Annotated in this window: 112 protein-coding genes, 3 pseudogenes and 1 riboswitch (1 of these 116 cut by a window edge); of the genes and pseudogenes, 46 read left to right on the top strand and 69 right to left on the bottom strand. The window is 51.9% G+C overall.

From position 1 onward, the window contains the following. Nucleotides 1-86 precede the first annotated feature (86 nt). Complete coding sequence (locus ACO0LF_RS19110; protein ID WP_423016840.1) at nt 87-1310, top strand: DUF2325 domain-containing protein; 1224 nt, start codon at nt 87-89, stop codon at nt 1308-1310. A gap of 143 nt (nt 1311-1453) precedes the next feature. Here ACO0LF_RS19110 and ACO0LF_RS19105 read toward each other — a convergent pair whose 3' ends face one another. Both ACO0LF_RS19105 and ACO0LF_RS19100 read right to left on the bottom strand, forming a co-directional pair. Next, the gene (locus ACO0LF_RS19105; RefSeq protein ID WP_423016838.1) at nt 1454-2479 is read right to left on the bottom strand and encodes a DUF5694 domain-containing protein; all 1026 of its coding nucleotides are present in this window, start codon (nt 2477-2479) and stop codon (nt 1454-1456) included. Nucleotides 2480-2692: 213 nt separating this feature from the next. Then, a complete protein-coding gene (locus ACO0LF_RS19100; RefSeq protein ID WP_423016969.1) occupies nt 2693-3616 on the bottom strand; it encodes a LysR substrate-binding domain-containing protein in 924 nt (307 codons plus the stop codon). Nucleotides 3617-3839: 223 nt separating this feature from the next. Between ACO0LF_RS19100 and metE the strand changes: the two genes are divergently transcribed. Next, nucleotides 3840-6140, top strand: a complete 2301-nt coding sequence (gene metE, locus ACO0LF_RS19095) for a 5-methyltetrahydropteroyltriglutamate--homocysteine S-methyltransferase (protein WP_423016836.1) — start codon at nt 3840-3842, stop codon at nt 6138-6140. A gap of 464 nt (nt 6141-6604) precedes the next feature. On the opposite strand, the gene ACO0LF_RS19090 is transcribed toward metE, so the two are convergent. From ACO0LF_RS19090 to ACO0LF_RS19075, 4 genes are all read right to left on the bottom strand, one after another. Further along, nucleotides 6605-8224 carry a hypothetical protein gene (locus tag ACO0LF_RS19090; protein WP_423016834.1) on the bottom strand — a complete coding sequence of 540 codons (1620 nt, stop codon included), beginning with the start codon at nt 8222-8224 and terminating at the stop codon, nt 6605-6607. A gap of 542 nt (nt 8225-8766) precedes the next feature. Next, nucleotides 8767-9249, bottom strand: coding sequence for a hypothetical protein (locus tag ACO0LF_RS19085; RefSeq protein WP_423016832.1), 483 nt, complete (start codon nt 9247-9249; stop codon nt 8767-8769). Nucleotides 9250-9371: 122 nt separating this feature from the next. Continuing rightward, complete coding sequence (locus ACO0LF_RS19080; protein ID WP_423016830.1) at nt 9372-10709, bottom strand: type II toxin-antitoxin system HipA family toxin; 1338 nt, start codon at nt 10707-10709, stop codon at nt 9372-9374. Nucleotides 10710-10711: 2 nt separating this feature from the next. After that, complete coding sequence (locus ACO0LF_RS19075) at nt 10712-10981, bottom strand: helix-turn-helix domain-containing protein (RefSeq protein WP_423016828.1); 270 nt, start codon at nt 10979-10981, stop codon at nt 10712-10714. A gap of 247 nt (nt 10982-11228) precedes the next feature. Then, a riboswitch (cobalamin riboswitch) is annotated at nt 11229-11466 on the top strand. Between the two features lie 282 nt (nt 11467-11748). Here ACO0LF_RS19075 and ACO0LF_RS19070 point away from each other — a divergent pair. From ACO0LF_RS19070 to ACO0LF_RS19040, 7 genes and pseudogenes are all read left to right on the top strand, one after another. After that, nucleotides 11749-13260, top strand: coding sequence for a CoA-acylating methylmalonate-semialdehyde dehydrogenase (locus ACO0LF_RS19070; RefSeq protein ID WP_423016826.1), 1512 nt, complete (start codon nt 11749-11751; stop codon nt 13258-13260). A gap of 10 nt (nt 13261-13270) precedes the next feature. After that, the gene (locus ACO0LF_RS19065; protein ID WP_423016824.1) at nt 13271-14431 is read left to right on the top strand and encodes an acyl-CoA dehydrogenase family protein; all 1161 of its coding nucleotides are present in this window, start codon (nt 13271-13273) and stop codon (nt 14429-14431) included. Then, nucleotides 14428-15219, top strand: a complete 792-nt coding sequence (locus tag ACO0LF_RS19060) for an enoyl-CoA hydratase (RefSeq protein ID WP_423002498.1) — start codon at nt 14428-14430, stop codon at nt 15217-15219. Before ACO0LF_RS19065 ends, ACO0LF_RS19060 begins: the two co-directional genes overlap by 4 nt. After that, entirely contained in the window at nt 15216-16403 is a 1188-nt protein-coding gene (locus tag ACO0LF_RS19055; protein WP_423016822.1) for an enoyl-CoA hydratase/isomerase family protein, read from the top strand. The genes ACO0LF_RS19060 and ACO0LF_RS19055 overlap by 4 nt, the downstream gene beginning before the upstream one ends. A 174-nt stretch (nt 16404-16577) precedes the next feature. Further along, a pseudogene (gene mmsB / locus ACO0LF_RS19050) lies at nt 16578-17495 on the top strand (3-hydroxyisobutyrate dehydrogenase); the annotation flags it as partial. Between the two features lie 374 nt (nt 17496-17869). Then, a complete protein-coding gene (locus ACO0LF_RS19045; RefSeq protein ID WP_423016820.1) occupies nt 17870-18721 on the top strand; it encodes a hypothetical protein in 852 nt (283 codons plus the stop codon). A gap of 177 nt (nt 18722-18898) precedes the next feature. After that, complete coding sequence (locus ACO0LF_RS19040) at nt 18899-19267, top strand: CPBP family intramembrane glutamic endopeptidase (protein ID WP_423016818.1); 369 nt, start codon at nt 18899-18901, stop codon at nt 19265-19267. A gap of 90 nt (nt 19268-19357) precedes the next feature. Here the strand turns inward: ACO0LF_RS19040 and ACO0LF_RS19035 are convergent, their stop codons facing one another. Next, nucleotides 19358-22099, bottom strand: coding sequence for a diguanylate cyclase domain-containing protein (locus tag ACO0LF_RS19035; protein WP_423016816.1), 2742 nt, complete (start codon nt 22097-22099; stop codon nt 19358-19360). A gap of 17 nt (nt 22100-22116) precedes the next feature. On the opposite strand from ACO0LF_RS19035, the gene ACO0LF_RS19030 reads away from it, so the two are divergent. Then, nucleotides 22117-22266, top strand: a complete 150-nt coding sequence (locus ACO0LF_RS19030; RefSeq protein WP_423016814.1) for a hypothetical protein — start codon at nt 22117-22119, stop codon at nt 22264-22266. Here the strand turns inward: ACO0LF_RS19030 and ACO0LF_RS19025 are convergent. Genes ACO0LF_RS19025 through ACO0LF_RS19015 form a run of 3 tightly spaced genes read right to left on the bottom strand, consistent with a single transcriptional unit; the run spans nt 22257 to nt 24662 of the window. Continuing rightward, nucleotides 22257-23102 (bottom strand): hypothetical protein, encoded by an 846-nt coding sequence (locus ACO0LF_RS19025; RefSeq protein ID WP_423016812.1) that lies wholly within the window; start codon nt 23100-23102, stop codon nt 22257-22259. The two genes, ACO0LF_RS19030 and ACO0LF_RS19025, sit on opposite strands and share 10 nt — an antisense overlap. Further along, on the bottom strand, nt 23095-24036 hold the full coding sequence (locus ACO0LF_RS19020; protein WP_423016810.1) for a hypothetical protein: 942 nt from the start codon (nt 24034-24036) through the stop codon (nt 23095-23097). Before ACO0LF_RS19020 ends, ACO0LF_RS19025 begins: the two co-directional genes overlap by 8 nt. 41 nt (nt 24037-24077) lie before the next feature. Next, nucleotides 24078-24662 (bottom strand): hypothetical protein, encoded by a 585-nt coding sequence (locus tag ACO0LF_RS19015; RefSeq protein WP_423016808.1) that lies wholly within the window; start codon nt 24660-24662, stop codon nt 24078-24080. A 249-nt stretch (nt 24663-24911) separates the two neighbouring features. Here ACO0LF_RS19015 and ACO0LF_RS19010 point away from each other — a divergent pair, with 249 nt between their 5' ends. Then, complete coding sequence (locus ACO0LF_RS19010; protein WP_423016806.1) at nt 24912-25691, top strand: metallophosphoesterase; 780 nt, start codon at nt 24912-24914, stop codon at nt 25689-25691. 34 nt (nt 25692-25725) lie between these two features. Then, complete coding sequence (locus ACO0LF_RS19005) at nt 25726-25944, top strand: DUF6434 domain-containing protein (RefSeq protein ID WP_423016804.1); 219 nt, start codon at nt 25726-25728, stop codon at nt 25942-25944. Nucleotides 25945-26044: 100 nt separating this feature from the next. On the opposite strand, the gene ACO0LF_RS19000 is transcribed toward ACO0LF_RS19005, so the two are convergent. Beyond that, nucleotides 26045-27535, bottom strand: a complete 1491-nt coding sequence (locus ACO0LF_RS19000) for a DUF4214 domain-containing protein (RefSeq protein ID WP_423016802.1) — start codon at nt 27533-27535, stop codon at nt 26045-26047. A 248-nt stretch (nt 27536-27783) separates the two neighbouring features. On the opposite strand from ACO0LF_RS19000, the pseudogene ACO0LF_RS18995 reads away from it, so the two are divergent. Further along, nucleotides 27784-27894: pseudogene (locus tag ACO0LF_RS18995) on the top strand (DUF6434 domain-containing protein); the annotation flags it as partial. Between the two features lie 89 nt (nt 27895-27983). Here the strand turns inward: ACO0LF_RS18995 and ACO0LF_RS18990 are convergent. Then, nucleotides 27984-29420: a DUF4214 domain-containing protein gene (locus ACO0LF_RS18990; RefSeq protein WP_423016800.1), complete on the bottom strand. Its 1437-nt coding sequence runs from the start codon at nt 29418-29420 to the stop codon at nt 27984-27986. Nucleotides 29421-29813: 393 nt separating this feature from the next. Between ACO0LF_RS18990 and ACO0LF_RS18985 the strand changes: the two genes are divergently transcribed. Beyond that, complete coding sequence (locus ACO0LF_RS18985; protein ID WP_423016798.1) at nt 29814-30122, top strand: hypothetical protein; 309 nt, start codon at nt 29814-29816, stop codon at nt 30120-30122. 73 nt (nt 30123-30195) lie between these two features. Here the strand turns inward: ACO0LF_RS18985 and ACO0LF_RS18980 are convergent, their stop codons facing one another. The 3 genes from ACO0LF_RS18980 to ACO0LF_RS18970 all read right to left on the bottom strand — a co-directional run bounded on the left by ACO0LF_RS18980 (nt 30196) and on the right by ACO0LF_RS18970 (nt 32582). Continuing rightward, entirely contained in the window at nt 30196-31413 is a 1218-nt protein-coding gene (locus ACO0LF_RS18980) for a chromate transporter (protein WP_423016796.1), read from the bottom strand. Nucleotides 31414-31631: 218 nt separating this feature from the next. Further along, nucleotides 31632-32276, bottom strand: a complete 645-nt coding sequence (locus ACO0LF_RS18975; RefSeq protein WP_423016794.1) for a hypothetical protein — start codon at nt 32274-32276, stop codon at nt 31632-31634. A gap of 63 nt (nt 32277-32339) precedes the next feature. Next, entirely contained in the window at nt 32340-32582 is a 243-nt protein-coding gene (locus ACO0LF_RS18970) for a hypothetical protein (protein WP_423016792.1), read from the bottom strand. A gap of 305 nt (nt 32583-32887) precedes the next feature. Here ACO0LF_RS18970 and ACO0LF_RS18965 point away from each other — a divergent pair, with 305 nt between their 5' ends. Next, on the top strand, nt 32888-33388 hold the full coding sequence (locus ACO0LF_RS18965; RefSeq protein ID WP_423016790.1) for an HAD family hydrolase: 501 nt from the start codon (nt 32888-32890) through the stop codon (nt 33386-33388). 89 nt (nt 33389-33477) lie between these two features. Here ACO0LF_RS18965 and ACO0LF_RS18960 read toward each other — a convergent pair whose 3' ends face one another. Next, nucleotides 33478-34353 (bottom strand): LysR substrate-binding domain-containing protein, encoded by an 876-nt coding sequence (locus ACO0LF_RS18960; RefSeq protein ID WP_423016788.1) that lies wholly within the window; start codon nt 34351-34353, stop codon nt 33478-33480. A gap of 164 nt (nt 34354-34517) precedes the next feature. Here ACO0LF_RS18960 and ACO0LF_RS18955 point away from each other — a divergent pair, with 164 nt between their 5' ends. Both ACO0LF_RS18955 and ACO0LF_RS18950 read left to right on the top strand, forming a co-directional pair. Further along, complete coding sequence (locus ACO0LF_RS18955) at nt 34518-34913, top strand: RidA family protein (RefSeq protein WP_423016786.1); 396 nt, start codon at nt 34518-34520, stop codon at nt 34911-34913. Between the two features lies 1 nt (nt 34914). Next, the gene (locus ACO0LF_RS18950; protein ID WP_423016784.1) at nt 34915-36048 is read left to right on the top strand and encodes an NADH:flavin oxidoreductase; all 1134 of its coding nucleotides are present in this window, start codon (nt 34915-34917) and stop codon (nt 36046-36048) included. Nucleotides 36049-36121: 73 nt separating this feature from the next. Here the strand turns inward: ACO0LF_RS18950 and ACO0LF_RS18945 are convergent, their stop codons facing one another. Continuing rightward, nucleotides 36122-36406 carry a hypothetical protein gene (locus ACO0LF_RS18945; RefSeq protein WP_423016782.1) on the bottom strand — a complete coding sequence of 95 codons (285 nt, stop codon included), beginning with the start codon at nt 36404-36406 and terminating at the stop codon, nt 36122-36124. A 956-nt stretch (nt 36407-37362) separates the two neighbouring features. On the opposite strand from ACO0LF_RS18945, the gene ACO0LF_RS18940 reads away from it, so the two are divergent. Then, nucleotides 37363-37746 (top strand): lysozyme inhibitor LprI family protein, encoded by a 384-nt coding sequence (locus ACO0LF_RS18940; protein ID WP_423016780.1) that lies wholly within the window; start codon nt 37363-37365, stop codon nt 37744-37746. Nucleotides 37747-37752: 6 nt separating this feature from the next. Here ACO0LF_RS18940 and ACO0LF_RS18935 read toward each other — a convergent pair whose 3' ends face one another. From ACO0LF_RS18935 to ACO0LF_RS18925, 3 genes are all read right to left on the bottom strand, one after another. Continuing rightward, entirely contained in the window at nt 37753-40215 is a 2463-nt protein-coding gene (locus ACO0LF_RS18935; RefSeq protein ID WP_423016778.1) for an ATP-binding protein, read from the bottom strand. Nucleotides 40216-40227: 12 nt separating this feature from the next. Further along, nucleotides 40228-41223 (bottom strand): substrate-binding domain-containing protein, encoded by a 996-nt coding sequence (locus tag ACO0LF_RS18930; protein WP_423016776.1) that lies wholly within the window; start codon nt 41221-41223, stop codon nt 40228-40230. A gap of 375 nt (nt 41224-41598) precedes the next feature. Beyond that, nucleotides 41599-43584: a methyl-accepting chemotaxis protein gene (locus ACO0LF_RS18925; protein ID WP_423016774.1), complete on the bottom strand. Its 1986-nt coding sequence runs from the start codon at nt 43582-43584 to the stop codon at nt 41599-41601. A gap of 695 nt (nt 43585-44279) precedes the next feature. Here ACO0LF_RS18925 and ACO0LF_RS18920 point away from each other — a divergent pair. Continuing rightward, entirely contained in the window at nt 44280-44870 is a 591-nt protein-coding gene (locus ACO0LF_RS18920; protein WP_423016772.1) for an RDD family protein, read from the top strand. A gap of 125 nt (nt 44871-44995) precedes the next feature. On the opposite strand, the gene ACO0LF_RS18915 is transcribed toward ACO0LF_RS18920, so the two are convergent. Continuing rightward, nucleotides 44996-46738: a DUF4214 domain-containing protein gene (locus ACO0LF_RS18915; RefSeq protein ID WP_423016770.1), complete on the bottom strand. Its 1743-nt coding sequence runs from the start codon at nt 46736-46738 to the stop codon at nt 44996-44998. Between the two features lie 358 nt (nt 46739-47096). On the opposite strand from ACO0LF_RS18915, the gene ACO0LF_RS18910 reads away from it, so the two are divergent. The 7 genes and pseudogenes from ACO0LF_RS18910 to ACO0LF_RS18880 all read left to right on the top strand — a co-directional run. Then, a complete protein-coding gene (locus ACO0LF_RS18910) occupies nt 47097-47690 on the top strand; it encodes a hypothetical protein (RefSeq protein ID WP_423016768.1) in 594 nt (197 codons plus the stop codon). Between the two features lie 7 nt (nt 47691-47697). Beyond that, the gene (locus ACO0LF_RS18905; RefSeq protein WP_423016766.1) at nt 47698-48342 is read left to right on the top strand and encodes a Vat family streptogramin A O-acetyltransferase; all 645 of its coding nucleotides are present in this window, start codon (nt 47698-47700) and stop codon (nt 48340-48342) included. A gap of 30 nt (nt 48343-48372) precedes the next feature. Then, on the top strand, nt 48373-48702 hold the full coding sequence (locus ACO0LF_RS18900) for a DHCW motif cupin fold protein (RefSeq protein ID WP_423016764.1): 330 nt from the start codon (nt 48373-48375) through the stop codon (nt 48700-48702). 163 nt (nt 48703-48865) lie between these two features. Further along, entirely contained in the window at nt 48866-50170 is a 1305-nt protein-coding gene (locus tag ACO0LF_RS18895) for an amidohydrolase family protein (RefSeq protein ID WP_423016762.1), read from the top strand. 114 nt (nt 50171-50284) lie between these two features. Then, the gene (locus ACO0LF_RS18890) at nt 50285-50662 is read left to right on the top strand and encodes a hypothetical protein (RefSeq protein WP_423016760.1); all 378 of its coding nucleotides are present in this window, start codon (nt 50285-50287) and stop codon (nt 50660-50662) included. A 125-nt stretch (nt 50663-50787) separates the two neighbouring features. After that, on the top strand, nt 50788-51240 hold the full coding sequence (locus tag ACO0LF_RS18885; protein WP_423016758.1) for a hypothetical protein: 453 nt from the start codon (nt 50788-50790) through the stop codon (nt 51238-51240). A 349-nt stretch (nt 51241-51589) separates the two neighbouring features. Beyond that, nucleotides 51590-51856, top strand: a pseudogene (locus tag ACO0LF_RS18880) (transposase domain-containing protein); the annotation flags it as partial. A 40-nt stretch (nt 51857-51896) separates the two neighbouring features. Here the strand turns inward: ACO0LF_RS18880 and ACO0LF_RS18875 are convergent. The 15 genes from ACO0LF_RS18875 to ACO0LF_RS18805 all read right to left on the bottom strand — a co-directional run bounded on the left by ACO0LF_RS18875 (nt 51897) and on the right by ACO0LF_RS18805 (nt 65901). Further along, a complete protein-coding gene (locus ACO0LF_RS18875) occupies nt 51897-52247 on the bottom strand; it encodes a hypothetical protein (RefSeq protein ID WP_423016756.1) in 351 nt (116 codons plus the stop codon). Nucleotides 52248-52866: 619 nt separating this feature from the next. Continuing rightward, the gene (locus ACO0LF_RS18870; RefSeq protein ID WP_423016754.1) at nt 52867-53313 is read right to left on the bottom strand and encodes an ester cyclase; all 447 of its coding nucleotides are present in this window, start codon (nt 53311-53313) and stop codon (nt 52867-52869) included. Further along, a complete protein-coding gene (locus ACO0LF_RS18865; RefSeq protein WP_423016752.1) occupies nt 53285-53461 on the bottom strand; it encodes a hypothetical protein in 177 nt (58 codons plus the stop codon). The genes ACO0LF_RS18870 and ACO0LF_RS18865 overlap by 29 nt, the downstream gene beginning before the upstream one ends. A 453-nt stretch (nt 53462-53914) precedes the next feature. Continuing rightward, nucleotides 53915-57022, bottom strand: a complete 3108-nt coding sequence (locus ACO0LF_RS18860) for a sensor histidine kinase (RefSeq protein WP_423016750.1) — start codon at nt 57020-57022, stop codon at nt 53915-53917. Nucleotides 57023-57172: 150 nt separating this feature from the next. Beyond that, nucleotides 57173-57832 (bottom strand): YoaK family protein, encoded by a 660-nt coding sequence (locus ACO0LF_RS18855; RefSeq protein ID WP_423016748.1) that lies wholly within the window; start codon nt 57830-57832, stop codon nt 57173-57175. Continuing rightward, entirely contained in the window at nt 57829-58245 is a 417-nt protein-coding gene (locus ACO0LF_RS18850; RefSeq protein WP_423016746.1) for a DoxX family protein, read from the bottom strand. Before ACO0LF_RS18850 ends, ACO0LF_RS18855 begins: the two co-directional genes overlap by 4 nt. A gap of 10 nt (nt 58246-58255) precedes the next feature. Beyond that, nucleotides 58256-58408, bottom strand: a complete 153-nt coding sequence (locus ACO0LF_RS18845) for a DUF1427 family protein (protein ID WP_162060251.1) — start codon at nt 58406-58408, stop codon at nt 58256-58258. Between the two features lies 1 nt (nt 58409). Next, the gene (locus ACO0LF_RS18840; protein ID WP_423016744.1) at nt 58410-58637 is read right to left on the bottom strand and encodes a DUF1427 family protein; all 228 of its coding nucleotides are present in this window, start codon (nt 58635-58637) and stop codon (nt 58410-58412) included. A gap of 25 nt (nt 58638-58662) precedes the next feature. Then, a complete protein-coding gene (locus tag ACO0LF_RS18835) occupies nt 58663-60513 on the bottom strand; it encodes an amidohydrolase (RefSeq protein WP_423016742.1) in 1851 nt (616 codons plus the stop codon). A gap of 79 nt (nt 60514-60592) precedes the next feature. Then, a complete protein-coding gene (locus ACO0LF_RS18830) occupies nt 60593-61246 on the bottom strand; it encodes a hydrolase (protein WP_423016740.1) in 654 nt (217 codons plus the stop codon). A gap of 48 nt (nt 61247-61294) precedes the next feature. Then, entirely contained in the window at nt 61295-61768 is a 474-nt protein-coding gene (locus tag ACO0LF_RS18825) for a hypothetical protein (RefSeq protein WP_423016738.1), read from the bottom strand. Between the two features lie 55 nt (nt 61769-61823). Beyond that, complete coding sequence (locus ACO0LF_RS18820; RefSeq protein ID WP_423016736.1) at nt 61824-63260, bottom strand: catalase; 1437 nt, start codon at nt 63258-63260, stop codon at nt 61824-61826. A 68-nt stretch (nt 63261-63328) separates the two neighbouring features. Beyond that, nucleotides 63329-63712 carry a hypothetical protein gene (locus tag ACO0LF_RS18815; RefSeq protein WP_423016734.1) on the bottom strand — a complete coding sequence of 128 codons (384 nt, stop codon included), beginning with the start codon at nt 63710-63712 and terminating at the stop codon, nt 63329-63331. 24 nt (nt 63713-63736) lie between these two features. After that, a complete protein-coding gene (locus ACO0LF_RS18810; RefSeq protein WP_423016967.1) occupies nt 63737-64561 on the bottom strand; it encodes an alpha/beta fold hydrolase in 825 nt (274 codons plus the stop codon). A gap of 392 nt (nt 64562-64953) precedes the next feature. Next, nucleotides 64954-65901, bottom strand: a complete 948-nt coding sequence (locus tag ACO0LF_RS18805) for a sensor histidine kinase (RefSeq protein WP_423016732.1) — start codon at nt 65899-65901, stop codon at nt 64954-64956. 144 nt (nt 65902-66045) lie between these two features. Here ACO0LF_RS18805 and ACO0LF_RS18800 point away from each other — a divergent pair, with 144 nt between their 5' ends. After that, entirely contained in the window at nt 66046-66711 is a 666-nt protein-coding gene (locus ACO0LF_RS18800; protein ID WP_423016730.1) for a response regulator, read from the top strand. Nucleotides 66712-66875: 164 nt separating this feature from the next. Here ACO0LF_RS18800 and ACO0LF_RS18795 read toward each other — a convergent pair whose 3' ends face one another. From ACO0LF_RS18795 to ACO0LF_RS18775, 5 genes are all read right to left on the bottom strand, one after another. Then, the gene (locus ACO0LF_RS18795; protein ID WP_423016728.1) at nt 66876-67616 is read right to left on the bottom strand and encodes an alpha/beta hydrolase; all 741 of its coding nucleotides are present in this window, start codon (nt 67614-67616) and stop codon (nt 66876-66878) included. Between the two features lie 161 nt (nt 67617-67777). Beyond that, on the bottom strand, nt 67778-69325 hold the full coding sequence (lnt, locus tag ACO0LF_RS18790) for an apolipoprotein N-acyltransferase (protein WP_423016726.1): 1548 nt from the start codon (nt 69323-69325) through the stop codon (nt 67778-67780). A 16-nt stretch (nt 69326-69341) separates the two neighbouring features. Further along, nucleotides 69342-70220, bottom strand: a complete 879-nt coding sequence (locus ACO0LF_RS18785) for an HlyC/CorC family transporter (RefSeq protein ID WP_423016724.1) — start codon at nt 70218-70220, stop codon at nt 69342-69344. A 274-nt stretch (nt 70221-70494) separates the two neighbouring features. Beyond that, the gene (locus ACO0LF_RS18780) at nt 70495-70977 is read right to left on the bottom strand and encodes a cache domain-containing protein (protein WP_423016722.1); all 483 of its coding nucleotides are present in this window, start codon (nt 70975-70977) and stop codon (nt 70495-70497) included. Between the two features lie 220 nt (nt 70978-71197). After that, entirely contained in the window at nt 71198-72040 is an 843-nt protein-coding gene (locus ACO0LF_RS18775) for a helix-turn-helix domain-containing protein (protein WP_423016720.1), read from the bottom strand. A gap of 208 nt (nt 72041-72248) precedes the next feature. Here ACO0LF_RS18775 and ACO0LF_RS18770 point away from each other — a divergent pair, with 208 nt between their 5' ends. The 5 genes from ACO0LF_RS18770 (at nt 72249) to ACO0LF_RS18750 (ending at nt 78108) form a co-directional block, all read left to right on the top strand. Then, on the top strand, nt 72249-73301 hold the full coding sequence (locus ACO0LF_RS18770) for a PAS domain-containing protein (protein WP_423016718.1): 1053 nt from the start codon (nt 72249-72251) through the stop codon (nt 73299-73301). Beyond that, on the top strand, nt 73298-73939 hold the full coding sequence (locus ACO0LF_RS18765) for a response regulator (protein WP_423016716.1): 642 nt from the start codon (nt 73298-73300) through the stop codon (nt 73937-73939). The genes ACO0LF_RS18770 and ACO0LF_RS18765 overlap by 4 nt, the downstream gene beginning before the upstream one ends. 161 nt (nt 73940-74100) lie before the next feature. Then, nucleotides 74101-75867, top strand: coding sequence for an ATP-binding protein (locus ACO0LF_RS18760; protein ID WP_423016714.1), 1767 nt, complete (start codon nt 74101-74103; stop codon nt 75865-75867). A gap of 47 nt (nt 75868-75914) precedes the next feature. After that, nucleotides 75915-77486: an MFS transporter gene (locus tag ACO0LF_RS18755; RefSeq protein ID WP_423016712.1), complete on the top strand. Its 1572-nt coding sequence runs from the start codon at nt 75915-75917 to the stop codon at nt 77484-77486. Nucleotides 77487-77751: 265 nt separating this feature from the next. Continuing rightward, a complete protein-coding gene (locus tag ACO0LF_RS18750) occupies nt 77752-78108 on the top strand; it encodes a DUF1304 domain-containing protein (RefSeq protein WP_423016710.1) in 357 nt (118 codons plus the stop codon). Nucleotides 78109-78114: 6 nt separating this feature from the next. On the opposite strand, the gene ACO0LF_RS18745 is transcribed toward ACO0LF_RS18750, so the two are convergent. From ACO0LF_RS18745 to ACO0LF_RS18725, 5 genes are all read right to left on the bottom strand, one after another. Continuing rightward, entirely contained in the window at nt 78115-79005 is an 891-nt protein-coding gene (locus ACO0LF_RS18745; RefSeq protein ID WP_423016708.1) for an ion channel, read from the bottom strand. 410 nt (nt 79006-79415) lie between these two features. After that, nucleotides 79416-79886 (bottom strand): rRNA maturation RNase YbeY, encoded by a 471-nt coding sequence (ybeY, locus tag ACO0LF_RS18740; RefSeq protein WP_423016706.1) that lies wholly within the window; start codon nt 79884-79886, stop codon nt 79416-79418. Next, nucleotides 79870-80985: a PhoH family protein gene (locus tag ACO0LF_RS18735; protein WP_423016965.1), complete on the bottom strand. Its 1116-nt coding sequence runs from the start codon at nt 80983-80985 to the stop codon at nt 79870-79872. The genes ybeY and ACO0LF_RS18735 overlap by 17 nt, the downstream gene beginning before the upstream one ends. Continuing rightward, nucleotides 80982-82322 carry a tRNA (N6-isopentenyl adenosine(37)-C2)-methylthiotransferase MiaB gene (miaB, locus tag ACO0LF_RS18730; RefSeq protein ID WP_423016704.1) on the bottom strand — a complete coding sequence of 447 codons (1341 nt, stop codon included), beginning with the start codon at nt 82320-82322 and terminating at the stop codon, nt 80982-80984. Before miaB ends, ACO0LF_RS18735 begins: the two co-directional genes overlap by 4 nt. A 98-nt stretch (nt 82323-82420) precedes the next feature. After that, nucleotides 82421-82804: a hypothetical protein gene (locus tag ACO0LF_RS18725; protein ID WP_423016702.1), complete on the bottom strand. Its 384-nt coding sequence runs from the start codon at nt 82802-82804 to the stop codon at nt 82421-82423. A gap of 215 nt (nt 82805-83019) precedes the next feature. Here ACO0LF_RS18725 and ACO0LF_RS18720 point away from each other — a divergent pair, with 215 nt between their 5' ends. The 5 genes from ACO0LF_RS18720 (at nt 83020) to ACO0LF_RS18700 (ending at nt 85950) form a co-directional block, all read left to right on the top strand. Further along, entirely contained in the window at nt 83020-83535 is a 516-nt protein-coding gene (locus tag ACO0LF_RS18720) for a flavin reductase family protein (RefSeq protein WP_423016700.1), read from the top strand. 29 nt (nt 83536-83564) lie between these two features. Beyond that, a complete protein-coding gene (locus ACO0LF_RS18715; protein WP_423016698.1) occupies nt 83565-83828 on the top strand; it encodes a SemiSWEET transporter in 264 nt (87 codons plus the stop codon). Nucleotides 83829-83883: 55 nt separating this feature from the next. Beyond that, nucleotides 83884-84960: a hypothetical protein gene (locus tag ACO0LF_RS18710; RefSeq protein ID WP_423016696.1), complete on the top strand. Its 1077-nt coding sequence runs from the start codon at nt 83884-83886 to the stop codon at nt 84958-84960. Nucleotides 84961-85042: 82 nt separating this feature from the next. After that, nucleotides 85043-85426, top strand: a complete 384-nt coding sequence (locus ACO0LF_RS18705; protein WP_423016694.1) for a nuclear transport factor 2 family protein — start codon at nt 85043-85045, stop codon at nt 85424-85426. A gap of 119 nt (nt 85427-85545) precedes the next feature. Then, entirely contained in the window at nt 85546-85950 is a 405-nt protein-coding gene (locus tag ACO0LF_RS18700) for a DUF4124 domain-containing protein (RefSeq protein ID WP_423016692.1), read from the top strand. Between the two features lie 42 nt (nt 85951-85992). Here ACO0LF_RS18700 and ACO0LF_RS18695 read toward each other — a convergent pair whose 3' ends face one another. Together ACO0LF_RS18695 and ACO0LF_RS18690 are read right to left on the bottom strand one after the other, a co-directional pair. Beyond that, nucleotides 85993-86238, bottom strand: coding sequence for a hypothetical protein (locus ACO0LF_RS18695; protein WP_423016690.1), 246 nt, complete (start codon nt 86236-86238; stop codon nt 85993-85995). Next, nucleotides 86228-86893, bottom strand: a complete 666-nt coding sequence (locus ACO0LF_RS18690) for a hypothetical protein (protein ID WP_423016688.1) — start codon at nt 86891-86893, stop codon at nt 86228-86230. The genes ACO0LF_RS18695 and ACO0LF_RS18690 overlap by 11 nt, the downstream gene beginning before the upstream one ends. 355 nt (nt 86894-87248) lie before the next feature. Here ACO0LF_RS18690 and ACO0LF_RS18685 point away from each other — a divergent pair, with 355 nt between their 5' ends. From ACO0LF_RS18685 to ACO0LF_RS18675, 3 genes are all read left to right on the top strand, one after another. Further along, entirely contained in the window at nt 87249-88058 is an 810-nt protein-coding gene (locus ACO0LF_RS18685; RefSeq protein WP_423016686.1) for an AraC family ligand binding domain-containing protein, read from the top strand. Nucleotides 88059-88443: 385 nt separating this feature from the next. Next, nucleotides 88444-89553 carry a threonine aldolase family protein gene (locus ACO0LF_RS18680; protein ID WP_423016684.1) on the top strand — a complete coding sequence of 370 codons (1110 nt, stop codon included), beginning with the start codon at nt 88444-88446 and terminating at the stop codon, nt 89551-89553. Beyond that, on the top strand, nt 89550-90194 hold the full coding sequence (locus ACO0LF_RS18675; RefSeq protein ID WP_423016682.1) for an alanyl-tRNA editing protein: 645 nt from the start codon (nt 89550-89552) through the stop codon (nt 90192-90194). Before ACO0LF_RS18680 ends, ACO0LF_RS18675 begins: the two co-directional genes overlap by 4 nt. Before the next feature lie 88 nt (nt 90195-90282). Here the strand turns inward: ACO0LF_RS18675 and ACO0LF_RS18670 are convergent, their stop codons facing one another. After that, nucleotides 90283-91734 (bottom strand): PLP-dependent aminotransferase family protein, encoded by a 1452-nt coding sequence (locus ACO0LF_RS18670; protein ID WP_423016680.1) that lies wholly within the window; start codon nt 91732-91734, stop codon nt 90283-90285. Nucleotides 91735-91847: 113 nt separating this feature from the next. Between ACO0LF_RS18670 and ACO0LF_RS18665 the strand changes: the two genes are divergently transcribed. Beyond that, nucleotides 91848-92495: a pyridoxamine 5'-phosphate oxidase family protein gene (locus ACO0LF_RS18665; RefSeq protein WP_423016678.1), complete on the top strand. Its 648-nt coding sequence runs from the start codon at nt 91848-91850 to the stop codon at nt 92493-92495. Nucleotides 92496-92532: 37 nt separating this feature from the next. On the opposite strand, the gene ACO0LF_RS18660 is transcribed toward ACO0LF_RS18665, so the two are convergent. The 5 genes from ACO0LF_RS18660 to ACO0LF_RS18640 form a co-directional block, all read right to left on the bottom strand. Continuing rightward, nucleotides 92533-93015 carry a hypothetical protein gene (locus ACO0LF_RS18660; RefSeq protein WP_423016676.1) on the bottom strand — a complete coding sequence of 161 codons (483 nt, stop codon included), beginning with the start codon at nt 93013-93015 and terminating at the stop codon, nt 92533-92535. Nucleotides 93016-93439: 424 nt separating this feature from the next. Continuing rightward, a complete protein-coding gene (locus ACO0LF_RS18655) occupies nt 93440-93928 on the bottom strand; it encodes a hypothetical protein (RefSeq protein ID WP_423016674.1) in 489 nt (162 codons plus the stop codon). A gap of 54 nt (nt 93929-93982) precedes the next feature. Next, nucleotides 93983-94327, bottom strand: coding sequence for a hypothetical protein (locus ACO0LF_RS18650; RefSeq protein ID WP_423016672.1), 345 nt, complete (start codon nt 94325-94327; stop codon nt 93983-93985). Between the two features lie 18 nt (nt 94328-94345). Then, nucleotides 94346-94468 carry a hypothetical protein gene (locus ACO0LF_RS18645; RefSeq protein WP_423016670.1) on the bottom strand — a complete coding sequence of 41 codons (123 nt, stop codon included), beginning with the start codon at nt 94466-94468 and terminating at the stop codon, nt 94346-94348. Between the two features lie 81 nt (nt 94469-94549). Continuing rightward, nucleotides 94550-95461 (bottom strand): LysR family transcriptional regulator, encoded by a 912-nt coding sequence (locus ACO0LF_RS18640; RefSeq protein ID WP_423016668.1) that lies wholly within the window; start codon nt 95459-95461, stop codon nt 94550-94552. 125 nt (nt 95462-95586) lie between these two features. Here ACO0LF_RS18640 and ACO0LF_RS18635 point away from each other — a divergent pair, with 125 nt between their 5' ends. Next, on the top strand, nt 95587-97053 hold the full coding sequence (locus ACO0LF_RS18635; RefSeq protein ID WP_423016666.1) for an MFS transporter: 1467 nt from the start codon (nt 95587-95589) through the stop codon (nt 97051-97053). A gap of 187 nt (nt 97054-97240) precedes the next feature. On the opposite strand, the gene ACO0LF_RS18630 is transcribed toward ACO0LF_RS18635, so the two are convergent. The 3 genes from ACO0LF_RS18630 to ACO0LF_RS18620 form a co-directional block, all read right to left on the bottom strand. Further along, nucleotides 97241-97810: a hypothetical protein gene (locus ACO0LF_RS18630; protein ID WP_423016664.1), complete on the bottom strand. Its 570-nt coding sequence runs from the start codon at nt 97808-97810 to the stop codon at nt 97241-97243. Continuing rightward, nucleotides 97811-98065 carry a hypothetical protein gene (locus ACO0LF_RS18625; protein WP_423016662.1) on the bottom strand — a complete coding sequence of 85 codons (255 nt, stop codon included), beginning with the start codon at nt 98063-98065 and terminating at the stop codon, nt 97811-97813. A gap of 148 nt (nt 98066-98213) precedes the next feature. Next, nucleotides 98214-98879, bottom strand: coding sequence for a hypothetical protein (locus ACO0LF_RS18620; RefSeq protein ID WP_423016660.1), 666 nt, complete (start codon nt 98877-98879; stop codon nt 98214-98216). 275 nt (nt 98880-99154) lie between these two features. On the opposite strand from ACO0LF_RS18620, the gene ACO0LF_RS18615 reads away from it, so the two are divergent. Together ACO0LF_RS18615 and ACO0LF_RS18610 are read left to right on the top strand one after the other, a co-directional pair. After that, the gene (locus tag ACO0LF_RS18615; RefSeq protein WP_423016658.1) at nt 99155-99574 is read left to right on the top strand and encodes a hypothetical protein; all 420 of its coding nucleotides are present in this window, start codon (nt 99155-99157) and stop codon (nt 99572-99574) included. 635 nt (nt 99575-100209) lie between these two features. After that, entirely contained in the window at nt 100210-100980 is a 771-nt protein-coding gene (locus ACO0LF_RS18610) for a rhodanese-like domain-containing protein (protein ID WP_423016656.1), read from the top strand. Nucleotides 100981-101085: 105 nt separating this feature from the next. On the opposite strand, the gene ACO0LF_RS18605 is transcribed toward ACO0LF_RS18610, so the two are convergent. Continuing rightward, complete coding sequence (locus ACO0LF_RS18605) at nt 101086-101940, bottom strand: C13 family peptidase (RefSeq protein ID WP_423016654.1); 855 nt, start codon at nt 101938-101940, stop codon at nt 101086-101088. A gap of 101 nt (nt 101941-102041) precedes the next feature. Between ACO0LF_RS18605 and ACO0LF_RS18600 the strand changes: the two genes are divergently transcribed. After that, nucleotides 102042-102170 (top strand): hypothetical protein, encoded by a 129-nt coding sequence (locus ACO0LF_RS18600; protein ID WP_423016652.1) that lies wholly within the window; start codon nt 102042-102044, stop codon nt 102168-102170. Between the two features lie 176 nt (nt 102171-102346). Here ACO0LF_RS18600 and ACO0LF_RS18595 read toward each other — a convergent pair whose 3' ends face one another. Next, nucleotides 102347-103132 (bottom strand): LytR/AlgR family response regulator transcription factor, encoded by a 786-nt coding sequence (locus ACO0LF_RS18595; RefSeq protein ID WP_423016650.1) that lies wholly within the window; start codon nt 103130-103132, stop codon nt 102347-102349. 11 nt (nt 103133-103143) lie between these two features. Beyond that, on the bottom strand, nt 103144-104247 hold the full coding sequence (locus ACO0LF_RS18590; protein ID WP_423016648.1) for a sensor histidine kinase: 1104 nt from the start codon (nt 104245-104247) through the stop codon (nt 103144-103146). Nucleotides 104248-104615: 368 nt separating this feature from the next. Here ACO0LF_RS18590 and ACO0LF_RS18585 point away from each other — a divergent pair, with 368 nt between their 5' ends. Then, complete coding sequence (locus tag ACO0LF_RS18585; protein WP_423016646.1) at nt 104616-105311, top strand: hypothetical protein; 696 nt, start codon at nt 104616-104618, stop codon at nt 105309-105311. Nucleotides 105312-105398: 87 nt separating this feature from the next. Here the strand turns inward: ACO0LF_RS18585 and ACO0LF_RS18580 are convergent, their stop codons facing one another. The 9 genes from ACO0LF_RS18580 to fba all read right to left on the bottom strand — a co-directional run. Then, nucleotides 105399-106193: a class I SAM-dependent methyltransferase gene (locus tag ACO0LF_RS18580; protein WP_423016644.1), complete on the bottom strand. Its 795-nt coding sequence runs from the start codon at nt 106191-106193 to the stop codon at nt 105399-105401. A 388-nt stretch (nt 106194-106581) separates the two neighbouring features. After that, on the bottom strand, nt 106582-107055 hold the full coding sequence (locus ACO0LF_RS18575; RefSeq protein WP_423016642.1) for a DUF6714 family protein: 474 nt from the start codon (nt 107053-107055) through the stop codon (nt 106582-106584). Nucleotides 107056-107255: 200 nt separating this feature from the next. Then, the gene (locus ACO0LF_RS18570) at nt 107256-107624 is read right to left on the bottom strand and encodes a DUF4259 domain-containing protein (protein ID WP_423016640.1); all 369 of its coding nucleotides are present in this window, start codon (nt 107622-107624) and stop codon (nt 107256-107258) included. Between the two features lie 291 nt (nt 107625-107915). Beyond that, nucleotides 107916-108431: a hypothetical protein gene (locus tag ACO0LF_RS18565; protein WP_423016638.1), complete on the bottom strand. Its 516-nt coding sequence runs from the start codon at nt 108429-108431 to the stop codon at nt 107916-107918. Between the two features lie 143 nt (nt 108432-108574). Then, nucleotides 108575-109642 carry an L-threonylcarbamoyladenylate synthase gene (locus tag ACO0LF_RS18560; RefSeq protein WP_423016636.1) on the bottom strand — a complete coding sequence of 356 codons (1068 nt, stop codon included), beginning with the start codon at nt 109640-109642 and terminating at the stop codon, nt 108575-108577. Then, nucleotides 109639-110859 carry a 5-(carboxyamino)imidazole ribonucleotide synthase gene (locus ACO0LF_RS18555; protein ID WP_423016634.1) on the bottom strand — a complete coding sequence of 407 codons (1221 nt, stop codon included), beginning with the start codon at nt 110857-110859 and terminating at the stop codon, nt 109639-109641. The genes ACO0LF_RS18560 and ACO0LF_RS18555 overlap by 4 nt, the downstream gene beginning before the upstream one ends. A 317-nt stretch (nt 110860-111176) precedes the next feature. Further along, nucleotides 111177-111674 (bottom strand): 5-(carboxyamino)imidazole ribonucleotide mutase, encoded by a 498-nt coding sequence (gene purE / locus ACO0LF_RS18550; RefSeq protein ID WP_423016632.1) that lies wholly within the window; start codon nt 111672-111674, stop codon nt 111177-111179. Continuing rightward, a complete protein-coding gene (locus tag ACO0LF_RS18545) occupies nt 111674-112570 on the bottom strand; it encodes a phosphoribosylaminoimidazolesuccinocarboxamide synthase (RefSeq protein WP_423002651.1) in 897 nt (298 codons plus the stop codon). The genes purE and ACO0LF_RS18545 overlap by 1 nt, the downstream gene beginning before the upstream one ends. 290 nt (nt 112571-112860) lie before the next feature. Beyond that, a protein-coding gene (gene fba / locus ACO0LF_RS18540; RefSeq protein WP_423013034.1) for a class II fructose-bisphosphate aldolase crosses the window boundary here: on the bottom strand, nt 112861-113622 show its 3' portion. It continues 303 nt past the right edge of the window; only the last 762 of its 1065 coding nucleotides appear in the window; its start codon lies off the right edge, out of view; the stop codon is at nt 112861-112863.

The raw sequence follows: 113622 nt of genomic DNA, 5'->3' as shown, positions 1-113622 counted from the left end.
GCGTTCATCAGCGCACGGTTCGCGACGAAATGTCTGCAATATCATTTGGGCTGTTTTGCATAAGTCCTCACTAACAGGAGTACCGTATGTGTGAACATGACAAACATAGTATTGCATTAACACCAGAAGCCACACCGGCAGGTTCACGCCGTCGCCGCATCTGGGATTTGACGCATGAATGCCATTGCCCCGTCGTCGGCGTTTGCATACCACTGACGACTTTGCGACGCATCGTCAACAAAGCCATGAATGGCCAGGCCATAGCCGAAGACTATGAAATCCATGTCGGCGCGATTGCTGAGTGTGGCCGTCGCAACCGTCTGTCAGAAGCCATACAGCAAGAGCTGGAACAACGCTATGCCCGCACCATACAGGAATTCCGCGCAGCAAAAACAGTAGAAGCCGTCACCCGCCTGTGGCTGGCAGCCATCGACAAAGGCGATGTGGCAGGTGCTTTCTGGGCCGCACTGACACACCCGCGTTGCGACGCCGATTTGCAAGATGGCTTATGCCGCGACATGCACATGCTGCAGCACCAGGCCGGTGCCAGCGTGCGCATCGATATCGCACGCTTCAATGCCCTGGTTGAACAAAACAAATTACTGACTCGCGAACTAGGCCGCGTGCAGGAAAGACATAACCGCGCCCTGGCTGAAAAAACCCGCGAAATAGAAAAACAAAATACCCAGCTAATACAACTGCGCGCAGAAAGTATAGGCAAGGACAGCAGCATCCATTTCCTCAGTTGCGACATCGCCGCGTTAAAAGCAGAAATCCCCGAGCTGGAAACCCGCCAGCGCCTGCTCAAGAAAATCGAGCAAATGGCTGAACGCCAGACCGAAACAGAAAACCAGGTGCGCGAACTAAAACAAAAACTCGCAGAAGCCAGCAAAGCTGCCGCCGACATACAGGAACAGGTAGCCGAGCAAAGCAGGCAACAGCCAGAAGAAAAAGTCTATCCCATCACCCTGCACCTGAAGCAAAAAACTGTGTTGTGCGTAGGTGGCCGCAGCGGCAATGTCCCCACCTACCGCGACCTCATAGAACGTATAGGCGGCCGCTTCGCCCATCATGATGGTGGCCTTGAAGACAACCAGAGCCTGCTCGACGCCAGCCTGGCCGCCGCCGACCTCGTCATCTGCCAGACCGGCTGCATCAGCCACACCGCCTACTGGCGCGTCAAAGATTTCTGCAAACGCACAGGCAAACGCTGCGTCTTCGTCGAAAACCCAAGCGTCTCCTCACTGGCACGCGGGCTGGAAAAATTCTCGGAAGATGAGGCAGTAAATACAGAAATGGCCAGTCGATAAAACCAGCGCAATCACCCCGTAGGAGCGGCTTCAGCCGCGAATAGCAAATGCAGCAATGCCCGCATCATGCGCGGTCTATGCAGCAAAGCATTCGCGGCTAAAGCCGCTCCTACAAAAAGCCAGCACTTGCTACTATGAGCACCTCACTTCAGGACATCCGCCACATTCACGATATCCACCCCCTGCATTTGGCCCAGCCAGCTATCAAACCAGGGTTTGTGGGATAGTCCAACCACAGTCAGCACACGTGCGCCCGGGCGCTCGCGGAAGGTTTCTCGAATATTAGCGACCATGCGCATATTGCGTATCTCCCAGCCAGCCACCCAGATCTGCGGATAGCCTTCTGGCGATTTGGCACGCATGGCAGCGGCGACATTGGCCTCAGCATAAATCCGCAGGCTTTCTGGTTCGCTGATATAGCGGTACAAAGGCAAAAGGTCGGTGGCCAGCATCAATTCCTCTTCCCGCTTCTTACGCAGTTTCTGGTCTTGATTACCTGCCGCCCAGGCAGATTCAATGGAGCGTACAAAAGCTTTGATATCCGCCACATCAATACGGTCACCAGTATGGTTATCGACGGCATGAACGCGCTGCAAACCCAGGCGTGCTGCCAGTTGCGCAGCGATCAGGTAGTTTTCATTGTTGCGTTTTCCAGCCTGCATGAGCTTTTCTACCAGCACATCATTCAAACCATCGCCCGCATGGCGCTCCATTTCTGGCAGCTGCAGCCATTGCACATAGGCCGATGCCGTGTCATACGAAGCCAAGAACAAGGCTGCGAGACGACGGCGCTGCGCTGGCTTTACCTGCATTGTCTGCTTTGGCCAGGCTTTCAACAACTTGTCCGCTTCAGCCATGGCGGCAGGTGCATCCAGGCCCGTCGCCAGCCTGGCAGCTTCGACCGATGCGCAGTAATCAGCGCCATATCTGGCAACATGGCGGGCGGCCATATCACATTCTTCACCAGACTCGGTTTCTATCGTAATGATCTCTGGTTTGAATTTCGCCAGCTTATCGAGCACACCATCCAGCGATGCAGGCTTGAAGCTGGCTGGCATGCTGTTCAAGTGCACCGTCCCCAGCACCAGCACCTGAGCACGAGGCCCGGCCATATCACGATCCAGCTTCGTCAGATCAAGCTGCGCCTGTGCCAGGACTGGCACTGCCATACCTGCAAATACAATCCGTTTTACCCATAGCCCCATGTCATACCTCCGGTCGAATAAATCCTGAGAATGTAGGGGATGGCAGATGCTTGAACAAGAAGAAATGGACAAAATGCAGTTATCGCTGCATGGAATGCAAAAACGGCAGAATAAAATGGCGCACGAAATACATTCATACCATACGAACATGAGAACTATTACTCAATCGCAGTACACTCAAATCAACTCTATACTCTGCAAATTCAAATAACTACTCTCCCGTATCGTCGTCACAAAATCACTGAGATAAGCCTTACTAGACAAATCCGGCAGGCAAGCCGCATACAGCCTGCCAGTCAAGCCATCCGCTGTAATGCGCTTGGGCAGCACATAGTCACGATTCACATAATTTTGCGCAGCCCACACCGGCAAGGTGGCGATGCCGCGCTTGCTGGCCACCAGTTGCAGCATGGCGACTGTCAACTCGGTGGTGCGTCTGACAGTATCCACACCGGCTGGCTTCAAGACCTGGCGCACCACGTCCAGCATTTCATCCGGCACGGGATAGGTAATCAGGGTATCAGTCGCAAAGTCTTGCGCCACCAGATAATCACGCGACGCCAGTGCATGGTCTTTGGCGATCAAGGCAATGATCTCGAAACGGAACAGGGGGTGATAAGCCACGCTTTCATCCGCATCCATTTCCGACACGATGGCGACATCCGCCTTGTGGCTATACAGCAGCCCTACAGGGTCAGCCTGGAAGCCGGACACGATATCCAGCTCCACCTCTGGCCAGCGCTGGCGGAATACATCCATGGCTGGCATGAGCCAGTCAAAGCAGGTATGGCATTCGACCGCGATACGCAATTGCCCCGCCACGCCCTGGGCCAGGCGCGCCAAGTCGCGCTCGCAATTGGCGACTTGCGGCAAGATGCTGTCGGCCAGTTGCAGCAGACGCTCACCCGCAGGCGTAAAGCGTATGGGCGTGGTCTTGCGCTCAAATAGCGGCATGCCGTGATGCTCTTCCAGCAACTTGATCTGGTGCGACAGGGCGGACTGGGTGAGATTCAGCAAGACCGCAGCCCGCAATAAATTGCCGGATTCACGCAGGGCATGCAGGGTTTTCAGGTGGCGTAGCTCTAGTATGGATTGCATGATCTCTGAGCCTTGTCGGCTCCATTATGAATAAAATTCAAGATGATTCTTAAAATATGTCGTTTGAATCATAGTCAATTCTAACCCATCATGCTACTACCCATAGGACTTTTGCAAAATTGTCCCAGCAAGGCGTCAGCGACGAAGACAGTACTTTAGTACGGCTAGGAGCTGCAACGTAGCTGGGGCGGTTTTGCATAAGTCCTCCCACGATAGGAGAAATGAAATGACAACAGCACACACCCTGGGCTTCCCTCGCATAGGCGCCCAAAGAGAATTAAAATTCGCGCAAGAATCCTTCTGGCGCGGCAACATCACAGAAGCCACCCTGCGTGAAACCGGCAGCGACTTGCGCGCCCGCCACTGGGGTTTGCAAAAGCAGGCTGGCCTCGACTTTGTCAGCGTCGGCGACTTTGCCTGGTATGACCAGGTCTTGAACACCCTGGCCCTGCTGGGTGCCCTGCCCACACGTTTTGGCTTTGATGCCAGGCAACTGAGCCTGGCAGATTACTACGTCGCCGCCCGTGGCAACCCTCAGCATTTTGCAATGGAAATGACCAAATGGTTTGATACCAACTACCATTACCTCGTCCCAGAATGGACAGCAGATACCAGCTTTGATGGCGGCACAGACTGGCTGTTTGAAGAACTGGCACAAGCCCAGTCCCTGGGCCACAAAGCCAAAGCTACCCTGGTTGGCCCTTTGACTTTGCTCTACCTCGGTAAAATCAAGAGCGGTCTGACGATCAAGCTGGATCTGCTGCCCAAGATCATCCCCGCTTACCAGCGCCTGCTGGCACGCCTGCAAGAGCAAGGTGTGGACTGGGTACAGATAGATGAGCCCATCCTGGCACTGGACCTCGACAATGCCTGGCTGGATGCCTTTGTGCTGGCCTACAATGCCCTGGCACAAAACACGCCAAAAATCTTGCTGTCGACTTATTTTGAATCCGTACAGGAACGTGCCGCCCTGCTGCATGCCCTGCCTGTCGCTGGCGTCCACCTGGACCTGGTACGCGCACCACAGCAATTGCCTGCCCTGCTGGCCAACTGGCCACAAGGCCGCGTAATGTCCGCCGGTGTCATCGATGGCCGCAATATCTGGCGCGCCGACCTGACAACCTTGCTGGCCGACTTGCAAGCTGCCCATGCACAATTGGGCGACAACTTATGGCTGGCAGCAAGCTGCTCCTTACTGCATGTGCCGGTAGACCTGGCAGCAGAAACCGCACTCGATGCAGAAACCCTGAGCTGGCTGGCCTTTGCCACCCAAAAACTCGATGAAATCGTCGCCCTGAAACAAGTCCTGAATGGCAATGGGAACAGCGTCGCCGAGCAATTCAAAGCCGCCGACCAGGCCGTCGCCAGCCGCCGCACATCCGTACGCATCCATAACCCCATCGTACAAAAACGCCTGGCTGCGGTTACAGAACAGGATGTCACTCGCCACCAGGCTTTTGCAGGCCGCATCAGCGAACAGCAAAAGCGTTTTTCCCTGCCGCTGTTCCCGACCACCAGCATAGGTTCCTTCCCGCAAACCAAAACCATACGCCAGGCGCGCGCCGCCTATAAGCGTGGCGACTTGTCGCATCTCGAATACCTCGAAGCCATGCGCGCAGAAATCCGCCTGGTCGTTGAGCAACAAGAAAAGCTCGACATCGACGTACTGGTGCATGGCGAACCAGAACGCAATGACATGGTCGAATATTTCGGTGAACAACTCTGGGGCTATGGCTTCACCCTGAATGGCTGGGTACAAAGCTATGGCTCACGCTGTGTCAAACCACCCTTCATCTATGGCGATGTCTACAGACCAGAAGCCATGACAGTCAGCTGGAGCGAATACGCCCAAAGCCTGACTGCCAAAACCATGAAAGGCATGCTGACCGGCCCCGTCACCATGCTGCAATGGTCCTTCGTGCGCGATGACCAGCCACGCTCCACCACCGCCCTGCAAATCGCCCTGGCCCTGCGTGATGAAGTTGCCGATCTTGAAAAAGCCGGCATAGGTATGATACAGATAGACGAACCCGCCTTCCGTGAAGGCCTGCCGCTGAAGCAGCAAGACTGGTCTGCCTACCTCGACTGGGCAGTGCGCGCCTTCAAACTGAGTTCTGCCATCGTCAGGGACGATACGCAAATTCATACCCACATGTGCTATTCAGAATTCAACGACATCCTGCCCTGGATCGCCGCCATGGATGCCGACGTCATCACCATAGAAACCTCACGCTCGGACATGGAATTGCTGGACGGCTTTGGCGAATTCGCCTACCCGAATGACATAGGCCCAGGCGTCTACGACATCCATTCACCACGCGTACCCAAGGTCACGGAAATGCAAAGGCTACTGCAAAAAGCCCGCAGCGTCCTCCCAGACGCCCGCCTCTGGGTCAACCCTGACTGCGGCCTTAAAACCCGCGACTGGCCAGAGACCATAGCAGCGCTGGAAAACATGGTGCAGGCAGCCAAGTTGTTAAGAGCGACTGTGGCAGCGGATGATGAAGAGCATCAGGATTGTTGCTAATAGCTTTTGATTAAGCCGATTTGAATTGGTGCAAAAGGCACATGCTCATTGTATTGTGGGCATGTGCCTTTTGTCTTTGCGCTTTATCCTTGCTTCTTGCAATATGAGCCTATGGATCTTGAATGCTGGTTTCTAGCAGAAAAGCTGGAAACAAGCCTTCTGAAAAATTCTCCAAGTACAATTGCAATACCATATTTGATTTTTTAGTACACGCACCTAGCTAAGCAAGCTCAAATCAAAATTACACTTCATTCACGTCATTCCAGCATGTTTTTAGCTAGAATCCACCGGGCTGGCGCTCCAGCGACGTTCGTAGTGTACCGTGGCATAAATAAATTAGGAAAAGTGCTTTTATAAACTAGATTTTTAAATGCATACATGAGTCAATGGTAGTCTGAGATAACCCAGCTAAGCCGCATAGCTGGCCAGCTGCAAAAATGCCTGATTGCAGGCCAATCAAAAAGTCAGATTTTTGCAAGCCTCACTACCTGTCCATTAGTGTGCGTCGCCTTTAATTCATACACTTGTCCTTTTTCATTCCTCAGAAACTCAAAACTGAATTCAAGACGACGGCAAAAGAACTTATCTTCTGCCTCGGCATACAGGGTATCTTTTACATCACCTTCAGGCTGTGCTCCAAGATTTTTTCCTGATACAGAAACTTCCATCAATCCCCCAGGTTCTCCTGAACCAGACAGAAAGCGATATTTCCCGGCATATTCTTCCAGCATCGCCTGCGGCAAGTCTTTGTTCACGATGCTTCTTGGAAAAAGCAGATCGCGGCTGATGCGCGGCATAGTCAATGAACGACCAGAGCAATTGACTACCAAAGAGACGACCTCTCCCTTATCGTTCTTATCGAACCTGACATCATTACAGCCGGGGTGTTTTTCATCGTTTACAAAAAATTTATCGCCAGACAAGGCAATCACTGGCAACCAGTTTTGATCCCCATCTGCCTCGACTAAAGTCTCGCCGTCCACTTTAATGAAAGCCTTGAAAAAACTGCCCCCCTGATAAGTACCTGTATATTTGTTGAGTTCAGCAACAGGGAGAGTTATCTTTTGCCCCACCATTGGCGCTTCTTTTTTTTCAGCAAAACCAGGGCTGACGAACTGTACTTTTTTAAGCCAGTCCAGGGTGGTGCGCCCTAACGCTATGCGACTGTTTGAAAAATCATGATCCGTCTCCAGCGTCTTTTCTGTCAGTCTTGATTGTTTCCCATAAAGCTCTTGCAAGGACACGCGCTCTTTGACATGTGCCAGGCGGCCATTACCCTGCTTTGCCCAAACCAGCGTGACATCCTTGCCCGCCAGGCCAGCCGCATAGTTTGCAGGATTCCAGCTATCGTTAAATTGTGTCTGTACCTCATTGACAATTTTTTTGCCATTGGCAGCGGGTATGGGCAGAGTAGTAAAACCACTCTCCCAATTTGCTTTTTGTTCTGGTGAAAAAGCTGGGAAAATCCTGAGATCCAATCCATCCAACTGCAATACACCACGAATATGTTTGTCGGTAGCAGCCAGACGCAAGACGATAGGGCCGCCAAGACTATAGCCAAGCAAAACAATATTATTGGGGTCGACATGCATATTCTGTGACACAGAATAAGAGCGCAAGAAGGCAAGGGCTGCCTGTAAATCCTGGTAAGAATTTTCCAAAGAAAATTCGCCTTTCATTCCCCAGGCACCGCGATAATTGAAAATCATCGCATTGTATCCAGCCCGCTGTGCCAGCAAGGCGATATCTGCACTGGAGGTCATGTCAGGATACCCGCGCGCAATCAATATTGTAGGGTGAGCCCCCTTACCTTGCGCAGAAAAAATTTTCCCATAAAGTTCAACGCCCTGGCTATCAAAAGTGACTTCGTTGACAAGCGGTGGAAATTTACTGTCGATGATCACGGGGTCCTGTGTAAAAGGATCATATTGCGCTACGCCATTCGCTGCAAACGCTGTGGCTGCGACGGTGGAGACAGCTGCAGCAAGCAGGAATTGAGTGAATAAGCCTGCCATTTTCTTTGATATGGATACCAGCCTGGTATCTGTAAAACTGAGCTTGCCCGTTTCTATCGTTTTCAACATGAATGCCTTCATTTTTGTGAAATTTTTTCGATGGAATGCTCTCAATACATGGCATATAACAAAACACTCACTACGCCAGGATAGTTGACAGCCATAAAATGCAGTCAATTACCTATCAGCCTGACCTGGGCATCAATCAGGGAAAATAGCATAATTGCATTATTATATAAGCATTATTTGCATCAGGGCAAGCGCCTCCAACGCCAAAAGCACACTGGAATGACGTAACTCCTATTACTGCTACTTGGCAACTATTAAGCTAGGAAACGCTAATTAAAGCCAATATCTACACGGCAATTAGCAAGCTATTCAATCAGATATTTCTTGCTACCTTCCTGTAGGAGCGGCTTCAGCCGCGAACATCCACAATTTCTTATAATGAGCATCATCGGGTACCGCTGAATCTTCGAAATTAATTTCAATTCCGACTGTGTTACTCCAAACGGCATGCGTATCTTTGAATTCGTCATACCAGTGAACATATTTTGATCCATGCAAACAGAAAAACTGTAAATGGCAGTTTTGAACTTTCGAATTATTGACTACTTCTGCACAGCCTTGTCTTCAAGCGAATAATATTTATCTTTGTTGTCGTAGATGCGAACAACATCTTTCAAGGTAGCTGACCACATACCAAAATGTCCCATATCATTCTGGTCGAAGATTGCTTCTATCGTCGCCACCTTGCCGTTGAATTTATAAAGCACCTTCATTTTCTTATCGATTCGTTTTCTGTCATCATCTGTTTCATACGGCCCCGAATCGACATTAAGCCAAAGGCAATCCTTGCTGGAATGTCTGACTTTCGTCAAGCACATGGACATATTTTCCCGACCAACAGTCACATAACCTGTAACTAAAACAAGTTTGCCATCGTAGCGTTCAGGTGTAGCAATCAAATTAATTAAAGACAAGTGTTGAAACCGATTTCCTAAATCAGCTTCAGCCCCATTGGCAAAAAGACTGATTCCAGAAAACAGACAGGCAACCAGGAGGTATTGGAATTGATTGTGAGATTTTTTCATTTTATATATTCTGATAAATGGTCTTACAAAGATATCCATTTTTTCCTATCTTCAAACTTGACTGCCAAATTGATTCGTCATCAATACCTATCCAGTATCCTATTTCATCTACCTCAGATCACTCATGCTGACTTATCTGTCATTTCAGACAAAAAACGCAACTGCTGCCTGAGCATCCCGTCTCTGATGCTACTCCATATCTGCTCAGGAAAATGTGCTGGCAATTCGTGCTCAACCTGCGCCAAAGCATCTGGCACATTTTGAACCAGCCCTTGCATTTGCACAAAACAATCAACAACACCGGTCTGTGCTGCCAACCCCTGCCAATGCCGCGCATGCATCTCACTCATTTTGAAATGCGCATTCTTGGACCTCAGAGCCATGGCCATCTTGATTTTCTTTTCCTGCAATTGATACGCGCCACGTCCGATCACAGGCCAGGCTGACAGAATATCGTACATGGGTGTCAGGTGATAATCACCACCGGCACGCAAAGAAATTGAGAAGTTTTTGGCATGACCATCAGTCGCTGCCAGTAACCAGAATGCCAGGTTCATTAGCACAAAATTCAGCTTGTCTTTGGCAGCAAAGACACTGCCTTCCAGTATGTGCAGGCACTGCGCCATGCCTGGTCCGCCGTCGGCTTCATATTTATTGTCCGGTGCAATGCCGCTGGCCTGGCAAAAATCTTCTTGCGGTAGTCTGGCTATCCAGTCCTGCCCCATCCACTTCCTGTCAAAGCGTTCTACCACCAGAACTTTTTGCGAACCAAATTTTGCGATATCAGCCCTGGCTACTTCAAATCCCAATGCTGCCATGATGCGCATGCACAGCCATTCGTTTTCTATGGAGCCAGACATATCGGCGCGCATGCCGCCAATCAAGCCCAAAGGCAGTTTCAGGATATGTGTGGTCGGTGTCGCGCCATGGGGCACATGCCATTGTCCCTGATACCAGAGCAATGCTGTTTTTTCCTGAGCCCCTGCCAGCGAAATGCGGAAGTCGTCGGTAATATTGCCATCAACCTCATCACCGGTCACATTCAGCAATAATTTTTCGACTTCATTATCTGTCAGTCTGGTCGCGTTAATCTTATCAAAGCCCTCAGGCAGTATATCCAGAGGCAGAATTTGTATGGCACCTATGCAATCACGGCCCAATGCTTCCAGCAGATCTGGCACATTTGTGGACGCAATTTGATAACGGTGGCTTATGCGCTGCCTGATTTTTTTATTGTCAGGCAAGAGATTGTCGAAATAGTTTTTTACTGCTGGGCCACGCAAGATGCTCTGCCCAGCTGTAATTGGTAAAGAGAGTGACAGGGGGCGAGCCACCGCCGACTTGATCCAGCTTTCTGCATACTCGAATTGATGTGTATCAGTACGATCCCAGCTCCACACACCAACCAGCAAGCCGTTCATCCAGACATTGAGTGAGCGATGAATACGAGACTTGTTCATGATTACCAATCCAGTCTGCTGTCGTTATCGGTTTTTCCTATGACAGTTTTATCATCCTGGCGCTGGTAGATAGACAAGCCACAGCCAAGCAAATGCAAGATGCTCAGCATCTGGTCCACGCTTACTGCGCCAGGATTATTTTCTATATTGGCGATCCTGACCTGCCCCACACCCAGCAGTTTACCCAGATCGGCCTGAGACAGTCCCTGTTCACGGCGCAAGGATTTGAGATGGCTGCTAAGCTGTGTTGCCAGGCTGATTCGGTAATCCATGATGTTCTCACCCTCCATAGCCTGAACATGTCATTGCCAGATAAGAGGCGACGATCACCTTGAGGCAATAATTTCAATTTATCACTCAAAAGCGATAAAATCAATATATCATCTTAAAGTGATATTTAAACATTATCACTAATAAGATATAAATGGTGTTTGATGGCAGCTTCCTTGCTTCCGCCATGATGCAAACCATCTTGAATTTTTTTCACCAATTAACGTTTACGTTAACGTCAATTCTTGTGCTATTCTAAAAATAACAGGTGCATAGCCCAATCTCTTGGGCTGTGTTAAACGGGAAAGTGGTCGTCCTGATCGCTGTCATTAACTAATGACGGTTAGTATCAAGACCCAAGCCCCTGCTGCCTCCGCAACGGTAAGCAAGTGCGGTTACATCATCCACGCCACTGGTCATGCATGACTGGGAAGGCGATGTAACAAGACTTGCAAGCCCGGATACCGGCCTGTTGATCGCTGAGAAAAACATTGCGGAAGGCGGTGTTTGGGATATGGCATGGCGCGCTTGATGGCGAGCGGGTGCTGGTCTTCAATACTGGTCTTTCACTGTTTTCCCAAGGTCTGGTCACGTACGGAAGGTGCGTGGCGGGTGTGCGCCCACACGGTGTATGCCCATGGTCAGGATCGTTGCTGCGGCAAGTTTTTGTATGCAGTGGCCATTCTGTTTTCAGGCATCAGTGCGGCCGTTGTTGCGGGCAAAGCCCGCCGTCTGTCCGTGCGCAATCAGGAAGGTACAGGAAATCACCATGGCAACTCTTACCCAGGTTCCCAACGTCAAACTGCTCATCAACGGCGAACTGATAGACTCCAAATCCACGCAGTGGCGCAATGTGATCAACCCGGCCACGCAACAAGTGCTGGCCCATGTGCCCTTTGCCACGTCAGAAGAGATGCAGGCCGCAGTCGATGCTGCCAAGGCCGCTTTCAAGACCTGGCGCAAGACAGCGATAGGCACTCGCGCCCGCATCTTTTTGAAATACCAGCAACTGATACGTGAAAACATGGCCGAGCTGGCTGCACTGTTGACAGCCGAACAGGGCAAGACCCTGGCCGATGCTGAAGGCGATATCTTCCGTGGTTTGGAAGTGGTAGAACATGCCGCCAATATCGGCAACCTGCAAATGGGCGAAATCGCCAATAACGTTGCCAGCGGCGTTGATACCTATACCCTGAACCAGCCGCTGGGCGTGTGCGCTGGCATTACCCCTTTCAACTTCCCGGCCATGATACCGCTGTGGATGTTCCCTATGGCGATTGCCTGCGGCAATACCTTCATCCTGAAACCATCCGAGCAAGACCCCATGGTCACCATGCGCCTGGCTGAACTGGCGATGCAAGCTGGTGTGCCACCTGGCGTGCTGAACGTGGTGCATGGTGGTGAAGACATCGTCAATGCGATTTGCGACCACCCTGATATCAAGGCCGTGTCCTTCGTAGGCTCCACCCGCGTAGGCACACATGTGTATAACCGCGCGACACTGGCGGGCAAACGTGCGCAGTGCATGATGGGTGCCAAGAATCACGCCATCGTCCTGCCAGATGCAAATAAAGAACAAACCCTGAATAACCTCGCCGGTGCTGCCTTTGGTGCGGCTGGCCAGCGTTGCATGGCATTGTCTGTGGTCATTCTGGTTGGTGAAGCCAATCAATGGGTGCCAGACTTGCTGGACCGCGCCCGCAGCCTCAAGATCAATGCCGGTGCAGAAGCCAATACCGACATAGGCCCGGTCATTTCATGCACCGCCAAAGAACGCGTAGAAAGCCTGATCGCCCAGGGTATTGCTGAAGGAGCGACGCTGGTGCTGGATGGCCGCGCACCCAAAGTGCCGGGCTATGAGCACGGCAACTTCGTTGGCCCTACAGTCTTCACTGGCGTCAAGCCTGGCATGCGCGTGTATGAAGAAGAAATCTTTGGCCCTGTGCTGTGCATCATGCAGGCAGATACCCTGGCTGAAGCCATCGCCATCATCAATGCCAACCCTAACGGCAATGGCACGGCACTGTTCACCAAGTCTGGCGCTGCGGCTCGCACCTTTGAAGAAGATATCGATGTAGGCCAGATTGGCATCAACGTACCTATTCCTGTGCCTGTGCCGCTGTTCTCATTTACCGGTTCGCGCGCATCCAAGCTCGGTGACCTGGGGCCTTATGGCAAGCAGGTCATACAGTTCTACACCCAGACCAAGACCATCACGGCACGCTGGTTTGATGACAGCGTCAGCGCTGGCAAGGTGAATACGACCATCTCTTTAAAATAGGGGGATGGCCATGGACTTCGATCTTAGTGAAGACCAGCGCGCCTACCAGCAATCTGCCCGCAGCTTCGCCGCCCATGAAATGACGGCGCAAGCCGCGCATTGGGATGCCACTTCCCACTTCCCGCTGGACGTCATCGCCCATGCCGGGGAGCTGGGATTTTGCGGGCTGTATGTGCCAGAAGAGCTGGGCGGGCTGGGTCTGACGCGGCTGGATGCAGCCATCGTGTTTGAAGAACTGGCGCGTGCCTGCCCTTCGACCACGGCTTATATCACGATACACAATATGGCGAGCTGGATGATCGCCAATTGGGGTACGCCAGAAGTACAGCAGGAATGGGTGCCCAGACTGGCCGCAGGCAAGAAACTGGCGTCATATTGCCTGACCGAAGCTGGCTCAGGCTCTGACGCGGCATCACTGCGCACCAGCGCCCGCCTCGATGGTGACAGCTATATCCTCAATGGCAGCAAAGCCTTTATCTCAGGCGCAGGTGCCACCAATATGCTGGTCGTCATGGCGCGCACGGGTGGTGATGGTGCTGGCGGTATCTCGGCCTTTGCAGTTCCGGCAGATTTGCCCGGCATTAGCTATGGCAAGAAAGAAGACAAGATGGGCTGGAACAGCCAGCCCACCCGCACCGTCAATTTTGACCAGGTACGCATACCGCGCAGCCACTTGCTGGGTGATGAAGGCGAAGGCTTCCGAATCGCCATGCGTGGTCTGGATGGTGGCCGCATCAACATCGCCACCTGCTCCATCGGTGCGGCGCAATCAGCACTCAATAGCGCGCAAGCGTATATGAATGAGCGCATGCAGTTCCAGAAAAAGCTCTCTGATTTCCAGGTGCTGCAATTCAAGCTGGCCGACATGCAAACTGAGCTGGTCGCAGCCCGCCAGATGGTGCGTCTCGCCGCCAGCAAGCTAGACAGCAAGGCCGATAATGCCTCAGTGTATTGCGCCATGGCCAAGCGCCTGGCGACCGACACCGGCTTTGCCGTCTGCAATGAAGCCTTGCAAATCCACGGCGGTTACGGCTATATACGCGAATACCCGCTGGAGCGTTTTCTGCGCGATGTCAGGGTCCACCAGATACTCGAAGGCACGAATGAAATCATGCGCGTCATCGTTGCCCGTCACATGCTAAACCAACCCGCAAGCGAGGAATTTTTATGAGCAAGTACAGTAATTACACCAATCTGCAATGCGAAATCATAGGTCACACTGCACTGGTCACCCTCGCCAATCCGCCCGCCAATACCTGGACGGCTGCGGGTTTGCAGGCATTGACGCAACTGGTCAATGACCTCAATGCCGATGCAGATATCTATAGCCTCGTCATCACAGGCTCAGGCCAGAAATTCTTTTCAGCCGGCGCAGATTTGAAGCTGTTTGCCGATGGCGACAAGGCCGTAGCACTCGACATGGCACGTCGCTTTGGTGAAGCATTTGAAACCCTGAGCCGCTTCCGTGGTGTTTCCATCGCTGCCATCAATGGCTACGCCATGGGTGGTGGCCTGGAATGCGCGCTGGCTTGCGATTTGCGTATTGCCGAAACCCAGGCGCAAATGGCCTTGCCAGAAGCAGCAGTCGGCTTGCTGCCCTGTGCTGGCGGCACGCAAAATCTGGCCTGGCTGGTAGGTGAAGGCTGGGCCAAGCGTCTGATCTTGTGCGGTGAACGTGTCGATGCTGCCACAGCCCTGCGTATAGGCCTGGTCGAAGAAGTCGTCGCCACCGGAGGCGCACTGGACCACGCACTGGCCTTGGCCAAACAGGTAGGCAAGCAAAGCCCGAGCAGCGTCAAGGCATGCAAACAACTCATACAAGGCGCACGCCAGCAACCAATGAACACCGTGCTGCCACAAGAACGCGAGGCCTTCCTGGCCCTGTTTGATACTGCCGATCAAAAAGAAGGCGTCACCGCCTTTTTGGAAAAACGCCCACCCGTGTGGAGGAATGCATGAGCGACGCCACTGTCCTGTTCCACACCCTGCCTGCCGCCAATGGCATGCAACTAGGCGTGGCCACCCTCAATTCAGAAAAAACCCTGAATGCCCTGTCCAAAGAGATGGTGCATTTACTGGGCAGGCAATTGCAAGCCTGGGATGAAGATGACAGCATTGCCATGGTGGTCTTGCAGGCTGCTGGTGAAAAAGCATTTTGCGCAGGTGGTGATTTGCAAAACCTGTACGCCAGCATGCGCGAGCATCATGCCTCAGACAAAAAAGACGACCTGCTGGGCAATGCCTACGCCCTGGATTTTTTTGAGCAGGAATACCGTCTCGACTATCAAATCCACACTTACCGCAAACCCATATTATGCTGGGGCCACGGCATCGTCATGGGTGGCGGCATAGGTTTGATGGCCGGTGCCAGCCACCGCGTCGTCACAGAAAAATCCCGCCTTGCCATGCCTGAGATTGCGATTGGCCTGTTCCCCGACGTAGGCGGCACCTGGTTTCTGAACCGCATGCCGGGCAAGCTGGGTTTGTTCCTGGCATTGACGGGTGCCAACATCAACGCCAGCGACGCCGTATTTGTGAAACTGGCCGACCTGCAATTGCCGCACGAGAGCAAGGCAGAACTACTGGCCCGCCTGCAAGCCTGCGAATGGAGCAAACAAGCAGAAAACAATCATCTGCGCCTGAGTCATATCCTGCATGAACAACAACGCAGTGCTGGCAGCTTGAGCAGCACAGGTCCATTGCGCCAGCATTTTGACCTCATCAATCAACTGTGCAGCGCCGCTGACCTGAGCACGATCATCAGCAATATCTGCCAGCTGGATGCAAGCGTATTGAACGATGATGTGTGGCTGCAAAAAGCCGTGACCAGCCTGCAAAAAGGCAGCCCGACATCTGCCTGGCTGGCGCATGCCTTGCAGGAAAAAGGCAAGCATTTGTCGCTGGCAGAGATCTTCCGCATGGAACTGGTGGCAGCACTGGCCTGCGCGCAAGGCCATGATTTTTCAGAAGGCATACGAGCCTTGATTGTGGAGAAGGATCAGAAACCGCAGTGGTTACCCGGTAGTTTGGATGCATTGCAGCCGCAGGATGGTGAGCGATATTTTGCGCGCCTTTGGGACGCAGAGCAGCATCCATTGCGGGATTTGGGTGCGGTTGGAAATATTCAAAAGAGAGCTGCGTAAGTATGTAATGAAGCTGCAATTCGTAGGTTGGGCTACGGTTTACCAGCCCAACACTGGGCCTTAAATAAACGAATACGTTGTTGAAACGCCGAGTGTTGGGCTGATAAAACGTAGCCCAACCTACGATCGGCTCAACCTACGAGAAACGACCGTCAATCTGAACAAAGAACACGAAAACCAGGAGATAACCACATGTCAAACCAATCCAAAATCGCCTTCATCGGCCTCGGCAACATGGGCGCGCCCATGGCCCTTAACCTGCTCAAGGCAGGCTACTCACTCACCGTCTTTGACCTCTCCGCTGCTGCCCTAAAAACACTGGCAGACGCCGGTGCCCTGGCCGCAGGCAACGCCAGACAAGCCATAGAAGGCGCAGACATCGTCATCAGCATGCTGCCCGCCAGCCGCCATGTAGAAAGCCTCTACCTCGGCGACGAAGGCATACTCGCCCACATCGCCAGTGGCGCACTGATCATAGACTGCAGCACCATCGCCCCACAATCTGCCAAGAAAGTCGCACAAGCCGCAGCCGCACGTGGGCTGGCAATGGTGGATGCGCCAGTCTCAGGCGGCACAGCAGGCGCAGCCGCAGGCACGCTGACCTTCATCGTCGGCGGCAACACAGACGACCTCGAACGTGCCCGCCCTGTGCTGAACGCCATGGGCAAAAACATCTTTCACGCTGGCGAACACGGTGCCGGACAAACCGCCAAAATCTGCAACAACATGCTGCTCGGCATACTCATGGCAGGCACAGCAGAAGCCCTGGCGCTGGGCGTGGCGAACGGGCTTGATCCCAAAGTCCTGTCCGACATCATGAGCAAAAGCTCAGGCCGCAACTGGGCGCTGGAACTCTACAACCCCTACCCCGGCGTCATGGAAAACACCCCTGCATCACGCGGCTACACCGGTGGCTTTGGGGTAGACCTGATGCTCAAAGACCTGGGCCTGGCAACCGAGGCAGCACTGGGTAGCAATTCCAGCATCCCACTGGGTGAAGCCGTGCGTAACCTGTACGGCATCCACAGCAAGGCCGGTGCTAGCGGTAAGGATTTTTCCAGCATCCTAGAGTTGCTCAAGGCCAGAGACTGAACGCAAAAAAACCTCAGGCCCCTCTATTCAAAATCAACTTTCCTGTCCCTTATCACCAGTCATATTACTGGCGCGTGATAAGGGCCCAGTCTGTCTTTACAACTCGGGCAATGGCGACCACACCTTTACTGGTGCGGACTATGACAACAACTGCTATGCCAAAATCCTGGTAAGGCCACAATCACCTACCCATTCAAACGACTCTAGCAAGAGAATATTGAATAGCGATTAAAAAATATCAAAAATATTTTTACTTTTTCAACATTTATCGAAATTATCCTTTATGCTTTCAACAAGTATTCAAGATAAGACAGCTCTGCGCCAAAACCAACTCAAGGTGGACTAGACCAGGAATGGAGAAGTGAAGCCATGCCATGAGATATGGTGTGCTATCTACAAATGTATTGAGCGCTATTTGCGCATATCAAACCTATTTGATTTCTATGTTCTTAAAAATATATACGCAGGTGTTGATCACTTTTTTACTGGCAGTATTATCAAATAGTGCAATGTCTGGCGAATCGGACTCTGGGCAAAATAGAGTCCCTGCAAAATTCTATTTTTTAGATAACACTGCTCTTTATTTTGGTGACATTGATGAAACGGTCAATCACTTTATTTCTGCAACTGCAGATAAGGAAATCAATCGCTTGATCATTAATTCCAGAGGGGGAGATGTTCACTTTGGAATCGTATTTGGATATTGGATACATGAAAATCAAATCGATGTCGAAGTCACTAGTCTGTGCATGTCCTCATGTGCAAATTATATTTTTACAGCAGCAAGAAAAAAAGTAATTCGACCTTCCGCACTGGTGATTTGGCATGGAAGTGCTGAACAAAAAAATTTGCGAGAAAAGAATGAAAAGTATGAGGAATATCTGGCACTTTCTCTCAGCGGAAAAACATCCAGGGAGCAAGAAGAGTATTTGGCTAGTGATAAATTACGATATGAAAATTTCAGTCGATTATTGTCTGAGCAGAGACAATTTTTTAAAAATATCAATGTCAATGAGTATGTAACCCGGCTTGGTCAGGAGCCCATAAATTACAAGCGCTCATGGGTCGCAACAGTTGAAGTAATGAATAAGATGAATATCCAGAGTATCTCCGCACCGGCAGGATATGGAAGTCCTGATTACATGCAAACATATCACCCTGCTCAAATTGACCGATTGGTCTCATTTGGCTTGAACATTCAGGAAGAAATTAAAAAATTGGATTAGGTTGAAATTGAATTTTCTACAAACCATAATTATAAAAATATGAAAACGTTTGAACTAACAGAAGTGAAATTCATTTCATTTTTCGAAAACCGTAAGGTCAAAGGCAAGATTCGATATTGCATTTATTTCGCAACTATGCATTTCTTCATTTCAATGATGATATTAATGCTCATACCCATGGACGAAAATTCCGCTTCAGAAAAACGTACACATATATTTTATTATGTAGTGATTCTTGGTCCCATTATTGAAACACTGTTATTTCAAGCACTTCCGTTCAGTATTGCCCGCCTCTTAAAACTCAATATCTGGTTCACTTTATTATTGATGACAAGTCCATTTGCATTACTTCATTATCCGAATGGCTTGATCGGAATAGTTAACGCATTCTTAGGTGGTTTAATTTATAGCACATCATTTATAGTTTGGGAAAAGAATAGCTACAAAGTTGCACTTTGCATCGTAATGGCAATTCATGGTTTGCATAATTTAGAAGTAACAGGACTGGGCTATGGTCTCATGTATGTACTTGAGCGGCTAAATTGACATCGCAATATTCAGCAAAAACTGCAATTCTTGGCGACTCATACTAAGATCACTCCAAGAGTCGGCACTGCCATAGAAAAATTCAAAAAGTTATTCCAGCTGCAAAACCTTAAAATTATTCCGCCCCGCTTTCTTGGCCAGGTAGAGGGCTTCATCGGCTTTTTTGAGCATGTCGCCAGCGTTGGCGTTTTGTTCGGATGAGATGGCCACGCCTATGCTGGTGGTGACCATCAGTGGCTTGCCTTCTATATCGAAGGGGATGGTCATGGCCTGTACTATTTTGCTGGCTACCATGTCGGCTTCGCCATGCATGTTCAAGCCTTCCAGCACGATGACGAATTCATCGCCTGCCAGGCGGCCTGCCAGGTCGGTCTGGCGTATGCAATTCTTGAGCCGGTTGGCAAACTCTTGCAAGACCAGGTCACCGGCATGATGGCCCAGGCTGTCGTTAATGCTTTTAAATTTATCGACATCCAGGAACATGACAGACATCAAACGGCCCGTGCGTTGTGAGCGGGCGCTGGCTTGCTCCATTCTTTCATTGATCTGGTTACGATTGGGCAGGCCGGTCAGGGTATCGAAACGGGTCAGTGCCAGCAATTGTCTTTCCACCGCCTTGGCGTCACTGATATCGTTAATCAGGCTATTGACGCCCACCACCTTGCCGCGCGCATCGTATTGCGGCACATAGGTGGCATGATAATGGCCGGTTTTGTCACCTATCTGGATCTCGGTTTCAAATTCTGTTTTTTCACCCGCCATGGCAAGCTTGTAGTGCACATGATGTTCCTGTTGCATCGCGCCGGTTAACAACGATAGTACAGGCTGGCAGCGTATCTCTTCCAGTGGCAGATTGAACCAGGTTTCATAAGGGCGATTGACAAACTGGTAGCGGTTTTCGCTATCGATAAGGCTGACAAAGGCGGGGATATTATCGGCGATGGTACGCAGCAAACCTTCGCTGGCAGCCAGTTTCAATTCAGCTTCCTTGCGGGCGGTGATATCGATCACCATGGAGTAATATCCCAGGGTAGCACCCTCGGCATTGATGTCCGGCACATATTCATATTGCAAATAACGCTTGATATCCCGCTCGGGTGCATAGCGTTCGAAAGAGACTCTTTCACCGTGCAGGGCTTGCTGGATTTGTTCCCGCATGTCCAGGTAAGTCTGTTCACCAAATACTTCAGTGATGGTCTTTCCCAGCAAATCATGAGGATGCAAGCCAGGTATCAAGCCATAGTTGCGGTTGCAGAATTGATAGCGCTCACTGGCATCGACATAGGCGATCATGGCGGGTACATTATCGGTGATGGTGCGCACCCGTTTTTCGCTGCGCGTCAGATCATCCTGCACGCGCTTGAATTCAGTGATGTCTTCCACCAGCACAAAAAAACCATCGACCTTGCCGGATTTATTAAAATCAGGCACATAGGTAACCCTGTCCCATTCCCAATGGCTGTAGCGTTCCACACGCCGCTCAAAGCAAGTCCATTCGCCATTCAGGACCTGGTTCACATAAGGTTTGGTTTTCTGGTAAAAATCGGCAGTAGAAACTTGCTTGACGGTCTTGCCTATGGCTTGCTGGGCGGTGATGCCAAACAGATGTTCGGTGCGTTTATTGACGAAGGTGTATTTTTCCTGATAATCGACGTAGGCAATAAAGGCTGACATATTATCGGCAATCAGGCGCAGTTTTTTTTCACTGGCACTTAAGGCCAGTTCGGCCTCACGGCGCTTGTTCATGGCATCGTCAAACGCCTTGGTCAAATCACCTATTTCATCTTTGGAGTAGTTTTTATCAGTCTGTTTTTCCAGTTGGGCGACCAGCATATCGCTTTCTGCATTATTCACCTTGTCACGCAATTTTTGCAGTGGTGCCAGTTGCCAGTACATGAACCACCAGACCAAGAGCAGCAAGGTCAGCAATAATGCGAGGCTGAACAGGATGGCATCTTTTCTGACTTCTGAGATGATGCTGAAGGCTTCGCTGGTAGGGTAGATGCCGGCAACTATCCATCCCACCGATTTCAGGCGACGATAAGAGAGTATTGCTTCATCCCTGGTGTTGTCATTGGTGGTCAGGTTACCTTCCTGGCTGGCAAAGGCGCTTTCCGGCAACTGGTTTTTGTCAGGCAATTCACGGCTATTCTTCAATATCCGTCTATGATCTGGGTGATTGACGAACACCCCCTCAGTCGTCAGCACATAGAAATAACCGCGCTCTCCTATCCTGGCGGTCGCCAGTTCAGCCAGAAAGCTATCCTGCGTCAATTCTATGGTGCCACCCAGCATCAACAGCATGTCACCATCAGGTGCAAAAACAGGGACGCAGATCACCACCAGCGGGCGTCCTGAAATACCGCTTTTTAAAGGGGCAGAAATGACGATCTTTTTTTGCTTGACGGCTCTTTGAAAATAATCCCGCTTGCTGATATTGAGCTTGCCCCTGGTCTCAGGATTATCCAGGTTAGCCAGCAGATCACCCTGCAAGTCAAATACCGCCAGATTATCAAACAGGCCATCAAGACTATGATGATGATCGAGAAAATGCTGAATATACTCATTTTCAGTACTCCCGGCACCAAGATCACTGGCCAGGCGTATCAGAGCGTTTTTCCGGAGTTCTATCTTCTGGTCTATCTCATTTGCGGCGTTGGCGATCAGGCTGGTCTGCCTGGAGACAATCAGCCTCTCCAGCGCACGTTCAAATACCGATGCGGCCAGGATAGAGAGTAAGCTCAGCGACAAGACAAAGAAAATCGCCACCGCCAGGCTCAGGCGGGTCTTCAGGCTGATGTCGCGAAAACGAAAGTATCGGGAAACCGACATATCAAGCAGAAATGAGGTTGGATGCCAATGATGATATTAGCATTCGTGACCTTGATGACAATCAAAATCTCCGCTTGATGGCCTCTATTCAAGCACAGCGTGGTAAATTCACCCGTATTTCTGCTGATCTGGGCATTTTTTTCAATATCCTCAGGGTTTATGAATAAGCCCCCAGGCTGTCATCGGTACGACAGGCCAGGTTTTCAGCAATCTCCTGTGAGCCTGGTGGGCACGCTTCGGTGGCTGGCATCGTCTCCGTCTTGTGCTTGCTTACTTCAGTACCTGAGCTTACAGGCGTATTGCTGTAATCCTGCCCTATCTGTCCTATGTCATGACTGAAATACAGCCAGGGATAAGCGTTATTGTCATAGCTGGTGTGATAGTTGTTATCGTATTCCGGGCTGGCATTCTCAATTTGTGGCCCGCCGCCCCTCCTGGAAATCTGGCGCGCCCGCTCCGCCAACTGGCGGATATAGACTTGCAGTTCCATGGGCAGGGGCTGGCCACTGGCCTGGTATTTTTCCAGGGTTTGTATGCCAGCCCGGGTTTCGTAGTACAACTTTTCCAGCTTTTGTTTTGCTTCACTGGCCAGGGTGATTTGTTCATCCAGGCTGCGCAAATCTCCACCCTTGCGGGTATCCAGGAAAAAAGCCAGGCGTATTCTCAAGGTGGTCAATGCCGTAGCCGCACCTGGCCTGGTAAACAAACCCAGTATCTTGCGATTGTCGCTAAAAATGCCGCGCACCATGTCGTCGACAAAACCAGGGCAAGCCTGCGTCAGCGTATCCAGCGTAGCGCCAGAAAAGTCAGGCAGCAGGCGCGCCACCTGGTTTTCCAGCACCTGACGCCTGTGTGCTTGCAATTGCTCCAGTGAGCTGGTCTGGCTGGCGATCTCTTCCTGCATGGCCTGCACTGCATTTTGCAAACCCTGTAAAGCCAGTTGCATGTCCGGCAGGGCAGTATCGACGACGGCTATCGCTTTATCCTGGTTTGATTCACGCATGGAGCACCTTTTCATGAGTTTCGCCATCTTCACGGCGGGAAGCAAAATAATCGATAAAATACTGACGCAAACCGGGCTTGCCCATGCCAGCATGCCATTCCAGCGGCTGGCCTGCAGGCATGCTCAAATCTGTCCAGGGGTTGAATCCCAGATCAGTGATTTCATGCATGCGCAAAAAATAGCGCCTGTGTGCCACTTCACCATGCCACAGGTGACGGATTTCACCATTCACCACTCCCAGCTGCCCCTGCACCTGCAGATAAAACCGTTGGCCCCAGGCTTGCAGGTGGGCGATCTGGGCCTGGTCATGCTTCAAGGCATTTTGTATGCAAAAATTATAGTCGCCATAAATCGCATGCGCCATGAAATGATCTGCACTGCCCGATATAGCAGCTTCATACAGACCCACGCTATCGAACAGGCTACGCCGCATGGCCCAGCCGTAGCCAGTATGCCCATGCGTATCATAACGCCCCGCATGCAAAGTCGCTGGCTGGGCTTGCATGACAGTCGCAAATGAGGTAACACGGTCGGCGACAGCCCCCACGCCGCCGCCCTGTTCCAGCCGCAAGCAAGTTTGCCAGACTTGCGCCACCGGGTATTGCTGCAATACCGCCACCAGCTCTTTGGCCCAGTGCCTGTTCTCAAACATGATGTCACAATCCAGCCAGGCGACATAACGACAACTGGCAGGCAACCATGATGCGGCCAGATTCAATAATCGTTCCTTCTGCCACAGCAAAGTGGCTGAGCGCAATTGCAAGACATCGACAGCCGCAGGCAACTCAAACGGCGCATCACCAAATGCACATTCCACGGTAATGCAAGTTACCCCCGCAGCCCGCATGCCCTGCATGAAGATGTCATAGTTTTGCCTGCGCGACGCATAGCGGCAGGGATTAAAATAAGTGGTCAGGATGACGAGTTCAGACATGGATGCGCGTATACACGGTTCTTCTCAGTTAAGGGTTTTGATCAATATCCTGGATCGTTCAGCAAGGCACCTGTCTTCCAGGTATCGATCATGCACTGGAAAATAAATTTGCCGCGTTCGCTCAAATACAGGCCCTCCCCCTTCTGACCAAAGTCCTCACGGTAGATTTCCAGATAGCGGGCCGCGCAGGCGCGCTGTTCTTGATTCATTGCCTGATAGAGCGGCATCCTGCCTTGCTGAAAACTAGTCCATGCACCGTCAGTCAATTCATGACCGATCTCATTAAAGTCTGCCACCTCAGGAGCCAAAGGCAATAATAAAGCATCAGCAACTTCTGCAGGATAATCATGACGATCGCCGCCATAATAGAGCGCCAGTGCAGCCAACTTCAAAAAAGCTGGCAGGTAATACACTAATGCAGGTAAAGGAAACAATTTCAAATTGTGCGAGAGGCAGCAATCCAGACGACGCAGGCTAAGCCCTGTTATTTCGCGCCAATTGTAGTCAGCAAAAACCTCTTTTGCCTCAGAGCCTATCCTGTCCTGTGGCCAGACTATTGCTGGGCGCGCCAGAGGGAATGCTGCATTGAGCTGGTTTTCAAAATTAAAATAGTCAACGATATTCATCTAATATTCCTTCGTCCATCTACAAAATCGCCTGAGATTTTAACCGTCTTAAAGCACGCGCACAAACCTCAGTGACGCTCAGTGACATCTAACATCACTTCGGCTAACCTCTTCCAGAAAACCGATATCTGAGCGAATATCCAAACATCATGAAATTCCAGTAAACTAAAGCCGCGCGTCGAATTCACTGCAAAAGAATCGCTGCAAAATTGGATGCCCTTACTATAGCCCATTATCAGACTTTACCCCATGCGCCTGCAAATCCTGTCCGACCTGCACCTGGAAGCCTGGGGTGACACTGCCCCCTTAGGCAACCCAGCCATCAGCCAGCCTGATGTTGTGGTACTGGCCGGTGACATCCATGCGGGCAGCAAGGCGGTGAGCTGGGCTGCACAGCACTTTGCTGGTATCCCGGTGCTCTATGTGCATGGCAATCACGAAGCCTATGGCAAAAACCTGGAAGACATGCAGGCTGATATCGCAAGTGCCTGCGAAGCCACTGACAATGTGCACTTTCTCAATGCCAGTGAATACCAGCTAGGTGATGTCCGTTTTCTGGGGGCGACACTATGGACAGATTTTTGTCTGTTTGGTCAAACAGAACTGCCCTACACCCTGAAGGAGGCAGAAGACCTGATGCCTGACTATCAGCGCATCACCCTGGCAGAGCAAGGCTATCGCAAGCTCCTGCCAACAGATACCAAGAAAATTCATCTTCAACAAACATCCTGGCTCAAGCAACGACTCAATACCAGCTTCAGTGGCCGCACCGTCGTCGTCACTCATATGGCACCATCCATGCAATCAGTGGCAGCGCGCTATGCCGACGACCTGCTATCCGCCGCCTTCGCCTCACGACTCGATGAACTGGCGCAAAAGGCTGACTTGTGGATACACGGTCACATGCATGAAAGCTTTGACTACCACCTGGGAAAATGCCGTGTGATCTGCAATCCCTGTGGTTATCCACTGCATAATGGCAGGATCGAGAATGAGAACTTTGATCCAGATTTGGTGGTCATACTGTGATGCAGGCCCCTATCAACAAGCACAGGATATCTTCATGAATACAGATTGGCACAGCATAGAAATCTCACGCGCAACGCCTGTTGACGCAAGCTACAAAAACACGCAGAACGTCAGGCGATTTTTAACAGTGGAATGTGGGGATGGTTTCAAGTTTGATCGCGACTTCATGGCCTGGATAGGCAATGGCGAACACAAGACCATGGGGGATGTGGCCGATGAATGGCGCCGGCGGCGTGCTGGCAAAGCCAGCTGAGACAAGCATCCAGCTCAGTCTGTATTACCAGCAGCAAACGCAGTAATGCAGGCGGTAATACAGACTGAGATCAGGAATTCAGACGACTACAGCGTCAAACTCAACCCAGCCAGAGTTTGAATTCTATGCCGTTTTGTATCGTGCCTATGACTTGCGCCTGGTTCTCAGCACTCTCACAGAAGCTGGCGAGTACACCAGCAGCAGTGATGACACCCTTGCTTAACTGATTGTTCCAGTAATCAAAGCCTGCCTGGTCTGGTGCGCGGTGCAAGACATTCTGGTAAAAATTGGTAATCAGTGTGTTATTGGATGGATTGACACCATACAGCTTCTGGAATTCAGGCGACTGGAAAAAACCAGCAGCCACCGTCGTCAGGCTGGAACCCTTGTCCATGTCCTTGATCCAGTAACCCAGGCCTTCAAGGTCAGGCTTGCGGCCAAAGGCGGCCTGGTACAGGCGATATGCCTGACCTGCCGTGCCACTGATATCCAGAGCCAGGCTCTTGTCAAAAAACTGTATGCGCTCGACATTGCTCAGATTATCGACATCACCACTGGCATTCACGCGCAATTGATAAGCCGCGCCCACTTGCGTCACGGTATAAGCACTGGCTTGTGCCGCCATGATGACGGTATCAAGGCCTGTGCCACCGTCAATATTATGATTGCCCGTGCCGACATTGATGGCGTCATTGCCGCTACCTGCATTGACGTGCAAATGGCCACCACCGCCGTTGATGGTGATCAAGTCTGCACCCGCGCCAGAAGCGATGAGGTAATCAGAATACATGGTGGCAGGCAAATCCACATTGATGACGTCCGCACCGCTGAACAGGGATTCATTTGCCAGCATTTTTTCATCAATGATCTGACCGGCAGAAATCGGGGCAGAAAAGCCCGTCAAACGTGTATAACTGCCATCACGATATTCTGTGTCTGACGCCGTCATTGTGCCAGTCACCACAGACTTGCTCAAACCATTGCCGACAGAAATGGAGTTACCCGTGTAATTGAAGCTGCCGTCTATGGTGGCCGATGCCAGGAATTTATCAGCGGACGACATTATACGGGTAACAGTGCCAGAATTATTTCCATTGAGATCGGCCTTGATGGAACCGAATGCAGACAGGGATACATTGCCAAACAATGGATCATAGGCAGGATTGTTGGTAGCTACCAGCGTGTTGACTGACAAACTAGTTGACTGTGCCCCGGTACTATTAATAGTTAACGCACCTGCGCTATTAAGAGAATAGTTAAAAAAATACTGCCCAGTTTGTGTCAAAGACACCGAGCCACTTTTAAATAACTGCGAACTGGACGCTGTCGCCGACCCTTGTGTCGCATTTGGGTCACTGAGCACAACACCACTAAATGTGGATGTCGCACCATCAGGAAAGCCGAATTGCAAACTATAACCATTGAAGTTAGCGGAAGAATACAGTGAATGATCCTTGGACCACATTGCACCTAATTTTGAAAACGTATCAAACACACTGCCAAGCGAGCCATTGGTGGGCGGGTTTTTGATCAACTGCTGGTACATGGTAGTAACAACATTTTGCGACAGTTTGATAGAGACGTTTGCCATGGAGTTGCAATCAGGAAAATGAAGAGATAGTTAGAAAAGCGAATAGGCAATTAGTTCAGCCTGCTCACATTACATCGCGGCTTGCGGCTGCAATAATACCCGGCGAATGCTACAGAATTCTTTTTTAGATCGCAATGAAAACTGCCATTTAATTAAAATCTTAGCAAGATGAAAAGTACTTTTTAATTTCCCAGTCGTATAAACTCACGCGCAACTCCTGTTGACGCAAGCTATAAAACACCCGGAACTTCAGGCGTTTTTTAACTATGGAATGTGGCGATGGTTTCAAGTTTGATTGCGACTTCATGGCCTGGATAGGCAATGGAGAACATAAGATCACGGGGGATGAAGCCAGCTGAGATCAAGCTGACTGTTCAGCCTGTATTACCAGCGATAAACGCGGCAATACAGGCTGCAATCAGAAATTCAAACGACTACAGCGTCAAACTCAACCCAGCCAGACTTTGTAGTCTATGCCGTTTTGTATGGAGCCTATGACTTGCGCCTGGTTCTCTGCACTCTCACAAAAACTGGCGAGTACACCAGCAGCAGTGATGACACCCTTGCTTAACTGGTTATTCCAATAATCAAAACCTGGCTGGTCTGGTGCGCGGTGCAAGACGTTTTGGTAGAAATTGGTGATCAGGGTGGTGTTGGATGGATTGACACCGTAGAGCTTTTGAAACTCAGGCGACTGGAAGAAGCCGGCTGCAACCGTAGTCAGGCTGGACCCCTTGTCCATGTCCTTGATCCAGTAACCCAGACCTTCCAGATCAGGCTTGCGGCCAAAGGCAGCCTGGTAGAGACGATACGCCTGGCCTGCCGTACCACTGATATCAAGCGCCATGGCCTTGTCAGCAAACTGTATGCGCTCTACATTGCTCAGATTATCTGTGTCACCGCTGGCATTGACGCGCAGTTGATAAGCTGCACCCACTTGCTTGACAGTATAGGCACTGGATTGTCCGGCCAGGACGACCGTATCAAGCCCTGTGCCACCATCAATATTATGGTTGCCTGTACCTACATTGATGATGTCATTACCGCTGCCAGCATTGACGTGCAAACGGCCACCACCGCCATTGATGGTGATCAAGTCATTGCCTGCACCAGAAGCGATCAGATAGTCCGAATACATAGTGGCTGGCAAATCAACATTGATGGTGTCAGCGCCGCCGAACAGGGATTCATTTGCCAGCAGTTTTTCATCCACGACCTGGCTGGCAGCAAGCGGCGCAGAAACGCCCGTCAAACGCCAATAACTACCATCACGATATGCAGTGTCTGTTGCCGTCATCGTCCCTGTCACCACAGACTTGCTCAAACCATTGCCGACAGAGATAGAGTTGCCAGTGTAGTTGAAGCTGCCATCTACGATAGTTGATGCCAGGAATTTATCAGCGGTGGACATTATGCGGGTAACAGTACCAGAATTATTTGCATTGAGATCGGACTTGATGGAACCGAATGCAGACAGGGTTACATTCCCAAGCAAAGGATCATAGGAAGGGCTGTTGCTAGGTATCAGCGTCTCGACTGACAAACTAGTTGACTGTGCCCCTGTACTGTTAATAGTTAGCACGCCTGCGCTATTAAGAGAATAGTTAAAAAAATACTGCCCAGTTTGTGTCAAAGACACCGAGCCACTTTTAAATAACTGCGAACTGGACGCTGTCGCCGACCCTTGTGTCGCATTTGGGTCACTGAGGATAACGCCGCTATATGTGGATGTCGCACCATCAGGAAAGCCGAATTGCAAACTATAACCATTGAAGTTAGCAGAAGAATACAGTGAATGATCTTTCGACCACATTGCACCTAATTTTGAGAATGCATCAAACACACTGCCAACCGAACCATTGGTGGGCGGATTTTTGAGCAACATTTGGTACGTGGTAGTAACAACATTTTGCGAAAGCTTGATTGAGATGTTTGCCATGAGGTTGCAATCAGGAAAATAAGGAAATAGTTAGAAAAGCAATTAAGCAATTAGTTCTGCCCTGCTTAAACAATTTGCAGTTTGGGCCGCAAGAATACCCGGCGAATGCTACAGAATGATTTGTGGTCCCGCAATGAAAACCGTTAAAAAACTACAGTATTAACAAGCTTGAAATCACTGTTTAATTTCTCTTTCACATTTCACGCACTCAAAGAAAACTTACATTATTTAACAAATATCATTGCTAATTAAATATTACTGGTTTATATTTTCACCATGTTTTTCTGCGTTAAATTCGCGGCAGAGAGAAACCACTATATAAATTAACCAGGAGTACGCATGAAGCAGGGTCGCCTCTTAATTGTCATCACACTTCTCTTGACCCTATCTGCCTGCGAAGGTGGATGGTCCAGTGCCCGCTATCAACTGGTCACCTCTTCGGATGGCAAAGTCTACCGACTGGATGCGCAAAGTGGCACGGTCCATTACGTCACCGCAGAAAAAATGCTGGCCTTGAACGATGAACTGCCTACCCTGCATGTAGGGGAGTATTACCAGATGGCGGATGCCAAGGGCAATATCAAATATCTCAGATATGTAGGCAATGCCCAGTTTGAAAAAAGCCCGGCATCAACGCAGGTGAAGTAAACATGCTTGAGCAGTAATAGCGGCCCGTATAAAACTCCACCGCTCATCACTTTGACTCTCATCTTTGACTCAGTCATGAATGCAGCAAGGGATAAATGAGCAAGCCCAAAACTGCTGCAGCCACAATGATAACAGGCTCCTGTAATTTCTTGAATTTCCACAACAAGACGATGCTGAGCACCGCAATTATTGCGGTTGGCACATCCACTATGGAGCGCTTGGCGATGAGCAGTACAGAACCAGCAATCGCCCCTATGGCAGCTGCTGTAATACCATCGACAAAAGCGATCACGCCAGGTAACTTGCCGTATTTTTTAAAATAAGGTGCCGGGATAACAGTGAACAAATAACAGGGCAGAAAAGTCGCCAACGCGGCCACAGCAGCACCCGGCAAACCTGCCACCAGATAACCAATAAAACCAACGGTAATCACCACCGGCCCTGGCGTGATCATGGCAACTGCAACGGCATCGACAAACTGCTTGTCGCTCAACCAGTGATGCTCAGTCACCACGCCGCCATACAGAAAAGGCACAATCGCCAGGCCAGAACCAAATACAAAAGCACCAGCCTTGGCAAAGAAGATGGCGATCTGCGTTAACAGCGATGCATCCTGGGTGCTCAGCAAGCTGCCTATGACGGGAAATTGCAACAGTGTCAGGCCATGCAGCTTGCCACCACCCCGCCATTTCAGCCATGCTGGTGGCGCACGCAGTAGCCAGACCAGTACACCGGAGGCAATAAACAGCCAGGCAATTTCTGTCTCTGTGATAAAGGTCAGGGTTGCCAGCAAGAGATAAATCGCCCACAGCAATTTATCCTTGCCTATGCTTTTTTGCGTGAGCTTCCTGGTACTCATGATGATGATGCCCACCACCGCAGCCCCCACACCATAAAAGACCGCCTGCATCCAGGCCAGGCCTCCATAACTGACATAAGCCCAGCCCAGTACCACCACCATCAAAAAAGAAGGCAGCACAAAGGCAATGCCCGCCAGCGTCGCGCCTCTGATACGGTAATGCACATACCCCATATAAATACCTAGCTGCGCCGCCAGCGGCCCCGGTGCCAGTTGCGCCAGCGCCAGACCTTCCTTGTAATCAGCAGGCGAAATCCAGCCCCGCTGCTCTACCAGGTCACGCTGCATATAAGCAACCAGAGCCACAGGACCACCAAAACCCAGCGCCCCCAAACGCAGCATATACAGCACCATTTGCCACAGTGTATAAGCGGGCGTGTTTTGCGACGTGTCGACGCCCTCCTGCTCTGCATCCATCTGGCTGTGGCTCATGGCTGATATCCTTTCAGTGCTGGTGTGTGACTGATTACAGTTTTTTCTGCACTGGCAAACCGGGCAGCAGCTAGTGTTGCCAGCGATACCCAGTCGCCTGACAATGTCATGGCGATCAATCCCGCCTACTGCTCATCAAGACAAGCAGGATAGCTTGCTCAACGGTATCTACAAGTCATGCAATTTATTTAGTTTAACAGCTCAAATTTTTCTGCGTATTAACAATCTGCCGTATCTTCAACTAACTCGAAAAAATCTTTGCCATCTTGATAGTGTCGAATCAATCGCATCCGGGGCTCATCCATGTTTAACAGAGTTACGGTTTGCGCAGATAGCAAAAGTAAATGGCTTTGATTTACAAAATTTTCTTTTGGAACGGCCATTAACTGCTCAGCCAACACGATGGCTGCACCCCGTATTTGACACTGTCGCTGAGGACCAAAGAAATTCACCGAAATATTTTCACTGGCAAGAACAAGACGTACATTTATCGAAGGAGCATATGTTTTCAACATGCTTAAGGCTGCGGCAAGTGCCAACTCAGTTTGAATAGACGATGATGTCGATACAGGATTTTTCCAGTATGCAAGAACTTGACCACCTATTTGACAGGCAAGAACCCCATGACATTGTTCAATTAATTTTACAAGCCTGTTAGTTTCTTTTGAAAGAAACTGAACAAGCTCATATGGCTGCATGCTGTCAGCAAGCACATCGATATTCTGCAGGCTTATCGACAAAACCGTAGCGTGTCCGCTGTATGGCGCATTCACTACGTCAATAGGTGTATAGCTGGGATAGGCATTTTTGCGTTTTGTCAGTCGACCATATAAGTCAGAAAATAATCTATGCATCACTTTCATAAGGATTTACTTTCTCATCAAAAGCGGATGCTGGCTTGACAATCACAGATCGTAAACATGTTCTTAAGCACCTAGATCGAGTTTATAAGCAATCCAGGCAATCAATAGATAAATAAGAAGGTAGGTAATAATCAAAAACCATACAGGTGGGGGGCAGCCTATCCGCTCAATCAAGTTTGAACAAGAATCAAACGGCATCAACCACTCCAGAAATGTAGTGAATGCTCCAGCAACAATACCAGCGCCTATCCAAAAACTTCCTGGTTGATTCCTAAAAGTTCTTTTTTCTCGTTTAGATGTATTCATGTAATTGACCTAATGGTCGACTTAAAGCCATATTTATATAATTCAATTCAACATTCACATAGATTCAAACATATCGCCATGAAGGGTGAAATCAATTAAATGCGGTGATCATTTCCAATATTAAGAACTCTGCAAGAGTCGTTAATATGAAGCTAGCGATGACACGTTGAAATTATATAGTGGCGAAACATAGACCTATCAAAATAACAAAAGCGTAAACCTGGAATCGTAACAATAGCTTAAAATTATTACAAGACAGTCTCTACTGCCAAGCCCACTCATCTTCCATGTAAATCAGCAAAAATATGCTCCAACGACAGCAAGGCCAACTCATTGTTTTTGATCTGGATGAAACGCTGGTTCATGCCAGCTTGATGGAATTGGGGCATCCTGCCGCATTCACATTTCCGCCTTACTTTGTTTATCAACGGCCATTTCTTGATGAAATGCTGGTAGCGCTCGCGCCAGATTTTGATCTGGCAGTATGGTCATCTTCATCACAAGCATATGTGGATGTTGTTGTAGCCCAAGTATTTGGTACTCGTTACCCTATACGGTTTGCCTGGTCGGTTGAACGCTGTGTGCAACGCGTTGATATCAGGAGCAATAGCTATGTGTACATGAAAGATTTAAGAAAAATCCAGGGGCAAGGCTATACCTTGGAGCAAATCACAATGGTCGATGACTCCCCAGAAAAAATCGCCAGGCAACCAAGAAACCATTTGGCCATCCATCCCTACACTGGTGACCCAGGTGATACAGGCTTGCTGGATTTAATCGCGCATTTTAAAAATACTCTCCCCTGAAATTAAGCACGTTCACGATACACACCACCCTTGCTTGCGAATCCAAAAATGCAAGGCCAGCTCATGACTGAGCAAAGTCATTCGCGACGCTACGTCTGTCTGCGCAACCATACTAATGCCGAATCAACTTCTGGCCTGGGCAGATGGCCTGCACTCCTGACGAGATGGTAGGTGTGCCCGGGTATGCTGATATCAAAGGGCTGGACCAGGCGCCCTGCTGCGATGTCATCTGCCACCAGCTCAAGGCTCAACAGGGCAACACCCTGGCCAGCCAGAGCTGCCTGGATGGCATGGCCTTCGTCGGAAAAAAGCAGCTGACCCTGACGCGCCTTCCAGGGCAAATCTGCTGCGCTGAACCAGTTTTTCCAGGTAGGGTTGAGCGGGTGCTCGTGGGTCCATTTGAAATCGATCAGCTTTAGCTGGGCCAGATCTGCCAGCCTTATTGCTCCGAGCGTGGGGCTGGACACTGGCGCGAAGCTGTCAGTGAACAGCGGCTCTGCGATCATGCCGGGATACGGCCCCCTCCCATAACGTATCGCTATGTCTGCCAACTCAGACCCCAGGTCGACTGCCCGATCAGATGCGTGCAACTCCAGGTCGATTTCTGGATATAGTTTTTGGAAACCCGTCACCCGGGGTGCTAACCAGCGTGCCATGAAGGCATTGGTAGTCGAAATGATGACACGGCGGCGTGCCTGTGGCTTTCCCAGCCCTTGCAGGGCCGATTCAAAGGCGTTGAAACCATCACGCAGCACTGGATACAGCTCTACCCCGGCCTCGGTCAACACCACTTTGCGCACCTGTCGCTCGAACAGGCACAGGCCAGTGTATTCCTCAAGCAGGCGAATCTGGTGGCTGATCGCGGTCGGCGTGACAGCAAGTTCATTGGCAGCCTGTTTGAAACTGCCGTGGCGGGCTGCCGCTTCAAATGCGCGTAGCGCTGAGAGTGAGGGGAGTCGTCGCATTGCGCCGCTGATCAATAAAAATAAGGGATAAAAATGACAGATGAGAATAACTCATCTTATGCCTGACAATTAAGAGTTTGTCAACGTAAAGGCGCAGGCCTATCTTCTCGCTGCGGCCCTGACAGGCCGGGCACTCTCCCCTACCTTTACGAAAGGAACACATCATGTTCGAACGCATTATTACCCAGCCAGACAATTACGAACCCTATCTGCTTTCGCAGGCTATCAAATTCGGCAACCTGCTCTTCGTCTCCGGCCAGGCTGGCGCGGACGACGATGGCAAGATAGTCTCCGGTGGCTTCCGCGCCCAGAGTCAGCAGGCGTTTGCCAATCTCAGGCGCGCACTTGAAGCCGGTGGATCGAGCCTTGAAGACGTCGTCAAGGTCACCATCTTCGTGACCGATATGGGCAACTTCAAAGAAGTCGTGGAATTGCGTCGTCAGTTTTTCACCGCGCCCTATCCTGCCGATACCATCGCCGAAATCAAGGCCCTCTACGATCCTGCGGCCATGATAGAGATTGAGGCGATTGCCGCAGTCCGACCTCATGCCGGGAGCTGATATGAGTGCTACCAATACCCTGTTTGAACCTCTGCTTATCGGTCACATGCCACTTAAAAATCGCCTGGCAGTAGCACCCATGACACGTGTCAGCGCAACTGAAAGTGGTTGCGCAACGGCGCACATGGCGCGCTATTACAGAGCCTTCGCCCAGGGTGGTTTTGGGCTACTCATCAGCGAGGGCATCTATACAGACCGTGCGTACTCGCAAGGCTACCTGAACCAGCCCGGCCTGTCCGACGACATCCAGCGCGATGCCTGGGTCAAGGTCATAGATGGTGTCCATCAAGACGGCGCACATATCATTGCGCAACTGATGCACGCTGGTGCGCTCTCGCAAGGCAATCCTTACCGCGGCGACACAGTCGGCCCATCGACGGTACGGCCCAAGGGACAACAGATGAGCTTCTATCGCGGCAAGGGCGACTATCCCATGCCACGCGCGATGACCCAGGAAGACATCGAGGAAGCGATCCGCGGTTTTGCCGACGCGGCGGTAAGGGCAAAACATGCGGGCTTCGACGGCGTCGAAATCCATGGGGCGAATGGCTACCTGTTAGACCAATTCCTCAGTGAAGGAAGCAACCTGCGCGATGACTGCTACGGCGGTGATACAGAACACCGCCTGCGCCTGATCGTCGAGGTCACGCAGGCCGTACGCGCGGCAGTTGGCCCTGAGTTCACTATCGGTCTGCGCATATCCCAAGGGAAGGTCAACGATTTTACGCACAAGTGGCGCAATGCAGAAGACGATGCAGCGATCATCTTCGGGACACTGGCAAAACTGCCTATCGACTATATCCACACGACCGAGTTTGAAGCATGGCAAAGCGCCTTCGGAACCGGCCCCAGCCTGGCCAGTTTGGCGAGACAGTATGCAGGCGTCCCCGTAATCGCCAATGGATCACTGCATGAGCCCACCCGCGCAGCCGACTTGATAATGAGCAGCCAAGCCGATCTCATATCACTAGGCCGCGGCGCGCTGACCCATGCCGACTGGCCAGCCCGCATACTGCGCGGCGCAGCCCTCAATGAATTCGATCCCGGAATCCTGTCCCCGATCGCAGACCTTGAGAACGAGGCTCGCCACCGCAAAGAGCGTGAGCACCAGGCATCAGTGTTGATGGCTGGCTGAGACAAGTTCCAGCGCTATAGCTAAGGAGCAGATGGGCTTTGCGATTGATGAAGCAGTGATCAAGAAAATCAAACTATGAAGGCTTGATTGATTTTGAGGTAAGCGAAGTTTGTGATTTATGCATACCCAGGACTAAGCTGTTGATGTTGATGTTGATGTTGATGTTGATGTTGATGTTGATGTTGATGTTGATGTTGGGTTTGACTTTGGGGTTGTCGTTGTTTTTGCCGTTCGCAGTTCCCATGTGTAGACGCCGTTTGTGCGGCACAGAAAATGGAAAGAGAAAGGCCGATGTTTGAGGTGTAGCAGGGGTTTCGTGCAGCACGCTGCACGCCTGCGTAACGGCATGCGCTTGCAAGCGCATGTTCCTAAAGCAAGGCCGCAGGCGAGTTTTCGGACTTTCCCATTTTTTGTACCGCATAAACGGGAACCCCCTTTAGGGGGCGGCTACGCCTGGGTCGCCTTTTTGGCATCCCTTTTTGGCGACGCAAAAAGGGATGTAGCTGCCGGTCTACCAACGGCCGGCAATCATAAATATTGTTCGCAGGTGAGTAAGAAGCGAACTTGAAAATCTCATTTATTTTTTGAATACGTAGATCGAAGGCCGAGTGTTGGGCTAAAAAGGCGTAGCCCAACCTACGAGCTGTTGCGGTTGCGGTTGTTTGCTGCTTTTGACGTTAGCAGTTCCCATGTATCGCACAAACGGGAACTCCCTTCAGGGGGCGACGACGCCTGGGTCGCCTTCTTTTGCTTCCTTTTCTTGGCGAGCAAGAAAAGGGAGTAGCTGCCGGTCTACCACCGGCCGGAAATCATAAATATTGTTCGCAGGTGAGTAAGAAGCGAACTTGAAAATCTCATTTATTTTTTGAATACGCAGATCGAAGGCCGAGTGTTGGGCTAAAAAGGCGTAGCCCAACCTACGAGCTAAGCCGCTTGCAAGCGACGCAGTGGAGTGCTATGCCTGGGTCGCCTTCTTTTGCTTCCTTTTCTTGGCGAGCAAGAAAAGGGAGTAGCTGCCGGTCTACCACCGGCCGGCAATCATAAATATTGCTCGCAGGTGAGTAAGAAGCGAACTTGAAAATCTCATTTATTTTTTGAATACGCAGATCGAAGGCCGAGTGTTGGGCTAAAAAGGCGTAGCCCAACCTACGATAATACAATAGCTTGCCACGAACGCCACTGGAATGCCAGCCGGTGGAATGACGTTAATGACGGTTACGGTAATTGGAGATTGTTTAGCCCGGTAACATACAAAAATTCAGACTATAATCCAGACAATAAAGCAAGCTTCATCTAACCCTGACGAGCCCCATCATGCGCCACCTCATCATCCTCCTCACCCTCGCCTGCGCCAGCAGTTTCACCTATGCACTCGACTGCAACAAAGCCGCCAATACCATGGAAATCAATGAGTGTGCTTCCATAGAGCAGCAAAAGGTCGAAGCCAAATTGAACCAGGTCTATCAACGCGTACTCAAAGGCATGGAAAAAGACTATGCCTCTGAAGGCAATTTTGCTGACATCAAAAAAACCTTCATCAATGCCCAGCGTGCTTGGATCAAGTTCCGCGAAGCGGATTGTGATGCCATCCATGAAAAGAACATCAGCGGCACCATACGTACTGTCATGCATATCAGTTGCATGCAGGCGCGTGCGAAACAACGTATAGCAGAGCTGGAAGACTACGAGAAAAATTAAACAGTTTCAATCGTGAGATTCTGGGTCTGCCTCCGCCTGCAACACCGGCGCGCACAAAGGCAGGACCAGGATAAAGCTGCTGCCCTCGCCCAGTTTTGATTGCAGGCTGATAGACCCGCCCAGTATGCTGGTGACGATGTTATAGGCGATGCTCATGCCCAGGCCCGAGCCGCCCTTGCCCAGCTTGGTGGTGAAGAAAGGGTCAAAGACGCGTGACTGATGTTCGTCCGGTATGCCTATGCCATCATCGCTGAAAATAATTTCGACCAGCCCGGTCTTGAGCGGTCGTGCTGTCAGCTTCATCTGGCCCTTGCTGCGGCCTTCAAAGGCATGTGACAGGGCATTGGTGACAAAGTTGGTGAGTACCTGGCCCAGGGGGCCGGGGTAACTGTCCATCATGATGCCGCTGGCCAGTTCGCACTGCATGCTATGCCCGGTTTTTTTATACATGGGCACCAGGGTGGCGATGATTTCTTCCAGGGTTTCCTTGAGCATGAAGGGGCGGCGCTGGTTGCTGGACTGGTCCACCGTGACTTGCTTGAAGCTGCTGATCAATTCATGGGCACTGCCCAGGTTACGCATCAGCAGTTCAGTGCCAGTGGTAATGGTGCTCAGATAATATTCTATGGTGGTACGACGCAGTTTGCCGGATTGCAGTTCAGCCCTGAGGGTACTGGATTCATCCTGCAAGGTACTGGCGACGGTGACGCTATTGCCTATCGGGGTATTGAGTTCATGGGCGATACCTGCCACCAGTGCACCCAGTGCCGCCATTTTTTCTGAGCGCACCAGTTCATCTTTGGTGCGGTTCAGGGTATTCATGGCTGCGGCCAGTTCGCTATTGGTTTGTTCCAGTGTGATGGTGCGTGAATGTACTCTGGATTCAAGTTCCTGGTTGATCTCGCGTATTTGCTGTTCCACTTCGCGCTGGCGGGTGATATCGACGCAGCAAAAAATGTAAAGCATTTCATGCTGGAATTCTATCGGGCGACCAAATAGCTCGCAAGTGATGATGCGCCCGTCCTTGCGTCTTTGTCGTACTTCAAAACGGTCCAGTATCTTGGCGGTTTGCAGGGCTGCCACCATTTTTTCGCGCTCACGCAAATCTACCCACAAACGAAAGTCACGCGAGGTTTTACCCGTCACATCTTCACGCTGAAAGCCAAACTGCAGCAACCAGAAGTTATTGACATCGACGAACTCGCCATTTTCTATTCGTATCAAGGCCAGCGCCATCGGTGAGAGCTGGAAGATGGCAGAAAATTTATACTCGCTCTGTATCAATTCCTGCTCATGACGCTGGCGCATTTGCAGGGTTTCGAGAAAGGCATTAAACCATGCCACCAGTTCGGTGATTTCATCCTTACCAGCGGGTAGTGGCAAGGGCTTACTGATATCGAATTTGTTTTCTTGCAGGTGCCGAAAACCATCAGAAATCGCCTTGACCGGTGCCACCATATTGCGTTTAAAATGCCGCCCGGCCAGGGTGATGACTACAAAGCAAATCAACATGACGATAGTTGCCAACAAGGCAATGCGATTAACCGGCGCCAGCAGGGTTTGCTTGGGTATCACACCAAACACACACCAGGCACCATCTGCCGTGCAAGAATAATTGACCAGGGCATTGTGCTCCCCCAGTTGCAGATGCACACTGCCGCTGTTGGTGTTATTCGTATTTCTGGTGCTGACCTGGTTGATTTTTTGCAGGTTTTCAAGCTCCGCCGGTGCTGTCTTGCCTATATCAGCATGCTCTGGTGCGTAGACCAGTCGCCCCTTGGCATCGGTCACCATCAGATACGCTTCACGTCCCAGGTCCAGCCGGGAAAAATTGTCTGCCAGATAGTCAGTGGAATAATTGATGAGCAACATGCCTACTGCTTGCGAATCCTGTTTTTCTTCTGAATAGCGGCGTATCACCTTGACTGCCGTCAAGACCTTGCGCAAGGGGGATGCGGTATTCAAATTATCTTCCACCCCCAGCCAAAGCAGGGATTGCGATGACTTGACAGCCACATCATAAATACGCTGGCGCTGAGCTTCATTGACGACTGGCACAGTCAGGGTGTCACCGACATAAAAACGATTGCCTTTGGCAGTAAACAAATCAATCGACACCAGGCCCTTGAGATTGGTGTAGGCATTCAGGCTCTGGCGTATGCCAACCTGGGCAGATAATTCATCATAAGAATTGCGCTCGCTTTTTTGGGCGGCATCGATATTGGCAATCGCTGTGCCTATCTCTTCTATGCTGGCGATGCGGGCGGCCAGGCTTTCTATCTGGCCGGTTTGCAGCAAGAGATAATCACGCTGGTTGCTCACCAGTTGCGCACTATAGCCACTGGCCATGTCCAGCATGGTGCGCTTGACCATGTCAAAAGAAATAACCGCATACGCCAGCAGGGGCAAGACGCTGACAATGAGCAGATAGGCTATCAACTTGATGGTGATATTCGGCTTGATCTTCAAGGTCTGACTCGTTTATTTCAAACTGTCTGCGGTCACCAGACGTGTCTTGATGATCGTTGCAGGTGGCACCTGATCGCCCTTGAGACGGCGAAATGCCAGCATGATGCCAACATAACCCTGCTCAGCCGCACTTTGGTCTACCGTCGCCAGCAAACGGCCCTGCCGGATGGCGATGACGGCCTCTTCCAGCGCATCATAGCCAATCACGGCAACATCTGTCTTACCACTATCCTGCAAGTATTTAATGGCACCCAGGGCCATCATGTCGTTGGCGCAATACAAGAGACTGATCTCGGGGTGCTCAGCCAGCAGGCGCTTGCTGACATCCCGCCCTTCATCAATTTTCCAGCTGGCAGATTCCTTGGCCACCAGTTTGATGAACTTGTTGCTGGCAAAAGCCTGCTCGGCCCCCTGCACACGCAGGCGCGAGTTTTCTGTGCTGCGTATGCCTTCGAGGATGGCGACTGCAGTGGGTTTCTTGATCTGGTCTACCGCATATTTGACGGATTCAAAACTGGCTTTTTCATTATCCACGCCAACAAAAGGTACGTTTTGCATGCCCTGGCTTTGCATGGTGGGTGCATCCAGGCGGTTGTCAACGTCAATGATGACGATGCCCTGGTCCTGGGCTTTTTTCAGGATGGGCACCAGGCGTTTTGAATCACCAGGCGCAATCACGATGGCCGCCACCTTGTTTTGTATCAACTCATCGACTATCTGTATTTGCTGTTCTATCGAGGTTTCCTGCGCCCCCGTCTTGACCAGCAGCTCTACCCCATATTCCTTGGCGGCACGACGGGCGCCTTGCTCCATCTGTATGTAGTAGGGATTGGTCAGGGTCTTCATCACCAGGGCAATGCTGGTGATGGGCTTGCCTTTGGCAGAAGCAGTGAGGGTAGAGTTTGCTGCAGGGTTTGCCTTGTTCTTGCCCACCTCATCCTGGCAAGCCAGCAGCAATAAAGTGGACAGGGTTGCCACGATGGTCAACAGCAATCGACATGGACGCATGATACCTCCTGTTTTTTTGCAGGCAAGACCCCCAGTGTCCTGAGCTGCTCATTCGCGCAATAAACCTGGTTACCAGCTTATCCTAAACCAAGCATACACAGCGGGGGGCGGTATGCATTTGTGAACTTTTGTCAATCATGGGTACAAGCTAGATTAGCAATCCTTTGCTCAGGTCTTTTGCTACAAAGTTCTTATAAAAAAAGCAGCCCTGAGGCTGCTGAAGAACATAAGATGCAATACTATGCATAGGGAGCACAATACCAACACCGAGGAGGAGTATGTTCAGCCAACAGCATAGTCATGCGCCATGACGGCGGCATGACAGTAGTGTGTCTGTCCATCTCCACTCCCCTCTGGTGCGGCTAGCTAGCTGTCTTAAAATTCTTCCCACTCATCCGTTGCGCTTTGTGCCTTTTTGCTGCCAGTATTTGTCGTGGCTGGCTTGCTGACTTTAGTCGCCGCGGCGATTCTTGCTGCGGCTGGTTTTGCCTTCATCACCGTACTGGAAGCCCGGGGCGCTTTGTGGGCACTGTCAACAGGCGCAACTGGCTGCCGGCCATCATCGAGCTTGAACATGCTGATGATGTGCGACAAATGCTCTGCCTGTTCTTGCAGACTCTCGGCAGCAGCGGCAGCTTCTTCTACCAGGGCGGCATTTTGCTGCGTCATTTCATCCATCTGGGTGACGGCGCGGTTGACTTCTTCTATGCCTGAACTTTGCTCCTGGCTGGCGGCGGTGATTTCACTCATGATGTCAGCCACCTGTTTCACTGAGGTGACGATCTCGCCCATGGTCTGGCCTGCTTCATCAACCAGGCGCGCACCTGAGTCAACCTTGCCTACCGAGTCATCGATGAGGGACTTGATTTCTTTGGCCGCCGTGGCCGAGCGCTGTGCCAGGTTGCGCACCTCGGATGCCACCACGGCAAAGCCACGCCCTTGCTCACCGGCGCGAGCGGCCTCTACCGCCGCATTCAGGGCCAGGATATTGGTCTGGAAGGCGATGCCATCAATCACGCTGATGATATCGACGATTTTGCTGGAACTGTCCTTGATCGACACCATGGTATTGACCACTTGCGACACTACCTGGCCACCCTTGCCTGCCACTGTGGCAGCAGAAGCCGCCAACTGATTGGCCTGACGCGCATTGTCGGCATTTTGCCTGACGGTGGAAGTCAGCTCTTCCATCGACGAGGCGGTTTCTTCGAGTGAGCTGGCCTGGCTTTCAGTGCGGGCAGATAAATCAGCATTGCCTGCAGCGATCTCGCCTGAGGCCAGCCTGACCGAACCGCTGGTGGCGCGTATGTCTATCAGCACGGCGGCAATCTTGTCGACAAAGCGGTTAAAGGCCTCGCTAATTTGCGCCAGTTCATCCGTGCCATCAGCCGCCAGACGGCGGGTCAGGTCACCTTCACCAGTGGCGATGTCGGCCATGGCGTCGCGCACCAGTTCCAGGCGCTTCAGGGCGCGGGCGACCAGGGCGGTCAATACCAGAGCAGCCAGCGCTACCACGATGATGGCGGTCACTGCTGATGCCGTCAGCATGGCAGACAGGGCCTGGGTAGCCTCGGCACGGTCCAGCACGGTGGCCAGCAGCCAGTCAGTGCCAGCGATTCTGGTGACAAAGAGCATACCTTCACGCCCATTCAAATGGATGCTGCTACTGGTCTTGGAAGCCTCGGTAGCAGTCAGCATCTCGGTACTCAGCTTGGTGTCCAGCTCACTCAGGGGTTTGAGTGTCAGCTTTTCATTGGGGTGGGCGATGATCTTGCCGCTGCCGTCAAGCAGGAATGCATAGCTGGCAGGAGTAGGCTTGATGGAGGCGACATTGCTGGTGACAGCATCAAGCATGACATCGGCTGCTGCTACCGCTGTGATGCTGCCCTTGGGGCCTATGGGGTCAGCAAAGGTGACCACCAGTTTGCCAGTGCTGGCACCGATATAAGGCGTGGTGATGATGGGGCCGCCTGCCTCGGTAGCCTTGATATACCAGGGTCTTGCGGTAGGGTCATAATCAGCTGCGCGTTTGCGTTCTTGCGAAAACACCGCATGCTTGTCGGCAAAGCCTATATAGGCCATGTCAAACACACCTGCCTGCTCACCCGCCTTGAGTGCACCCAGCGGTTCAGGCAATTCTGCTGCCAGTTTGAGTGAAGCAACCGCCGCCTGCTTGGACTTGACCCACTCAGTAATCGCAGTCGCATGGCTTTCAGACAATTGCAATAACTGGCTATTGAGCGCATCCATGGTACGCGAGCGGGTGGTGAAGAAATTCGCTATCACCATGGACAACATGGCTATCACTACTATGGTCACACAAATGCTGATGAGCCTTCTACGCAGTGACGAAAAAAACATACCAGTTCTCCAATACTTGATAAATGAAACTCATGGAAAACCGCCCCAAATGTGTTGCAACTCCTGGTTGGGGCAATTTTGCGTAAATTTCTAAAAGTCGGGCAGGATAGTCTAAAACGCGAACTCTTGCAGGATAGCACCCATTTCATGATGAGGTAAATATAGCTACTTTACAAACTAACATTCACCTGTTGCAATACATTAACTGTGAAAATGCCCAGGCGCATTGCGCGCAATGAGAAATAAGCATTTGTTCGAGTTGTAATATAACCACGTTGCCACATACCAATGAATTCAGCAAACACTGGCTCAAAACCTCAGCCCACAGCACTACAAAGCCGATGTATTACAGATATGTAATCCATATAATTACCGCAACGCAGTAAAAAGTGGCTCTGTTGCAATTGTTAATTTTCTTCATGGATTACGTCATTTGCTGCATAGGCTTTGATTTCTTGTTTATGCACTGGTATCTTAAGTTAAGCACGAGTGAGTGATTACCTCTGGCCATGGCCAGAGTTCATGCAAGCCCAAAAGACACAATGCCAGCTCTAACCTGGCTTAACAGCGTTTGTTGATGCTGCACCTGAACAAAAAGCTGATTGTGTAATATTTTGCAACAAATTCACCGTAATTTTGCTGATGCATGAACTATCATGAATCAGGCTTCCTCAATTTGACTTTGAGCAGCAAACATGGATGCACTACGCGTACAACTGCATGAAAATTACATGTCAAGAGAGACGGTGGACTTGCTCGCCCTGGGCATCAAGCCCGATCTGCACGATCATGAATATGCGACCCTGGAATCCGTTTTGTCGGTGCGTGGTGTGGATATTTCTGTCTTGCGTGCAGAGCGTGACCAGTTAAAAATCGCCACTGCCTTACAGCTTGCCGATAATAAGCGCGCTCGTCTGTACAAGCGCTTGCTGGCACTGCTCATAGACACGGTTGGTGTGGCACTCCTGTTGGTAGCGCTGGGTTTGCTGATCACGGTAACCATGCCCAATCTGTTCAAGCAAACCAACCGTGCCATCCTCATCTTGTGGCTACTGTATCTGCTCTTCAAGGATGGCTTTGACGGCCAGAGCCTGGGCAAACGCATCATGAAAATACGGGTAGTCCACGCTGACACCGAGCAAGCTTGTAACCTGCCGCAATCTCTCATCCGCAATCTCGCTTTGCTGACGGTAGTAGACTGGTTTTTTATCCTGGGGCGCAGCAAGTTCCGCCTGGGGGATCTCATCGCGAGGACCAAGGTCATGAAAGCCAGTGCAGTAAAATAAATACCCGCTTCTGTAGGAACGGCTTTAGCCGCGAACCGATGGACACGGCAATACCTTCGCGGCTGAAGCCGCTCCTACGAAAATAGCGACTCAATACCATGCGCAAGCCGCTATCACTGTCATCATCACAAAAAATTCGTCGCATCAAACCCGACCAGGGTCAGATTATTGACATTCGTCAGGGTCCCCACCAGCACGATTTCATCTGGCGTGATGTTGGCAACATCCAGCTGGTTGATGACGAACCAGATGCTGGCGTCACCGATGATGTCGGCAGTGATCAAGACCATTTTGCTGGCGACGGTGGGAGCGGTAAAGGCTTTTCCAGGACCAAACAAGGCTGCCAGCTTGCTTGGATCGAGGGCATTGCCCTGTACCGTCAGCACATCGCCATTGGCCCAGGCTTTAGGGATGATGGCAGCGGCGTTGACGGCGGCGATTTTGCTGGTGCCGGTTTTGTTCAGGAAGGCAGAAAAATTCAATACGTCGCCACCCTTGCCTATGGCGAAATTAGTGATGGTGTCCACCCCATTTGCCACCGGGGTCGTGCCAAAGACATAGGTATCAACGCCTGTGCCACCCTGCATGGTATCGAAGCCGGGGCCACCGTCGAAAAAGTTGGGGTAGCTGGAACCTATCAGCAGATTATTGGCGGCATCCCCCTTGATGGTGGTGGTCACCGTCACCTTGCTGGCAGACGGTGTGCCGCCAGTGGTGGCAACCGGAGCAATAGCGCTCAGGTCTACATGGTTGATTTGTTTAACATCGCCACTCAGCAGGGCCAGGGGTTTGCTGTCCAGGGTCAGGGTGTCCGAGTTCAAATCGATCATTAGCGGCGTTGTCAGCGCCCCCTTGCCACTCAGCACATGATTGGTTTCATTGAGGGGGATATCGATGAAATTGATTTGCAAATCGCTCTTCACGGCATTGAGGATATTGGCCACTTTGCCACCTGTGAAGGAGGTATTGTCCAAAGTAACGGTCAGATTGCTGACATTATTGATACTGGCATGGGCAGTAGCATTGCCGGTCAATGTCAGGGTGGCTGTGGTATCGGTGGTCTTGACCAGGGTACCAGTCAGGCCGGTGGGTATATTTCCAAGCTTGCCCAGGCTGGCACCAACATTGCCCTTGAAGGTGTCGCCTGTCAGTGTCAGTATGATGCTGCCAGTGACACTGCCATCATTGATCTGTTTTTCCACAAAGGCGGGGGCTGAGTAACTGATGCTGCCAAAAGTTTGCGCCACCTCAGAAGCTTGCGCCACCTTGAGGACCAGTTGCTCCACATTGCTGGGGGCTGCAGCCGCCTCTGCCGTTGTCGGCATGCGTCCTATCAGGGTGGTGTACACGACACTGGCATAGACCTTGGTGGCGACGGCAATTTTGAATTCCTGCGACTGGGCAAACAGGTTGACGATATCACCACGCGCCATGCCATTGTTCATCTGGTCTACCCAATAGTCGCGACCGGCGACATCGGCTTTGCGGCCCAGCACATTTTGATAAATCAAATCCAGAAATTGCGTATTCGATAAATTTGTACCGTACTTGGCGGTAAATTCTTCCGAGTGGGCAAACACGTCGGCGATCTGGCTATTTGCACCGCCATTTCTGTGTACCCCCATCCAGAACAGGAAACCATCAGTATCCGGGATGCGGTTAAAAGCAGCCAGATACAGGCGCACTATCTGCTCAGAAGCCTGGCTGTATTCCGGCGCGATCAGGAAACTGTATTCCACCCCTGCACGGGTCAGCAAGCCTGAATCCAGGCGCGAAGCATACAGATCCACGGTCTGCTGGTCAGGTTGTCTGTCCCATAAGACCTGGAACAAGCCTGTTACAAATTCTTTATTGGTTTTAGCCATCATTGCACCTGCACTATCTGCAGCAAATGTTTATAGAAGAAACAAGGAAACATCAAGTATCCCTTGGTTTACGGCAAACTTGGGGCAAACCTTTGGAAAACTTATGGCAAACTTTCTACCAGCCCCAGTGTCTCATGCCAATATCGTGTAAAAATTCATCCTGCGAATTCATCCTGCTAGTATCCATGCCCTTGCCAGACGGCAAAATCCTGATTTAAGCAGTATATTCCAAAAAAATTCTGCGCAATTCATGCAACAAGGCTTAAAAAGCCAGCCAATTCAATTTTTTTATCGCGGCACAATTGATAAAATGAAACTCACTCGCTAGTCGCCTTGGCAAACCAGCAGAAAGCAATGCATCATGAAAATAGTCATACTCTTCCCTACCCAGACCGAAGCCAGTCTGTTCCAGCGTGAAGGCATCATCAGCATCGTCTCCGGGGTAGGCCTGACCGCCACCGCCCATGCCAGCCTGCAGGCGATTTATGAATATGAGCCAGATTTACTGATTATGGCAGGCATCGCCGGTGCCTATCCGCATTCCAGTTTCAAACTAGGCGATGTGGCCTTGGTGGAAAGCGAAGTCGAAGGCGATCTCGGTTTTTTCACACCAGACGGCTTTACCCATCTCGCCCATCTGCCCATAGACATGGAATTTGAACGCCGCCATACCCTGCACTGCCCGCACATCCCGGCAGGTACCGGTTTGCCACGGGCACGCAGCATGTCTCTCAATGCCGCCATGGCACATTATGTCGACACAGAGTTCGTCGATCTCGAAAACATGGAAGGCGCGGCCTTCTTCTACACCTGCCTGCGCGAAAACCAGCCCTTCCTGGAGTTACGCGCCGTCTCTAATTTCGTCAATGTCGACAATGATGAATGGGATATGCAAGGCTCGATCAAGGCCATGACGAAGGCCCTGCACCAATTATTAGACGACATCCAACATTGATATTCTCATGCACGGACCAGACCCAAGCAACAAGCATCCCATGCAAGGCTTCCCCCAGGTTTGCTATATCAAGAATACCGTCAGCAATCCGCACATCCTCATCGGTGACTACACCTATTATGATGACCCCGACGATGCAGAAAATTTCGAGCGCAATGTGCTCTACCATTTCCCCTTCATCGGCGACAAGCTCATCATAGGCAGGTTTTGTGCACTGGCGCGTGGTGTCAAATTCATCATGAATGGTGCCAATCACAATATGGCTGGCATCTCAACCTACCCTTTCCAGATCTTTGGCAATGGCTGGGAGAAAACACCCATGGACCTGGACGCCCTGCCCTACAAGGGTGACACCATCATAGGCAATGATGTCTGGATAGGGTATGAAGCCCTGATCATGCCGGGTGTGAAGATAGGCAATGGCGCCATCATTTCCTCACGCTCTGTGGTTGTCAGCGATGTACCCGCCTATAGTATCGTCGGTGGCAATCCAGCCAAAAGCATACGCCAGCGTTTTAGCAACGACATCATCGAGACTCTGGAAGAAATCGCCTGGTGGGACTGGCCGGTAGAGAAAATCAGCCGCTACATCCATGTTATCGTCAGTGGCGATGTCGCTGCCTTAAAGACCAGTGCGCTGGCGGCAGAGTAGCATCAGGACAATTTATTTTTTTATACCTATATGAAAATTACCGATATCCCTTTTGGCACGACAGACTGGTCAGCCCTGGAAAAAACCGAACATCCCGGCATCACAGGAAAAGCCTTTTGGCGCACTTGCCAGTTTGGTGACATCCGTGTGCGCATGGTCGAATACACCCCCGGCTACCTGGCCGATCACTGGTGTAGCAAGGGACATATCCTGCTGTGCCTGGAAGGTGAAATGCAAACCGAGCTTGACGATGGCCGCGTGCTGACGTTGACGGCAGGCATGAGCTACCAGGTTGCCGATGCTGCGGAGGCACATCGCTCATCCACGGCCATTGGCGCGAAATTGTTTATTGTCGATTAATTGCGCCTTTAACGCTTCAACGCATGTAAAACTCCCGCGAATTTACCCTGGCTGGCCAGCGCCCGCAGCACCCCTATTGCCCTATGGTATATTCACTCGCAAGCAACGCCCCAGCCTTGCTGGCAAGATAACAATCAGTCTATCAATACCATAGGGACCAAGAATGAAGAACAAACTGATATCAGCCTTATTGAGCAGCATGCTATGTAGCCTGGCGTTGACAGCAAACCTGGCATATGCACAGGACAAGCACCCCGGCGTGGAAACCACAGCCATCAAGGCAGGCCGCTTGCTGGATGTAGAAACCGGCAAAGTCTTGCGTGACCAGTTGATCGTCATCGTGAACGAACGCATTACAGCCATAGTCCCGATTGCCGGCACACCCATTCCTTACAATGCCAAGCTCATCGACCTCTCCAACGCCACCGTCTTGCCCGGCCTGATCGATGCCCATACCCACCTGACCAGCAATCCGCGCCAGCATGGCTATAGCTCTCTGGGGACATCCACTATACGTTCTGCCCTGTATGGCGTCCGGGCTGCGCGTGATACCCTTAATGCCGGTTTCACCACCGTGCGCGATGTAGGCTCTGAAGGTTTTGCCGACGTTGCCCTGCGCGATGCCATCAATGATGGCGACTTCCCTGGCCCACGCATCCTGGCTGCCGGTTATGCCATAGGCATCAAGGGTGGCCATTGCGACAATAATCTCTTGCCGCCAGAATACAATGACACTGGCAAGGGCGTGGCAGACGGCCCCTGGGCCGCACGCAGCAAAGTGCGTGAAATGGCCAAATATGGTGCCGATCTCATCAAGATTTGCGCTACTGGTGGCGTCTTATCCAAAGGCGATGCTGCCGGTGCCCAGCAATACACGCTGGAAGAAATGCAGGCCATCGTGCAAGAAGCCCACAAGCTGGGCCGCAAGGTTGCCGCCCATGCACACGGTGCCAGTGGCATCAGCGACGCCATCCGCGCCGGTGTCGATTCTGTTGAACACAGCAGCCTGATTGACGCAGAAGGCATCAAATTAGCCAAACAACATGGGACATGGCTGGTCATGGACATCTATAATGACGACTATATTCTCGGCGAAGGCGAAAAAGCAGGTTTCTTGCCCGAATCCCTGGCCAAGGAAAAAGAAATAGGCCAAAAACAGCGCGATAACTTCCGGGCGGCCCTGGAAGGCGGTGCCCGCATGGCTTTTGGCACCGATGCCGGGGTTTATCCGCATGGCGATAATGGCAAGCAATTTTATTACATGGTCAAGTATGGCATGACGCCACTGCAAGCCATACAGGCAGCCACCATCAATGCAGCAGATTTGCTGGGCTTGCAAGACAAGGTCGGCAGTATCAAGGTGGGCAAGCTGGCGGACATCATTGCTGTCGATGCTGATCCGCTGACGGATGTAACAAGCCTGACGAAAGTGAAATTCGTCATGAAGAGCGGCAAGGTTTACAAGTAATTTTTTAAGTCAAGACCTCTCAACACAGAGGCACAGAGACACAGAGAAGATCAGAAGAAAACCAGGAACCGGGATTCTTCATTTTAATCTGTGTTTCTTTTTTAGAAAGCAGCAATGAATCAGAAACTCAGCATAGATGAATACGACGCACTTGAGCAATTAAGCAAGCTGCCGCGCAATACAAAACCGAATGCCTGCATCAGCCGCAATGCCAAGCGCCTGTGCGGCATCAAGTTCATGACTTACCGCAAGGACGGCACGCTGGAATTGACCGACACCGGCAGGCAAACCCTGTTCATCAAACAATGCATCGATGGCTTGCGCGCCATTGCCAATGACCCCGACACCAGCCTGCCCGGCCCGGTCGCCACCTTCCTCGGCAAAAAAGCCCACGTCGCAGTCGATGCCGACACCGGCAAGATGACCATCACCCAGCGTGGTATTGAATGCCTGGCTGATATTGATGCGCAGATGGTGCAGGGGAATAAGTAAGCGGCGAAATGAACGTCAGGCTTTGCAACGTATTTTAGGCGGATACACATGCGTACGATTACGCTCGCGCTAATCGTACCTACCTGAGCTGGTTACCAACTTTCAAATAAGAGTTAGTTATCATCATGACGCATATATACCAATGGTTCTCGTTTCCCCAAGAGTTCTCGGTTGAATGCGCGAAGTGCAAAGGACATGCAATTTGCTCAAACGCCCCGATCACCAAAGCAACTCAGGTTGGAGCAAGCATTAGTTATGAGGCCATCGGGGAGCCGGGTATCTTTGAAGCCGATATTTCTTGTCTCAATTGTGGTTTTTCAGGGAGAAAAACAATCCATTGGCCACGTGATGCTTTTTGGAAGTGTCAGGTAAAAGGAAAAATACTTTGGGCATTTTCATTGGAACATGCAAACGTTCTACTAGAATTTATCCAGTCTTCCAATAGGAATTATCACGACCATACGGGATATCTAGCTTCATTATTACATCTGCCTAAACATTTTAAATTGGCAAAAAATCGTAAATCTGCAGTGACATCAATTAAGCGATTAATTGGAAAATCGAGGGAGCCGGTCTGATATGCCTACATTTTCAATTTTGTGCGCAATTACGTATCTAATCGTATCTACCTGAGCCAGCATTCATACATAGTGTGATTCAACAAAGTGCGCATCTGAATTATTTAAACATGCTGCACACACTAATTCATGCCCCAACCCGTAGGTACGATTAGCCCCGCGTAATCGTACGCATGTTATACATCGGGCGACCTCATTGTTATTTGATATTTTTCACAAAAATCCAGTGCATGGCCTTACTGAATTCAAAAAATAAGCATCACGCTTTATCAAAGTAGCAGAGGTAAATAGACATGCGTACGATTACGCTTGCGCTAATCGTACCTACGCGAAATAAATATAAGAGCTGTTTGTAGCTTCGGGCAGGCTGCCGATCGATAACAACGCGGTCGAGAACGCGATACGGCCTATTGCCATTGGCAAGAAGAACTGGCTGTTCGCAGGCTCAGAACGCGCAGGACGACGTGCTGCCGCTATCCAGACTTTACTGGGCACGGCAAGACTTAACGGTCTTAATCCACTGCAATGGCTGACCAGTGTCCTGGAACGTATCCCGACATGCCCTGACAGCCAAATCGATTCCCTGCTGCCATTTCAGAACTCTACTCCGCTGTAACTTCTTTTTATAGGTGGGGTGGCTGCGCGCTTACTGACTGTCAGGCTTTATTTGTCAACATAAATAACTGCAAGAATCCTACAACAGAAAGAGTACAAACAATTGATACCGACCAAAGAAATATTTTGTACCGGGATTTCTCATTTCTGAATTTACTCCGGATTTGACATAGGCCTACAGGGATAAGTGACATAAGTAATCCACCAATACCACCACCGATTGCTTCTGGTATTCCCCCATGTGATTCCCAATATTGCCGCCCTCCACTTAATACCATAGCTATGAATGTCAAGAAAAGGGCAAGAATTTTATCGGCTTTAGGTGCCATTTGTGCCTCAGCATTTTCTTTTTCAGATTTTGTCGCTGACGACTTGTAAGTGCTTTCAATCATATAATCATCCTAAAAAGTATTTCGTAAACCTGACGAACCTCTGCGTGCAAAATAAAATAACAAGCATAGCTACGATTAGCGTCAGCGTAATCGTACGCATGCAAGCCGGTCAAGTATCAAATACAGGCCACCTGCATGCTGGAATGAGCAGTGTATATTCCTTGGATACTCCTGTTATCTACCGTCATTTCAGATTTATCTGCAAACAGACTGCATCAGTATGCAAGCAACGCCGCTGGATGCCGGATCGAGCCCGGCATGACGGGTTTGAGGATATGGGCTTTAATTGCGAAATACATGTTCGCAAACCATTTTTTTCTCTGTTACCTAATACATGGTAACACCCACCGCCAGCAATTAGCCTCCAACATCGTCATGCCAGACTTGATCTGGCATCCAGGGTTTTATGCCGCACCCCGTAGGTACGATTAGCCCCGCGTAATCGTACGCATGTTATACATCGGGCGACCTCATTGTGATTTGATATTTTTCACAAAAATCCAGTGCATGGCCTTACTGAATTCAAAAAATAAGCATCACGCTTTATCAAAGTAGCAGAGGTAAATAGACATGCGTACGATTACGCTTGCTAATCGTACCTACGCAAGAAATAAAACGTTTAATTCGCCGTGGCTGCTGGTGTTTGTCCAAACTTTAACTGCATCAGCAGATTTGCTGTATCAGCATTAAGCCAATAGTCTTTCACCTTCCCATCCTCAATACGAAGGATGTCTGTCCCTGTAAATTCCACAGGTGTACCGATGGCAGCATTCGCACCTGGCATGCCGCCGCCATAGTTGCCAGTTGCCTCCCAGCGCAGCACGACAAAGTTAGCGTCGACTATGGGGCCGACTTGTACCGAGAATTGCAGATTTTTGAAAAGTCCATGGCTTTGTGCTACCCAGGCCGCAAGCCCTGCCGGACCACTAATCGCAGTATCGGCACGTCCATCCAGCAGCGTGGCATGCAAGGCGAAATCGGGTGCGATGATGGCTTTTGCCAATTCCAGGTCCCCATTCCACAGCGAGATCCATTGCTTAGTCAGTGCCTGGTGAGGCGTGGCCAAGCGGCCTTGATGTTGGTGTGATTGCGCCTGTGGCAGATGTTGCAGCCTCAGCAGTCGCAGCGAAAGCCGCTGTCATGCCCGCGCCAGTTAATGTAATTGCGGCGACCACCTGCATGGCTCTACGGGTAATTTTGCTGATTGAATTCATGAAAAGCTCCTGAAATTTTGTTGAAAAATTTATGTCGACGTTTATTCATCGCCCATCTGCTGGAGTACGCCTGCGCCAGTCAGCAAGATCATCGTCTATGAGCTTGCAGGTGTTCAGACCTACTGCGATGGAAGGAGTATGTATGAAGATCCAGGCAAATAGAATTGCCGAAAAATGACTAGCAGCTATGCATTAATGTATAGCGTTGCTTGTCGTTGCTTATCGTTGGATGTATACGGGAAGAAGTTTGATCCTGTATGCCGGGGCTTACCGTGGCAAGCAGTCACTTTTATTGACGAAGCTCAGATGCCCGGTGCAAAAGCAGTTCCAGGTCATGCCCCAGGCTTTCAACATCCGCAAGCGTGAAAAAATGCAGGTCAATTACAGCCACCTGGCGTCTCAGTCTCATTCACCTATTTTGGGAATGGGACAATCTGTCCTGGCTCACACGCTTCATTTGTTGCCATGTCCCGCCCTGCCAAATAATTTTCTTAGTCTTCCCATTCCAAAAAATCTTGGCCATACGTCAAGAGCGCTACCAACTGCATTGGTATATGCCAGATTGGCAGGCAGTCTGACCTGTATCGCAGTACCCTCACCCGCTACGGATTTCATGAGGTAGTTTGCGCCCATGGCCTCTGCACGCTCTTTCATTCCCACCAGTCCCCAGTGGCCTTCGCGTTGTCCTGCCTCGACGATGGCGACAGGTAGCCCTTGCCCATTGTCTGCGACACGCAGGGTAAAGTAATCACGCTGATATTCCAGCTCCAGTGTGACCTTGCTGGCATTTGAATGTCTTGCTGCATTGAGCAGGGCTTCACGGGCAATGGCATGGATTTCATTGCGGACCGCTTCGCATAGCCAGTGCGGCTTGCCACGCACGGTCAGTGTGAAACGTTCATTGAGCAGGATACTGCCATATTGCTGCAGTGCCTGTTCCAGTTCTTCCGGTACGGATTGGCTGCGCAGGTCCATGATGTGTTCGCGCCCTTCTACCATGAGCTGATCGGCCAGGTCCAGGGTTTGTTCGAGCTTGGCACGTTCTTCCGAGTCGCTGGGCAGGCGGCGTGCCTGGCTGTCAAAATACATGATGAGACCTTGCACGCTTTGCAGCAGGGTGTCGTGCAGGCCGCGGGCGATACGGGTGCGTTCTGCCAGTCTTTCATGCATGAGGTCTTGCATGTGGGCGGTCAGGTAGCGTATACGCAGCAGGTAGAGTACATACAAGAATACCGTGGCCAGCAAGAGCAGCAAGGCAATGAACCATGGTGTCTCTGTGAAAACGGGCGTGATACCGATTTGCATGGCCGTGCCTTGCTCATTCCACAGGCCATCTTCATTGGCGGCTTTGACCATGAAGCGATAATTGCCAGGTGGCAGATTGGTGTAGAAGGCTTCGCGCCGTCCCTGCGAGTCTTGCCAGCCTTTGTCATAGCCTTGCAGTTGGTAGCGAAAGCTGATGCGTTCCGGCATGCTGAGGCTCAGTGCAGTAAAGCTGATCTGGATGTCGCGGTTTTCTTTTGGCAATTGCAGTGCTGGCTGCGCCGCATAGTCTTTGCTACCAGCGTGGACAGCGGTAATCTGCACAGACGGTGGCAGAAGATTGCGAGCGATTTTTTGAGTATCTATCGTGGCGATTTCGCTGGTGGTAGAAAACCACAGCTGGCCATCACTGGCGGCAATCAGCGATGGCAATGGCCGCAGTTGCGATGGGCTGCCCAGCAAGCCATCGAGTGCATTGAAACGCTCATAATTTGTGACATGGGCGGGATCACGCAATAGCTGTTCAACTTCGCTGGCAGGGATGTGGGTAATGCCATCTGCGCCATGCAGCCAGAGGTCGCCAGTGGCGGTGCGGACTATGCCTGATATGCCTCTCAAGGCTTGTTGGCCGCTGACTTTGACAGGTACAAAATGTTGGGCGTCAAGTTTGCTGTTGTACAGTGCCAGGCCATATTCACCACCTGCCCAAAGGTGTTCGCCATCGGCTTGCAGGGCCAGCACATTGCCGAGTTCAAGACCTTGCTCTTTGCCAAAGAGCTGGACATGCTTGCCGTCTATCAGGGCAATGTGGCTATACAAATAGCCCGCCCAGATGCGGCCATGGTTGTCCTTGGTGAGGCTCATGACTGTCTCGGTGGGCAAGCCATTGAGGCCGCTTTGCAATTGCCATTTACCTTCATCAATACGGAATAATCCTTTGCGTGATACAGAGACCCATTGTTGCCGAGAGTCGATCGCGACCATGGCCTGGACCTGGTTACCCGCAATATCAGGTGGCATGGGCAACGTACTGAACTTTCCAGAATTCTCGCGTCGCCACAATCCAGTATCATTACCCAGCCAGATCAAGCCATCATCAGCGCGATAAGCCATGCTGAATTGTCCTCGCAATTCTTGCTTGAGATCGCCAGAGTCTTTGAAGCGGCGCACTACTCCAGCAAAATCAGCGGTGATGACTTCGCCATTGCCAGCACTGGCCATGGAGGGATGATCAAACGGTAGCGCCACCGGCAAAATATGCAGGCGATTGCGACGCAGGCGGTCCAGCCCGTGGGAGGTGCCTATCCAGATATTAGCTTCTCTGTCCTGGAAAAAAGTCTGCGGCAAGGGGCCGCTCATGCCACTCTCTTTGGTTAACAACTGGTCGGGGCCGCTGTCGGCTGTCCACGGTGCCTGGCGACGTTCCAGTGCGTGGGTGCGCAGGATCCACATGACGCCATCACGATCAAAGAACATACCATTGCCTTCTATCTCTGGTCTGGGGGCGGCATTGCCTGCCGGGGCGCGGGTACTCATGCGATAGAATTTATACGCACCGTCAGAAGCCCATAGCGTGCCGTCGGGGCTTTCTGCCATGGCCATCAAATCGAGTTTGGGCCAGGCCTGGATATAGCGGGCCTCACCAGGGCGACGAAAGTAGACGCCACCCTTGACAGAAACCCATTGCACACCAGCCTTGTCAAACAGAATTTGCCTGGCCATGAATTGTGGTAAACCACTGTCAGTGCCTACGGGCTTGAAACGCTGCGCTCCCGGAGCCAGCATCGCCAGGCCTTCACGGGTGGCGGCCCAGATGCTGCCGTCCGGCCCCAGGGTCATGCTCATGACGCTGCCGCCGGGCAGGCCGTCTGCCTCGGTAAAAGTGCGCACGGTATTGTTCTTGAAAACGCTGATGCCGCCAAAACGATAACCTACCCACAGGCTGCCATCGGGTGTGCCCAGCAAACCCAGTACATTGCTGGATCGTAGTGGCTGACCCTGGACTTTATCCATACGCTCAAAACGCAATCCATCAAAACGGAACAGGCCCGTGGGCGTGGCTATCCACAACCAGCCATCGGTGGTCTGGGCAAACTTGAGTACATCACTGGGCGCGCCATTGAGAGCATTCCAGGGGGTGTGAGTATAGTCAGACAGCAAGCGGCTGGGCTGGGCTGTAGTCACGGTGGAATAATTGGCCTCAGCCGCAGTGACAGGCCTGAGGAGAATAAAAAGGGAGCTGAACAACAGCGCAGCCATGCCGGTTTTCAGCAAGGTCTGCCATTTGGGAAAAAGCACGTGGGTGATCCTGGACGATAAATAAACAATCTATAGCCCACAGTCTAACCAAATTTATCAAAACGAAACAAATGATAAGCGATTACTTTTTACGCTTATTTGTACTGTAAGGGTAATGTATCAAGAATACAGATGAATATGCAGCTTCGCTTACTCAGAAAAAAACAGCAAAACCGCACATAAAATCAGCACTGGCAAGACCAGCGCAAAAAAACCTGCATACATAAATGCAAATGCCCCGCCTACTGCCCCTACGCCAAAGGCGAGTACTGGCCACAAAAATTTCCACAAGCGGGCCTTGGTGCCTGTCACTGCACTGCCCCTGAGTATATCTACCAGGTCAATCACGATCTGGGTGACATTGCCTGTCATCACGGTGGTGGGTGCCAGTTCTGTCCATACCAGGCGGCTGGCGGCGTTTTGTATGCCCATGGCAGCGGCACCGGCTATGCCGGCGACCAGGGGCAAGACAGCGTCTGTGCTTTGCACAGGAACGGATAAGCAGCCCAGCAGCATGAAGGCCAGCAAGAACAGCAACTGCATGCCTGTCAGCGCACGCGCAGCGGATTTACCGCTGGCTTCCAGCTTGACAGCAACAATGCGTGCCAGTGCCACTGCCAGGATAAAGGCCGGGAAAGCCAGAAACTTGATCAGCACACCATGGCTGGGGTGGGCCAGCTCGCTGCCGATGAGCACAAAGTTGCCAGTGACATGGGCAGTGAACAAGCCAAACAGGGCGACAAAGCCCACGGTATCAACATAACCTGCGGTAAAACCAAGGGCAATACCCAGCGTGTGCTTGCTTGTCATGCAGTGTTACCTTTGCTCAATGAATACCTGCCCGGCCCGGCCAGGGCGATAGTGCCAAAGATGATCAGCAACAGCCAGCCAAACTGGCCTTCGGCGATGCTCCAGTCAGGGTGTACCGCCAGCATGGACACCAGCAGCAGGAAGATGATGGGCAGGCTAGCCAGCCTTGTCAAGATGCCTGCTGCAATCAGTAGCGGGCATACAATTTCTGCCAGCAGCGCCAGCCACAACGTCAGGCTGCGGCCCAGATGCATAGGATCATCAATATGCGCCAGCTCTGTGCTGTAATGCATCAGCTTGGGCAAGCCATGCACATACAAGAGCATGAAAGCGCCAGCCAGCCTGAGGAAGAGCAAGCCCAGATCAGGTTTGGCTGGCATGGACAGCCGCTGGAAGAAATTCGTTGTACGCATCTTATGCCTTTCAGGCGAACTGACCAGCAGCCAGGTAACCGACCGTCATGGCCACCACCAGCAAAGCGCCGATGGGCGTTGGTGGTGCTGGCGAAGGAATATCCAGCCAGCGGCATAAACCACCGATAGCCAAACCCAGTAATGCACCTATGGCGATATCCATCTCAAGTTCCCTTCTTGTCATCTAAAGCATGGCCGCCGCACAAGGCCTTGTGTTTCGCTTCTTGCGCCTGGGTGTAACGGTCAACCAGCCAATAACCCAGGCTCATGGTAAACACTAAAAAAGCCCCGCTCAACACCGGCGGTGAAGGCACGGGTATATGCAGCAATTTGCAGCCCGCTCCAGTGACGAAGGAGATGAGCAGCCCCAGCAAAATTTTTGAATAACGCATAGTGATGCTCTCTAAAAACGCAAAATTAAAACGCAAAACAACTACAACCGAGCGCACCCCAGAACCCTGAAAAATCAGAGACTGGTACATTGGCAGCACGTGCCACATCATGCCTGTGTACATGCACACCACAAGCACCACGGCACTGGTGCGGCAAGGCGGTTTTTTGCGTGTTTGTCACTGCGCGATAATGGCCGCTGACCTTGGTGACAGGCGACCAGTCTGGCAGCACCGGTATGGCAGGGGGTGACAAGGGATTAAATTCTGCCGCGCCATACACAATCTTGCCACCAACGATGGTGAGTACCGCTTCTATGTGTTTGATGCTTTCTTCCGTCACGCTGAAATAATCAGCCGACAGCACGGCCAGGTCAGCCAGTTGGCCTTCCTTGATCTGGCCTTTTTTACCTTGCTCATTGGAAAACCAGCTACTGCCCAGCGTCCATAACTCCAGCGCGGCATCGCGTGATAATTGCGCATTGACGCTGGCCAGGCGCAAGCCACCGACGGTGCGGCCAGAGACCAGCCAGTACAGCGCAGTCCAGGGGTTATAGCTGGCCACGCGGGTGGCGTCAGTGCCTGCACCTACGGGCACGCCCATCTCCAGCATCTTGGCAACAGGTGGGGTAGCGCGGGCAGCGTCTGCGCCATAACGTTCTACAAAATATTCCCCCTGGAAAGCCATCCTGTGCTGGATGGCGATGCCGCCACCGAGTGCGCGCACGCGTTCTATATTGCGTTCTGTAATCGTCTCGGCATGGTCAAACATCCAGTGCAGGCCATCAAAAGGGATGTCGCGGTTGACTTTTTCAAACACATCGAGCATGCGGCTGATAGACTCATCATAGGTTGCATGCAGACGGAAAGGCCAGCGCTGGCTGACCAGATGGCGCACGACTTTTTCGAGTTCGTCTTCCATGCCTGCGGCCAGGTCGGGGCGCGGCTCCAGAAAGTCTTCAAAATCGGCGGCAGAAAATACCAGCATTTCACCCGCGCCATTGTGACGGTAAAAGTCGCTGCCATCACCGGGCTTGACCATGTCAGTCCAGCGCTCAAAGTCTTGCAGCTCTTGCCCTTTGTTCTGGGTGAACAGGTTGTAGGCGATGCGTATGGTCAACTGCTGGTCTTTGGCAAGCTGGTCGATGATGGCATAGTCTTCAGGATAGTTCTGGAAGCCACCACCAGCATCAATGGCGCTGGTCAAACCCAGGCGGTTCAGCTCACGCATGAACTGGCGGGTAGAATTGACTTGCAAGTCCAGCGGCAGTTTGGGGCCTTTGGCCAGGGTGGCATACAGTATCATCGCATTGGGTTTGGCGATGAGCATACCGGTAGGGTTGCCTGCGGCATCGCGCTGGATTTCGCCACCGGGCGGGTTAGGTGTGTCCTTGGTATAACCCACTGCGCGCAAGGCCGCTCGGTTGAGCAGCGCCCTGTCATACAGATGCAGGATAAACACGGGCGTATCTGGCGCAGCAGCATTGATTTCTTCCAGCGTGGGCATGCGCTTTTCTGCGAACTGGAACTCAGTCCAGCCGCCAACGACCCTGACCCATTGCGGCTGCGGCGTGCGCAAGGCCTGCTCTTTCAACATGCGCAGGGCATCTGCCAGCGAGGGCACGCCTTCCCAGCGCAGCTCAAGATTGTAGTTGAGGCCACCGCGTATCAGGTGGATGTGCGAATCATTCAGGCCGGGGATGACGCAGCGCTTTTGCAAGTCGATGATTTGGGTTGTGGCTGCCTTGAAGCGCATGACGCTTTCTGTATCGCCAACCGCCAGGAACTTGCCATCCTTGATGGCGACTGCACCAGCGAGTGGCTGGCTGCGGTCTACTGTGTGGAACTGGCCGTTGTTTAAGATCAGGTCTGCGTGCATGTGGTTACCTCTTGGAAAATCATCATTGATCCGGTGGTTTTCAGCCACCGGATCATTAAAAACAAAAGCCTGCCAAAGATTAATGCGCTTCACTGGCATTGAACATGCTCTTCGCATAAATCAGGCCCAGACCATAGCCGCCGCCATGGGTGATGGCAGTAGCAACAGTTTGATTGTAAGTCTCGCCACGTGCCCAGTCACGTTGTAATTCGAGCAGATATTGCAGCGATGTCATCGGGCGGGCACCCATTTGTATCATGCGCTCCATGGCGTGCTGGTGAGCTTCTGCCGAGACATCACCGCAGGTATCAGCAATCACATACACTTCAAAACCTTGTTCCAGCGCCGAGATAGCCGGGCCGACGATGCAGACGGAAGTCCACAGGCCAGCCAGCACGATTCTGTCCTTGCCCTTGGCATTGACGAGCTCGGCAATGCGGCTGTCTTCCCATGTGTTCATGCTGGTGCGGTCAACGATTTTTTCATCGGGGAAAACGTTTTTGATTTCTTCAAAGATGGGGCCGGAAAAAGACTTTTCTGCCACCGTGGTCAGTATGGTCGCCACCTGGAACTCCTTGGCAGCCTTGGCCACCATGGCGGCATTATTGCGTAAGGCCACGAGGTCGATGGATTTAGTCGCAAAGGCCATTTGCGGTTGATGATCTATCATGATCAGGGTATGGTTAGTCGGGTTCAACAGGGCTTTACCTGGTTCTGCTTTAGCGATAGGCATGGTGTGTTCTTTCAAAAAATTGGATGGCTAGGTGGATGGGGACTACTTTTATTTTATGCGTCTGGCTTGCCAGACTGCCGCAACAAGAAAAACGACAAATAACACCGCAAATAAAGTTTGCAAGACGGGTGCTTCCGGGCTGTCCAGCAGAGGGTGACCCAAAGGCAGGCGCGTGCTGGTTTCGGTAATGCCAGGTATCAGATGAAAGAAAAAACTCAGTGAATAGCTGACTACCTCAACCTGTCTTGAAAAACGGCCAAACAAAGAACTGGTTTGCGCCAGCACGGCTATCGCCAACACCACCAGCGTGATCAGGGCCAGGGCATGCGGTTTGCCAAAGCCGCCGTGGGCAAATATGCCCAGGCCAGTCAGGCAAGAAACCACTGTGGTCACCAGATATATTTTGCCGCCGGTCTTGCGCGGGTCTATGGCCTGCCAGCGCCAGAATGCATGCAGGCCGGCAATGACAGCCACCAGACTGATGGTGGTATGAAAAATACCGAGTACGGTAAGTCCAAACATGATCTTTCCCTCTCCTGACGTTAATGGGTTGTAATACTTTTACTTGCAAAAAAACTTAGCTCGCCAGAGCTTGCAGCGCGGCGGCAACACCTGCACCATAGGCAGGATCAGCCTTGCTGCAGTTACTGACGTGGCGTTGTTGTATCTCCAGCGCGGCGCCACTGAGAGAGCGTGCCGTATTCTCAAACAAGAGTTGCTGCTTGTCTGTGCTGAGCAGGCGGAACAGATTGCCAGGCTGGCTGTAGTAATCTTCATCGACATGATGATCCCAGTGGCCTGCCGCGCCTTCCAGTGCCAGTGGCGGTTCGGCAAATGCAGGCTGTTGTTGCCATGCGCCTTTGGAATTGGGTTCATAGCCGATCAGGCTGCCCTGATTGCCATCGACCCTGGCTGCACCGTCACGGTGGTAACTGTGGAAAGGGCATCTTGGCGCATTCACTGGTATCTGGTGGTGGTTGACGCCGAGGCGGTAGCGCTGTGCATCGCCATAGGCAAACAAGCGTGACTGCAACATGCGGTCTGGTGAAAAACCGATGCCCGGTACAATATTGGCAGGCGAGAAGGCCGCTTGTTCTACATCTGCAAAATAATTGTCAGGGTTGCGATTTAATTCCAGCACGCCGACGTCAATCAACGGGTAATCCTTGTGTGGCCAGACCTTGCTGAGGTCGAAGGGATTGATGTGGTAAGTCGCGGCGTCTTTTTCTGGCATGACTTGTATCTTCAGGCTCCAGCGCGGGAAATCACCATGTTCTATGCTATGGAATAAATCACGCTGGGCACTTTCACGGTCTTGCCCGACCAGTTTTTCTGCTTCTGCATCGGTCAGGTTGACGATACCTTGCTGGCACACAAAATGGAACTTGACCCAGTGTCTTTCATTGGCCGCATTCAACATGCTATAGGTGTGGCTGCCAAAACCATGCATATGCCGGTAACTTGCGGGTAAGCCGCGGTCACTCATGACGATGGTGATTTGGTGCAGGGCTTCTGGCAATAGTGTCCAGAAGTCCCAGTTATTGTCAGCACTGCGCAGGTTGCTGCGTGGGTCGCGTTTTACGGCATGGTTCAGATCCGGGAACTTCAGCGGATCGCGCATAAAAAACACGGGAGTGTTATTGCCAACCACGTCCCAGTTACCTTCTTCGGTATAAAACTTGACGGCAAAACCGCGGATGTCGCGTTCTGCATCAGCCGCGCCGCGCTCACCGGCGACGGTAGAAAAGCGCATGAAGATATCGGTCTTCTTGCCCACTTCAGCAAATACACTGGCTTTGCTGTAAGCAGAAATATCATGCGTCACCGTGAAAGTGCCAAACGCGCCTGAGCCTTTGGCATGCATGCGGCGTTCAGGTATCACTTCACGGTTGAAGTGCGCCATTTTTTCCAGATGCCATATATCCTGCAGCAAGAGCGGGCCACGCGGGCCGGCACTCTGGGTATTCTGGTTATCGACTACCGGCGCACCGGCTGCTGTCGTTAATTTATTCATTTTTTTCTACTCGCTTATTGAGTATCTGGTATTAAGTATCTGATAGTGAGTATCTGATTGCGAACATCTCATTGCTCATTGCCTTCATGCAGGACGATCAGGCGCCGTCCAAAAAATTTCGCATCAAGGGAATACGCTCCTGGCCCCAGCAAGGCCAGTGCGATGGCATTGGCAATCACCAGGCATATCACTGGCGACACACTGGACAACACCCCCTGACCGAACAGGCACAAAGCCGCCGTCGCCCCGCAAAGCAGGGCAAGCAGCGGCGTTAATATGCCTATGCATAGCAAGACGGCCAGGCCCTCTATCAACATGTCTACCCAGCCAGCCATTGCTGGTTTGCTGCAACAGGCACTGGCTGCGGGTAGCTGCAAGGCCACCACGATGCGCAGTATCAGCAAACCTGCCCCGGCCCGGCCAGCCGGAAACATCGAATACAGTCTTTGCATAGCGCGGCTGGGGGTGGTCTGTATTTAAGACTTGATAAAACTGAGCATGTCTTTGTTGAACTGGTCTTTGTGGGTATCCGTCAAGCCATGTGGTGCGCCTGCGTAGACCAGCAGTTTGGAATTCTTGACCAGTTTGGCAGAAGCACGTCCGGCAGCGTCGATAGGCACGATCTGGTCGTCATCACCATGCACGATCAGGGTGGGGATATCGAATTTCTTGAGATCTTCCCTGAAATCAGTTTCCGAGAATGCCTTGATGGAATCATAGGTATTCTTGTGCCCGCCCTGCATGCCTTGCGCCCACCAGGAATAAACCAGGCCTTGCGATACTTTGGCACCCGGGCGATTAAAGCCATAGAATGGCCCGCCTGCCACATCCAGATACAGCTGCGCACGGTTAGCCAGTGAGCCGGCACGCAGGCCATCAAACACCGACATCGGCAAACCACCAGGATTGCTATCTGTCTTCAGCATCAAAGGTGGCACAGCCGAGATCAGGCCAGCCTTGGCCAGGCGCTTGGTGCCATGGCGGCCTATATAACGCGCCACTTCGCCACCGCCGGTAGAGAAGCCAAACAGCACGACGTTTTTCAGGTCCAGCAATTCAATCAACTGCGCCAGATCGTCGGCGTAGTGATCCATGTCATTGCCATCCCAGGGTTGGCTGGAGCGGCCATGGCCACGACGGTCATGGGCGATGCAGCGGAAGCCTTGTGAGGCCAGGAAGATCATTTGCGATTCCCAGCTATCAGAATTCAATGGCCAGCCATGGCAAAAAACGACGGGCTGACCTGAGCCCCAGTCCTTGTAATAAATATCGGTACCATCTTTGGTTTTAAAGTAAGCCATTTTTTTCTCTCCGTGGAAGTGAGTTGTTGTTGCCGGTGTTGCTGGTGCTGTCTGATTGGCCTGATCGGCCTGTGTTGAAGAGATCGCCATGGCGCCAAACGGCAGGCTGATTGCGCCGACAGTAGCTACACTGCCGAGCAAGACCTTGCGCCGCTGGTGATCCACTGCCATGTCGTGGTCTTTGGTTTCCATGAATTCTCCAATTGCATCAATAAATAAAGGACTACGCCCCCGCCCCAAAACAATGGCTGTTGAGCACAATGGCAAGCCGGGTGTAGCAGATGCGAGCTAGTGTAGGGTTCTTGTAAAAATTGCACATCACTCCAAAGCGGGGTAGGCGACTCATCATTTCGGGTAGTTTTTGGATGGCCACCAACATCAATCTGCTGCATCTATTGTCGATACAATTGTTTTTGCAGAAAATGCCAGACCCTGTCTAAGCGCGACACTGCCAACTGGCGGTCGGGTACAGATTTGCTGCCCAGGCTCAGTGACAATTCTGTACCTGCCTCTGGGCCGCTCCACATTTCCAGTCTGGCTTGCAGGGCAATGGCATACCCCAGCATTTGCTGCACACCGGGATAGCCGTGCTGCTTATCTGTATCTATATTTCTTACTGCCCTGCCCTTGCCGTCGTCGCGGATGCGCAAGCTGAGCTTGCCCCAGGCATGACAAAGCTCTACTTCCACCGTCTCTGCATGCACATGCAAGGCGGCATTGATCATGGCCACCCGTGCCAGTTGATAAAGGGTAGTAAGCATGTCTCTTGTCGCAGGCAAGCCAGAACCACTGATGCAAAAGCGAAATGAAGTGTAGCTGCCAGATGCCAGACTGATGGCCAGCCTGACCAGCGCTTGTTCCAGGTCGGTGCCTGAGTGAGCAGCGCTTTGTTCATCCTGCATGGCTTGCCGTCCCTGTGCCAGCAAATTATCAGCCTCGTCCAGCACCGTTTCTATTTGAGCCCGCTCATGTCCATCGCCAGGTAAATGACTAGCGGTAGTCTGCAGGCTCAGCATCAGCCCTTGCATGCCCTGTATCAGGGTATCGTGCACATCCTCAAGCACAGGACTGCCCTGCAAGCGCCGCTGGCTCAAGGTGGCAGCGCGTGACATGCCCGCCTGGCACAAGAAATAAATGCATGCACTCAGCACCAGCACAGCCAGCATCGATTGCCAGGGCAGCATCGCGTCATGGAAGAAAAGTGGCGTGCCAGGCATGCTGCAAACCGGATAGGCTGCGATCAACATGGAATCCTGGTTTGATGTGAAGGAAGTGAGCAATGTCATGCCAGCGGCGCAAACAGGCAATACCCATTCAGGGTAATTGACAGCTTCTGGCATGCTTTATTGCACTGTCATTTTGTGGTTGAGCCAATACCAGTTTCACCAAACGATGCTATATTGCACTTTTTAACAAACACTGTGGATGCGCAGCCCTCCTGCCAGAGGAAACCCGCTCCCAGGTCCATTTTGCAAACAGGAATCATGGAACATTGCGAATCGACCGCAGCAATCACTATTTTGTCAGTGGATGACCATCCCCTGTTCCGACAGGGTATCGCCAGCGTTATTGAAAGCCAGGCCGATATGCGCCTGGTAGGTGAGGCCACCAATGGTAACGAGGCACTGGACAGTTACCGTGCATTGCGCCCCGATGTCACGCTCATGGATATCCAGATGCCAGACATGAATGGCATCGACGCGACCATCGCCATACGCCAGGAATTCCCACAAGCCAGGATCATCATCCTGACCACCTATGAAGGCGATGTACGCGCCTTGCGCGCCGTCAAGGCCGGCGCCGCCGGTTATCTGCTCAAGAGCATGCTACGCAAGGACTTGCTCGACACCGTGCGCCAGGTTAACAGTGGTCGCCGCTGCATCCCCGGCGACATTGCCATGGAATTGATCTCCCCCGCCAGCGGCGATGCACTCAGCAAGCGCGAAGTAGAGGTGCTGAAGCTGGTGGCTGATGGCAAATCCAATAAACGCATTGCCCTTTATCTTGCCATCTCTGAAGATACCGTCAAAGCCCACGTCAAAAATATTCTCTCAAAACTGACCGCCAGCGACCGCACCCATGCCGCGGTACTGGCCCTGCAGCGTGGCATCATCGATTTGAATTGTCTTAACCAGGCGATGAAATCCTGAGGAAATAAGTAAGCGACAAGTAAGCTATACCGCGGCCGCGGGATGCGATTTATGATGACTTGCTTGTCAACCGCCCGCATCATTTGAGGTGCATAAGCGTGCGTACGATTACGCTCGCTTAACTCTTGGGCTCTTTGACTATCGCGGAATTGGTCTATGAATTTTCATAGACCCGACAAGCCACGCAAAGCTGATGTCACTGCAGGCCAGGCATTGCTTTGCGGATCAATCACGGCAAAATGCCCGGCATCAGGCAGCAATATCAATTGCGTTTTGGGAAAAGCCTTACAGTAAGCTTCAGGCACAGCTTGAGGAACAACTTGATCAAGCGCGCCTTGCAGTACCGTCACTGGTATTGCAGGCGCAGGTAATTGCATGGGATCGACATCTGGGCGTTCAACCGGATTCTTGCCCAAAAACCGCAACACTGCGCCATCACCAAGGTGCAAGTCATGGGACATGCGCAGGTCTGCCGCGGGTGCCAGGGCAAGTACACCGGCGAGTGCGGGCATCGCACATTTGACGGCGGCCCACAGCACCAGATGGCCACCGGCAGAATGCCCGACCAGCACTATCTTGCCGTTGTGCCGCGCCACTTGGTGTGGCAACGTCTCTATCGCGCTGGCGATATCTTCCAGGCTGGCGTCAGGCTGGCCGGGGATGCGGCGATATTCTGGTGTGACAACCGTCCAGCCTTCTGCTGCCAGTGCGCTGGACATCGCCTCGGTATGCTGCCTGTCATATTCTGGTTTCCAGAAACCGCCATGTATCAACATCACCAGTGGACGCCGTGCACCGTCACTGCCAAAACGTATATCGGCTACCTGGTCGGCATGACTGCCATAAATCAGGCTATGGTCAGGTGGATTGCCCTTGCGGCTCAGGATGGAAAGGTCTTCTGTCATATTGTTTCCTGCAATGATTTACGTAGAACGGGAGAAGTACAATGCGCTCATTGTGCCTGTCACTGGCTGTCATTCTCGGTAGGAGCGGCTTCAGCCGCGAAAACCCTACGTACAGAGCTGTTCGCGACTGAAGTCGCTCCTACACGCAAGCTGCAAACCGTCTATTTTTTCGATCTGCGTCCCAACAAAAACGCCAGCAACACGCCCAGCGCAGACAGACCTAGTGCACCGAGGTTACCTATCAAAATATACGGCGTCATGCCGGTGTATCCCTGCACCTTTGCTGCCAGCACGGCGCGGGTATTTTCTGGCAGGAGTTGCTCGACCCCGCCACCTGGCACGATGACGGCTGTAGCCCCAGTGTTGGTTGCGCGCAGCATGGGGCGGCCGGTTTCGAGGACGCGCATTTGTGAGATTTGCAAATGCTGGGGAATGGCGAAAGAATTACCATACCAGGCCAGGTTGGAGGCGTTCAGCAAGATGCTGGCAACCGGCTGACCTGCTGCGCGCTGGGCTGACAATTGCGCGACGATTTCTTCACCGAATAAATCTTCATAGCAGATATTTGGCATGATCCACTGGTCAGCGACTTTCATGGCCGGTTGTATGGGTCCAAAGGTGGAAAACTCCCCCATGGGGATGGCCATCATTTTCACAAACCAGCGAAAGCCCGGCGGGATGAATTCACCAAAAGGGACAAGATGATGTTTGTCGTAACGATAGGGCTGTGCATACTGGCGTGACATGCCCAGTACACTGTTTGAGTACTGGTCACCACCATCATGCACGCCTACACCAAGGATGACGGTGCTATTGCTGTCTTGCGCAAAGGTATTCAAGATCGGCAGATAATCTGGAGGCAGTTGCGAAGTCAGCATAGGCAAGGCTGTCTCAGGTGTGACGATGAGATCGGCCGGGGTTTGCGTGATCATGTCGTGATACAGGTTTAGCGAATCATTCAGATGGTCCTGACTGAACTTCATGTCCTGTGCAACATTGCCCTGCAACAGACGCACTTGTAAGGCTGTGCCTTGCGGCTTGGTCCAGCTGATTTGTTGCAAGGCAAAGCCAGCCACAAAGACAGCAACAATCAATCCAGGCAAGGCCAGGTTTTGCTTGCGGCTCGCCCTGTTTGTCAAGACCAGCGCCAGCGCCGCCGCCAGCAAGGCATTGATCCAGCACAGGCCCAGCACGCCAACGACAGGTGCAAACCCAGCCAGCGGGCTATGGCTATGGGCATAACCAGAGATAGTCCAGGGAAAACCCGTCAAAAAGCAGATGCGCAGCCATTCAGCCACGGTCCACAAGCCTGGTAAGATCAAGAGACCAGCCGTTGTGGAAGAAATTTTCCAGCGATGCTGCAAGTACAGGGTGCCCCAGGCAGCGGCAGCCACATAAATAGCCAGGGCACCTGTCAAGAACATCAGGGCCAGCAGGGATAAAACACCAGGCAAGCCGCCAAATACGGTCATGGCATATACCAGCCAGCTGGTGCATGCGGTCAGCCAGCCGAGGCCATAAGCCCAGGCCAGCCAGCCTGCCCGTTTGCGACTGATGGCATGCTCACCTTCACGCAAGACCTGGCTGAACAGCAGCGCCATGCCTAGTATTTGCACAGGCCAGTAATGGAAGGGGGCAAACGACAGTACATTCATCGCCCCTGCCACCAGCATCAGCAGGAAGGAAGAACGTACAGACAGGGAGCACAACAAAGACTGCGCAGCCTTAATCATCGGAGCGCACGGTAGGTCTTTGTTCCACCAGCAGCATCTGCACTTCTCTTGCGTCAGCGCGCAAGACTTCAAAGTACAGATTGCCTATCGAGAACTCATCGCCCATATGGGGCAGCTCGCCCATATAGTCAGCCACATAGGCACCTATGGTTTCTACATGCTCGGACCCCAGGGTCGTGCCCAGCGTGCTATTGAATTGTTCAAGATCCGTCAAGCCCTTGATGCGCCAGCGTTTGCCATTACCCTTGCTTTCCAGCGCCAGGATATTGTCTTCTTCTTCCTCGAAATCGTATTCATCTTCGATATCGCCGACGATCTGTTCCAGTACGTCTTCGATGGTGATGAGGCCAGAGACACCGCCGTATTCATCCACCACCATGGCAATATGATTGCGGTTGGCGCGAAAATCACGCAGCAAAATATTCAGGCGCTTGGATTCAGGGATATAGATGACGGGGCGCAGCATGTCACGCACATCAAAAGCGTCTGAGGCGTAATAGCGCAGCAAGTCCTTGGCGAGCAAGATGCCTACCACTTTGTCACGATCACCATCCACAGCAGGGAAGCGGGAATGCGCTGTCTCCAGCACTTCTGGCATCCATTCTTCTATGGGATTGGAAATATCGATGACATCCATTTGCGCGCGCGGCACCATGATATCGCGTGCGCACAGGTCAGATACCTGGAACACGCCTTCTATCATTGCCAGTGCATCGGCATCGATGAGGTTGCGTTCTTGCGCGTCGTGCAAAACTTCCAGCAGTTCGGCGCGGTTTTCAGGTTCAGGAGAAATCAGGGCGGTCAATCGTTCAAACAATGACCTATGGGGTTTAAGGTCAGATGGTCTGACCTTACTAGAGTGCTCTTGCATAATAGGCGTAACGCCGTTGTTTCAATCCTACAGAATACAACAAGTGGGGGTGGTTTCCCAAATTTTGCAGCACTTGCTTGCAAAATTTACAGTGCCGCCAGGTCGAAACCATGAAATTTGCCTAAAAACAGACAATCACGGAACAAAGTGTAGATCTGTCATCATGGTGTCATTATTTTTGTCTTAAAGACAAAAAAGCCAGCTGGAGCAGATGATGCGGTCTGCTGGCTGGCTTGTGATGTATATTGCAATCAATGCAATATTTATGCAATTTTTATTTATTTTTCAAGAAGTGATATCCGCAGGCAATGAGCAAATCATCCACTTTTTCTACATAGGTGAGCTTGGGTTCGAGTTGCTGGGTCGCCGGGTTGATGAAGGTGTATTCGGCACTCCAGCCAGAGTTACTCTTCTCTACGGCTTTATAAAAACTCTTGATAATCTCAACACCATTCTGGTCTTTCAAGTCCATGATGTTGACGCCTATCATTTTTTTCAAGGCGGTATGTGCCACTGCCGTGCCTTTGGGATCGAGCACGATGAGGAATAATTCTCTGTCCCTGAATGGTCCGGCCTGGTCACTGAATGCTGCCAGTGCCTTTTCACGACCATTGGCTTTGTAATATGCCACTGCTTTTTTGACCATCGCCACCGCTTCTTCCTTGGTAGCCCGTTCTGCTGCCTGCGCCATACCTGACCAGCCCAGCACCGCTATTGCCATCATTACGGAAAAAAACCACTTATTCAGTTGTTTCATTTTTCTTCCTTTCAAGTGCAGCGATAAAATTAGTCTGTAAAACATAGATCAACTACATAACAAGTAAACAACAACTGGGCAACGCCACAGTAGCATGTGGGCGTACGCAATCAAGACCACGGATTTATCTTATGCAACTTTTTAATTAGGTCAATAAATAGTGTGAGTAATTTCACTTTCTTTTTACTTTGTGAGCACCTGAGGTGGTAACAGGCACTGGTCAAATTCCGGTACTACCAAAGTGCCATGAAGATATCTGAGGTGGCTGTTTAGCAGCGTCAGCATCTGTCGCCAGGACATCCTGCTCCAGTACACATTCCAGGCGGGAATGCGCCAGCTCCAAAGACATGTTTTCCAAACCCGTCACATCTTCTTTTTTCAAACCCAGCACTAACAGGTTCTTCTTGCTATCAAGTAATAGGCCTCGCAAAAAAAGCTGCACATCTGTGCTATTGCTGGTCACTGGCAGGCATAGCCAGCGCAGGCTGCCTCGTCCATTGATGACAGAGATAATTTCGCCGATCTGACCATCGAGTGTAGGCGGTAATTTCCGGCTCAGCCAGCACAGCTCCGGCGCAGCTGGTGTCTGTTGCTTTTTTGAGCGAAATTCTTGTATTTTTTGCTTGGCCAGGTCAGGGTTTTGCAACTGGCTGCTGGCATAGCCCCAGCGCTCCATGTAATGGCTGACGGTACGCAAAGGCAGGGCTATCCTGGTCTGTTGCTGTACCAGCATGACGATGGCTTCGCGACACCAGAGCTGGTGGGCCAGCCCATAGGCCGTTGGCGGCTGGCTGGCGATCATGCCTTTGAGCGCTTGCTCCTGGTCTGCCGTCAGCAAGCGCTGCTGACCATTTTTACGGCCACGGATGGCAGGTGCTGGCACCACATTGCCGGGACGCTCATAGAGCTTGATGATTTTTACCACGCCGCTGTAGCTGAGTTGCAAATGGCTGGCAATCCGCGTGCGCCCCTGTCCCGCCAGGTGCATGGCAACGACTTGTTTCCTGATTTCGTAAAGTGTATCGTCACTAAGACTACGAATGTCTGTTTTTTCTGCGTTCAAGATTTCAGCCCGGCTAGACAAAGATGCAGAGCTTAGTAGACAGAGGCCGGCTGGCGCATGTGCTTAAAGTCACATGCAGGGCATCCTTTCACTGCAATTAAAAAAAGAGTTCCACATATGACTTTAGACACATGCGGCAGAGGGATGAGGCAGGTAGAGTGCCTGGTTTTCCTCCACCTAGGCCCAGACGAATGCAGCGAGGACCCTCATGGAATATAAGGACATCGGAGATGCCAGTCAGGATGTGGCAGCCCTGGCCCTGTTCGTCATTAACAGGTCGCCTGCCATGATGGCGTATTGGAATACCGATTTGATTTGCCAGTTTTCCAACGATGCTTATGCAGACTGGTTTGGCAAGTCACGCGCAGAAATGAAGGGCATCGCCATGCGTGACGCCCTGGGTGAAATCTTCATGTTCAACCGCAAGGAAATCCAGGGCGCACTGAATGGTGAAAAACAGGTATTTGAACGCGCCGTCAGGGTTGCCGATGGCAGCCTGAGACATAGCCTGATGACTTACACGCCGCGCTTCAAAGGTGGCAAGGTACATGGTTTTTTTGTCCACGTAGCCGATGTCACTACCCTCAAACTGGCTGAGGTCGAGCTCAAATCTGCCTATGCAGAATTGAAGGCCACCCAGATACTGCTGAGTGATGCCGTGCGTGAAAATGAAAGGGTGCGCATCGCCCGTGACTTGCATGATGTCCTGGGCCACCACCTGACGGCACTGAACCTGCATCTTGATCTGGCCCTGCGGCAAACCCTGGAACAAGACCAGGACGCCATCAGCGGCAAGTCACTGGCAATTTCCCGTGATCTGGCACAAAACCTGTTGAACCAGGTGCGCGCCGTGGTTGCCATGGAGCGCAGCAATCATGTCAGCGATTTGCGCCAGGCCCTGCAATCCCTGTGCAGTGCCATCCCTGACCCGCAAGTAACGCTGGAATTCGCTGCCAATCTTGACATACAGTGCCCGGTGCTGGCGCATACTGTCTTTAGTTGCGTACAGGAAGGCATCACCAATTGCATACGCCATGCCAGGGCAAAAAAACTGCACATCCACCTGGCGCGCCAGCAAGATGGCATCATTTTACTCATGGTTGATGATGGCAAGGGTGTCAGCACCGATGAACTGGGTCATGGCCTGTCGGGCATGCGCGAACGCGTCAGTGAACTGGGTGGACGCATGCACATCAGCAGCCAGCCGGATGAAGGTTTTCATCTGCATATCTGGTTACCACAGAAAGAAGGCAGCACATGATACGGGTCTTGCTGGTCGATGATCAAAACCTCATCAGGACAGGCATTGCCGGTCTCTTGTCCATGCTGCCTGACATACAGGTGGTGGGCGAAGCCACCGATGGCGACGCGGCGATAGAATTAATAGAAAAACTACAACCAGACGTAGTCTTGCTGGATGTCAGGATGCCAAAAAAATCAGGCATCGCCGTCTTGCAGGAATTAAGTGCCCGCCAGCACTTGCCAGCCACCATCCTGTTGACGACCTTTGATGATGACGAAGCCTTGTTCGCTGGCATGCGCGCCGGTGCCAAGGGATTCTTGCTCAAGGATATTTGCCTGGAAAGGCTGAGTGTCGCCATCCGTAGCGTCGCCCGTGGCGAATCCCTGTTCCGGCCTGCCATTACCGAAAGGGTCTTGCATGGCATCCATAAACTGGCCCCGGATTTTGTAGAAGAACAATTGCATGACCCGCTGACGCAACGCGAAGTCGAGATACTGGCCCTGATGGCAGGTGGCTTCAATAACCGCGAAATCGCCGAAGCCCAGGGCACTAGCGAAGGCACGGTAAAAAACCAGGTGTCGAGCATACTCTCAAAAATGGCCGTACGCGACCGCGTACGCGCCGTCTTGCGTGGGCTGGAATTGGGCATAATCTGACATCAACTGCATAAAAACCGCAAAACAAGCGCCACAAATCCAGGCATTTGAATTTACGTCATACTATTTGCTGCCACAAAAATTTTCAATTAGCATTAAACATCAATCCTGACTGAGCTGTTAGCATACTTGGAGTAGCTTCACTTGCGGACGAAGACTTGATGAAAACCAGTGGCAACAAGGCGCAGCCTCCTCCCATAGAGAACTTTGACGTTGCTCTCAAGGTCATCGACCACCTGAGTGCCATGACAGGCTATTGGAATACTGACCTGATTTGCCAGTTTTCCAACAGCGCCTACTCGCACTGGTTTGGCAAATCCAAGGAGCAGATGCGCGGCATCTATATGCGCGATGCCCTGGGCCCCATCTTTGAGAAAAACCTGGCACATATACAAGCTGTACTGCGTGGCGAATTGCAAGTCTTTGAACGCGAGGTCGTCATCCCCGACGGCAGCATACGCCATAGCCTGATGACTTATACGCCTGACATGGTCGATGGCAAGGTCTGCGGTTTTTTCGTCCATGTGGCCGACGTCACGCCTCTCAAAAAAGTTGAATTTGAGCTGGCCGCCGCCAAAGAAGCTGCCGCTGCCGTGGCCGAACAAGAGCTCAATACCTTAAAGCAAACCAATGCCACTCTGGAGCGCCTCGGCGCCATAGGCCAGGACATCACGGCCCACCTGGAAATCAGCGTGGTTTGCCGCTGCCTCTACCGCCATGTCACCGGCTTACTGGAAACCAGCAGCTTCAGCGTCTTTCTGCTTGATGACAGCAACCTCAGCCTGCACCCTGCCCTGCATATCGAGTCTGCGACCGAACGCGAGCACAACAACATAGAACTGACTGACACTAGCCACCCGTATAGCGCGTGCGTCAGGGAACGCCGCGATATCTGCCTGGATATCCCGCCTGAGCATGGCAACGACTTCCGCCCGGTTAGCGACGCCGTGCCGGGCAGCACTGCCGTGGCGGGTCTGGACAATGTCTACAGCCTCTTATGTGCCCCCCTGCGCGTGGCCGATCGCACCATAGGCGTCATGGCCCTGCAGGCACAGCGCGCCCAGGCCTATGGAGAGCGTGAACGCCTGATCTTCAAGACCCTGTGCGCCTATGGCGCGATTGCACTGGAAAACGCCTTTGCCTACCAGCGCCTGCAAAATGCCCAGGAACAACTGGTCGCGCAAGAAAAAATGGCCGCCCTGGGTTCGCTGGTCGCCGGTGTTGCGCATGAACTCAATACGCCGATAGGCAATAGTGTGCTGACTTCCACCACGCTCAGCGACAAAACCGCCGTCATGGCGGCCAAGCACAAGGAACAAACCTTGCGCCGTTCTGACCTGGAGCTGTTCATCGCCCAGGTACAGCAAGCCAGCGACTTGCTGGTCCATTCGCTGGAAAGTGCTGCTGACCTGGTGCTCAGTTTCAAACAAATTGCCGTCGACAGAACGACGGCACAAAGGCGCGAATTTGATTTACGCAAGACCTGCCATGACCTGTGCGCCACCATCGTCAACCAGATCAACGCCCGCCAGCATCAGTTGATCGTTGATATACCAGATGGCATCTTGCTCGACAGCTATCCCGGCCCGCTGGGTCAGGTCATTATGAATCTCATCAACAATGCGCTGCTGCACGGTTTTGAGCATGTGAAGAGCGGAAAAATTATCATTTCAGCCATTGCCTTGAGCAAAGACAAGATACAGGTCAGGCTGGAAGACAATGGTTGCGGCATGAATGAACATGTACTGGGACACATCTTTGATCCCTTTTTCACAACAAAAATGGGCCAGGGAGGTACAGGATTAGGCCTGTCCATCAGTTACAACATCGTCACATCCATACTTGGGGGTAAGATACGAGCATATAGCCAACCGGGTATGGGTAGCAGCTTCACACTGGATTTGCCACGCCATGCTCCTTTGCAGTGATGTCAGGGGACTTAAGGTCCACCAGGTCTTTGGGGTAAATCTACACTATGGCGATAGTCAGCGCGCATGAACAGCGGAAGGTCATTTTTGGTTCTTCCCTGGGTACGGCTTTTGAATGGTATGACTTCTTTGTGTTTGGCACCCTGGCAGCCATCCTGGGACCCTTGTTCTATTCAAAAGAACTGGGTGAAACCGGGGCTTTCATGGCTGGCCTGGCAACTTACGGTGCTGGCCTGGTCTTGCGCCCCTTTGGTTCACTGATCTTTGGCCGCATGGGTGACGTGGTTGGCCGCAAAACCACCTTCATGATCACCATGACCCTGATGGGCATCTCCACCGCCGGTGTAGGCTTGCTGCCTACCTATGAAACAGCAGGCATCCTGGCCCCTATCTTGCTGGTCATCCTGCGCTGCCTGCAGGGCCTGGCACTGGGGGGCGAATACGGCGGTGCCGCCACCTATGTGGCTGAACATGCCATGCCAGGCAGGCGCGGCTATGCCACAGGCTGGATACAGATCTGTGCCAGCCTGGGTTTTTTCCTGTCGCTCATCGTGGTGCTGGCTTGCCAGGCCATCATGGGTGATGCCGCCTTCAAAAGCTGGGGCTGGCGCATCCCCTTCCTGCTCTCGGTGGCCCTGTTTGGGGTCTCACTGTATATACGCTCCCGTCTCAATGAGTCACCGGTGTTTGCCGCCCTCAAGGCCAGTGGCAAATTGTCGACTGCCCCGGTGCGCGACAGCTTTGCCAACTGGAGCAATATGAAATATGTCTTGCTGTCACTGTTCGGCGCGGTCGCCGGGGTAGGCATCATCTGGTATACCGGGCAATTCTATGCACTGATCTTCCTGCAAAAATCCCTCAAGGTCGACTTTGCCACAGCTTATCTGATGATGTCGGTGGCACTGGCGCTGGCCATCCCCTTTTATGTGATTTTTGGTGCCCTGTCCGACAAGATAGGCCGCAAGCGTCTGATGATGCTGAGTTTTGTGCTGGCCAGTGCCAGCTATATCCCGCTGTTCCAGGGCCTCACTCATTTTGCCAATCCGGCGCTGGAACAGGCCATGAGCCGCGCTCCGGTCAGCATGCAATCCAGTGAATGCAGCGTACACCTGTTCTCGGGCCCCGTCAGTGAGTGCGACAAGGTCAAGGAATTCCTGAATGCCGCCGGTGTCGCGCATAGCCTGCAAGCCAGCAGCCAGGCTGGGGTCATCACCAGCATAGGCAGCGCCAGCATCAAGGGCTTCGATACCAAAGCCATAAAAACCGCACTGGAGCAGGCTGGCTACCCGGCCAAGGCTGATCCTGCTGCCATCAACAAACCCATGGTGGTGCTGATCCTGTTCATCCTGGTGTTTTATGTCTGCATGGCTTACGGCCCCATCGCTGCCTACCTGGTTGAACTCTTCCCCACCCGCATACGCTATTCCAGCATCTCCCTGCCCTACCATATAGGCACGGGCTACTTTGGCGGTTTCATGCTGTATTTTGCCACCCTGATCGCCACCAGCACCGGGGATATCTATTCCGGCCTGTATTACTCGATCGCCGTGGCGCTGACGTCCTTGCTGATAGGGGGCTGGCTGCTACCAGAAACAAAAGATTGGGATATCAGCCGATAAATTGCGCCAGCGTGCCAGACCCGCCAGTAATGGCGGTTTCAACACTGTTTAAAAGCGGGGCGATCAACTATGATCCGTAGACAATAATTGATTAATTTTAGAACCTGTTTGCGATCTGTAGCGAGCGGGCGTCAGCGGGGCGAAGAGCAGCGCAAAAAGCGGAATGTACTTAAGTACATGAGCATTTTGAGCAGCGCATGAGCCCCGCATCGATACAAATTGCGCTCGCGCAGTAAGATCGCAAGCAGGTTCTTAAGGAGAAACCGTGTACCTCATCGCCAACATACTGACCGGCATTGTCGCCGCCCTGCATATCTATTTCCTGGTGCTGGAAATGTTCTTGTGGGATAAGCCCATGGGTTTGCGCACTTTCCGCAATAGCCCTGAGAAGGCCGAGACCACCAAGGTGCTGGCAGCCAACCAGGGTTTATACAATGGCTTTCTGGCTGCCGGTCTGGTCTGGGGTTTGCTGATGGGTGGCCACGAAGGTTTCCATGTGAAGATCTTCTTCCTCACTTGCGTCATCGTGGCTGGTGCCTATGGTGCCTATTCAGTCAGCCGTCGTATCCTCTACATACAGGCAGCACCTGCACTGCTTGCCCTGGTCCTGCTGCATTTCTAATTGGCTTTATTTCACCGGCACATCCACAATCTCTTCCGAATCATGGAAGCGGGTGTAATGGATGTGCTGGACCGTGTCCTTGTTATTTTCAAATACATCGACATAGCGATGATTCCATTTTATCTGGCTGCAGGTGTAATACTGGCGCGCTCTCTGCGGCTGGTTGGTGGTGTCATCAACCCCTTCCACACTCAGTATCAATGAAGCATTGAGCTGATGCAGTGCATCGGCATCAAGGCCAAACAGCGGGCTGCTCTCGTCTATCACATGGATCACGGTCCAGCCCAGGATGAAGATGGGGTGTTGTTCACGCTCCAGCTTCATATCAACGATTTTGCGAAAATTGCCCATGCTGGCTGTCTTTTCATCGCGCATCAGGCGCATTTTTGCCGTCGCTTCACTGATGATATTCATGCGTGCATTGGCCAGGCGTATCAGCAAGACCCGCTTGCCGTCAATCACATGGCTGACCGGATAGTCGGCAAAAATAATGCTGGAACGCGGACGTGAAAACCGCGCAAACATGACACCGGTAATCAAGGCCACACTGGCCATGCCGACAAAAATCTCCAGCGTGGCGATACTATGCCCATACACAGTTTGTGGGTGCATGTCACCATAACCCACCGTCGCCAGCGTCTCCACACTAAAGAAAAACGCCCCCAGAAAACTATTTGGATGCAGATTGCCTATGGGGTTATCACCCAGCATGAACAATGACGCAAAGCACAGATTCAAAACCAGGAACACCACTCCCACGCCAGCAAAAAATACTGGCCAGCTGGAGGTCATGGCGTAGTAGTAAAGGTCTTGCCAGAACTGGGTACGCAAGCCATAGGCGATGACGGAACGACCACCCATGCTGATGTGTCGGCCATGCGGTTTGTGTTGGGTCATGTTGAGGGCTTTCTGATGGGTGTTTTTATCTTTGAAGAACTGGGAGGGCTCTTGTCGGATAATTTTCATGAGGCTTATATTGTCGTTTAAATTCGCCAGCCTTGCGACGAATTATTGTTACCCAACGAACGTCGCTGGTGCGCCAGCCCGGTAGGCTCCTGCCTGCGCAGGAGCGACGGGATTGAGGGTAGTCATATTGCAGATTTAATCAGCGTTTGACTATATAAAAGCTTAACCCCTCAATCGTAGAACAAACTCTGAGGTGTTCTCCCAGCGTCCTAAACTTCGTCGTTCCTGCGCAGGCAGGAACCCAGTGGCGTTTGGTGAGCACTAAGGAAATATATAGAAGATGAGCGTCAAAGCACCAGGATTTACACGCTGATATATTGAGATATTATGCAGTAGGCTAACTACTGATACGGATTCCCCAATCCCATCCCCGCCAGTATCTCTATCTCCAGCGCTTCCATCTCCTCTGCCTCATCATCTTCTTCATGATCATAGCCCTGGGCATGCAGGACGCCGTGGACGATCAAATGCTGGGCGTGTTCGAGCACGGTTTTCTTTTGCTCTGCTGCTTCCTTCTCCAGCACATCGGTACACAGGATAATGTCGGCCTGGGTCACCTCGGCGTCTTCATCCTCGGTATAGGCAAAGGTCAGCACATTGGTGGCGTAGTCCTTGCCGCGATAATCATGGTTGAGTACCTTGCCTTCTTCAGCATCAACAAAGCGCAAAGTGATTTCTGCCGGGAAGAACAACGCCGCCTGCACGGTCTTGCGTATCAGCGGGCGGGTCAGGATATCTTGCAGGCGCTTGTCGGCGTATTGCACCGACAGCGTCAGCTTAGGCTTGGATTCGGTTTTACTTTTTGCGACCATGGTGGGCAGAGCTTAAAGGGGTTGCGGGTTTCAGCAAGCCGATGGCGGCGCTGTTGGCGGTGGCGTTGGCATTCGCGCTTTCATAGGCATCAACAATGCGGGCGACCAGCGGATGACGTACCACATCGACGCTGCCAAAATGGGTAAAGCCTATGCCACGTACACCATCGAGTACCTGGCAGGCATCGACGAGGCCACTCTTCACATTACGCTGCAAATCAACCTGGGTAGGGTCACCAGTAATCACCGCCTTGCTGCCAAAACCTATACGTGTCAGGAACATTTTCATCTGTTCTGGCGTGGTGTTTTGCGCTTCATCAAGGATGACGAAAGCATGGTTCAAGGTGCGGCCACGCATATACGCCAGCGGGGCAATCTCAATCACCTGTTTTTCAAACATTTTTTGCGTACGGTCAAAACCCAGTAAATCATACAGGGCGTCATACAGAGGCCGCAGATAAGGGTCGACCTTTTGCGCCAGGTCACCCGGCAAGAAACCCAGGCGCTCGCCTGCTTCCACCGCCGGGCGGGTCAGCACGATACGTTTGACGGCATCACGCTCCAGCGCATCAACGGCGCAAGCCACGGCAAGGTAGGTTTTGCCAGTACCAGCCGGGCCTATACCGAAACTGATGTCGTGTTCGAGTATGGTCTTGATGTAATGATTCTGATGCGGCGTGCGGCCGCGCAAATCGCTGCGGCGGGTTTTCAGCAGCGGGCTTTCTATGTCAGCATCTTCTGGCAAGGTTGCGTCCACCGCGACGGCGTCGGCAGGGATAACATCATCCTGATCTTCCTTACCTGTCTTGCCTTTTTTCAGGCTCTTGCTGGCGCGTTGCTCTACCAGGGCCAGTTGCACTTCATCGATGGTGATGATTTTTTTCGCCAGGCCATAGAAATGCTCAAGTATCTCTATCGCTTTTTCGGCATTGTGGCCGCTGACGATAAATTTTTCACCACGGCGAAAGATCGTCACATCCAGTGCCGATGATATCTGCCGCAAGTTCTCATCCAGTGGCCCGCACAGATGTGCCAGGCGGGTATTGTCCAGTGGTTGAGGGATGAAGTGCGCTACCGGCACGGGTGTTTTTGCCATTATGCTGTCACTGCCTCTTCGACGAGTTCGCCGCGTAAGGAATAATTATAGGATACGGTAATGCGGGTATTCACCAGCGTACCGACCAGGTCTTTGGAACCCGCGAAATTGACGACGCGGTTATTCTCGGTGCGACCCTGCAATTCATTCGGGTCCTTGACCGACGGGCCTTCTACCAGAATACGCTGCACCGTGCCTATCATGGCATTGCTGTATTTCTTGGTATTGGCATCAATCACAGACTGCAAATGCTGCAGGCGGCGCAATTTGAGTTCTGCCGGTGTATCGTCAGCCAGGTTCGCTGCAGGCGTGCCAGGACGCGGGCTGAAGATAAAGCTAAAGCTGTTATCAAAGCCGATGTCATTGATGAGCTTCATCAGCGCATCAAAATCTTCATCGGTTTCACCAGGGAAGCCGACGATAAAATCAGACGACACAGAAATATCCGGGCGCACCATTCGCAAACGACGCAGGACGGATTTGTATTCGATGGCGGTGTAACCACGCTTCATCGCCGACAAAATACGGTCAGAGCCATGCTGGGCAGGCAGGTACAAATGATTGACCAGCTTGGGCACCTTGGCATAACAGTCTATCAGGCGCTGAGTAAATTCTTTGGGGTGGCTGGTGACAAAACGTATGCGTTCTATCTGTGGGAACTCGGCGATGTATTCGATGAGCAGGGCAAAATCAGCAATCTCGCCATCTTCCATGATGCCACGGTAGGCATTCACGTTTTGCCCCAGCAGGGAAATTTCCTTGACGCCCTGTTCAGCCAGGCCAGCCACTTCTGCCAGCACATCATCAAACGGACGCGAGACTTCTTCACCGCGGGTATAGGGCACGACGCAATAACTGCAATACTTGCTGCAGCCTTCCATGATGGACACATAGGCACTCGCACCTTCGACACGGGCTGGTGGCATATGGTCAAATTTTTCAATTTCAGGGAAACTGATATCGACCTGAGATCGGCCAGAACTGCGGCGCGCATCTATCATCTGCGGCAAACGGTGCAGGGTTTGCGGGCCAAATACCATATCGACATAAGGGGCACGCTTGACGATCGCATCACCTTCTTGCGAGGCCACACAACCGCCAACGCCAATCAGCAGCTCTGGTTTTTTGCGCTTGAGTTCTCGCAGGCGACCGAGGTCAGAAAATACTTTCTCGGATGCTTTTTCACGCACGCTGCAGGTATTGAGCAAAATCACGTCGGCATCGTCGGGATTATCAGTTTTCACCATGCCATCATTGGCATTGAGGATATCCGCCATCTTGTCCGAGTCGTACTCGTTCATCTGACAACCGAAGGTTTTGATAAATACTTTTTTTTGCATAATTTTCTACTTACTCTGCTTACTTACTCTACTTACTTTGCTTACACTTTGGGGGACTGCATCACCGCACCAGGCATGCAGCCATCCCTGGGTACGACTTAAAAGTTTTTGTTCTGGAAAATCTGCGGTTTCCATTCCTGCACTGGCGGCAAGGTTTTTCTGCGCTCAGCTTCGGTTAAGACCCAGATCCTGGATACTTCACCAAAATTATCTTCAAGATAATTAATGATGATGTAATTACCAGTAATCTGCGTAGGTGAGACGAACAGGTTTTCATCATCAAAAATACGCAAACCCGGTGCCGTATTGACGGATTTGCCATTGATGAACACATCCGGGTATTGCGACATATTCAAGACCCCGCGCTTGGTATTTTCGGGGAAATTGCGTTCCGCCGGTATTTGCGCCAAGCCTGGAAAACTTGCTGTCGTCAACGCAGCCAACATGAAGAACATCATTACACGACGTAAAACCAGCAGCATGGGCATACCTCAGCACCTCTTGGGAGTTAAGTTCAAAGGGATTAAATTCAAAGGAATCAATTACTTAGCTTGAAACCTCAGGGAAACCAGCAAGCCTGCAAGTTTAACACAGTCAGCGCAACACTTACTATTGCAGCATAGCAGGCAAACACCTGTTCTCAAGCCAGAAAGCCTTAAAATCTGGGATAATGGCAAAAAAAGAACCATGGAAACTCATGCATACCCGCTCACCCCGCTCTGAAAAGCGTGAATTTGATACCCGCCACTTCCGGGATGCCCTGTCACAATTTGCCACTGGCGTCACCGTCATCACCACCCGGCTGGCGGATGGCCAGTTTTTGGGTTTGACGGCCTCGTCCTTCAATTCCGTCTCGCTGGACCCGCCCTTGATACTCTGGAGCCTGGGCACTGCTGCCAATAGCCTGCCGGTATTCAGTGGCAATTCACATTATGTCGTCAATATTCTGTCTGCCGAGCAAGCCTGGCTGGCCGAGCAATTTGCCAGCCGCAAGACTGATCGCTTCGCCGGTGTTGATTACACGCTGTCGCGCACCGGCCACCCCATACTGACGGGGGCATCTGCCTGGTTTGAATGCCATAACCGCAGCCGTTACCCCGAGGGTGACCATGTCATCTTCGTTGGCGAAGTCGAGCATTGTGAATTCACCAAACAGGCACCGCTGGTCTTTCACTCAGGCCAGTTCTTGCGCCCACCCATAGAAATCAAGTAAATACCAAGTAAATATCAAGTAAGCCCTGCATGACTAATTTTTTGTCCGCCGACCTGATCGGCTATTTCGCTGCCTGTCTGACGACCACTGCCTTCATCCCGCAAGCCTGGCTGACCTGGCGCCGCAAACGTGCCGAGGGTGTCTCTCTGGGCATGTATATCATCCTCGTCAGCGGTGTGGTCATGTGGCTAATCTATGGCCTCATGCTCAGCGCCCTGCCCATCATCATCGCCAATATGGTCACCCTGATGCTGGCCATGTTCATCCTGGTCATGAAACTGGTCTACAAATAAATTCCCCCCGGGCCTGACTGACTGGCTTTTAGGTTCACATACACAGGAAGACAGCATGTCTGACAATAGTAGCAATAACAACACCAGCAGCGATAGCGATATCCATAAAATCCCGGAAGCTGCCAGGCCCAGACTACGCTTGTTCGCGTCCGTTGGTGCAGGTGTCATCTATGGCTTGCTGCTGCGTGTGGGCTTTGAACACAAGTCTTTGCATGCCTGGCTGCAAATCGTTTCCACGGCCTTTCTGATCTTCGCTCCTTTCAGCGTTGGGGCGGTTGCGGTATTGCTGGCAGCAGGCAAATCTCGTATTCATGTGGGCATGCAGGTGATGGTGTCCTTCATGTCCATGATGGCCTTTTTGCTGGCCATGTTCATCTTCCTGCTTGAGGGCATGGTATGCCTGGTGCTGGTCTTCCCGGTTTTCCTGGTGGCCTCCCTGATCGGTGGCCTGATCGCTGGCTGGATACATAATCGCTTCCGGGTTTCCAGGGCCAGCCTCTCCTCTTTTATTTTATTACCACTCTTGCTGGGCCCGATAGAAGCCCATCTGCCGCCAGCGCAAAGCCAGCAAGAGGTCAGCTCTGTCATACAGATACAGGCCAGCCCTGACGAAGTGTTTGAGCAACTGGCCTCGGTACAAAATATCAAACCGGATGAACTCGGCTTTTCCTTTGTGCACCTGATAGGCTTGCCAAAACCGCTGGCCGCCAATATGGATGGCGCAGGCGTAGGCGCAGTCAGGACTTCGCACTGGGAAAAAAACGTACAGTTTGAAGAAATCATCACCACCTGGCAAAAACCATATGCCATGCATTACCGCTTTCATATCCAGCAGGGTGGCATCCCCAGAGACGCACTGGACAGACATGTGGAAATGGGGGGTGAATACTTCGACGTGCTCGATGGCGGTTATGATTTGCAGGCAAAAGATGGCGGCACAGAGTTGCGCCTGACTACCCGCTTCATCAATAAATCCCAGCTCAAGACCTATGGCGACCTGTGGGGGAAAATGGTCTTGAATGACTTCCATCATTCCATACTGGGCCTCATGAAAAACCGTGCGGAGCATGCTCATCAGCACCCGACCCAGCCATCAGTGCAACAATCAAGCCCGCAAGCTGCCGCAAATTAAAGCATGCATGGATTTCATGCCAAAGAACCAAACTCCATCACCAAGGATATAATAATTATCCCTACATAATGGAGTCTGAAAAATGATGGATGAAGAAAAGCAAGGCCTCATACACAGCTACCTGACTGCCTACAATAATTTCGATATCGACGGCATGATGGATTTACTGCATACCGATATCGTCTTCAAGAATATTTCTGGCGGTGAGATCAATGCCCAGACCAATGGCCGCGAAGAATTTCGCCAGTTGGCCGAGCAATCCAAGGGCTACTTCAGCTCCCGTCAGCAAGACCCCAGCAATTTTCGCTTCCAGGCTGACCAGGCCAGCATCGATATCGCTTACCAGGGCGTGCTTGCCATCGACTTGCCAAACGGCTTGAAAACAGGAGAAACCCTGAAGCTCAATGGCCGCTCTGAATTTATCTTCAAGGATGGCTTGCTGGCAGGGATCAGCGACTATAGTTAAGCTGTGCTTTTTAAAAACTGAGGTGTACCGATAGTGGCTGCCTGTCTTGAGTTTTGGCAGTATTTATGAGAAGCTTGCAGCCACTTTCATTCTCATCACCTGACACCAGGACCAGCACCATGAAATTCTTGCCTGTTTTTTCCGCCGCCTTCTTGCTGTCCCTGAGCAGCCTGGCATCAGCCCAGATACAAAGATGTGTGGACAACGATGGAAGGGTGACATTTACAGACAACGTATGCCCCAAATCCACTGCCAAGGGCACTTCTATCAAAGCTGGTCAGAAAAATGTAGGTTCGGGTTCAGGCGGTGGCTCAGATACCAATTGGGCAGCCAAGAATGAAGCCTTCAATCAGCGCCAGGCTGTGCGCGACCGCAATGATTTGCTGGATAATACCCGCCGCAGCAATGAACGCGCCGTCAAGGATTTCATGAGCACACCTTTGCCTGAAGGGGTAAGGTCGGCCAGGTTAACCACTTACACTGACAAACCCCACAAGCTGGAAAACAAGAAGTACGACCAATAAACCTGGGCCTGGCATGAGCCATATTCTTCTTGACCCCTCATGTTAATGACGCGCCTTAGTCCCAGGTTTGACCACCTCCTCGACACCACGCTGGCCATGCAAATCGGTATCTTGCTGGCCCTCTTGCAAGTCTTTCAAAGCCTGTTTCATGATTTTGCGTGGGTTTGTCTTATCCTCTGTACTTTCATCACGCTCATGCGGTAGTGGCAAGTCGCTATCTGACAAAGGTGCTTTTGTATCGACAGGCTCGGCCTGCCCGGTCTTGGTATGCGCTGGTTTAGAGTTCACGGCCACTCACTCCTTGCTGTGCGGCCTGCTGTTCAATACTGTCCACACTGGCAGCATTGGTAGCACTGGTAGCATTGACCGCGCTGGCTGGCGAGGTGCTGCCGACCAGTATCGGCGGTGTGCGCGGATCAAAATCATGCCAGTCACCATTATTGATATTGCCTTCGCCCAGCTCGATCTGGTCGGCACCGAGATTTCTCAATATCTCGATAACCGTGCCTTCGCTTTCAGGCCTGGCGACACTGACTGCCACCATCATGCCCGAGCGTCGTACGGCTGCTGCATTTTCTGCATCGTCGCTGGTATCGCCTTTTTCTTTCATTTGCGACAAGCTGCCTATCAGCGAACCGACATGCGCACCCACCAGCGCACCTAGCGCCGTGCTGACCGGGCCGGTGACAGGCGCGCCTATCATGCCCACAGCCGCGCCGATGACACCACCAGTCGTCGCGCCACCTACAGCGCCACTGCCTGCTTCCCTGGCACCTGGCGATTCATCGCGGTCACCACCGATAGGGTACATATCATGCTGCCCCGGCGGATTAAGATAAAAAGAGCTGATCTGGTTTTTTGCAAAACCCAGGGCCATCAATTGATGTATGGCTTGCTGCACCTGATCTTGCTGTTGCAGTCGTCCGGCAATAATGTGTGTCATGATATTCTCCATCCTGGTGACAAAAACCTGCATTGCGCTGTATTGATCTATGTCAGCTTTTGTTAACGAGCAGGCTTCAGACCAGAATAAGCGCAAGACCGCCATCTCTCTGTGCGTTGCCGCACCCAGGTAAATTGACACAGGGCTTGCGCTGCATTGCAACACCCCCTGCCAGGCTGGTTTTCGCAGGAGCGGCTTGAGCCGCGAAAGTCTTGCCGTATCCACTGAAATCAAGACCAAAAACCTCAGATCAGCAGGGTGCGTTATAACGCACCGCTTTACCCGGCGCATGCTGCCTCACAACTGCGGCGATGAATTTCATGTATGCTGGCGTGCATCTCATCCATTTCTCAGCATGAAAGATCAACTACATTACAAACGCGTTGCCCAAGTACCAGGCCTGGTATTAAGTGGTGGGCGACTGGCTGAATTTCACTTCGACCGCCACTATCACCTCGACTATCACATAGGCCTGGTGTCAGAGGGCGTCCAACGCCAGAAATTCCGCGGTAACTCGGTGCTGCTGGGGCCGGGAGGCATAGTCTTGATGCCGCCAGGTGAAATCCACGATGGCGTGGGCGAAGGTGGCGATGCCTATACACTCAAGACTTTTCGCCTGCCGGTTGAACTCTTTCACCAGGTAAGCAAAGAACTTTCAGGCTCTGAACGCGAACCGGCACTGGTGGGAACGATGCTGGAAGACCCCTTGCGGGCCGCCCATTTCTTGCGCCTGTATGAAGCCATGCACGCCACGGAAACCGTATCGCCGCTGGCGCTACAGTCAGAATGGCTATCGCTGCTGGAATTTGTCTTTACCCAATCCAAAACCATCAAGCCCCAGAGCATCAAGGGTGGCCTGTCTCCCCAGCACATCCAGCGCATCAAAGAATACTGCGTGGCGCATCTCTCGCAAAAAATCAGCCTGGATGAACTGGCGGCTATCTGCGGCCTGGGCCAGTTTCATTTCCTGCGCCAGTTCAAGTACAGCATAGGCATGACACCGCATGCCTGGCTGGTCAGGCTGCGCCTTGAATATGCCTGTGCCTTGCTGGGAAAAAATCCCGCCTCCATCGCCGATGTCGCCCACCTGGTTGGCTTCTACGACCAAAGCCATTTCAACCGCGCCTTCAAGCAAGCCTTTGGCGTCGCACCCTCATCGTATTGAAACCCTGATTTTTGCAGGAGCGGCTTTAGCCGCGAAGGCCTTGCCATATCCGTTAAAATCAAGACCAAAAATCTCACCACAGAGGCGCAGCTTGTAGGGTGCGTTATAACGCACCGTTTTTTAACGACCAGGATACATTGATGTGTGCGTTATAACGCACCCTACCACGCTCCTACAGAACCACGGCCTATTTTTATGACACGGTCAAAAATGGCGGCACTTTAGATTTGTAGGGTGCGTTATAACGCACCCTACACAACCTGGGTCTTTTTATGGCACGGTAAAAAATGTAGGCTCTTTAGTCAATTTTTTACAATCCAGGAATCCGCCATCCGTCTATCATGTACTTCACCAACACCTGTTTTCAAAGACAAACAGGTTCATCATGAAGAGGATACGCATCGTGGAAAGCAAGCATATAACCAGCCCACCGACCATCGCCAGGAATTTCGCCAGTGATAATACCGCCGCCGTATCACCCGCCATCATGGAAGCAATGCTGGCTGCCAATACCGGCAGGGCTGCAGCTTATGGGGCTGACGACTATACGGCGCGCGTAGAAAAAACATTGTGTGAAATATTCGAGCGCGAGCTTAGTGTTTTCCTGGTCAGCACGGGCACGGCGGCAAATTCTTTGTGCCTGAGCGCCATGTCACCGCCCTGGGGCCATATTTTTTGCCACCCAGGCAGCCATATCCATAATGATGAATGTGCTGCACCTGAGTTCTACACCCATGGTGCCAAGCTCTTGCCCATCGATGGGCCATCGGCAAAAATCGATGTCAACACTCTGGCCAGTTCCGCCCGACTCAAGCGAGGCGATGTGCATGTGACGCAGCCGCATGCCGTCAGCATCACGCAGGCCACTGAAATTGGCAGCGTCTACAGTATTGACGAAATCAAGCGCATCAGCGAGGTTTGCCAGAGCACGTCCATGCGCCTGCATATGGATGGCTCACGCTTTGCCAATGCCCTGGTCTCACTGGCTTGCACACCCGCAGAAATGACCTGGAAAGCTGGAGTAGACGCGCTCTCCTTTGGGGCCACCAAGAATGGTGCCATGGGTGTAGAAGCCATCATCCTGTTTGACCAGAGCCTGGCAGCGGAAATGGGATATCGCCGCAAACGTGCAGCGCATCTGACTTCAAAAATGCGCTACCTGTCGGTGCAGATGGAGGCGTATTTGCAGGATGATCTCTGGCTCAAAAATGCAGCTCACGCCAATGACATGGCACTACGCCTGCGCCAGGGTTTGCAGCAAATCAGTGGTATAGAAGTGCTGGGCGAAACACAGGCCAATATCATCTTCTGCCGTTTGCCTGAGGCGATGATAGCGGCCTTATTGAAACAGGGCTACGCCTTCTTGCATGGCCGCTGGGAAGCCGGAGTGGCGCGCTTTGTCACCAGCTTTGCAACGACTGTAGCCGAGATCGAGCAATTACTGGCCAGCATGAGAGATATGCTTACCCAACAAGCAGCAGAGCGTGCAGCATGACGGCCCGCCATTATTTCAGCAATGAGCACTTGAGCATGCATAGCAAGGTAGAACAATGCACAGCCAGGCCGGATGGAGATTTTGAAGTGATACTGGATGGCACCCTGTTTCATCCGCAAGGTGGCGGCCACCCCTCAGATACAGGTTACATCGCAGGCATCAAGGTCAACCGGGTTTTTCAGACTGGCGACATGATTGTCCATCTGACTAACCAGCCAGTGAATGTGGGTGTGACACTGATCGAGGTATTTCCCGACCTGCGCCATCTGCATGCCCAGTTGCACTCTGCTGGCCATTTGATAGGATGCTATGGTGAACTGGCAGGGCTGCAAGCCATCAAGGGACATCACTGGCCAGGAGAAGCCAGGGTAGTGTTTGAAAGCAAAGATGCATCGAATCCAGAGGCAAACACGACCTTGCTCGCAGAAGAAATAGAACAGCAAGTCAATGCCTGGGTAGCAGCTAATCTACCGCGCAAGACCAGCCTGGCAGATGGACAACGCCAGATAGGTTTTGGCAATTTGCCTGCCCACGCCTGCGGCGGCACCCATGTCATGGCAACCGCGCAGATAGGCAAAATAAAAATCACCCGCCTGAAAGAAAAAAAGGGGCAATTATCAGTGCACTATGAACTCGCATAAACTGAGTAATCTTGCAGGGTGCGCCATGCGCACCGCCTCCTCGTGAATATCATGGGGAAACTGCTGAAATATCTCCCATACGACGACCTCAACGCATGCCCCTCACTAATCGCTCAACTGCCTGCGCCATGTCTTCAGTAGGCACTTGCGCATACCCCAGTATCAGGCCATTGCCATTATCGGCCAGGCGACCGTGTTCTGCGGCATGCGAACTCAGCGCCTGGGCGACGATGCCATCCGCCATGGCCCTGTCACTGACTTGTTTGTCATCGAGATCTGCTGGCAACAGCAAACTCAAATGCATGCCAGTGCTGGCACCCTGAATAAGAGCCCTTGCACCGAGACGCTGTTCCAGCGCAGTGACCAAGGCATCCCGTCTTTGCCGGTACAAACGCCGCATGCGTCGCAAATGCGTGGCGAACTGGCCGCTACTTAAAAATTCTGCCAGGGCCAGCTGATCTACTGCCCGACCGCGCGGTGCAGTGTGCGCCAGAAAATTACCCAGTGCCGCCACCAGATGAGCAGGCACCACGATAAACCCCAGCCGCAATGCCGGGAACATGGTCTTGCTGAAAGTCCCCAGATACAGCACAGGTGCATCTGCCGCCAGGCCCTGCATGGCTGGCAGAGGTGGGCCATCATGCCTGAACTCGCTGTCATAATCATCTTCTATGATCAGCGCACCGCAAGCCCTGGCCTGCTCTATCAAGGCCATGCGCCTGGCCAGCGCCAGCACACTGCCCAGGGGATATTGATGCGACGGTGTCACATAGATCAGGCGTGGCGGATAATCTTGCCAATCGCTGACATCAGGCGCAATGCCATCAGCATCCACAGCAATGCCACGTATGTTTAACTGCGCTGCATTGAAGGCCATCCTGGCACCGTGGTAGCCAGGGTTTTCCATCCATACCTGCTCACCAATATCGGCGAAAGCATGGGCGCATAAATCCAGGCTGGACTGGGTGCCATCGGTGATAAAGATTTGCCCAGCATCGCAGAGCACGCCACGCGAGACCCGCAAATAGTCAGCAATAGCTGAGCGCAAAGCGGGTTCACCCGCAGGCTCGCCATAATTCAACTGGCTGGTCGTGGCTTTACGCCAGGCTCGCGCTTGCAAATGCCGCCACTGCCCCAGGGGAAATTCATCCAGTGCCGGTACCCCCGGGGTAAATGCCTGCATGGCGGTAATATCCAGCAAGGCTGTGCTGACGCGGCTGCGTCGTGACAATATTGCAGCGGCAGGCATGGTCGTTTCTGGTCTGGCTGCCTGGGCCAGTTTGACCTGTGCCACCAGCGTGCCACGCTTGCTGGCATCAACATAACCCTCGGTGGCTAATTGTTCATAAGCATACAGCACGGTATTACGCGCCATGGCCAGTTCGGCTGCCAGTTCACGACTCGGCGGCAAGCGCGTGCCTGCGACAAGCTTGCCACTCTTGATGGCAGCGCGCAGACACTCATGCAAGAGGCGTTGCCGCGGCCAGCCTGCGTGGCGGTGTTCGGCTTGAAAGTGATTCAGCAATAAGGCGTAGTCCATGGTTTTCCAGAGAGACAGCATGTGGCTCTAAAATAATTCGCTATTCTGGTTCTTTTTTAAGAGCCATACATGAATTATAGTGCGCCTCGCCCCTATTTTTCAGGAAAACCACCATGAACACCAACAGCGCCCCCACAGACCGTACCCGCATACGCCGCCTGGCAGAACTGGCCAGCTATGAGCAAACCAGCCTGCATGCCGTTATCGACGCCGCCTACCTATGCCATATCGCCTTCCAGGATGCCAAGGGCACACATTGCATCCCCACTGCCTGCTGGCGGCAAGGAGAGTATTTGTATATCCACGGCTCCAACGGTGGCCGCCTGACCAAGATACTGACTAGCGGCATACAAGCCTGCGTCACCATCACCCACCTCGATGGCCTGGTCCTGGCTCGCTCCGCCTTCAACCATGCCATGAATTATCGCTCTGCCGTCATCTATGGCTGCTTTGAAAAAGTACCGGACGAAGCCGACAAACACCAGGCCCTGGCCCTGTTCATGGAAAAACTCGCCCCAGGCAGGCAAGCCCAGTGCAGACCCGGCAATGACAAGGAAATGGCCGCCACCACCATCATGCGCATCGCCCTGAACGAAGCCGCCGTCAAAATACGCACAGGCGGCCCGCAGGATGATGATGAAGACATGGGCATCCCGGTCTGGGCAGGCGTGCTGCCCTTCGCCCAGGTGCACACCCAGCCTGTCGTTGACAGCCTATGCAATGTGGCCACGCCGGATTATGTGAGGGAGTGGGTCAAGTGAACAGTCTGACTCAGGAGGAGGAACCTGAATTCGTCTCTCAGTTTGTAAACGCAATCAGTTCACCAAATGAGCTTTTACTTTTTTCTGCTGCATCAATGAGACATCGGCCAAGCAGAGAGTCTTGGCCTGGGAGCTGATTCATAGATAAGAATTCGTCTTGCAAGTCTTCAATCGTGATGCCCATAAAATCATTATATGCATCTATGACATCGACGAATTCCGCCTGAAACTCGGACAAACTTATTTTCCCTTCTTGCACACCTAAATACAAAAAGCCACATAAAAACGATAGATAGTGCTTATCAAATACCATGTGTTTTTCATGCACTTGCTTACGCAAAATATCTTGTGCTTCGTCGATAGAGTCGCAAACAGATAATTCGGTAAGCCAATACTGAGGTGTAAGCTCATGTCCATTCAATATGGTAGACAAATTCCTTATCTCTGAAACGTGAATGTATTTTGCTTCGATAAGAGCCAAGAGTAAAGGCAGGCAATTCAAAGTGCAATCCTGTTTCATTTCAATTTCTTTTCTGCACTAAGCTTTGCAATATAACGGCTTAGATTTAGGTATAGGCATGAACCGCACGTTTCACTCAAATTTCGGGCGTAAACCTACTCTCAAGTTAACTGAAAAATCGTTTAAGAGACGCTATCAAAGATTCAAAGCCAGTATAGACTTCAGTGCCTTTGGGGAATTGCTTAGCTTGCTCAGACAAGGGCAAAACGGGCGGTGCATCGATGAATATAAAAAATACCGGGCCGATGAAAGGGATGGCAGAAATTAACAGCAACAAACTTTTTGGCCAAAACCGACCTGGCCTGCGCAAAATTTCCATCCATATTTGTATGCTGATGTAGGCTGACAAAAGTACCAGTCCTGCCAATAAAATCGGATGGCTTTCCATCAAAAATCCTTTATTCGTGCTAATACCGAGAGCACATCATACCTCATCCGCCCGCCTCACATAGATGCCTATCAAGCCCAGCACGCCCAAAAACACGCACACCACATGCAGGTAAATCACCGGGATAATTTCATACAGCACATTTTCATCACTGAAAGGATGCAAAGGCCGGATATCAGCATGCATGATGCTGTCAAATACTACATGCGAAAGCGCGCCCAGCAGTGCACCAAGAGTGACTTGCAACAGGCTCAGTTGTTGCCAGCGATAAGGGTTGGGCGGGTAAAATCGGGTGCTGCACCAACGGGCCAGCAAGAAGAGCAAGATAGTGGCACCTGCCATCAAGGGCGCACCCAGATAGGTGTGGAAGAAGGCATGCACAGGGAACCTGGCGTTCATCAGATTATAAAAAGACTCAACGTCGATGAACACATTCACTGCAGCAAATGATAAAAAACTGAAGCGTCGGGGTGCGGCTGCCTTGAGGGCTGCGCCCAGGCCAAAGTGAAATGGGGTGACTGGCATGAAGATATTTTTCTAAAAATGCATGACTCAATGAAGGCAATGTCGCCAGCTTGCCTAGCGAAAAAAATCCAGTACCATGGCAGGCCGCAAAATCACGAAACCCGCCAATAACAATTCGACGACTCCCGCAATCACTGCTGGAACACCCGTCAGATAACCTATAGGTTCTTGCCCTTCCATTCCATAAGGAACACGCCTTACCAGCAAGGTACGGCAGGCAAAAAACAGCATTAACAGGCCCATAAAGCGCATCCCTGCTTTTTCTCCGACAAAAATGAATATCACCATGCTGATGATAAACAGCAGCGTTTCCAGGAAATAAAAACCAGCTGTGTCCTCCAACTGTTTGTCCTGCATATTCTTAACATTCTGAATATTGCGATTTTTTTTGATTGCCACGAGCTGATCCGATCTTATTTAACTAGCCAACAGCTGACGTTCGCCTTGCCTGAACTGAACACTGGCGATGGTGCTCAGTGCCAGACTACCCATGACCATGCATGCCAATAAACCTGTGCAATTACAGAAACTCTTTTTCATGCGCTTGCGCTCTTTGTGGAAAATAAAAACATGCGCATTCTACAGGGATCCATCCCCTATGCTCCCATACGACTCTTGGACTTAACTCTCAACATTGCCAGCCTGCCCAGCACACACTTCCCACAAGCAGCTACGCAACCAGCGATGCGCAGGGTCGGCATCCATGCGCGGATGCCATAGCATGGACACGGTAATTTCCAGCGTTGGAAATGGCAGCTCAAAACTATGCATGCCGGTGCGCAAATTGCCGGTGTGCCGCTCGGGGACGGTAGCGATCAAATCTGATGCCCGCGCGAGTGCCAGCGCCGCAGAAAAACCACCCACAGTCGTCAGCACATCCCGTTCCAGCCCATACGGTTTCAGCACCTCGGCCAGCGGCCCTTTGCTAAGGCTGCGACGGGCCACCAGCACATGCTGGCCTGAGGCATACACAGTTGGCGTCATCACCAGCTGGCTCAGTGGATGACCCAGGCGCATGACGCCAATGAAGCGGTCGCGAAACAAGGCGCGGGTGCGCACCTCGGGGCTGATGGCGTCGCCGACCACGCCGGTTTCCAGGTCGACACTGCCATCACGCAGCAAGGCACTGTCCTTGTTCAATTTGGGCATGAAAGTCAGGCGCACACCCGGCGCTTCTGCGCTGATGCGGGCGATCAGGGCGGGGCCAAAATTTTCGACAAAGCCATCGCTGGTGCGCAGGGTAAAGCTGCGTTGCAATTGTGCCAGGTTCAACTGCTCTGCCGGTCGCAATACGGCCTGTGCATGCTGTACCAGCTGGCTGACCTGTTCGCGCAATTCCAGCGCCCTGGGTGTGGGCACCAGACCACGCCCTGCCCTGACCAGCAAAGGGTCACCGGTAGTCTCACGCAAACGCGCCAGCGCCCGGCTCATGGCCGAGGGGCTGAGCCGCAGGCGGGTGGCGGCACGCGCCACGCTGCCTTCGGTCAGCACCGCATCCAGGGTAAGCAATAAATTGAGATCGGGGATGGACATGCATTTATTTTAACGCGCTTTAAGTTGACATGGCGTCTGGCGCATGAATAAAGTGCAAATCATGCGTCTTCCGCCATGAATGCAGTAAGCCTAAGATTAGGCATCGCCATCCATGTCAGCAAAAAATGCCAGCTACCTCCTCTCCCCTTACTGCCGCTACTGCCACTACTCCGGCTACTGGAGGTATTCCAGCCGCAAGCCAGGTCCGCTGGATACTCGCCAGCCTGTCTCTGTCCATGCTGCTATCCTCGCTGGGCACCAGTATTGCCAATGTGGGGTTGCCAACCCTGACCCAGGTATTCAATGCCTCATTCCAGCAAGTGCAATGGGTAGTGGTTGCCTACCTGCTGGCCATCACCACCCTCATCGTCAGCGTAGGCCGGCTGGGTGACATGATAGGTCGCAAACGCCTGTTGCTGGCAGGCATAACCCTGTTCACCATCGCATCTGCCGTGTGTGGTGCGGCCCCAAGCTTGTTGCTGCTGATCGCCGCTCGCGCCACGCAGGGCCTGGGGGCTGCCGTCATGATGGCGCTGACCATGGCTTTTGTGGGGGAAACTGTCAGCAAAGAAAAAACCGGCAGTGCCATGGGTTTGCTGGGTACCATGTCTGCCGTTGGCACGGCCCTTGGCCCTTCGCTGGGTGGCATGTTGATCGCAGGCCTCAACTGGCGCGCCATCTTCCTGGTTAATGTACCGCTGGGCATCATCAGTTTTATCCTGGCTCGCCGCTATCTGCCACAGGATCAGCCAGCCAGCGATAAAACCAGCTCCCGTTTTGACCGCACCGGCACATTGCTGCTGGCACTGACACTGGCTGCCTATGCACTCGCCATGACCCTGGGTCGCGGGCATTTTGGGGTACTCAACCTGGCGCTCTTGCTGGCCGCCATCCTGGGTGCAGCCTTGTTCATGCTGGTCGAGAGCAAGGTCGCCTCGCCATTAATACGCCCTGCGATGTTGCGTGATATCACACTCAGCACCAGCCTGGCCATGAATACCCTGGTCGCCACCGTCATGATGGCCACCCTGGTGGTTGGCCCCTTTTATCTGTCGCGCTCACTGGCGCTCAGCGATGCCATGGTCGGCCTGATGATGTCCATAGGCCCGGTCATCTCGGCATGCAGCGGCGTCATCGCAGGCCGCATGGTAGACCGCATGGGTGCGCAGGCCACTGTTATCACCGGGCTCATCGCCATGACCGCAGGCGCCTTCGCCCTGGCCCTGCTGCCTGCCATGCTGAACATTACTGGTTACATCATCGCCATCGCCATCCTCACCCCCGGCTACCAACTGTTCCAGGCGGCTAACAATACCGCCGTCATGCAAGACATCACTCCCAATCAGCGCGGCCTGATCTCTGGCATGCTCAACCTCTCGCGCAACCTCGGCCTCATCACTGGCGCAACTTTGATGGGTGCCGTGTTTGCCTGGGCAACTGCCAGCAACGATATCAGGACAGCCGCGCCAGTAGCAATTGCAGATGGCATGCGGATCACATTTATCGTGGCGGGGGTGATGTTGGTAGTGGCGCTGGGGATAGCGGGTGTTGGTCGTTGCTGGGTCAGGCGGGACGTAAAATCAGAGGATTGAAAACCAGGCACCATTATTGAATATCACGACTGGTGCAATCTATGCGCCCTGCGCGACAGGGCAATTGTAGGGTGCGTTGCAACGCACCGATTTCTGATTGATATCGTCCTCGTTTTACCATCTCAAGCGGTGCGTTATAACGCACCCTACTTGATCGTGCGTCATTGTAACGAATAAAAAAGTGTCATTATCGAGTCAAAAAATACCAAAACCCAATATCTTTACTTCCTACAGCATCAGCAATTGCTTGTGCCATTTCTTCTTTTTTTTCAGTCTGATTTCGCAACAAAATAGCTGTCCCCAGGCCAATAAAGAAAGCGTCGAAACTTCTTGCAATGCGAGTAGCTCTTTCGTAACCTAATTCAGCATCCATCGCCAGCATATGTCCGCCACAAACGTCAAGTATGATTGCAAATGGATCTGAGTTCGCCACCATTATCAATGACGCTGGGCGCGCCCCATGCCCCCACCATTGCACTTGTGTGTTCAATTTAAGAAGCTCATCTGTATAAAGGCAGGATGAACCAAAGCCGATCGGGCCAATCACTAAATTTCCAAAATTGAATTCAGAAATAAGTTGACGGAAATCTTCTGGAAATTTGACAGAAAGTCTATTTTCCAAGTCCGCCAAATACGTTGATGGCATTTTATCTTCAAGTAGTCGATACCCACTCAATTCTGGCTCCAGATGCTGAAATTCTTTATTGAGCCCTGTTTGAATTTCTTCGATTGAAAGTAAAGATAATCTGGAATTCATTTACCATTCCTCAGAAATGAATTGATCAACTCTTTCATCTGAAAGCCCATCAGTCAACCAGCTTGCCACAGGTGATGCCGCCTTTAAAGACATGTCAAATGCAACTCTAAAATATTTAATAAAGTACAAACCAGAAACGACGGGGAGTTCATTTTTCAAATACTTTAGCAAGGCAGACGGTGGCAAACCCAAAGACTTTAACCTCTGTAGCTCCGCAACTATTTTCTCGTCTGGCACATAAGGACTTGCATGCATAATTTATATTGACAACTTGTGTTTTCGTCTAGAACGAATATAACTTATTATCGTGATCCATTTTAATAAAGTGAAAAACTTTTTATTCATGGCGATTTTAATAAATTGAGTGCGCACGATTGCACCAAGCTAACCGTAGCTCGTAAGCTTATTGATTCCCCACCACATCTTCCAGCCAGCCGAGGCTTTTGGCTGTCTTGCTTTTCTTTGAACTAAGTATGACTTTACGATCGCGTTTTTCGTCGTATTGATAGCTCTCACTGATTTGCTGGCCAGTCAGCAAGTTGGTGCTGACGGTGGAACCCTTGCCTACCATGCCATCTGCATCTTCTTCGTCTATCCCTATCATTTGCAGGCGCTGGCTGGCCGCATCGAGGCGGAAGCGCCAGGTGTAGACTGAGTATTCACGCGAACCACTGTACTGGCTGACGACCAGCACGCCGTTTTTGATGGCGACGTTGACGCCATCCTTGACACCACCGCAACCCTGGCATTGCAGCAGCTTGCCATTGCTGCCCAGTAAACTATAGCCCTTACCCGCATTCGCCTGCAGCACGATCAAGCCACGTTGCCTGTCATCGGTAGCACTCTTGTTCTCCACCAGCACGGCGGTAATATCGGCCATGCCGTCACCATTGAGGTCACCACTGACCTGGCTTTCTATCATCCAGCCCTGTGGCACAAAATCACGCAGCGCCGGTGCCGTGGCGGGCATTTTTTTGCCTAAGACCAGGCTTTGTTGCGCCTGGCTGCCATGATGCAAAACCGTCCCCAGCAACAAGGCGGCGAATTGGATGGTTGCGGCAAGTTTCATAGCTTATTGATCTCTCTGATAATCTAGCTAAGGCATTGATACATGGGATGTTGGCGCAGTTCAGTGACATCAACATATGCATAGTGGGTATGATACTTGATGTCTTCGCTTGCCATGCACTTAATGCCCTGAATGTGCGCTAACACGCAGAAGCATCATGCGCTAGCGACTACACTCATGGCAGTGACAAGATAATGACGGGCGTGAGTGAAATGCCATGATGCAAGCTCGCACCCACATGTAGAGAATCTTTACCATTTCCATGAGGTCATGCCATGAAGCACTTTCCTACAAAATCCAGCACCAGCAATCTGAAGTCAGCAGGTTTGATTGCTGGCATCGTTTCCTCCTTCCTGCTCTTCAGTACCTGCGTGGCGGCCGATCGCGACGATACCAGCGCTCGTTCACGCTATGAACAAGAACGCAGCCTCTGCGACAAAGGTCAGTCCAATCAATCCAGGGAAACCTGCCTGCGTGAGGCTGGTGCAGCCAGGCAGCAAGCCCGGGCGGGCAGCCTCACCACAGAGAGTGAAGAACAACTCCAGCGCAACCGCGAACGCCGCTGCGAAGCTCATGCTGCATCAGACCGGGAATACTGCCTGCAACGCATGCGCGGCGAGGGAACACAATCCGGCAGTGCAGAACGCGGTGGGATCTTGCGTGAATTGACAGTGACGACCAAGCCAGCGCAGTAAAGCAGTGGGTACGGTGGGAGATGGTGCGCATGGCGCACCCTACCGAGCTGGTTTTCGTAGGAGCGGCTTCAGCCGCGAAGGTTTTACCGTGTCCGCTAAAATTAAGTCCAAAAATCTCACCGCAGAGTGGGCAAGGAGATTCATCCTCAGTTGGTAGGGTGTGCCATGCGCACCGTTTTTAACCACTGCGAACACATTGACGGTGCGTTACAACGCACCCTACCAGGCTGCTGCACCAAAGAGTGAGCACGGAGATTCAAGCTCAGTTTGTAGGGTGCGTTATAACGCACTGCTTTTAAACACACTGCTTGTGGTGCCTTGCAACACCCCTACCACACTCTCATTAACACGCAAAACCATGGCAGACAAAGCTAAGGTAGGGGCTTCCTGCATTGCAGCTTGCGCAAACCCTAGCCCTTTTATATGCAATTCACATGAAAGTTAAATAATGTAAAATAGCACCAGGTATGAATTACCCCGTATGGTCTCCTGGAGTGTGTGACAAAAAACGGGCCATCAAACAATGTGATCAATTTTTATTATTCCCTTACATGAAATTCTCCTTTTTTTTGTCGCTTTATTTTTGCGCATTAGGCGCTGTTCAAGCCCAGGATCTCTGGCCCTCTCAATTTGAATTGGGCAAGAATGCCCAAGCCGGGTTTGAAAAATACAAGGAGCATAAAACCAAGAAGGCCTTTGCCGCGGCGGCAGATGGTGCCTGGGGTACAGCTTACGGCGCGAGTAACGACATCCTGGCCGTACGCAAGGCCCTGGCGAATTGCCAGCGCTACAGCAAGAGCCACTGCCAACTGTATGACCTTGATGATGAAGCCTTCCAGGACAAATATGCGCTTTTCCTGTCGCAGTCTGAGATGGCCATCAAGAATTTCAAAGTCCAGAACGGTTATCAAGATTATGAAACTGGTGATTGGTTTTTACCACCGGCAAAACATATCCGTCCCGGCAGTGAGGGGTTTCATTACGCTACGCCTACCAGTATAGAAGGCATAAAAAATATCAGCACACCTGAGCTGGCAGAAAAGCTCGCTAAAAAACAGATTAGCGTGATCGATGCCCTGGGCATAGACAATACCAGCATGACTCTGCCATACGCGATCTCTCTCGACGGTGCCGCCAATCTTGCTGATGACCCTGAGGCTGCTTTCAATAAAAACCTGGATGCCGATTTGCATGCACTCATGAAGAAAAATTTCCCGCAAAAAGATGCTGCCATCGCGGTATTTTGCGCTTCTGAAGAATGCTGGATGAGCATCAATACCCTGGTTCGCCTCAAAGACATGGGCTATTCCAATCTGTATTGGTATCGCGGTGGCGTCGCTGCCTGGCAAGCAGCAAAACTGCCTGTGGTGAAAGCCGTGCCGCTATTGACGGTATTGCGCCAGTAAAGTATCTGATACGCAGCCGTACTATAAACCCAGGGCCATCTTATGATGGCCCTGTTTATTTCTGACGCTGCGCGGCGATCATGCTTGCGCCAGCCTGGCTCCAGGCTATTGCAACCAGGATTTCAAAGGTTGCTGCACATACGCCTGCATTTTTTCGCCAACAAAAATCTGTGGCAATGAGGGATCGAATTTCGCTTGCTTTTCGCGTTCTGTCACCAGCTCTTTGGTATGTTCAAATACCTGCATCAGGTTTTGCCCGGCATCGAGTTTACTGCCGAACAAGGCATCAATGAAAAAAGTATTATGCGCCAGGGGCTGGCAGCCATATGACACCTTGTTTTCTGCCGCGGCGGTCACGATGATGCGGTTCGGCGCCTTTAACTGCGAGATCAGGGAACCAGAATAGCAGGATGAAATAATCAGCACCGTGGGAAATTTTTCCAGAGGTGCCAGGGCCGTTTTCAAATAACGCGTCCAGATCGGGGCAAAAGGCTTGTTGCCTATTTCTACCGCGACCAGATCGGTAAAGCCATGGCTGCTCAGCATGATGGTGACAACATCGCCCTCCCTGGCCTGGCTGGCAATATCCCTGGCTGTCTGGTCTATGCTACCCAGATGTGCAAAAGGGGTATCCAGCTTGTCTTGATGCAGCTCGTTATCAAAGCTGTAGCTGATCAGCTCAGGATTGATTTCTGCCAGCCTCTGCCTGGTCAGTTGCACGTCTCCCAGAAAAGCATTGGAACCCGAATGCAAGCCAAATCCGGCGTACCAGACACGGTGATGGCTGATGGTATTGGCTTTTTCCTGATTGGCCAGCCTTTGCTGTGCCATCAATTGATCACTCATCTCACGCGCCTTGTCCTGGCTAGGGTTCAGACCAGTCATGACAGGCTTGACGGCACAAGCAGACAAAACCGCCAGCAGGCCAGCCATACACAGGAAACAGGAAAGTTTTTTCATTTATCTCCACATCAGTTTTATGGGCTTAAAGCAGGCATCATAACATTTGTTAAAAAATGTGTCATGAACTGGCATGAAATGAATTTGCTATATCGGCAGACATGCTTGGGACTGGTGAACAGGCCAGTCATCAAAACCAGCCCGCCCCGGTGTACGGCAAAGAAATTTTGATAGAAATCAGCCTGATACCGGCGCTTGAGCAGGGTGCGCCATGCGCACCATGGCCTTAATTCAACGACTCTAAAATGCGGCGTTACAAGGCAGCCTAGAGCTTGCTGAAATTAATTAACATGCTGACGATTACGCTCTAGTCCTACCTTGCTTATATAAAGGCCATCGCAAAATTAATCTTATGCAACTAATTTCCTTTACCTGAAACGATGACTTATCTTGATTTTCAACAGTCTCACATCTGTTTGAAATGGTGCAAATAGCTACGGCTAACTGGTAATTTCTCTGGGCGTCCTTTCATATACACAGTTGCCGTCTCGCTTCCAGTGCGCGTAACATGACTCACCACATTCATATTCACTACCACTGAGCGATGCACCTGGACAAAGTGACTTCCATCGAGTTGATCTAATAGCTCTTTAAGTGAAATCCTTATCAATGCCTCCCCCCCTTCACCTCCCTTGGCACGCCAGGCAATCAATGTGTATTTTTCGTTTGAGCGCAAATAATCAATATCCGCAACTGCAATCATGCGCACTGATTGCCCTACTAGTGCTTTAATCCAGCGCAAGGGTTCTGGTGCTGTTTTCTTTTGCAAACGGGCTTCCAATTTTTCGAGCAAGACCTCGATGTCCGGTGCCTTCTGAGCAGTGTCCAGGCGTTCGCGCACCCGCATTACTGTGTCTGCAAGACGTGCTGGATCTACTGGTTTTACCAAATAATCCAGGGCACCTTGCGCAAAGGCTTCCACCGCATACTCACTGTAGGCTGTGACAAAGATCAAATGCGCACCGCGGCCAATCTGGCGAGCGGCTTCGACACCGGTCATGCCCGGCATATGAACGTCAAGAAAACAGACAGTGGGTTTGTGTGCCTCGTATTGCTCAAGCGCCTCCCTCCCATTGCGTGCCAGTGCCACGATTTCTAATTCTGGCCAGGCCTGCGCCAGCATGCGCGTCAAGGAGCTACGCAACAAAGGCTCATCGTCAGCGATCAATGCGGTAGGACGTGTAGATGTCATGTTAATCCCTCTCACTCAGAAGATTCAAGTTTGGCTGGAAAATTGAGTTCAGCACTAAAACCATGCGGCTCAAGCCCGGTCAGGCTAAGCTGCGCATCGCCCGCAAATACCAGCTGCATACGTTCACGCAGGTTTGCCAAACCAGTACCCAGACCTTTACTCATTTGATTGCTGCGGGCATTTTGTGCAAGGCCGATACCAGTATCGCTGACACTTGCCAGACAACGCCCGTCTTCCAGCCGGACAGTGACATCGATCTGCCCTCCTACTTCACTCGGATCAATGCCATGGCGCACCGCGTTTTCAACCAGGGTCAGCAAAGTCATCGGTGGGCAGATTATCCTTAACGTGGCATCGTCAGCATTGATTGAGAACTGTAATCGATCCGGCATGCGCATATGCATCAATTCAAGATAAGCACGTACCATGATCAACTCTTGTTCCAACGTGGTGGCAGCTTCATTTAAATTTGGAACGGCAGCGCGCAAGTAGGCAATCAAGCTATTCAAAACCGTCGAAGCCTGTGAAGATCCTAAATCGACCAATTCACGCACATTCGCCAAGGTATTGAACAAGAAATGCGGTTCCACTTGCGCCTGCAACAAACGCAAACGCGAATCGAGTGCGTCACGTGCAAGCTCACTACGAATCAGCTCAAATGACAGTGCCTGCTTCTGAGCATGACCACTGATCTGGCGATATAGCGCTGACATGGCGATCCAGGGAGAGATCAATAAACCTGCAATGGTCAAATGAACACAACCAAGCGTCTTTTTGTCATCCAGTATCCATACGTCTGGACTAGTCAAGGTTGTCAGCGAGTAAATAAATACCGTCGCGAATGGTACCACCATGGCCACCATGCTCACTTGCAATACCCAGCGGGCCATCCAGGCCGGCAAACGCCTTGGCCAACGCTCAAATAAGCCAAAAACCAACAATTGAGTCAAGCCAACGAACACCAGCCGTATCGGGGGTAATATCCAGGAAGCATGAAAGATGGGCAACCACAGCAGAGTAAGGACAAAGCTCGCAACCAATACCACGCGCACACGCTGCCAGGCAAATACAGCTTGCGGCTTTGGCAATGGAGATACTGGCAATTCACTATTCATGATTTGTTGATTTCAATACATTCAAGGGATTTGCACTTGGAGTGACTTCAGGAAGGCAAACAAGCGATGCCTACAGTTTATACCGCTTATCCGGGCTCAGGTACCTCATAGCGACGAGTCACGCTTTGCCTGCGTGAACGACGCTATACCGCGATGAACAGCAGCAACCCATGCTCTTTTAAAAAAGCTTCAACAGAAGCTATCATTTCGATGATCAAGTTGATATCACGACATACCCACTCTGGCAACCATCGCCTAATAAAGTCATCGAGTCTATTTTGCCCGTCATTCGTCGCAATCCGCTTCCCCAATTTCGCAGGATGCCTTAATCTGACTGCCATCAACTATGCATCGAATAAAGAGTGATCATGAAATGGATACATATTATCGCCGGTTTGCTGGCGATCGCCTCCGGTGCCATTGCACTGTATGCCACCAAAGGCTCGCCATTGCACCGAAAATCAGGGACCATGTTCACTATCGCCATGCTATTCATGACCTCGAGTGCGGCAATCATTTCACTCTTCTTGCGCACCGACCACGTCAATGGCGTTGTGGCACTGTTCACCGCTTATCTGGTTTGCACTGCGTGGCTAGTCACCAAACGCACTGTGCAGGAGAATCGTGTACTACTGCGCGGTCTCGCGATTTATGCGTTGCTGCTGGGTGCCTATGCATTGAGTTTATGGTTCAACTTTCTGGCAGATCCTAAAACGCTGGTCACCAGAAGCGGCCCACCACAAGCTCTCCTTGTATTCGGCATACTCAGCTTGCTGTGTTCTGCCCTGGACATTCGCATGCTGTGGGCCGGACACATCGCTGGAGCACATCGTTTGGCAAGGCACCTGTGGCGCATGAGCTTTGCAATGCTGATTGCCACCGGATCATTCTTTGCGGGACAAATGCAGGTCTTTCCGGCTTTCATACGTAAAAGCGCCATTCTGGGATTACCAGTTTTAGTCATCCCCGTCCTTCTGGTACTGGGGACTATGTTGTATTGGCTGGGACGCACACTGATTAAACGGCAACGCGCCGTTCTCAAACCACCAGCCATGCACAACTAGTCAAGGTATAGACAGCGCCGTTATGCAAAACAACGCATCGTGTGCCTTGCAAAGCAAGGCTTGACCAATGATGCATAGTCAGAAATCTCACTTCGCCTTTTTTACCCACAACATAGCTGGCCGCAATGAACCAAAAGAAATCAGCGTAGCCAGCCAGCCCACCAGTTTTGAACCTACGAATTGTATATCGCTGCAGCCGCTTTTTGTAAAGCTGGCGGCATATTCCTTGCCGTGACGGATATCATCGATGAGTGCCTGGCCACCAGGTTTGAGGACGCGGGCGATTTCTGCAATGGCCTTGGCGCGGTCTTCGGCGTTATAGAGATTGTGGATGGCAAAGCGTGAAACGACGTAATCAAAACTGCCATCGCCAAAGGGCAGCTTGCGCATGTCGCAAGTCTGGACATTGACCTTGTCGGCGACGCCTTCACGCTGAGCGTTTTCCAATGTAGCTCCGGGCGTATTGCCTGAGAGGTCTTCACTTTGCCACAGATCTATGCCGGTAGCCTTACCTGTGGTGAGACGCCTGGCGGCTGCATTGAGCAAGAGCCCACGACCACAACCTATATCGAGCACTTGCTCGTCCCCTGTCCATTGCAGGCGTTGCAGCATGTCTTCACGACCGCGGATTTTACCTATCTTGCTATCCCACAGCATCCACAAGGCAGTAAAGATCATGCCCAAGCCTGTAGCTAAACCAGTACCAGCCAGATCGACATCAATATCGCCAAGACCGACAGGAACCACCACATGGCCAGACCAGTAAGCCAGTTTGACACTAGCCCAGCAAGCCAGGCCAACGGTGGCACAAATCAGCAGATTGCGTATCACGCCCGGAGCATCAATACCATAGTCTGGACGCTCAACATTAGCCTGGTTCATATACTATCCTTTGTGAACTGGTTGGAATGTGATGATTATCTACCCATAGACGCGCGTGCGACAGTGGAGCCTGTCACCAGTATCTGATGACATTTGTCACTTTGAAACGTGATTGCACTCCATCGTGCAAGGTAGCTACACGGATTGCTGTCTCTTCGTAGAAGCTTGTAGGGTGCGTTGCAACGCACCGGCTGTGATGGTAAAACGAAGATGTTAGCAATGCAGAGAACGGTGCGTTATAACGCATCGGCTGTGACGGTAAAACGAAGATGTTAGCGATGCAGAGAACGGTGCGTTATAACGCACCCTACTGGCGGTAGCAAGCGTCAGCGGGTTCGGGGAACACAAGCGCAGCGCAAAGACGATATGCAAATTGAATAACAAGGAGTTAAAGCAATCCGCGCATGAAACTCAAGGCTCTTTCTATATCCTCAGGACAGTACTCACTCCACCGAGGATGAATCTCACACCATTCGAGAAAGTGCACAAGACAGCTCATCTGCTTTGGATTGAAACCAGCAAGCTGCGCTTTCGTTTCTTGCTGAAATTTCAGCTTTGGACCTAAATGATAAATCATGAATTCTGTTTCCAGCTTGCTGTACTCTGCTTCTGGCGTCAGGCAGAATTTCAGATAGTGGGGAAGTATCCACTTTAACCCAGCAGTCGATAAGCAGCTCAACTCATTATGCAGATAGCGGATGACATCTGCAGTGATTTTTTTATCGCGCTGTTTTTCGAGATAATTTCTCAGATATCCGCATTGCGCACAATCATCCAGGTGAATTGATAGCGCAGTCTTGGCAGGCATAGGCACTATGGGAAATGAAGAGGCAATTTCATCCAGGAGAAACTTATTGTCCATGGTTTATTGGGTAGGTATTTTCTGACGCATAGGGTGCATTGCAACGCACCAGCTGTGATGGTAAAACGAAGATGTTAGCAATGCCGAGAACGGTGCGTTATAACGCACCCTACAGCCTATTTCTGCAATCGTGCTTCCAGCTCACTGACATTTGCCAGCCAAGTTTTCATGCCTGGTCCAGACCATAGTTTTGCCAGTTCTCATTCCCTGGGATTTTTTATGCGTATGAGCGCCGCCTTTGCTTTTGGCAGCAATTTAAGAATATCAGTCCTGGTTTGGCGCACAAGCCAGTCACGCAGTTCGGCAGGCAATTGTCTGGCTGGCTTACCCATTGCTGCGGCCACGACTTCTGCTGCAGCAATGGCAGGAATGCCGTCATCATCCTCAATCGTTTGCGATTGTGCTGGCAATGTGAGTGCTGCTTCCAGGGCCGCAATACCGGGCTTGCGGATGCAGCTGGCAACCCAGTCAAGTGCCGTATCATTTTCAAAGCTCCCTGGCCCCCATGCACCTGCATGGGCCATGGTACAAAATAGAGCGATTGAAAAAGTGAGTAACCATTTCTTCATTTTTTACTTTCGAGATTTGATCTAAGAACGTGCGATTTTTAATCTTATTTTAAATTGCGCAGCGCGTAGGATTTCTTGCAAGGTACCGACTGTGACGGTAAAACGAATATGATAGCAATGCAGAGAACGGTGCGTTATAACGCACCCTACTGGCTAGCTAAGATTAACAAGTGCAAGAGCGATTAGCAAGTTTGCGTTATGCTTCCCACCAAAGGACTATGAAAAGACAGCGAAGCATTTGCAAGCATGGCAACTACGGGGAACACAGAAACAATATTGATCAACAACAGCTTATTGTTGAGTGTCTGATTGTTGAGAGCTGGCATCTTTTTTAGTATGCCAATACCTTGGAGGTTTAATTGCAAGCAAGACTGCGTTGCAAAACGTCGCGAATAGCCAAGGCTGCAATAACCAGCCTTTGACGTGTTCAGCGCCGAAAAAAGCACAGTACACACCTAAGTATCCCCAGGCAACTATCATAAAAACTGTCAATACGCGGGATGCCCTGATTGCCGGCAATGCTGACCAACCAAGCAAGCTGAGTATCAATAGTGACGCAAAAGATATCTCTGTCCTACCTCCACCTCCTGCAAAACCAGACCACATGGCCCATATTATTGCCACCGCGCCAGCAAGGACAGACAATATAATGCGGACCAAGGTATGGGCAAGTGCTTCAATCATAAAATATTCTGTAGTTTTAATCAGCGAAACTGTTTTAACAGATCTCAAGAGAATAAAAGGGGAAGTTGCAGGCCCATCACAAACAAGTGGGGGATTACACAGCATAGTTGATCGAAGTGCCATGTGATCTTTTCAAAAACCGCAAAAATATGCTCCCATTGCAGCACAATTAACTTTAAGAGCGGCTTCAACCAAAAACAGTCTGCGAAGAATATCCAAATTGAAAATGGGCTCCCGCAGTAAAAATTTCGCGGCTGAAGCCGCTCCTACCGGTCAGCAGAATTTGGAGTCAGGTCAGCCTTACCCAACATCCCTTGCAACACATCCCTTGAATCAAACGCTGCCCGGCGCAAACGATCATTGACGCCTTGCCAGTCTTTGTCTTGCGGCAAAGCTTCCACCAAAATCAAATCTGCGTTGGCATGATCAAGTTCGCGCAGGCCTGCATACAGGTCATGGGCGTAGCCTACCGGGTCGGCTGGCAGGTGGCGCCAGGCTTCTGCGTGGATGGCGGGGTGGGCCTGGTAGCTCATGAGGGCGAGCTTTTTGTCTTTGGCGTGCAGACGGTTGACGGTGTCGTCGAGTTCTGCTGTCTCTACCAGAATGACTGGTGTATGCGGTGCGTAGTGGGCGTCCAGCGTGCCGGATGCGCGTGGGGCGGCAGCATCTGGTGCTGCGGGTGTAACACCCAGCACAGCAGCCATTTGGGCGACGGTGATATGGCCGGGGCGCAGCAACACGGGGCCGTGGGTGGCGAGGCGGCTGAGGTCAACTATTGTTGATTCTATGCCGACATCGCTCTGGCCACCGTCAAGTATGTGGGCAATGAGGCCGCCGGGCTGTATCTCTTGCTCGAATTCTTCTTCTACGTGGGCTGCCATGGTGGGGCTGACGTGGCCGAATTTATTGGCCGACGGTGCAGCCACACCGCCCTTGCCTGCCTTGAAGGCGCGCAAGAGTTCTTGCGCCACGGGGTGCGATGGGCAGCGTATGCCGACGGTATCTTGTCCGCCTGAAACGGCATCGGGGATATGGTCGGCGCGTTTCAAGATCAGGGTCAGCGGGCCGGGCCAGAAGGCGTCTATCAGTTGCTGTGCTTCTGCAGGGATGTCCTTGGCCCAGTAGCTGATGTCGGCACCGGGGGCAACGTGGACAATCACCGGGTGGTTAGACGGGCGGCCCTTGGCGGCGTAGATGTTGGCGACGGCTGTGGGGTTTTCTGCATCTGCCCCCAGGCCATACACGGTCTCGGTCGGGAAGGCGACCAGTTGGCCGCTTTCCAGCGCTTGTGCTGCCAGCGCGATTGCCTCAGGCGTACTGGCTTGCGACTTCATGCCCACTCCGGTGCGGCGATGCCGAGGATGGCGCAAGCCTTGCTGAGGTTGGCCTGGGCTGCTGGCATGGTCATGGCGACGAAGGTGATGTGGCCCATCTTGCGGGCGCGGCGGGCTTCTACCTTGCCGTAAAGGTGCAGGTGCGCACCGGGGATGGCCAGCACCTGGTCCCAGGCGGGTTCGCGCATGGTGTCGGTGTCACCTTCATACCAGACATCTCCCAGTAGATTGAGCATGGCTGCAGCAGAATGCTGGCGCACATCGCCCAGCGGCAATTGTGCGAGCGCCCGGACCTGTTGCTGGAACTGGCTGGTGATGCAGGCATCTATCGTGTAGTGGCCGCTATTGTGCGGGCGTGGAGCCATTTCATTGACGACCAGGCTACCATCCTTGAGCACAAAAAATTCTATGCACAGCACGCCGACATAGCCCATCTCGGCAATGATGTGCAGGGCAGCAGCCTGCGCCTTGCTGGCGACTGCATCGGTCACATGGATGCTGGGGGCGATGGTGGTGAACAGAATGCCGTCACGGTGGACGTTTTCTGCGATGGGGTAAACAACGGCTTCACCATCAACACCGCGAGCAACGAGGACGGATACTTCATAGGCCAGAGGCAGCATTTTTTCCAGCACGCAGGCCTGGCCGTTCATGCCAGCGAAGGCAGTGGCGAGTTCAGCGCGGTCACGTACGCGTACCTGGCCTTTGCCGTCATAGCCCATGCGCACGGTTTTCAAAATGCCGGGCAAAAGCTCATCGCTGACTTTGGCAACGTCGTCCTGGCTATGGATGGCAAAGTGCGGTGCAGGAAAGATATAAGTCGTCGCGCCGCAGCGGGTGAAGAAGCTTTTTTCGGCGAGACGGTCTTGGGCGATAGAGACGCAGGCAGCAGCTGGAGCGACAAAGCTGGTTTGTGCCAGCAGGCTAAGGCTGTCTGCCGGGACGTTTTCAAATTCGGTGGTGACGGCCTTGCTGACTTTGGCCAGCGCCATCAGGCCAGGGTGGTTTTCATAGCCAGCCTGGATATGCTGGTCTGCCACTTGGGCAGCCGGGCAACCTGCTTCTGGTTCCAGCACAGCCACCTGGTAACCCATGGCTTGCGCCGCCTGGGCAAACATGCGGCCCAGTTGGCCACCACCCATGATGCCGAGGCAACTGGCGGGAGTATTGGGTAATAATGGCTGGCGGGGCTGGGCGGGCTGTGAATGAGTGGTCATGGTAGTGATTTCAAACTAGGGATCGTTTGTACACAATAGTACAAATCAAATGGGGTACGGATATTTAGGTGAATCGAAATCCGGGTTGCAATATCAAGTTTCGTTAATTGGCCGTTTACATAGATTGGGCCGGGTCGTAGGTTGGGCCGTGACGTAGGTTGGGCTACGCTTCACCAGCCCAACACTGGGCCTCAACAAACGTATACGTGATTCAGACGCCGAGTGTTGGGCTGATAAGACGTAGCCCAACCTACAAGGTCAGCCCAACTCACGCAGCTAACTCAACCTACGAGATTATTCCAACCTACAAACTTAACTCAAACCGGCAACACCATATCGCGGGCAACTTGCGTTTGCTTTTCGCGGAACTTAATCAACCTCGCTGCCAGCGCATCATCGGTCGTCGCCAGCATCGCAATCGCAGCCAGGGCGGCGTTTGCTGCGCCTGCCTCGCCTATGGCGAAGGTAGCTACCGGTATGCCTTTGGGCATTTGCACGATGGACAGCAATGAATCTTCGCCACGCAGGTATTTGGATGGCACGGGCACCCCCAGTACTGGCACAATGGTTTTTGCCGCGATCATGCCTGGCAGGTGGGCAGCACCGCCAGCACCGGCGATGATGGCGCGCAGGCCGCGCTCGCGGGCGGTTTCTGCATAGGCGAACATTTCATCGGGCATGCGGTGGGCCGAGACGACCTTGGCTTCAAAGCCTATGCCAAATTCCTTGAGGATGGCAACGGCGTTTTGCATGACATCCCAGTCCGAGGATGAACCCATGACGACGCCAACAACAATTTTATCTGTAGTCATCATCAGTCCTTCAGGCTTTCGCCAGTCAGGCGTTCCAGTGCTTCACGGTATTTGGCGGCGGTTTTTTGCACGACTTCATCCGGCAGGGCTGGTGCTGGTGCGGTCTTTTTCCAGCTGGTGATGGTTTCCAGATAATCACGCACGAACTGTTTGTCAAAAGACGGTGGTGAAATGCCGGTAGCATAAGAATCAGCAGGCCAGAAGCGGGAAGAATCAGCCGTCAGTACTTCATCCATCAGATGCAGCACGCCATTGTCATCCAAGCCAAATTCAAACTTGGTGTCGGCGATGATGATGCCGCGGGTGGCAGCGTATTCTGCGGCTTCAGTGTAGAGCTGTATGCTGATGTCGCGGATCTTGGCGGCCAGTTCTGCACCTATGCGTTGCTCGGTTTCTGCGTAGCTGATGTTTTCATCATGCTCGCCCATTTCTGCCTTGGCAGCCGGGGTGAATATCGGTGCTGGCAACTTGGCTGCCTGTGGCAAACCTGCTGGCAATTGTATGCCGCAGATTGCGCCTGTATCCTGATAATCTTTCCAGCCTGAACCGATGATGTAGCCACGTACCACGGCTTCTACCATGATGGGCTTCAGGCGTTTTGCGACAACGGCACGGCCTTTGACTTGCGCCACTTCATCTGCTGACACGACGGATTCTGGTGCGACGCCTGTCAGGTGATTAGGCACGATATGGCCGAGCTTTTCAAACCAGAAATTCGCCATCTGGTTCAGCACGCGGCCTTTGTCAGGGATGGGCTCATTCATGATGACATCGAATGCGGACAGGCGGTCACTGGTGACGATCAGCAGCTTGTCGTCGCCAACAGCGTAATTGTCACGTACCTTGCCACGGCCCAGCAAAGGCAGGGAATGAAGAGTGGAGTTGATTTGCGTAGTCATGAGGGATTTCTTTATTTCGTCAGATAGGGTTTACACAAAATTGTTGGTGGCTTGGTAGGTATACCTTGTAGGTTGGGCTACGCTTCATCAGCCCAACACTCGGCGTTTAAATAACGTATACATTTTTTGAGGCCCAGTGTTGGGCTGGTAAACCGTAGCCCAACCTACGAGATTAGCCCAACCTACGTTTGTAGCCCAACCTACATTTTTCCAACCGTCAATTTTGTCTAAACCCTGCATTTCATCCCCTCATCCCGGCTCACACAGGAATGAGGGAACAAACTTATTTCTTAATTTACAATCTGCGCCAATGCGCCTTTCTTGTACTGCTCTGCCACTTTTTCCAATGCCATAGGCTTGATCTTGCCTGCCTGGCCTTCGCAGCCGAAAGACAGATAACGCGCCTTGCACACCAGTTTCGCTGCTTCACGCGCTGGCTTCAAATAATCACGTGGATCAAACTTGCCTGGGTTTTCAAACATGTAGCGACGGATCGCACCTGTCATTGCCAGGCGGATATCAGTGTCGATGTTAATCTTGCGCACGCCGTTCTGGATGCCGATGACGATTTCTTCAACCGGCACGCCATAGGTTTCTTTCATGTCGCCACCGAACTGGCGAATTTCATCCAGCAGTTCTTGCGGTACGGAAGAAGAACCGTGCATCACTAGGTGTGTATTTGGAATGCGCTGGTGAATCTCTTTGATGCGGTCTATCGCCAGGATGTCGCCAGTAGGCTTGCGAGAGAACTTGTAAGCACCGTGGGAGGTACCGATGGCAATTGCCAGGGCATCGCACTGTGTCTGTTTGACGAAGTCAGCAGCTTGCTGCACGTCAGTCAGCAATTGTTCGCGCGTCATTTTGCCGTCAGCACCGTGGCCGTCTTCCTTGTCGCCCATCATGGTTTCCAGAGAACCGAGCACGCCCAGTTCTGCTTCTACCGTAACGCCGATGGAGTGGGCAAACTTGACCACTTCACGCGATACTTCGACATTGTATTCATAGCTGGCGACGCTCTTGCCGTCTTCTTCCAGCGAACCATCCATCATCAC

Origin of the sequence: Undibacterium sp. Di27W (assembly GCF_049340345.1) — a bacterium.
Taxonomy (GTDB): Bacteria; Pseudomonadota; Gammaproteobacteria; order Burkholderiales; family Burkholderiaceae_D; genus Undibacterium.
The sequence above is the reverse complement of the archived record's forward strand: the minus strand, read 5'-3'. Positions and strand labels throughout refer to the sequence as shown.

What these genes read in the sequence shown, in the direction of transcription:
- ACO0LF_RS19110 (WP_423016840.1), top strand. Translation starts at nt 87, where the DNA reads ATGTGTGAACATGACAAACATAGTATTGCATTAACACCAGAAGCCACA.
- ACO0LF_RS19105 (WP_423016838.1), bottom strand. Translation starts at nt 2,479, where the DNA reads ATGGCAGTGCCAGTCCTGGCACAGGCGCAGCTTGATCTGACGAAGCTG.
- metE (WP_423016836.1), top strand. Translation starts at nt 3,840, where the DNA reads ATGACAACAGCACACACCCTGGGCTTCCCTCGCATAGGCGCCCAAAGA.
- ACO0LF_RS19090 (WP_423016834.1), bottom strand. Translation starts at nt 8,224, where the DNA reads ATGTTGAAAACGATAGAAACGGGCAAGCTCAGTTTTACAGATACCAGG.
- ACO0LF_RS19085 (WP_423016832.1), bottom strand. Translation starts at nt 9,249, where the DNA reads ATGAAAAAATCTCACAATCAATTCCAATACCTCCTGGTTGCCTGTCTG.
- ACO0LF_RS19080 (WP_423016830.1), bottom strand. Translation starts at nt 10,709, where the DNA reads ATGAACAAGTCTCGTATTCATCGCTCACTCAATGTCTGGATGAACGGC.
- ACO0LF_RS19075 (WP_423016828.1), bottom strand. Translation starts at nt 10,981, where the DNA reads ATGGATTACCGAATCAGCCTGGCAACACAGCTTAGCAGCCATCTCAAA.
- ACO0LF_RS19070 (WP_423016826.1), top strand. Translation starts at nt 11,749, where the DNA reads ATGGCAACTCTTACCCAGGTTCCCAACGTCAAACTGCTCATCAACGGC.
- ACO0LF_RS19065 (WP_423016824.1), top strand. Translation starts at nt 13,271, where the DNA reads ATGGACTTCGATCTTAGTGAAGACCAGCGCGCCTACCAGCAATCTGCC.
- ACO0LF_RS19060 (WP_423002498.1), top strand. Translation starts at nt 14,428, where the DNA reads ATGAGCAAGTACAGTAATTACACCAATCTGCAATGCGAAATCATAGGT.
- ACO0LF_RS19055 (WP_423016822.1), top strand. Translation starts at nt 15,216, where the DNA reads ATGAGCGACGCCACTGTCCTGTTCCACACCCTGCCTGCCGCCAATGGC.
- ACO0LF_RS19045 (WP_423016820.1), top strand. Translation starts at nt 17,870, where the DNA reads ATGAGATATGGTGTGCTATCTACAAATGTATTGAGCGCTATTTGCGCA.
- ACO0LF_RS19040 (WP_423016818.1), top strand. Translation starts at nt 18,899, where the DNA reads ATGGACGAAAATTCCGCTTCAGAAAAACGTACACATATATTTTATTAT.
- ACO0LF_RS19035 (WP_423016816.1), bottom strand. Translation starts at nt 22,099, where the DNA reads ATGTCGGTTTCCCGATACTTTCGTTTTCGCGACATCAGCCTGAAGACC.
- ACO0LF_RS19025 (WP_423016812.1), bottom strand. Translation starts at nt 23,102, where the DNA reads ATGCGTGAATCAAACCAGGATAAAGCGATAGCCGTCGTCGATACTGCC.
- ACO0LF_RS19020 (WP_423016810.1), bottom strand. Translation starts at nt 24,036, where the DNA reads ATGTCTGAACTCGTCATCCTGACCACTTATTTTAATCCCTGCCGCTAT.
- ACO0LF_RS19015 (WP_423016808.1), bottom strand. Translation starts at nt 24,662, where the DNA reads ATGAATATCGTTGACTATTTTAATTTTGAAAACCAGCTCAATGCAGCA.
- ACO0LF_RS19010 (WP_423016806.1), top strand. Translation starts at nt 24,912, where the DNA reads ATGCGCCTGCAAATCCTGTCCGACCTGCACCTGGAAGCCTGGGGTGAC.
- ACO0LF_RS19005 (WP_423016804.1), top strand. Translation starts at nt 25,726, where the DNA reads ATGAATACAGATTGGCACAGCATAGAAATCTCACGCGCAACGCCTGTT.
- ACO0LF_RS19000 (WP_423016802.1), bottom strand. Translation starts at nt 27,535, where the DNA reads ATGGCAAACGTCTCTATCAAACTGTCGCAAAATGTTGTTACTACCATG.
- ACO0LF_RS18990 (WP_423016800.1), bottom strand. Translation starts at nt 29,420, where the DNA reads ATGTTGCTCAAAAATCCGCCCACCAATGGTTCGGTTGGCAGTGTGTTT.
- ACO0LF_RS18985 (WP_423016798.1), top strand. Translation starts at nt 29,814, where the DNA reads ATGAAGCAGGGTCGCCTCTTAATTGTCATCACACTTCTCTTGACCCTA.
- ACO0LF_RS18980 (WP_423016796.1), bottom strand. Translation starts at nt 31,413, where the DNA reads ATGAGCCACAGCCAGATGGATGCAGAGCAGGAGGGCGTCGACACGTCG.
- ACO0LF_RS18975 (WP_423016794.1), bottom strand. Translation starts at nt 32,276, where the DNA reads ATGAAAGTGATGCATAGATTATTTTCTGACTTATATGGTCGACTGACA.
- ACO0LF_RS18970 (WP_423016792.1), bottom strand. Translation starts at nt 32,582, where the DNA reads ATGAATACATCTAAACGAGAAAAAAGAACTTTTAGGAATCAACCAGGA.
- ACO0LF_RS18965 (WP_423016790.1), top strand. Translation starts at nt 32,888, where the DNA reads ATGCTCCAACGACAGCAAGGCCAACTCATTGTTTTTGATCTGGATGAA.
- ACO0LF_RS18960 (WP_423016788.1), bottom strand. Translation starts at nt 34,353, where the DNA reads ATGCGACGACTCCCCTCACTCTCAGCGCTACGCGCATTTGAAGCGGCA.
- ACO0LF_RS18955 (WP_423016786.1), top strand. Translation starts at nt 34,518, where the DNA reads ATGTTCGAACGCATTATTACCCAGCCAGACAATTACGAACCCTATCTG.
- ACO0LF_RS18950 (WP_423016784.1), top strand. Translation starts at nt 34,915, where the DNA reads ATGAGTGCTACCAATACCCTGTTTGAACCTCTGCTTATCGGTCACATG.
- ACO0LF_RS18940 (WP_423016780.1), top strand. Translation starts at nt 37,363, where the DNA reads ATGCGCCACCTCATCATCCTCCTCACCCTCGCCTGCGCCAGCAGTTTC.
- ACO0LF_RS18930 (WP_423016776.1), bottom strand. Translation starts at nt 41,223, where the DNA reads ATGCGTCCATGTCGATTGCTGTTGACCATCGTGGCAACCCTGTCCACT.
- ACO0LF_RS18925 (WP_423016774.1), bottom strand. Translation starts at nt 43,584, where the DNA reads ATGTTTTTTTCGTCACTGCGTAGAAGGCTCATCAGCATTTGTGTGACC.
- ACO0LF_RS18920 (WP_423016772.1), top strand. Translation starts at nt 44,280, where the DNA reads ATGGATGCACTACGCGTACAACTGCATGAAAATTACATGTCAAGAGAG.
- ACO0LF_RS18915 (WP_423016770.1), bottom strand. Translation starts at nt 46,738, where the DNA reads ATGATGGCTAAAACCAATAAAGAATTTGTAACAGGCTTGTTCCAGGTC.
- ACO0LF_RS18910 (WP_423016768.1), top strand. Translation starts at nt 47,097, where the DNA reads ATGAAAATAGTCATACTCTTCCCTACCCAGACCGAAGCCAGTCTGTTC.
- ACO0LF_RS18905 (WP_423016766.1), top strand. Translation starts at nt 47,698, where the DNA reads ATGCACGGACCAGACCCAAGCAACAAGCATCCCATGCAAGGCTTCCCC.
- ACO0LF_RS18900 (WP_423016764.1), top strand. Translation starts at nt 48,373, where the DNA reads ATGAAAATTACCGATATCCCTTTTGGCACGACAGACTGGTCAGCCCTG.
- ACO0LF_RS18895 (WP_423016762.1), top strand. Translation starts at nt 48,866, where the DNA reads ATGAAGAACAAACTGATATCAGCCTTATTGAGCAGCATGCTATGTAGC.
- ACO0LF_RS18890 (WP_423016760.1), top strand. Translation starts at nt 50,285, where the DNA reads ATGAATCAGAAACTCAGCATAGATGAATACGACGCACTTGAGCAATTA.
- ACO0LF_RS18885 (WP_423016758.1), top strand. Translation starts at nt 50,788, where the DNA reads ATGACGCATATATACCAATGGTTCTCGTTTCCCCAAGAGTTCTCGGTT.
- ACO0LF_RS18875 (WP_423016756.1), bottom strand. Translation starts at nt 52,247, where the DNA reads ATGATTGAAAGCACTTACAAGTCGTCAGCGACAAAATCTGAAAAAGAA.
- ACO0LF_RS18865 (WP_423016752.1), bottom strand. Translation starts at nt 53,461, where the DNA reads ATGAATTCAATCAGCAAAATTACCCGTAGAGCCATGCAGGTGGTCGCC.
- ACO0LF_RS18855 (WP_423016748.1), bottom strand. Translation starts at nt 57,832, where the DNA reads ATGACAAGCAAGCACACGCTGGGTATTGCCCTTGGTTTTACCGCAGGT.
- ACO0LF_RS18850 (WP_423016746.1), bottom strand. Translation starts at nt 58,245, where the DNA reads ATGCGTACAACGAATTTCTTCCAGCGGCTGTCCATGCCAGCCAAACCT.
- ACO0LF_RS18845 (WP_162060251.1), bottom strand. Translation starts at nt 58,408, where the DNA reads ATGGATATCGCCATAGGTGCATTACTGGGTTTGGCTATCGGTGGTTTA.
- ACO0LF_RS18840 (WP_423016744.1), bottom strand. Translation starts at nt 58,637, where the DNA reads ATGCGTTATTCAAAAATTTTGCTGGGGCTGCTCATCTCCTTCGTCACT.
- ACO0LF_RS18835 (WP_423016742.1), bottom strand. Translation starts at nt 60,513, where the DNA reads ATGCACGCAGACCTGATCTTAAACAACGGCCAGTTCCACACAGTAGAC.
- ACO0LF_RS18830 (WP_423016740.1), bottom strand. Translation starts at nt 61,246, where the DNA reads ATGCCTATCGCTAAAGCAGAACCAGGTAAAGCCCTGTTGAACCCGACT.
- ACO0LF_RS18825 (WP_423016738.1), bottom strand. Translation starts at nt 61,768, where the DNA reads ATGTTTGGACTTACCGTACTCGGTATTTTTCATACCACCATCAGTCTG.
- ACO0LF_RS18820 (WP_423016736.1), bottom strand. Translation starts at nt 63,260, where the DNA reads ATGAATAAATTAACGACAGCAGCCGGTGCGCCGGTAGTCGATAACCAG.
- ACO0LF_RS18815 (WP_423016734.1), bottom strand. Translation starts at nt 63,712, where the DNA reads ATGCAAAGACTGTATTCGATGTTTCCGGCTGGCCGGGCCGGGGCAGGT.
- ACO0LF_RS18810 (WP_423016967.1), bottom strand. Translation starts at nt 64,561, where the DNA reads ATGGCTTACTTTAAAACCAAAGATGGTACCGATATTTATTACAAGGAC.
- ACO0LF_RS18805 (WP_423016732.1), bottom strand. Translation starts at nt 65,901, where the DNA reads ATGCCAGAAGCTGTCAATTACCCTGAATGGGTATTGCCTGTTTGCGCC.
- ACO0LF_RS18800 (WP_423016730.1), top strand. Translation starts at nt 66,046, where the DNA reads ATGGAACATTGCGAATCGACCGCAGCAATCACTATTTTGTCAGTGGAT.
- ACO0LF_RS18795 (WP_423016728.1), bottom strand. Translation starts at nt 67,616, where the DNA reads ATGACAGAAGACCTTTCCATCCTGAGCCGCAAGGGCAATCCACCTGAC.
- ACO0LF_RS18785 (WP_423016724.1), bottom strand. Translation starts at nt 70,220, where the DNA reads ATGCAAGAGCACTCTAGTAAGGTCAGACCATCTGACCTTAAACCCCAT.
- ACO0LF_RS18780 (WP_423016722.1), bottom strand. Translation starts at nt 70,977, where the DNA reads ATGAAACAACTGAATAAGTGGTTTTTTTCCGTAATGATGGCAATAGCG.
- ACO0LF_RS18770 (WP_423016718.1), top strand. Translation starts at nt 72,249, where the DNA reads ATGGAATATAAGGACATCGGAGATGCCAGTCAGGATGTGGCAGCCCTG.
- ACO0LF_RS18765 (WP_423016716.1), top strand. Translation starts at nt 73,298, where the DNA reads ATGATACGGGTCTTGCTGGTCGATGATCAAAACCTCATCAGGACAGGC.
- ACO0LF_RS18760 (WP_423016714.1), top strand. Translation starts at nt 74,101, where the DNA reads ATGAAAACCAGTGGCAACAAGGCGCAGCCTCCTCCCATAGAGAACTTT.
- ACO0LF_RS18755 (WP_423016712.1), top strand. Translation starts at nt 75,915, where the DNA reads ATGGCGATAGTCAGCGCGCATGAACAGCGGAAGGTCATTTTTGGTTCT.
- ACO0LF_RS18745 (WP_423016708.1), bottom strand. Translation starts at nt 79,005, where the DNA reads ATGACCCAACACAAACCGCATGGCCGACACATCAGCATGGGTGGTCGT.
- ybeY (WP_423016706.1), bottom strand. Translation starts at nt 79,886, where the DNA reads ATGGTCGCAAAAAGTAAAACCGAATCCAAGCCTAAGCTGACGCTGTCG.
- miaB (WP_423016704.1), bottom strand. Translation starts at nt 82,322, where the DNA reads ATGCAAAAAAAAGTATTTATCAAAACCTTCGGTTGTCAGATGAACGAG.
- ACO0LF_RS18725 (WP_423016702.1), bottom strand. Translation starts at nt 82,804, where the DNA reads ATGCTGCTGGTTTTACGTCGTGTAATGATGTTCTTCATGTTGGCTGCG.
- ACO0LF_RS18720 (WP_423016700.1), top strand. Translation starts at nt 83,020, where the DNA reads ATGCATACCCGCTCACCCCGCTCTGAAAAGCGTGAATTTGATACCCGC.
- ACO0LF_RS18715 (WP_423016698.1), top strand. Translation starts at nt 83,565, where the DNA reads ATGACTAATTTTTTGTCCGCCGACCTGATCGGCTATTTCGCTGCCTGT.
- ACO0LF_RS18710 (WP_423016696.1), top strand. Translation starts at nt 83,884, where the DNA reads ATGTCTGACAATAGTAGCAATAACAACACCAGCAGCGATAGCGATATC.
- ACO0LF_RS18705 (WP_423016694.1), top strand. Translation starts at nt 85,043, where the DNA reads ATGATGGATGAAGAAAAGCAAGGCCTCATACACAGCTACCTGACTGCC.
- ACO0LF_RS18700 (WP_423016692.1), top strand. Translation starts at nt 85,546, where the DNA reads ATGAAATTCTTGCCTGTTTTTTCCGCCGCCTTCTTGCTGTCCCTGAGC.
- ACO0LF_RS18690 (WP_423016688.1), bottom strand. Translation starts at nt 86,893, where the DNA reads ATGACACACATTATTGCCGGACGACTGCAACAGCAAGATCAGGTGCAG.
- ACO0LF_RS18685 (WP_423016686.1), top strand. Translation starts at nt 87,249, where the DNA reads ATGAAAGATCAACTACATTACAAACGCGTTGCCCAAGTACCAGGCCTG.
- ACO0LF_RS18680 (WP_423016684.1), top strand. Translation starts at nt 88,444, where the DNA reads ATGAAGAGGATACGCATCGTGGAAAGCAAGCATATAACCAGCCCACCG.
- ACO0LF_RS18675 (WP_423016682.1), top strand. Translation starts at nt 89,550, where the DNA reads ATGACGGCCCGCCATTATTTCAGCAATGAGCACTTGAGCATGCATAGC.
- ACO0LF_RS18670 (WP_423016680.1), bottom strand. Translation starts at nt 91,734, where the DNA reads ATGGACTACGCCTTATTGCTGAATCACTTTCAAGCCGAACACCGCCAC.
- ACO0LF_RS18665 (WP_423016678.1), top strand. Translation starts at nt 91,848, where the DNA reads ATGAACACCAACAGCGCCCCCACAGACCGTACCCGCATACGCCGCCTG.
- ACO0LF_RS18660 (WP_423016676.1), bottom strand. Translation starts at nt 93,015, where the DNA reads ATGAAACAGGATTGCACTTTGAATTGCCTGCCTTTACTCTTGGCTCTT.
- ACO0LF_RS18655 (WP_423016674.1), bottom strand. Translation starts at nt 93,928, where the DNA reads ATGCCAGTCACCCCATTTCACTTTGGCCTGGGCGCAGCCCTCAAGGCA.
- ACO0LF_RS18645 (WP_423016670.1), bottom strand. Translation starts at nt 94,468, where the DNA reads ATGAAAAAGAGTTTCTGTAATTGCACAGGTTTATTGGCATGCATGGTC.
- ACO0LF_RS18640 (WP_423016668.1), bottom strand. Translation starts at nt 95,461, where the DNA reads ATGTCCATCCCCGATCTCAATTTATTGCTTACCCTGGATGCGGTGCTG.
- ACO0LF_RS18635 (WP_423016666.1), top strand. Translation starts at nt 95,587, where the DNA reads ATGCCAGCTACCTCCTCTCCCCTTACTGCCGCTACTGCCACTACTCCG.
- ACO0LF_RS18630 (WP_423016664.1), bottom strand. Translation starts at nt 97,810, where the DNA reads ATGAATTCCAGATTATCTTTACTTTCAATCGAAGAAATTCAAACAGGG.
- ACO0LF_RS18625 (WP_423016662.1), bottom strand. Translation starts at nt 98,065, where the DNA reads ATGCATGCAAGTCCTTATGTGCCAGACGAGAAAATAGTTGCGGAGCTA.
- ACO0LF_RS18620 (WP_423016660.1), bottom strand. Translation starts at nt 98,879, where the DNA reads ATGAAACTTGCCGCAACCATCCAATTCGCCGCCTTGTTGCTGGGGACG.
- ACO0LF_RS18615 (WP_423016658.1), top strand. Translation starts at nt 99,155, where the DNA reads ATGAAGCACTTTCCTACAAAATCCAGCACCAGCAATCTGAAGTCAGCA.
- ACO0LF_RS18605 (WP_423016654.1), bottom strand. Translation starts at nt 101,940, where the DNA reads ATGAAAAAACTTTCCTGTTTCCTGTGTATGGCTGGCCTGCTGGCGGTT.
- ACO0LF_RS18600 (WP_423016652.1), top strand. Translation starts at nt 102,042, where the DNA reads ATGCTTGGGACTGGTGAACAGGCCAGTCATCAAAACCAGCCCGCCCCG.
- ACO0LF_RS18595 (WP_423016650.1), bottom strand. Translation starts at nt 103,132, where the DNA reads ATGACATCTACACGTCCTACCGCATTGATCGCTGACGATGAGCCTTTG.
- ACO0LF_RS18590 (WP_423016648.1), bottom strand. Translation starts at nt 104,247, where the DNA reads ATGAATAGTGAATTGCCAGTATCTCCATTGCCAAAGCCGCAAGCTGTA.
- ACO0LF_RS18585 (WP_423016646.1), top strand. Translation starts at nt 104,616, where the DNA reads ATGAAATGGATACATATTATCGCCGGTTTGCTGGCGATCGCCTCCGGT.
- ACO0LF_RS18580 (WP_423016644.1), bottom strand. Translation starts at nt 106,193, where the DNA reads ATGAACCAGGCTAATGTTGAGCGTCCAGACTATGGTATTGATGCTCCG.
- ACO0LF_RS18575 (WP_423016642.1), bottom strand. Translation starts at nt 107,055, where the DNA reads ATGGACAATAAGTTTCTCCTGGATGAAATTGCCTCTTCATTTCCCATA.
- ACO0LF_RS18570 (WP_423016640.1), bottom strand. Translation starts at nt 107,624, where the DNA reads ATGAAGAAATGGTTACTCACTTTTTCAATCGCTCTATTTTGTACCATG.
- ACO0LF_RS18565 (WP_423016638.1), bottom strand. Translation starts at nt 108,431, where the DNA reads ATGGCACTTCGATCAACTATGCTGTGTAATCCCCCACTTGTTTGTGAT.
- ACO0LF_RS18560 (WP_423016636.1), bottom strand. Translation starts at nt 109,642, where the DNA reads ATGAAGTCGCAAGCCAGTACGCCTGAGGCAATCGCGCTGGCAGCACAA.
- ACO0LF_RS18555 (WP_423016634.1), bottom strand. Translation starts at nt 110,859, where the DNA reads ATGACCACTCATTCACAGCCCGCCCAGCCCCGCCAGCCATTATTACCC.
- purE (WP_423016632.1), bottom strand. Translation starts at nt 111,674, where the DNA reads ATGATGACTACAGATAAAATTGTTGTTGGCGTCGTCATGGGTTCATCC.
- ACO0LF_RS18545 (WP_423002651.1), bottom strand. Translation starts at nt 112,570, where the DNA reads ATGACTACGCAAATCAACTCCACTCTTCATTCCCTGCCTTTGCTGGGC.